At 60.7% G+C, this 111,700-nt stretch carries 112 protein-coding genes and 1 tRNA gene (2 of these 113 running past the window's edge); 43 read left to right on the top strand and 70 right to left on the bottom strand.

Annotation, left to right across the window (positions count from 1 at the left end):
• The 7 genes from bioC to KHO49_RS13890 form a co-directional block, all read left to right on the top strand.
• A protein-coding gene (gene bioC, locus KHO49_RS13920; RefSeq protein ID WP_110653363.1) for a malonyl-ACP O-methyltransferase BioC crosses the window boundary here: on the top strand, window positions 1-766 show its 3' portion. 47 nt of this gene lie to the left of the window's left edge; the window shows 766 of its 813 coding nt (coding positions 48-813); its start codon lies beyond the left edge, outside the window; its stop codon occupies window positions 764-766.
• Window positions 763-1,443 (top strand): dethiobiotin synthase, encoded by a 681-nt coding sequence (bioD, locus tag KHO49_RS13915; RefSeq protein WP_102861952.1) that lies wholly within the window; start codon window positions 763-765, stop codon window positions 1,441-1,443. The genes bioC and bioD overlap by 4 nt, the downstream gene beginning before the upstream one ends.
• 107 nt (window positions 1,444-1,550) lie before the next feature.
• A complete protein-coding gene (locus tag KHO49_RS13910; protein WP_102861951.1) occupies window positions 1,551-1,847 on the top strand; it encodes a pyrroloquinoline quinone biosynthesis protein PqqE in 297 nt (98 codons plus the stop codon).
• A 299-nt stretch (window positions 1,848-2,146) separates the two neighbouring features.
• The gene (locus KHO49_RS13905) at window positions 2,147-3,952 is read left to right on the top strand and encodes a phenylacyl-CoA dehydrogenase (RefSeq protein WP_102861950.1); all 1,806 of its coding nucleotides are present in this window, start codon (window positions 2,147-2,149) and stop codon (window positions 3,950-3,952) included.
• A gap of 219 nt (window positions 3,953-4,171) precedes the next feature.
• Window positions 4,172-5,464 carry a GGDEF domain-containing protein gene (locus KHO49_RS13900; protein WP_102881059.1) on the top strand — a complete coding sequence of 431 codons (1,293 nt, stop codon included), beginning with the start codon at window positions 4,172-4,174 and terminating at the stop codon, window positions 5,462-5,464.
• A gap of 91 nt (window positions 5,465-5,555) precedes the next feature.
• On the top strand, window positions 5,556-7,352 hold the full coding sequence (locus tag KHO49_RS13895) for an acyl-CoA dehydrogenase C-terminal domain-containing protein (protein ID WP_213665169.1): 1,797 nt from the start codon (window positions 5,556-5,558) through the stop codon (window positions 7,350-7,352).
• A gap of 187 nt (window positions 7,353-7,539) precedes the next feature.
• Window positions 7,540-9,318 (top strand): acyl-CoA dehydrogenase C-terminal domain-containing protein, encoded by a 1,779-nt coding sequence (locus KHO49_RS13890; protein ID WP_110594467.1) that lies wholly within the window; start codon window positions 7,540-7,542, stop codon window positions 9,316-9,318.
• Window positions 9,319-9,554: 236 nt separating this feature from the next.
• On the opposite strand, the gene KHO49_RS13885 is transcribed toward KHO49_RS13890, so the two are convergent.
• Window positions 9,555-10,484, bottom strand: a complete 930-nt coding sequence (locus KHO49_RS13885) for a LysR family transcriptional regulator (RefSeq protein ID WP_102881056.1) — start codon at window positions 10,482-10,484, stop codon at window positions 9,555-9,557.
• A gap of 102 nt (window positions 10,485-10,586) precedes the next feature.
• On the opposite strand from KHO49_RS13885, the gene KHO49_RS13880 reads away from it, so the two are divergent.
• The 3 genes from KHO49_RS13880 to KHO49_RS13870 all read left to right on the top strand — a co-directional run bounded on the left by KHO49_RS13880 (window position 10,587) and on the right by KHO49_RS13870 (window position 12,965).
• Complete coding sequence (locus KHO49_RS13880; RefSeq protein WP_102881055.1) at window positions 10,587-11,285, top strand: MOSC domain-containing protein; 699 nt, start codon at window positions 10,587-10,589, stop codon at window positions 11,283-11,285.
• Complete coding sequence (locus KHO49_RS13875) at window positions 11,282-12,565, top strand: aspartate aminotransferase family protein (RefSeq protein ID WP_102881054.1); 1,284 nt, start codon at window positions 11,282-11,284, stop codon at window positions 12,563-12,565. Before KHO49_RS13880 ends, KHO49_RS13875 begins: the two co-directional genes overlap by 4 nt.
• A gap of 241 nt (window positions 12,566-12,806) precedes the next feature.
• A complete protein-coding gene (locus tag KHO49_RS13870) occupies window positions 12,807-12,965 on the top strand; it encodes a YqaE/Pmp3 family membrane protein (protein ID WP_011063854.1) in 159 nt (52 codons plus the stop codon).
• Window positions 12,966-13,006: 41 nt separating this feature from the next.
• On the opposite strand, the gene KHO49_RS13865 is transcribed toward KHO49_RS13870, so the two are convergent.
• The 10 genes from KHO49_RS13865 to KHO49_RS13820 all read right to left on the bottom strand — a co-directional run bounded on the left by KHO49_RS13865 (window position 13,007) and on the right by KHO49_RS13820 (window position 24,051).
• On the bottom strand, window positions 13,007-14,839 hold the full coding sequence (locus KHO49_RS13865; RefSeq protein WP_213665168.1) for a S9 family peptidase: 1,833 nt from the start codon (window positions 14,837-14,839) through the stop codon (window positions 13,007-13,009).
• The gene (gene pqqE, locus KHO49_RS13860; protein ID WP_102881052.1) at window positions 14,805-15,974 is read right to left on the bottom strand and encodes a pyrroloquinoline quinone biosynthesis protein PqqE; all 1,170 of its coding nucleotides are present in this window, start codon (window positions 15,972-15,974) and stop codon (window positions 14,805-14,807) included. Before pqqE ends, KHO49_RS13865 begins: the two co-directional genes overlap by 35 nt.
• Window positions 15,946-16,221: a pyrroloquinoline quinone biosynthesis peptide chaperone PqqD gene (gene pqqD, locus KHO49_RS13855; RefSeq protein ID WP_102861941.1), complete on the bottom strand. Its 276-nt coding sequence runs from the start codon at window positions 16,219-16,221 to the stop codon at window positions 15,946-15,948. Before pqqD ends, pqqE begins: the two co-directional genes overlap by 29 nt.
• On the bottom strand, window positions 16,218-16,970 hold the full coding sequence (pqqC, locus tag KHO49_RS13850; RefSeq protein ID WP_102861940.1) for a pyrroloquinoline-quinone synthase PqqC: 753 nt from the start codon (window positions 16,968-16,970) through the stop codon (window positions 16,218-16,220). The genes pqqD and pqqC overlap by 4 nt, the downstream gene beginning before the upstream one ends.
• Before the next feature lie 93 nt (window positions 16,971-17,063).
• Window positions 17,064-17,975: a pyrroloquinoline quinone biosynthesis protein PqqB gene (gene pqqB, locus KHO49_RS13845; protein ID WP_102881051.1), complete on the bottom strand. Its 912-nt coding sequence runs from the start codon at window positions 17,973-17,975 to the stop codon at window positions 17,064-17,066.
• Window positions 17,976-18,069: 94 nt separating this feature from the next.
• A complete protein-coding gene (pqqA, locus tag KHO49_RS13840) occupies window positions 18,070-18,144 on the bottom strand; it encodes a pyrroloquinoline quinone precursor peptide PqqA (protein ID WP_003194766.1) in 75 nt (24 codons plus the stop codon).
• Window positions 18,145-18,300: 156 nt separating this feature from the next.
• Window positions 18,301-20,763 (bottom strand): pyrroloquinoline quinone biosynthesis protein PqqF, encoded by a 2,463-nt coding sequence (gene pqqF, locus KHO49_RS13835; RefSeq protein ID WP_213665167.1) that lies wholly within the window; start codon window positions 20,761-20,763, stop codon window positions 18,301-18,303.
• A 48-nt stretch (window positions 20,764-20,811) separates the two neighbouring features.
• Window positions 20,812-21,606, bottom strand: a complete 795-nt coding sequence (locus KHO49_RS13830) for a carbon-nitrogen hydrolase family protein (protein ID WP_102881049.1) — start codon at window positions 21,604-21,606, stop codon at window positions 20,812-20,814.
• A 124-nt stretch (window positions 21,607-21,730) separates the two neighbouring features.
• On the bottom strand, window positions 21,731-23,413 hold the full coding sequence (locus tag KHO49_RS13825; RefSeq protein ID WP_102881048.1) for a flavin monoamine oxidase family protein: 1,683 nt from the start codon (window positions 23,411-23,413) through the stop codon (window positions 21,731-21,733).
• A gap of 176 nt (window positions 23,414-23,589) precedes the next feature.
• Window positions 23,590-24,051: an Lrp/AsnC family transcriptional regulator gene (locus tag KHO49_RS13820; RefSeq protein WP_011063845.1), complete on the bottom strand. Its 462-nt coding sequence runs from the start codon at window positions 24,049-24,051 to the stop codon at window positions 23,590-23,592.
• Between the two features lie 206 nt (window positions 24,052-24,257).
• On the opposite strand from KHO49_RS13820, the gene KHO49_RS13815 reads away from it, so the two are divergent.
• The 3 genes from KHO49_RS13815 (at window position 24,258) to KHO49_RS13805 (ending at window position 28,892) form a co-directional block, all read left to right on the top strand.
• Complete coding sequence (locus KHO49_RS13815) at window positions 24,258-26,633, top strand: glucose/quinate/shikimate family membrane-bound PQQ-dependent dehydrogenase (protein ID WP_213665166.1); 2,376 nt, start codon at window positions 24,258-24,260, stop codon at window positions 26,631-26,633.
• Between the two features lie 1,107 nt (window positions 26,634-27,740).
• On the top strand, window positions 27,741-27,923 hold the full coding sequence (locus tag KHO49_RS13810; RefSeq protein WP_213665165.1) for a hypothetical protein: 183 nt from the start codon (window positions 27,741-27,743) through the stop codon (window positions 27,921-27,923).
• 108 nt (window positions 27,924-28,031) lie between these two features.
• On the top strand, window positions 28,032-28,892 hold the full coding sequence (locus KHO49_RS13805; RefSeq protein ID WP_213665164.1) for a hypothetical protein: 861 nt from the start codon (window positions 28,032-28,034) through the stop codon (window positions 28,890-28,892).
• Here KHO49_RS13805 and KHO49_RS13800 read toward each other — a convergent pair.
• The 22 genes from KHO49_RS13800 to KHO49_RS13695 are packed head-to-tail and all read right to left on the bottom strand — an operon-like array spanning window position 28,882 to window position 43,319.
• On the bottom strand, window positions 28,882-29,853 hold the full coding sequence (locus KHO49_RS13800) for a hypothetical protein (protein WP_213665163.1): 972 nt from the start codon (window positions 29,851-29,853) through the stop codon (window positions 28,882-28,884). The genes KHO49_RS13805 and KHO49_RS13800 overlap by 11 nt on opposite strands.
• Window positions 29,826-30,530 carry a hypothetical protein gene (locus KHO49_RS13795; protein WP_213665162.1) on the bottom strand — a complete coding sequence of 235 codons (705 nt, stop codon included), beginning with the start codon at window positions 30,528-30,530 and terminating at the stop codon, window positions 29,826-29,828. Before KHO49_RS13795 ends, KHO49_RS13800 begins: the two co-directional genes overlap by 28 nt.
• A complete protein-coding gene (locus tag KHO49_RS13790; RefSeq protein ID WP_103741808.1) occupies window positions 30,527-31,060 on the bottom strand; it encodes a baseplate complex protein in 534 nt (177 codons plus the stop codon). The genes KHO49_RS13795 and KHO49_RS13790 overlap by 4 nt, the downstream gene beginning before the upstream one ends.
• Window positions 31,057-31,980, bottom strand: coding sequence for a hypothetical protein (locus KHO49_RS13785; RefSeq protein WP_213665161.1), 924 nt, complete (start codon window positions 31,978-31,980; stop codon window positions 31,057-31,059). Before KHO49_RS13785 ends, KHO49_RS13790 begins: the two co-directional genes overlap by 4 nt.
• Window positions 31,977-32,684, bottom strand: a complete 708-nt coding sequence (locus tag KHO49_RS13780; protein ID WP_213665160.1) for a DUF4376 domain-containing protein — start codon at window positions 32,682-32,684, stop codon at window positions 31,977-31,979. Before KHO49_RS13780 ends, KHO49_RS13785 begins: the two co-directional genes overlap by 4 nt.
• 8 nt (window positions 32,685-32,692) lie before the next feature.
• The gene (locus KHO49_RS13775) at window positions 32,693-34,282 is read right to left on the bottom strand and encodes a phage tail-collar fiber domain-containing protein (RefSeq protein WP_213665159.1); all 1,590 of its coding nucleotides are present in this window, start codon (window positions 34,280-34,282) and stop codon (window positions 32,693-32,695) included.
• A 9-nt stretch (window positions 34,283-34,291) separates the two neighbouring features.
• Entirely contained in the window at window positions 34,292-34,816 is a 525-nt protein-coding gene (locus tag KHO49_RS13770; protein ID WP_213665158.1) for a phage tail protein, read from the bottom strand.
• Complete coding sequence (locus tag KHO49_RS13765) at window positions 34,813-35,988, bottom strand: baseplate J/gp47 family protein (protein WP_213665157.1); 1,176 nt, start codon at window positions 35,986-35,988, stop codon at window positions 34,813-34,815. Before KHO49_RS13765 ends, KHO49_RS13770 begins: the two co-directional genes overlap by 4 nt.
• The gene (locus tag KHO49_RS13760; RefSeq protein ID WP_213665156.1) at window positions 35,985-36,302 is read right to left on the bottom strand and encodes a DUF2590 family protein; all 318 of its coding nucleotides are present in this window, start codon (window positions 36,300-36,302) and stop codon (window positions 35,985-35,987) included. The genes KHO49_RS13765 and KHO49_RS13760 overlap by 4 nt, the downstream gene beginning before the upstream one ends.
• Window positions 36,299-38,281 (bottom strand): phage tail tape measure protein, encoded by a 1,983-nt coding sequence (locus KHO49_RS13755; RefSeq protein ID WP_213665155.1) that lies wholly within the window; start codon window positions 38,279-38,281, stop codon window positions 36,299-36,301. Before KHO49_RS13755 ends, KHO49_RS13760 begins: the two co-directional genes overlap by 4 nt.
• Before the next feature lie 6 nt (window positions 38,282-38,287).
• Window positions 38,288-38,428, bottom strand: coding sequence for a DUF6890 family protein (locus tag KHO49_RS13750; protein ID WP_213665154.1), 141 nt, complete (start codon window positions 38,426-38,428; stop codon window positions 38,288-38,290).
• 23 nt (window positions 38,429-38,451) lie between these two features.
• Complete coding sequence (locus KHO49_RS13745) at window positions 38,452-38,742, bottom strand: putative phage tail assembly chaperone (RefSeq protein ID WP_213665153.1); 291 nt, start codon at window positions 38,740-38,742, stop codon at window positions 38,452-38,454.
• A complete protein-coding gene (locus KHO49_RS13740; protein ID WP_232513214.1) occupies window positions 38,739-38,969 on the bottom strand; it encodes a hypothetical protein in 231 nt (76 codons plus the stop codon). Before KHO49_RS13740 ends, KHO49_RS13745 begins: the two co-directional genes overlap by 4 nt.
• A 22-nt stretch (window positions 38,970-38,991) precedes the next feature.
• Window positions 38,992-39,354, bottom strand: a complete 363-nt coding sequence (locus KHO49_RS13735; protein ID WP_213665151.1) for a DUF1353 domain-containing protein — start codon at window positions 39,352-39,354, stop codon at window positions 38,992-38,994.
• Window positions 39,344-39,559, bottom strand: coding sequence for a hypothetical protein (locus KHO49_RS13730; RefSeq protein ID WP_213665150.1), 216 nt, complete (start codon window positions 39,557-39,559; stop codon window positions 39,344-39,346). Before KHO49_RS13730 ends, KHO49_RS13735 begins: the two co-directional genes overlap by 11 nt.
• A gap of 1 nt (window position 39,560) precedes the next feature.
• Entirely contained in the window at window positions 39,561-39,953 is a 393-nt protein-coding gene (locus KHO49_RS13725; protein WP_213665149.1) for a D-Ala-D-Ala carboxypeptidase family metallohydrolase, read from the bottom strand.
• Entirely contained in the window at window positions 39,950-40,162 is a 213-nt protein-coding gene (locus KHO49_RS13720) for a TraR/DksA family transcriptional regulator (protein ID WP_213665148.1), read from the bottom strand. Before KHO49_RS13720 ends, KHO49_RS13725 begins: the two co-directional genes overlap by 4 nt.
• Window positions 40,162-40,611 (bottom strand): phage protein, encoded by a 450-nt coding sequence (locus KHO49_RS13715; RefSeq protein WP_213665147.1) that lies wholly within the window; start codon window positions 40,609-40,611, stop codon window positions 40,162-40,164. Before KHO49_RS13715 ends, KHO49_RS13720 begins: the two co-directional genes overlap by 1 nt.
• A 12-nt stretch (window positions 40,612-40,623) precedes the next feature.
• On the bottom strand, window positions 40,624-41,733 hold the full coding sequence (locus KHO49_RS13710; protein ID WP_213665146.1) for a DUF2586 domain-containing protein: 1,110 nt from the start codon (window positions 41,731-41,733) through the stop codon (window positions 40,624-40,626).
• Window positions 41,734-41,744: 11 nt separating this feature from the next.
• On the bottom strand, window positions 41,745-42,425 hold the full coding sequence (locus tag KHO49_RS13705; protein WP_213665145.1) for a phage virion morphogenesis family protein: 681 nt from the start codon (window positions 42,423-42,425) through the stop codon (window positions 41,745-41,747).
• Window positions 42,415-42,861, bottom strand: a complete 447-nt coding sequence (locus KHO49_RS13700) for a phage tail protein (RefSeq protein WP_213665144.1) — start codon at window positions 42,859-42,861, stop codon at window positions 42,415-42,417. The genes KHO49_RS13705 and KHO49_RS13700 overlap by 11 nt, the downstream gene beginning before the upstream one ends.
• Window positions 42,858-43,319: a head completion/stabilization protein gene (locus KHO49_RS13695; RefSeq protein WP_213665143.1), complete on the bottom strand. Its 462-nt coding sequence runs from the start codon at window positions 43,317-43,319 to the stop codon at window positions 42,858-42,860. The genes KHO49_RS13700 and KHO49_RS13695 overlap by 4 nt, the downstream gene beginning before the upstream one ends.
• A gap of 35 nt (window positions 43,320-43,354) precedes the next feature.
• On the opposite strand from KHO49_RS13695, the gene KHO49_RS13690 reads away from it, so the two are divergent.
• A complete protein-coding gene (locus KHO49_RS13690; RefSeq protein ID WP_213665142.1) occupies window positions 43,355-43,666 on the top strand; it encodes a hypothetical protein in 312 nt (103 codons plus the stop codon).
• 139 nt (window positions 43,667-43,805) lie between these two features.
• Here KHO49_RS13690 and gpM read toward each other — a convergent pair whose 3' ends face one another.
• The 3 genes from gpM to KHO49_RS13675 are packed head-to-tail and all read right to left on the bottom strand — an operon-like array spanning window position 43,806 to window position 46,494.
• Window positions 43,806-44,528: a phage terminase small subunit gene (gpM, locus tag KHO49_RS13685; protein WP_213665141.1), complete on the bottom strand. Its 723-nt coding sequence runs from the start codon at window positions 44,526-44,528 to the stop codon at window positions 43,806-43,808.
• Entirely contained in the window at window positions 44,528-45,547 is a 1,020-nt protein-coding gene (locus tag KHO49_RS13680; protein ID WP_213665140.1) for a phage major capsid protein, P2 family, read from the bottom strand. The genes gpM and KHO49_RS13680 overlap by 1 nt, the downstream gene beginning before the upstream one ends.
• Window positions 45,547-46,494, bottom strand: a complete 948-nt coding sequence (locus KHO49_RS13675; protein WP_213665139.1) for a GPO family capsid scaffolding protein — start codon at window positions 46,492-46,494, stop codon at window positions 45,547-45,549. The genes KHO49_RS13680 and KHO49_RS13675 overlap by 1 nt, the downstream gene beginning before the upstream one ends.
• Before the next feature lie 160 nt (window positions 46,495-46,654).
• Between KHO49_RS13675 and KHO49_RS13670 the strand changes: the two genes are divergently transcribed.
• The 3 genes from KHO49_RS13670 (at window position 46,655) to KHO49_RS13660 (ending at window position 49,826) form a co-directional block, all read left to right on the top strand.
• Window positions 46,655-48,712 carry a terminase large subunit domain-containing protein gene (locus KHO49_RS13670; protein ID WP_213665138.1) on the top strand — a complete coding sequence of 686 codons (2,058 nt, stop codon included), beginning with the start codon at window positions 46,655-46,657 and terminating at the stop codon, window positions 48,710-48,712.
• A complete protein-coding gene (locus tag KHO49_RS13665; RefSeq protein WP_213665137.1) occupies window positions 48,624-49,490 on the top strand; it encodes a phage portal protein in 867 nt (288 codons plus the stop codon). Before KHO49_RS13670 ends, KHO49_RS13665 begins: the two co-directional genes overlap by 89 nt.
• A gap of 78 nt (window positions 49,491-49,568) precedes the next feature.
• Window positions 49,569-49,826: an Ogr/Delta-like zinc finger protein gene (locus KHO49_RS13660; RefSeq protein ID WP_213665136.1), complete on the top strand. Its 258-nt coding sequence runs from the start codon at window positions 49,569-49,571 to the stop codon at window positions 49,824-49,826.
• Here KHO49_RS13660 and KHO49_RS13655 read toward each other — a convergent pair.
• The 7 genes from KHO49_RS13655 to KHO49_RS13625 form a co-directional block, all read right to left on the bottom strand.
• Window positions 49,799-50,008: a hypothetical protein gene (locus tag KHO49_RS13655; protein WP_213665135.1), complete on the bottom strand. Its 210-nt coding sequence runs from the start codon at window positions 50,006-50,008 to the stop codon at window positions 49,799-49,801. The two genes, KHO49_RS13660 and KHO49_RS13655, sit on opposite strands and share 28 nt — an antisense overlap.
• Before the next feature lie 355 nt (window positions 50,009-50,363).
• On the bottom strand, window positions 50,364-50,606 hold the full coding sequence (locus KHO49_RS13650; protein WP_213665134.1) for a hypothetical protein: 243 nt from the start codon (window positions 50,604-50,606) through the stop codon (window positions 50,364-50,366).
• A 60-nt stretch (window positions 50,607-50,666) separates the two neighbouring features.
• Window positions 50,667-50,918, bottom strand: coding sequence for a hypothetical protein (locus tag KHO49_RS13645; RefSeq protein ID WP_213665133.1), 252 nt, complete (start codon window positions 50,916-50,918; stop codon window positions 50,667-50,669).
• A gap of 18 nt (window positions 50,919-50,936) precedes the next feature.
• The gene (locus KHO49_RS13640) at window positions 50,937-51,329 is read right to left on the bottom strand and encodes a hypothetical protein (protein ID WP_213665132.1); all 393 of its coding nucleotides are present in this window, start codon (window positions 51,327-51,329) and stop codon (window positions 50,937-50,939) included.
• Window positions 51,322-52,203, bottom strand: a complete 882-nt coding sequence (locus KHO49_RS13635) for a hypothetical protein (protein WP_213665131.1) — start codon at window positions 52,201-52,203, stop codon at window positions 51,322-51,324. Before KHO49_RS13635 ends, KHO49_RS13640 begins: the two co-directional genes overlap by 8 nt.
• Entirely contained in the window at window positions 52,203-54,893 is a 2,691-nt protein-coding gene (locus KHO49_RS13630; protein ID WP_213665130.1) for a toprim domain-containing protein, read from the bottom strand. Before KHO49_RS13630 ends, KHO49_RS13635 begins: the two co-directional genes overlap by 1 nt.
• Window positions 54,894-54,902: 9 nt before the next feature.
• Window positions 54,903-55,130: a hypothetical protein gene (locus KHO49_RS13625; protein ID WP_213665129.1), complete on the bottom strand. Its 228-nt coding sequence runs from the start codon at window positions 55,128-55,130 to the stop codon at window positions 54,903-54,905.
• Between the two features lie 107 nt (window positions 55,131-55,237).
• Here KHO49_RS13625 and KHO49_RS13620 point away from each other — a divergent pair, with 107 nt between their 5' ends.
• Genes KHO49_RS13620 through KHO49_RS13610 form a run of 3 tightly spaced genes read left to right on the top strand, consistent with a single transcriptional unit; the run spans window position 55,238 to window position 57,411 of the window.
• Window positions 55,238-55,477 carry a helix-turn-helix domain-containing protein gene (locus KHO49_RS13620; RefSeq protein WP_213665128.1) on the top strand — a complete coding sequence of 80 codons (240 nt, stop codon included), beginning with the start codon at window positions 55,238-55,240 and terminating at the stop codon, window positions 55,475-55,477.
• 4 nt (window positions 55,478-55,481) lie between these two features.
• Entirely contained in the window at window positions 55,482-56,522 is a 1,041-nt protein-coding gene (locus tag KHO49_RS13615) for a phage integrase (RefSeq protein ID WP_213665127.1), read from the top strand.
• Window positions 56,523-56,535: 13 nt separating this feature from the next.
• Entirely contained in the window at window positions 56,536-57,411 is an 876-nt protein-coding gene (locus KHO49_RS13610) for an SH3 domain-containing protein (RefSeq protein ID WP_213665126.1), read from the top strand.
• Window positions 57,412-57,511: 100 nt separating this feature from the next.
• Here the strand turns inward: KHO49_RS13610 and KHO49_RS13605 are convergent.
• The 5 genes from KHO49_RS13605 to rpsU form a co-directional block, all read right to left on the bottom strand.
• Window positions 57,512-57,588, bottom strand: a tRNA-Ile gene (locus KHO49_RS13605).
• 15 nt (window positions 57,589-57,603) lie between these two features.
• Window positions 57,604-61,347 (bottom strand): bifunctional diguanylate cyclase/phosphodiesterase, encoded by a 3,744-nt coding sequence (locus tag KHO49_RS13600; protein WP_213665125.1) that lies wholly within the window; start codon window positions 61,345-61,347, stop codon window positions 57,604-57,606.
• Window positions 61,348-61,457: 110 nt separating this feature from the next.
• Window positions 61,458-63,305: an RNA polymerase sigma factor RpoD gene (gene rpoD, locus KHO49_RS13595; protein ID WP_102861933.1), complete on the bottom strand. Its 1,848-nt coding sequence runs from the start codon at window positions 63,303-63,305 to the stop codon at window positions 61,458-61,460.
• 67 nt (window positions 63,306-63,372) lie between these two features.
• Window positions 63,373-65,346, bottom strand: a complete 1,974-nt coding sequence (gene dnaG / locus KHO49_RS13590; RefSeq protein WP_110594482.1) for a DNA primase — start codon at window positions 65,344-65,346, stop codon at window positions 63,373-63,375.
• 480 nt (window positions 65,347-65,826) lie between these two features.
• Window positions 65,827-66,042 carry a 30S ribosomal protein S21 gene (gene rpsU / locus KHO49_RS13585; RefSeq protein WP_002551877.1) on the bottom strand — a complete coding sequence of 72 codons (216 nt, stop codon included), beginning with the start codon at window positions 66,040-66,042 and terminating at the stop codon, window positions 65,827-65,829.
• A 200-nt stretch (window positions 66,043-66,242) separates the two neighbouring features.
• Here rpsU and tsaD point away from each other — a divergent pair, with 200 nt between their 5' ends.
• Window positions 66,243-67,268, top strand: coding sequence for a tRNA (adenosine(37)-N6)-threonylcarbamoyltransferase complex transferase subunit TsaD (tsaD, locus tag KHO49_RS13580; protein WP_102861931.1), 1,026 nt, complete (start codon window positions 66,243-66,245; stop codon window positions 67,266-67,268).
• Between the two features lie 38 nt (window positions 67,269-67,306).
• On the opposite strand, the gene plsY is transcribed toward tsaD, so the two are convergent.
• On the bottom strand, window positions 67,307-67,876 hold the full coding sequence (plsY, locus tag KHO49_RS13575) for a glycerol-3-phosphate 1-O-acyltransferase PlsY (protein WP_102861930.1): 570 nt from the start codon (window positions 67,874-67,876) through the stop codon (window positions 67,307-67,309).
• Window positions 67,877-67,950: 74 nt separating this feature from the next.
• On the opposite strand from plsY, the gene folB reads away from it, so the two are divergent.
• Window positions 67,951-68,304 (top strand): dihydroneopterin aldolase, encoded by a 354-nt coding sequence (folB, locus tag KHO49_RS13570; RefSeq protein WP_102861929.1) that lies wholly within the window; start codon window positions 67,951-67,953, stop codon window positions 68,302-68,304.
• Entirely contained in the window at window positions 68,295-68,810 is a 516-nt protein-coding gene (folK, locus tag KHO49_RS13565; RefSeq protein WP_102861928.1) for a 2-amino-4-hydroxy-6-hydroxymethyldihydropteridine diphosphokinase, read from the top strand. Before folB ends, folK begins: the two co-directional genes overlap by 10 nt.
• A 51-nt stretch (window positions 68,811-68,861) precedes the next feature.
• On the opposite strand, the gene KHO49_RS13560 is transcribed toward folK, so the two are convergent.
• From KHO49_RS13560 to KHO49_RS13510, 11 genes are all read right to left on the bottom strand, one after another.
• On the bottom strand, window positions 68,862-70,091 hold the full coding sequence (locus KHO49_RS13560) for a multifunctional CCA addition/repair protein (RefSeq protein ID WP_213665124.1): 1,230 nt from the start codon (window positions 70,089-70,091) through the stop codon (window positions 68,862-68,864).
• A 66-nt stretch (window positions 70,092-70,157) separates the two neighbouring features.
• Entirely contained in the window at window positions 70,158-71,720 is a 1,563-nt protein-coding gene (locus tag KHO49_RS13555) for a SpoVR family protein (RefSeq protein ID WP_102861926.1), read from the bottom strand.
• Complete coding sequence (locus tag KHO49_RS13550; RefSeq protein WP_102861925.1) at window positions 71,717-72,991, bottom strand: YeaH/YhbH family protein; 1,275 nt, start codon at window positions 72,989-72,991, stop codon at window positions 71,717-71,719. Before KHO49_RS13550 ends, KHO49_RS13555 begins: the two co-directional genes overlap by 4 nt.
• A gap of 118 nt (window positions 72,992-73,109) precedes the next feature.
• Window positions 73,110-75,032, bottom strand: a complete 1,923-nt coding sequence (locus KHO49_RS13545) for a PrkA family serine protein kinase (protein ID WP_016967942.1) — start codon at window positions 75,030-75,032, stop codon at window positions 73,110-73,112.
• 299 nt (window positions 75,033-75,331) lie between these two features.
• The gene (gene glpE, locus KHO49_RS13540; RefSeq protein ID WP_102861924.1) at window positions 75,332-75,661 is read right to left on the bottom strand and encodes a thiosulfate sulfurtransferase GlpE; all 330 of its coding nucleotides are present in this window, start codon (window positions 75,659-75,661) and stop codon (window positions 75,332-75,334) included.
• 33 nt (window positions 75,662-75,694) lie between these two features.
• Window positions 75,695-76,564, bottom strand: a complete 870-nt coding sequence (locus tag KHO49_RS13535) for a symmetrical bis(5'-nucleosyl)-tetraphosphatase (protein WP_213665123.1) — start codon at window positions 76,562-76,564, stop codon at window positions 75,695-75,697.
• Window positions 76,564-76,944 carry a Co2+/Mg2+ efflux facilitator ApaG/CorD gene (gene apaG / locus KHO49_RS13530; protein WP_025131262.1) on the bottom strand — a complete coding sequence of 127 codons (381 nt, stop codon included), beginning with the start codon at window positions 76,942-76,944 and terminating at the stop codon, window positions 76,564-76,566. The genes KHO49_RS13535 and apaG overlap by 1 nt, the downstream gene beginning before the upstream one ends.
• Before the next feature lie 126 nt (window positions 76,945-77,070).
• Window positions 77,071-77,883 carry a 16S rRNA (adenine(1518)-N(6)/adenine(1519)-N(6))-dimethyltransferase RsmA gene (gene rsmA / locus KHO49_RS13525; protein WP_102881042.1) on the bottom strand — a complete coding sequence of 271 codons (813 nt, stop codon included), beginning with the start codon at window positions 77,881-77,883 and terminating at the stop codon, window positions 77,071-77,073.
• Entirely contained in the window at window positions 77,880-78,869 is a 990-nt protein-coding gene (gene pdxA, locus KHO49_RS13520; RefSeq protein WP_123389776.1) for a 4-hydroxythreonine-4-phosphate dehydrogenase PdxA, read from the bottom strand. The genes rsmA and pdxA overlap by 4 nt, the downstream gene beginning before the upstream one ends.
• A complete protein-coding gene (gene surA / locus KHO49_RS13515) occupies window positions 78,866-80,182 on the bottom strand; it encodes a peptidylprolyl isomerase SurA (protein WP_146036396.1) in 1,317 nt (438 codons plus the stop codon). Before surA ends, pdxA begins: the two co-directional genes overlap by 4 nt.
• Complete coding sequence (locus KHO49_RS13510; RefSeq protein ID WP_110594488.1) at window positions 80,163-82,988, bottom strand: LPS-assembly protein LptD; 2,826 nt, start codon at window positions 82,986-82,988, stop codon at window positions 80,163-80,165. Before KHO49_RS13510 ends, surA begins: the two co-directional genes overlap by 20 nt.
• Window positions 82,989-83,118: 130 nt before the next feature.
• Here KHO49_RS13510 and KHO49_RS13505 point away from each other — a divergent pair, with 130 nt between their 5' ends.
• Genes KHO49_RS13505 through KHO49_RS13495 form a run of 3 tightly spaced genes read left to right on the top strand, consistent with a single transcriptional unit; the run spans window position 83,119 to window position 85,584 of the window.
• A complete protein-coding gene (locus tag KHO49_RS13505) occupies window positions 83,119-84,144 on the top strand; it encodes an aminoglycoside phosphotransferase family protein (RefSeq protein WP_102881039.1) in 1,026 nt (341 codons plus the stop codon).
• Window positions 84,141-84,815, top strand: coding sequence for an N-acetylmuramate alpha-1-phosphate uridylyltransferase MurU (murU, locus tag KHO49_RS13500; protein ID WP_213665122.1), 675 nt, complete (start codon window positions 84,141-84,143; stop codon window positions 84,813-84,815). The genes KHO49_RS13505 and murU overlap by 4 nt, the downstream gene beginning before the upstream one ends.
• A 1-nt stretch (window position 84,816) precedes the next feature.
• Window positions 84,817-85,584: a TerB family tellurite resistance protein gene (locus KHO49_RS13495; RefSeq protein ID WP_213665121.1), complete on the top strand. Its 768-nt coding sequence runs from the start codon at window positions 84,817-84,819 to the stop codon at window positions 85,582-85,584.
• A 49-nt stretch (window positions 85,585-85,633) separates the two neighbouring features.
• Here the strand turns inward: KHO49_RS13495 and KHO49_RS13490 are convergent, their stop codons facing one another.
• The gene (locus KHO49_RS13490; protein ID WP_213665120.1) at window positions 85,634-86,623 is read right to left on the bottom strand and encodes an alpha/beta hydrolase family protein; all 990 of its coding nucleotides are present in this window, start codon (window positions 86,621-86,623) and stop codon (window positions 85,634-85,636) included.
• A gap of 74 nt (window positions 86,624-86,697) precedes the next feature.
• Here KHO49_RS13490 and KHO49_RS13485 point away from each other — a divergent pair, with 74 nt between their 5' ends.
• The 14 genes from KHO49_RS13485 (at window position 86,698) to KHO49_RS13420 (ending at window position 102,145) form a co-directional block, all read left to right on the top strand.
• A complete protein-coding gene (locus tag KHO49_RS13485; RefSeq protein WP_102861914.1) occupies window positions 86,698-89,097 on the top strand; it encodes a PAS domain-containing sensor histidine kinase in 2,400 nt (799 codons plus the stop codon).
• A 13-nt stretch (window positions 89,098-89,110) separates the two neighbouring features.
• Complete coding sequence (locus tag KHO49_RS13480) at window positions 89,111-89,740, top strand: response regulator (RefSeq protein ID WP_102861913.1); 630 nt, start codon at window positions 89,111-89,113, stop codon at window positions 89,738-89,740.
• A gap of 261 nt (window positions 89,741-90,001) precedes the next feature.
• Window positions 90,002-91,126 carry an ABC transporter ATP-binding protein gene (locus KHO49_RS13475; protein ID WP_102861912.1) on the top strand — a complete coding sequence of 375 codons (1,125 nt, stop codon included), beginning with the start codon at window positions 90,002-90,004 and terminating at the stop codon, window positions 91,124-91,126.
• 43 nt (window positions 91,127-91,169) lie between these two features.
• On the top strand, window positions 91,170-92,231 hold the full coding sequence (locus KHO49_RS13470) for an ABC transporter substrate-binding protein (RefSeq protein WP_102881034.1): 1,062 nt from the start codon (window positions 91,170-91,172) through the stop codon (window positions 92,229-92,231).
• A 143-nt stretch (window positions 92,232-92,374) separates the two neighbouring features.
• A complete protein-coding gene (locus KHO49_RS13465; RefSeq protein ID WP_102861910.1) occupies window positions 92,375-93,622 on the top strand; it encodes an ABC transporter permease in 1,248 nt (415 codons plus the stop codon).
• A gap of 13 nt (window positions 93,623-93,635) precedes the next feature.
• Complete coding sequence (locus KHO49_RS13460) at window positions 93,636-94,460, top strand: ABC transporter permease (protein ID WP_102861909.1); 825 nt, start codon at window positions 93,636-93,638, stop codon at window positions 94,458-94,460.
• 141 nt (window positions 94,461-94,601) lie between these two features.
• Window positions 94,602-95,750: an iron-containing alcohol dehydrogenase gene (locus KHO49_RS13455; protein ID WP_102861908.1), complete on the top strand. Its 1,149-nt coding sequence runs from the start codon at window positions 94,602-94,604 to the stop codon at window positions 95,748-95,750.
• 80 nt (window positions 95,751-95,830) lie between these two features.
• Complete coding sequence (gene rpe / locus KHO49_RS13450) at window positions 95,831-96,505, top strand: ribulose-phosphate 3-epimerase (RefSeq protein ID WP_102861907.1); 675 nt, start codon at window positions 95,831-95,833, stop codon at window positions 96,503-96,505.
• Window positions 96,502-97,320, top strand: coding sequence for a phosphoglycolate phosphatase (locus KHO49_RS13445; RefSeq protein WP_102881033.1), 819 nt, complete (start codon window positions 96,502-96,504; stop codon window positions 97,318-97,320). Before rpe ends, KHO49_RS13445 begins: the two co-directional genes overlap by 4 nt.
• Window positions 97,321-97,391: 71 nt before the next feature.
• A complete protein-coding gene (trpE, locus tag KHO49_RS13440; protein ID WP_110653351.1) occupies window positions 97,392-98,879 on the top strand; it encodes an anthranilate synthase component I in 1,488 nt (495 codons plus the stop codon).
• Window positions 98,880-98,890: 11 nt separating this feature from the next.
• Entirely contained in the window at window positions 98,891-99,484 is a 594-nt protein-coding gene (locus tag KHO49_RS13435; protein WP_102881031.1) for an aminodeoxychorismate/anthranilate synthase component II, read from the top strand.
• 9 nt (window positions 99,485-99,493) lie between these two features.
• Window positions 99,494-100,543: an anthranilate phosphoribosyltransferase gene (trpD, locus tag KHO49_RS13430; protein ID WP_102881030.1), complete on the top strand. Its 1,050-nt coding sequence runs from the start codon at window positions 99,494-99,496 to the stop codon at window positions 100,541-100,543.
• Complete coding sequence (trpC, locus tag KHO49_RS13425; RefSeq protein WP_102861902.1) at window positions 100,540-101,376, top strand: indole-3-glycerol phosphate synthase TrpC; 837 nt, start codon at window positions 100,540-100,542, stop codon at window positions 101,374-101,376. The genes trpD and trpC overlap by 4 nt, the downstream gene beginning before the upstream one ends.
• A 67-nt stretch (window positions 101,377-101,443) precedes the next feature.
• Window positions 101,444-102,145 carry a lipoate--protein ligase family protein gene (locus KHO49_RS13420; protein WP_110594498.1) on the top strand — a complete coding sequence of 234 codons (702 nt, stop codon included), beginning with the start codon at window positions 101,444-101,446 and terminating at the stop codon, window positions 102,143-102,145.
• Here KHO49_RS13420 and crp read toward each other — a convergent pair.
• Entirely contained in the window at window positions 102,142-102,786 is a 645-nt protein-coding gene (gene crp / locus KHO49_RS13415) for a cAMP-activated global transcriptional regulator CRP (RefSeq protein ID WP_213665119.1), read from the bottom strand. The two genes, KHO49_RS13420 and crp, sit on opposite strands and share 4 nt — an antisense overlap.
• 233 nt (window positions 102,787-103,019) lie before the next feature.
• On the opposite strand from crp, the gene KHO49_RS13410 reads away from it, so the two are divergent.
• The gene (locus KHO49_RS13410) at window positions 103,020-103,442 is read left to right on the top strand and encodes an OsmC family protein (RefSeq protein ID WP_020295492.1); all 423 of its coding nucleotides are present in this window, start codon (window positions 103,020-103,022) and stop codon (window positions 103,440-103,442) included.
• Between the two features lie 75 nt (window positions 103,443-103,517).
• Here the strand turns inward: KHO49_RS13410 and coq7 are convergent, their stop codons facing one another.
• The 6 genes from coq7 to hemJ all read right to left on the bottom strand — a co-directional run bounded on the left by coq7 (window position 103,518) and on the right by hemJ (window position 107,994).
• Window positions 103,518-104,165 carry a 2-polyprenyl-3-methyl-6-methoxy-1,4-benzoquinone monooxygenase gene (coq7, locus tag KHO49_RS13405; protein WP_011063796.1) on the bottom strand — a complete coding sequence of 216 codons (648 nt, stop codon included), beginning with the start codon at window positions 104,163-104,165 and terminating at the stop codon, window positions 103,518-103,520.
• A 126-nt stretch (window positions 104,166-104,291) separates the two neighbouring features.
• Complete coding sequence (locus KHO49_RS13400) at window positions 104,292-104,630, bottom strand: histidine triad nucleotide-binding protein (protein ID WP_011063795.1); 339 nt, start codon at window positions 104,628-104,630, stop codon at window positions 104,292-104,294.
• Between the two features lie 70 nt (window positions 104,631-104,700).
• Window positions 104,701-105,489: an SDR family NAD(P)-dependent oxidoreductase gene (locus KHO49_RS13395; RefSeq protein ID WP_102881027.1), complete on the bottom strand. Its 789-nt coding sequence runs from the start codon at window positions 105,487-105,489 to the stop codon at window positions 104,701-104,703.
• 61 nt (window positions 105,490-105,550) lie between these two features.
• Window positions 105,551-106,465, bottom strand: coding sequence for a DUF805 domain-containing protein (locus tag KHO49_RS13390; protein ID WP_110594502.1), 915 nt, complete (start codon window positions 106,463-106,465; stop codon window positions 105,551-105,553).
• Between the two features lie 95 nt (window positions 106,466-106,560).
• The gene (locus KHO49_RS13385) at window positions 106,561-107,529 is read right to left on the bottom strand and encodes an NAD(P)H-dependent flavin oxidoreductase (protein ID WP_102881025.1); all 969 of its coding nucleotides are present in this window, start codon (window positions 107,527-107,529) and stop codon (window positions 106,561-106,563) included.
• 33 nt (window positions 107,530-107,562) lie between these two features.
• Complete coding sequence (gene hemJ, locus KHO49_RS13380) at window positions 107,563-107,994, bottom strand: protoporphyrinogen oxidase HemJ (protein ID WP_102881024.1); 432 nt, start codon at window positions 107,992-107,994, stop codon at window positions 107,563-107,565.
• A 135-nt stretch (window positions 107,995-108,129) separates the two neighbouring features.
• On the opposite strand from hemJ, the gene argC reads away from it, so the two are divergent.
• Both argC and erpA read left to right on the top strand, forming a co-directional pair.
• Window positions 108,130-109,164 (top strand): N-acetyl-gamma-glutamyl-phosphate reductase, encoded by a 1,035-nt coding sequence (gene argC / locus KHO49_RS13375; RefSeq protein ID WP_102881023.1) that lies wholly within the window; start codon window positions 108,130-108,132, stop codon window positions 109,162-109,164.
• A 169-nt stretch (window positions 109,165-109,333) separates the two neighbouring features.
• Window positions 109,334-109,684 (top strand): iron-sulfur cluster insertion protein ErpA, encoded by a 351-nt coding sequence (gene erpA / locus KHO49_RS13370; RefSeq protein ID WP_011063789.1) that lies wholly within the window; start codon window positions 109,334-109,336, stop codon window positions 109,682-109,684.
• 71 nt (window positions 109,685-109,755) lie between these two features.
• On the opposite strand, the gene KHO49_RS13365 is transcribed toward erpA, so the two are convergent.
• Together KHO49_RS13365 and KHO49_RS13360 are read right to left on the bottom strand one after the other, a co-directional pair.
• Window positions 109,756-110,847, bottom strand: coding sequence for an anhydro-N-acetylmuramic acid kinase (locus KHO49_RS13365; RefSeq protein WP_213665118.1), 1,092 nt, complete (start codon window positions 110,845-110,847; stop codon window positions 109,756-109,758).
• A 3-nt stretch (window positions 110,848-110,850) separates the two neighbouring features.
• Window positions 110,851-111,700: the 3' portion of a peptidoglycan DD-metalloendopeptidase family protein gene (locus KHO49_RS13360; RefSeq protein ID WP_110653349.1), read on the bottom strand. The gene runs 572 nt beyond the window's last position; only the last 850 of its 1,422 coding nucleotides appear in the window; the start codon falls outside the window, past its right edge; it ends in the stop codon at window positions 110,851-110,853.

Here is a 111,700-nt window from a genome sequence, read left to right as displayed (position 1 = left end):
GCGTCAGGTGGCGGCTTCGTTTTCCCGCGCCGCAGCCAGTTACGACAGCGTTGCCGAGTTGCAGCGCACGGTCGGCCAGCAATTGCTGAGCCGTTTGCCTGAAGGCTGGACGCCTGCGCGCTGGCTGGACCTGGGCTGTGGTACGGGGCATTTCAGTCGAGTGCTGGGGACACGCTTCGCCGGCAGTCAGGGGCTGGCCCTGGATATTGCCGAGGGCATGCTCAAGCACGCGCGGCCCCTGGGGGGGGCCGAGCACTTTTTTGCTGGAGATGCTGAGCGCCTGCCGTTGCAGGGCAGCAGCTGCGAGCTGATTTTCTCCAGCCTGGCGGTGCAGTGGTGTGCCGACTTTGCTGCCGTGCTCAGTGAAGCCCAGCGGGTGCTCAAGCCGGGCGGTGTGCTGGCTTTTGCCAGTCTGTGCGTCGGCACTTTGCAGGAGCTGCGTGAGAGCTGGGGGCGGGTCGATGGGCAGGTCCACGTCAATCGCTTTCGTGAGTTCGCACGCTATCGCCACTTGTGCGATGCCAGTGGTTTGCACGTACGTAGCCTGGAGAGCGTTCCCCATGTCCTGCATTACCCGGATGTGCGTAGTCTGACCCATGAGTTGAAAGCCTTGGGTGCACACAATCTGAATCCCGGTCGTCCCGGCGGCCTCACCGGACGCGCGCGTATCGCCGGGTTGATCGAGGCTTACGAGGGGTTTCGTCAGCCCCAGGGGCTGCCGGCGACCTATCAGGTGGTGTATGCCGTGTTGGAGAAACCGCTATGAGTGCTGCCTATTTCATTACTGGCACCGACACCGATGTGGGTAAAACCACCATTGCCGCGGGACTGTTGCATGCGGCGCGGCTGGCCGGGCTGAGTACTGCGGCAGGCAAACCTGTGGCTTCCGGGTGCGAGTTGAGCGCCAAGGGCCTGCGCAATGCCGATGCGCTGGCATTGCTGGCGCAGTCGTCGTTGCCGTTGAGCTATGAAGAGGTCAATCCGGTCGCCTTCGAGCCGCCCATCGCACCGCACCTGGCGGCGCGAGAGGCCGGGGTGGCATTGACGGTGCAGTCATTGCTGACGCCCATGCGCCACATTCTGGCCAAGGGGGCGGATTTCACCCTGATCGAAGGCGCGGGTGGCTGGCGAGTGCCCCTGGCGGATCAGGACAACCTGTCGGATCTGGCCATGGCGCTGGGCTTACCGGTGATTCTGGTGGTGGGCGTGCGACTGGGCTGCATCAATCATGCGTTGTTGACTGCCGAGGCCATTGCTCAGGACGGTCTGCAACTGGCGGGCTGGGTAGCCAATATCATCGATCCCAAGACCTCTCGTCTGGAAGAAAACCTCGCGACTTTGGCGGAGCGCCTGCCTGCGCCGTGCCTGGGCCGAGTGCCGCGACTCAAGTCAGCCAGTGCCGAGGCAGTGGCCGAACATCTGCAGTTGGATCTGCTGGACTAGATTTTGCCTATGGCAAGGCATATTGCCATTAGTGTTTTTGACGGGTGTTTTTTTGACAGGTCTGCTTCAATAACACCTGTCATTCATTTTCAAGGTCGAGTTCTCTTATGGAAATTTCCGGGAACAGCGCTTTCTACGCCGGACTGAACGCGATTCAGACTGGGCAGAATCGTGTCGATCAAGGTTCCAGCCAGATCGCCAGCAGCGCCGTTGAGCGCTCTGCCGACAGCCAGGCGTCGGCGGATTCGGTCAATCGCCTACGGGGCGTTGATCGCAGCCAGAGTTCGGACCTGGCCAGCAGTATGGTCGAGATGTCCATGGGCAAGGTCCAGGTGGAACTGGGCGTCAAAGTTGCCAAAGCCTCTGATGAGGTACTCGGTACCCTGATCGATACCTACGCTTGATCACTCTGCGCTAAAGCCCGCTTCTCTCACGCGAGGCGGGCGTTTGCTCATGCCTTTCCCTTCTGTGGTTCCTCTTCTTCATTTCTTTGTGTAACTGATCGTCGGCGAGCCGGCTTCTACACTTCACGGCAGAGCTGTGGGTATTTGCCTGCGCGTGCATTTTGTTTCGATGACGAAAGGCATGGGAGCGACGCTTGACAAGATTTGGGCCTAAACGTATGTTTCAAACACCTGTTTGACCGCTATAAAAAATCAACGCGGTTGTTCATTCCCGGTTACATCAGCAGAGGTTTATCGCTATGCCTGACTACAAGGCCCCCTTGCGTGATATTCGCTTCGTTCGTGACGAACTGCTCGGCTATGAGGCGCACTATCAGAGCCTCCCGGCTTGCCAGGACGCCACTCCGGACATGGTTGACGCCATTCTCGAGGAAGGTGCGAAGTTTTGTGAGCAGGTACTGGCGCCGCTGAACCGTGTGGGCGACCAGGAAGGTTGCACCTGGAGTGAATCCGGCGTTAAGACCCCGACTGGCTTCAAAGAGGCCTACAAGCAATTCGTTGAAGGCGGCTGGCCAAGCCTGGCTCACGACGTCGCGCACGGTGGCCAGGGCCTGCCTGAATCCCTGGGCCTGGCAGTCAGCGAAATGGTCGGCGAAGCCAACTGGTCGTGGGGCATGTACCCAGGCCTGTCTCACGGTGCGATGAATACGATTTCCGAGCACGGTACTCCTGAGCAGCAAGAGGCTTACCTGACCAAGCTGGTGTCCGGCGAGTGGACCGGCACCATGTGCCTGACCGAGCCGCATTGCGGCACCGACCTGGGCATGCTGCGCACCAAGGCCGAACCTCAGGCTGATGGTTCCTACAAAGTCACCGGTACCAAGATCTTCATCTCCGCCGGTGAACACGACATGGCCGACAACATCGTCCATATCGTTCTGGCCCGTCTGCCGGACGCACCGGCCGGCACCAAAGGCATTTCGCTGTTCATCGTGCCCAAGTTCCTGCCTAACGCTGACGGCAGTGTCGGCCAGCGCAACGCGGTCAGCTGCGGTTCGCTGGAACACAAGATGGGCATCCACGGTAACGCCACCTGCGTGATGAACTTCGACGCGGCCACCGGTTTCCTCATCGGCCCGGCGAACAAAGGCCTGAACTGCATGTTCACCTTTATGAACACCGCGCGTCTGGGCACCGCTCTGCAGGGCCTGGCCCACGCCGAGATCGGCTTCCAGGGTGGCCTGAAATACGCTCGCGACCGTCTGCAAATGCGCTCCCTGACTGGCCCGAAAGCGCCGGACAAGGCCGCGGACCCGATCATCGTGCACCCTGACGTACGTCGCATGCTGCTGACCATGAAAGCCTTCGCCGAAGGTAACCGGGCGATGGTGTACTTCACCGCCAAGCAGGTCGACATCGTCAAATACGGTGTAGACGAAGAAGAGAAGAAGAAAGCCGATGCACTGCTGGCTTTCATGACTCCGATCGCCAAGGCGTTCATGACCGAAGTCGGCTTCGAGTCCGCCAACCACGGTGTGCAGATCTACGGTGGCCACGGTTTTATCGCCGAGTGGGGCATGGAGCAGAACGTTCGCGACAGCCGTATCTCGATGTTGTACGAAGGCACCACTGGCATCCAGGCTCTGGACCTGCTGGGCCGCAAAGTGCTCATGACTCAGGGCGAGGCCCTCAAGGGTTTCACCAAGATCGTCCACAAGTTCTGCCAGAACAACGAAGGCAACGAAGCCGTTAAGGAATTCGTCGCTCCGCTGGCGGCACTGAACAAGGAATGGGGCGAGCTGACCATGAAAGTGGGCATGGCCGCGATGAAAGACCGTGAAGAAGTGGGCGCTGCTTCGGTGGACTACCTGATGTATTCCGGTTATGCCTGCCTGGCCTACTTCTGGGCCGACATGGCCCGTCTGGCGGCTGAAAAGCTGGCAGCCGGCACTACCGAAGAGGCTTTCTACACGGCCAAGTTGCAGACTGCGCGCTTCTACTTCCAGCGCATCCTGCCGCGTACCCGCACTCACGTTGCAACCATGCTGTCGGGCGCCAACAACCTGATGGACATGAAGGAAGAGGACTTCGGCCTGGCCTACTAAGCCTTACCGGACCTTTCAGAAAGCCGTTCGCCCTCCGGGTCGAGCGGCTTTTTTGTGCCTGCAGAATCTTCATGAAAATTCCCGACTAAATCGCTAAGCAGAAGCGATTTCCTGCCGTTAAAGAGATGGCAATGTGATGTCTGTCACACCGCGTGTGCTTAACTTCAATAAATGAAGGCACAATGCCATCTATTGATCAGCCGGGTCGGAGTTTTACCCTTGCCGCGTTCTTCCGCTGTACGTTTCAGTCATTTCCTACCGTCTTTGCTGCTTTTGCTTGCGGGGCTGGCGGCCGCTTACGTCAAGGACCTCAACGTCTTCTTCACTTCGCTGTTCAATGTGCTACCAACGCTGGTGCTGTTGCTTGGCGGAGCCTATTGCGCTGTGTACCGGCGCCAGCGTGAACTGTTTTTGATGGTCACGGTGTACATCGCCTACTTTCTGCTGGATACCCAAACCGATTTCTACCGGGATAACGGCAGGGTCCGCGAAGATGCCGCGGTGGTATTCCACCTTTGCTGCCTTTTGCTCCCCTTGTTGTTTGGCCTGTTCGCAGCCTGGCAGGAGCGTACCCACCTGTTTCAGGACATGGTCGCGCGTTTTGCCGTGTTATTGGCGTTTGGCAGCGTCGCTCTGGGCCTGGAACAGAGTTACCCACAAGCGTTGCTGAACTGGCTGGCAGAGATCCGTTGGCCGGCTTTGCATGGCAGTTGGATGAGCCTTATCCAGTTGTCGTATCCGGTATTCTTCGCGGCATTCCTGCTACTGGCGGTCCAGTACTGGCGCAGTCCGCGACCGCTGCACGCAGCGCAGTTGGTGGGCTTGCTGGGTTTGTTCTGGATGCTGCCCAAGACGTTCATCCTGCCATTCACCCTGAACATCATGTGCAGTCAGGTCATGTTGATGATTGCCGCGGCGGTGGCCCATGAGGCTTACCAGATGGCGTTCCGTGACGAGTTGACCGGCTTGCCGGGGCGTCGGGCGCTCAATGAGCGCATGCAGCGTCTGGGTCGCAATTATGTGCTGGCCATGACTGACGTCGATCACTTCAAGAAATTCAACGACACCCACGGTCACGATGTCGGGGATCAGGTGCTGCGCCTGGTGGCCAGCAAGCTGTCAAAGGTCACTGGTGGTGGGCGCGCCTATCGTTACGGTGGGGAAGAGTTTGCCGTGGTATTTGCCGGCAAGACCCTGGACGAGTGCATGCCGCACCTGGAGATGATTCGCGAGATCATCGCTACCTACAACATTCAGTTGCGCAACCAGGACAACCGCCCCCAGGACGACCAGCAAGGCCGCCAACGCCGTGGCGTTGCAGCGGCATCCAGTGTTTCGGTGACCATCAGCATCGGTGTCGCCGAGCGACTGATGGAGCACCGGACTCCCGAAGAAGTGCTCAAGTCCGCCGACCAGGCGCTCTACAGTGCCAAGGGCGCGGGGCGTAACTGTGTCATGGCCTTCGGGCAGAATCGCCGTGGCGCAGTGCGCATGGATACGGCTGCGGGTTGAGTGATGATGGCGCATTCAGCGACTTGAACGTCATTGGCAGGCTGAGGACGGCGGCAGTAGGTTGGAGAAACCTGCTGCCGGAGAAATCATCATGCCCGAGTATCAAGCTCCCCTGCGTGACATGCGCTTCCTGATCGATCATGTCTTCGACTTTCATGGCAGTTACGCCGCACTGGGAGCCAGCGATGCCAGCCCGGACATGGTCAGCGCGATCCTCGAGGAAGGGGCGAAGTTCTGCGAGAACGTCCTGGCTCCGCTGAACCGCTCCGGTGACGAGGAAGGCTGCCATTTCGACAATGGCGTAGTGACCACCCCCAAGGGTTTCAAACAGGCTTTCGCCCAATACGTCGAAGGCGGTTGGCATGGCTTGGCCGCCGATCCTGCCTATGGCGGCCAGGGACTGCCCCATTCCCTGGGGCTGGTGATCAGCGAGATGGTGGGTTCCAGCAACACTTCCTGGGGCATGTACCCGGGGCTGACCCATGGTGCGATGTCGGCGATTCATGCCCATGGCACCGACGAACAGAAGCTGCTGTACCTGAACAAACTCACCGCCGGGCAGTGGACCGGCACCATGTGCCTGACCGAAGCCCATTGCGGTACCGACCTGGGCCTGATCAAGACCCGAGCGGTGCCCCAGGCCGATGGCAGTTATGCGTTATCGGGGAGCAAGATTTTCATCTCTGCCGGCGAGCACGACCTGAGTGAAAACATCATTCACTTGGTGCTGGCCAAACTGCCGGACGCACCGGCCGGGACCAAAGGCATTTCCCTGTTCATCGTGCCCAAGTTCCTGCCGGACGCAGCAGGTGAGGTCGGTGAGCGCAACGGTGTGAGTTGCGGCTCCATCGAGCACAAGATGGGAATCAAGGCTTCGGCTACCTGTGTACTGAACTTCGACGGCGCCAAGGGCTTCCTGATCGGCGAGGCCAATAAAGGCCTGAACTGCATGTTCACCATGATGAATCACGCGCGCCTGGGCACCGGAATGCAGGGGCTGTGCCTGGGGGAGGCGAGCTTTCAAGGTGCGATCAAGTACGCCAACGATCGTTTGCAGATGCGCGCTCTGACCGGGCCCAAGGCGCCGGACAAGGCGGCTGACCCGATCATCGTCCACCCCGATGTACGGCGCATGCTGCTGACCATGAAGGCGTTCAATGAAGGCAACCGGGCCCTGGCCTATTTCACCTCCCAATTGCTGGATGTGGCTCATCTGAGCGCCGATCCGGTCCAGCGTCAGGACGCCGAGAACCTCCTGGCGTTCCTGACTCCGATCTGCAAGGCCTTCATGACCGAGACGGGCCTTGAGGTGACCAACCACGGCATGCAGGTGTTTGGCGGTCACGGCTACATTCGTGAGTGGGGCATGGAGCAACTGGTGCGCGATTGTCGTATCGCCCTGATCTATGAGGGCACCAACGGCATCCAGGCTCTGGACTTGCTGGGCCGCAAGGTGCTGGGCAGCCAGGGCAAACTGTTACTGGGGTTTACCAAGATCGTTCACAAGTTCTGTGGGGCACATGCCGAGCATCCTCAGTTCAAGGCCTACATCGCGCAACTGGATGGCTTGAACCGTCAATGGGGCGAGTTGACCACCCGGGTGGGCATGGCCGCCATGAAAAATCCGGATGAAGTGGGGGCCGCAGCCCTGGATTACTTGATGTACAGCGGCTACATCGTTCTAGCCTACCTCTGGCTGCGTATGGCCCTGGTGGCGCAGCAACAACTCGATGCAGGTGAAGGCGACGGTGATTTCGCCACCGCCAAGCTGGCCACTTGTGCGTTCTACTTCAAACGACTGTTGCCACGTACCGGCGCCCATCTGGCGGCAATCGACGCTGGCAGTGATTGCCTGATGAGCCTGCCGGCGCAGATGTTCGCCTTGTAAGTACGCTGATGTGCTCTGGACAAGGCCCGCTTCTGGCGGGCTTTTTCTTGTGGCTATTTGGATGTGACTAAAAATAACAATAAAGTCATGAGTTGACCCTATGTGTCGCAAAAGTTGTTCGGTTACACTCGACTTTTCGTAAATGGGCCCGTTCCGGCCCGCTTGTTTAGATCTTGCGAGGTTTGCCATGGCTGACTACAAAGCGCCCCTGCGCGATATGCGCTTCGTCCTCAATGAAGTCTTCGAGGTCGCCAAACTCTGGGCTCAGCTGCCAGCTCTGGCCGAGACTGTGGATGCCGAGACTGTTGAGGCGATTCTGGAGGAAGCGGGCAAAGTCACCGCCCGCAGCATCGCTCCGCTGAGTCGCGGTGCCGACGAGGAAGGCTGTCATTGGAACGATACCGTCGTAACCACTCCCCAAGGATTCACCCAGGCTTATCAGACCTACGCCGAAGGCGGTTGGGTCGGCGTGGGCGGTGATCCCGAGTTCGGCGGCATGGGCATGCCCAAGGCGGTGTCCGCCCAGGTCGAGGAAATGGTCAACTCCGCGAGCCTGGCCTTTGGCCTGTATCCGATGCTGACGGCGGGAGCTTGCCTGTCGATCAATGCCCACGCCAGCGAAGAGCTGAAAGCCACTTACCTGCCAAACATGTACGCCGGTGTCTGGGCCGGTTCCATGTGCCTGACCGAGCCCCATGCCGGCACCGACCTGGGCATCATCCGTACCAAGGCCGAACCTCAGGCTGACGGTTCCTATGCCATCAGCGGGACCAAGATCTTCATTACCGGTGGTGAGCACGACCTGACTGAAAACATCATTCACCTGGTGCTGGCCAAACTGCCGGATGCGCCGGCCGGGCCCAAGGGGATCTCCCTGTTTCTGGTGCCCAAGTTCATGGTCAACGCCGACGGCAGCCTGGGTGAACGCAACCCGGTGAGTTGCGGTTCGATCGAACACAAGATGGGTATCCAGGCCTCGGCCACTTGTGTGATGAACTTCGATCAAGCGATAGGTTATCTGGTGGGCGAGCCGAACAAGGGCTTGGCAGCGATGTTCACCATGATGAACTACGAGCGCCTGGGTGTCGGTATCCAGGGCCTGGCCACCGGTGAGCGCTCCTATCAGAACGCGGTGGAGTATGCCCGTGACCGCCTGCAGAGCCGTTCACCGACCGGGCCGCAAGCCAAGGACAAGGTTGCCGATCCGATCATCGTGCACCCGGACGTGCGGCGCATGCTGCTGACCATGAAGGCGGCCAACGAAGGTGGCCGGGCATTCTCCACCTATGTGGCGATGCAACTGGATACCGCCAAGTTCAGCGAAGATGCCGAGACCCGCACGCGCGCGGAAAGTCTGGTGGCCTTGCTGACTCCCGTGGCCAAGGCGTTCCTTACCGACCTGGGTCTGGAAACCACGGTTCATGGCCAGCAGATTTTTGGCGGCCACGGCTACATTCGCGAATGGGGCCAGGAGCAGTTGGTGCGCGACGTGCGGATCACCCAGATCTACGAAGGCACCAACGGTATCCAGGCCCTGGACCTGGTGGGGCGCAAGATCGTCGGTAGCGGTGGGGCGTTCTACCGTCTGTTCGCTGATGAAATTCGCCATTTCACCGCCACCGCCGATGCGCAACTGGGCGAGTTCACCCTGCCTTTGAACGCGGCTCTGGACAATCTGGACGAGCTGACCGCCTGGCTGTTGGATCGGGCCATCAGTAACCCCAACGAAATCGGCGCGGCTTCGGTGGAGTATCTGCAGGTCTTTGGCTACACCGCCTACGCCTACATGTGGGCCCTGATGGCCAAAGCGGCGCTGGGCAAGGAGCAGGAAGAGGACTTCTACGCCAGTAAACTGGGAACCGCGCGGTTCTATTTCGCCCGTTTGCTGCCGCGTATCCACTCCCTGACCGCCTCGGTGAAAGCGGGTAGTGAATCGCTGTTCCTGTTGCAGGCGGAGCAGTTTTAATCGGGAGAACGTTTGTAAGTCATCTCTTACATAACGTGCTGCTGATCGTCCATATCGGTAGATGACGGCTGAGGCTAATCTACTTCACATGGACGTCGCGCAGGAAGCGCAAAGCAACAACACGGACACGTAGGATTCCGCCAGGATGGTGGAGTGAAAAGGATGTCAGGGAAACAGTCTGCAAAACCCCGCTTCGGCGGGGTTTTCTTTTGTCCGGATTTTTTATTTTGGCGACGTCAACCCAGGATTTCTGGCACCGCAGTGCCGCCCAAGCGCCCGTCTTGGGTATTCATCGAATCCTCCAATAACGTGCGCAGCAGTTCCAGCGTTCCTTGCTGACGCTGCAGATCGCGACACACCAATCCGACTTTCAACGGCACCCTGGGCTCGCTCAGCGGTTTCCACAGCAGTTCCTTATTGCTGTGCTGTTGTTGCGAGCGCCCTGGAAGTACGGTGGCCAGTCGGGTATGAGGCAGGCTGTCGAGAATACCGGCCATATTGTTCAACTCCGCTTGCACCTGGGGGCGCCGTCCCAGGTTGGCCAGCTGCGCTTGCCAGATCTGGCGGATCTGAAACTCTTCGCCCAACAGCAACATTGGCAACTCCGCTGCCTGGCTCATGGAGACCTTCTTGAATTCGCGCAGCGGATGCTGTTCGGGGATGACCAGTGTCAGCTCATCTTCGTACAGCGGGACACCATGCAAGCCGGGTTGGCGTGGTGGCAGGTAGCTGATGCCGATGTCCAACGTGCCATTAAGCAACCGTCGTTCGATCTCCAGGCCGGTCAATTCGTAGATCTGCACCACCAGGTGGGGCTGGGCCTTGCGCACTCGTTCGAGCATCTGCGGCACCAGGCTGCTATGCACCGTTTGCAGTACGCCGATGGCCAGGGTACGCAGGGCCTGGCCCTTGAAGTTGCGCAGGGCCTCACGGGCTTGTTGCAGGCCATCGAGCAGAGGCAGGGCGTGATTGTAGAGGGTATGGGCGGCCAGGGTCGGCAACAGGCGCTTGCTGCTGCGTTCAAACAGGCTGACGTCGAGGTTCTGCTCCAACTGACGGATCTGCTGGGAGAGTGCCGGTTGCGAGATCGACAGACGCTCGGCAGCACGGCCCACGTGACCTTCTTCATACACCGCGACGAAATAACGCAGTTGCTTGAAATCCATAAGTATTTCTTATCGAAAAAGCTTAAAAAACGAAATGGCCGTAAGCCCGCAAGGCGCCTAGTCTAGCGCCTATTCACAGGGCTTACAGGGCCAAGGCGCGCGATGAATACCGTTTACGTCGATGGTGTTTACATAGGCAAGGCAAAAAATCTCGGCCAGGGTCTGGTCATCGATACCGACAAGTACCCGGTTGCAAACCGTCTCTGGTTATGGCCACAAGGCCTGGGCAGCGATGAACAGGGTGATCCGCGCTTTCATACTGGCCCAGAACGAGCCCTGCACCACTATCCCGCAGAGCATTACGCCCACTGGCGCAAACGTTATCCACAGTTCGATTGGTCGGCTCCGGCCTTTGGTGAAAATCTCTCGACACGTGGCCTGACCGAAGAACAGGTGTGCCTGGGGGACATGTTCCGTTGGGGTGGCGCGCTGTTGCAGATCAGCCAGCCCCGTTCTCCTTGCTATCGCTTGAGCCAGCGTTGGGGCCTGGTGAATCTACCCCAGCAAGCCCAGGACAATGGACGCTGCGGCTGGTTCTATCGGGTGCTCAAGCCCGGCTTTGTCCAGGCGGACGAACCCTTCGAACTGATCCAGCGCAGTTATCCCGGCCTGACCGTAGCCTGGGCCCTGCGCTGTTTCTTCCAGGAGCCTCTGGAGCATAAAGGCTTGAAAATGCTGATTGATTGTCCGGCACTGTCCTCGCGCTGGCGCGATATCGCCATCAAGCGTATGCGTACCGGCTGCGTCGAGGATTGGTCTTCACGCCTGCTGGGCCTGCCATTGGAGGGGCTGCGGGCATGAATCTGTTCAATCTGCGCCGCACTCCGCCAAGCCTGGAGGATCTGGCTATCGAGCCCTGTGCGACCGCCTCGGACGATGCCAGCGCCAGCGAGTGCCTGATGCCCAGTGTGCAGCGCCCCCAGCCGGTGTTCGTTCGTGGCCAGGGCTCCTGGTTGTGGGACAGCAATGACCGCACCTACCTGGATTTCACCCAGGCCGGGGCGGCCAACAGCCTGGGGCACAGCCCTTCGGTACTGGTCAACGCCATCGCTGCCCAGGCCCAGTCGCTGATCAATCCCGGGTCGGGTTTCTATAACCGCGGCATGCTCAGGCTTGCCGACCGGCTGTGCCGTAGTACCGGCAGCGACCAGGCCTATCTGTTGAGCAGTGGCAGCGAGGCTTGCGAGGCGGCGATCAAGCTGGCACGCAAGTGGGGTCAACTGCATCGCGGCGGCGCGGCGGGCATCATCACTGCCAGCCGCAGTTGCCATGGCCGCGGTTTTGCCGCGTTATCGGCCGCGGGCAATGGCTCCCCAGGCAATCGTTTCGAACCTCAACTGCCAGGCTTCAGCCAGGTGCCATTCAATGATCTGCCTGCTTTGCATGCGGCGGTGGATGCTCAGACCGTGGCCATCATGCTGGAGCCGATCCAGGGGGAAGCTGGGGTCATTCCAGCGACAGAACACTACCTCAAAGGGGTGGAGCGCCTGTGTCGTGAGCTGGGCATTCTGCTGATCCTCGATGAGGTCCAGACCGGCATCGGCCGCTGCGGCACCCTCTTGGCCGAGCAGTTGTACGGCGTGCGCGCCGACATCATCACCTTGGGCAAGGGCCTCGGCGGCGGCGTGCCCCTGGCGGCGTTGCTGGCGCGGGGCAAGGCCTGTTGTTTCGAGCAGGGCGAGCTGGATGGCACCCACCACGGCAATGCATTGATGACCTCCGCCGGCCTGGCCGTGCTGGACAGTCTGCAGGAGCATGGTTTTCTGCAGCAGGTGCGCAGCAACGGTCAGTACCTGGGGCAGCAGTTGACCCAACTGGCGGCCCGTTACGCCCAGGGCGAAGTGCGAGGGCATGGGTTGTTCTGGGGCATGAGCCTGGCGGACGACTCAGCGCAGGCGGTGCTCAAGGCGGCGTTGCACGAGGGCCTGTTGCTCAGTGCTGCGCAATCGGATTGTTTGCGCTTCACCCCGGCCCTGAGTGTCAGCAAGGGCAATATCGATGAAATGCTCCTGCGCCTGGCCCGGGCCTTTTCCCGCGTGCGGACCGCGCAATTGCAATGCCGCAAGGGAGTAGCCGTGTGAAATCTGGCTGATCCTGGGGCATTCGCTGACGCTCAGTCCCGAGCACATCCGACTTTACTTTGACTGAATTCCTGAACCGTCTCGCGGTATAACGCGTCGCCCCGTGTCCGATTTTTCGCACGGGGCGTTTTTTTGTCTCCGTGCCGTCAGGAGGACAATGATTGCGCTGAACCCTGGCACGCGGCCAGTGTCGATTACAGGTGAGGCTCAGCCGAGCCCGACTTCTATCAGGAGCTGCCCTATGGATTTGATTCGCATCATCTTCGCCATTCTCTTGCCGCCCTTGGGGGTCTTTCTGCAAGTGGGCTTTGGCGGCGCTTTCTGGCTGAACATCCTGCTGACCCTGTGCGGATACATCCCCGGTATCGTGCACGCGGTGTACATCATCGCCAAACGCTGATTATCCAAGCTGCCCGTTCCAACGGAACGGGCAGCACCCGCTTAGCATTGCGCTTGCAGCACCTTCTGATAAAACCGCCATTCCTGTTCCAGCGCGTGGGCCTGATTGTCCGCCTTGCGAAAGCCGTGGCGTTCATCCGGGTAATAGTGGGCCTCGGCAGCAATGCCCTGATCCTGGAGCGCTTTGAGCATGTCGCGGGTCTGCTGGGGCACCACCACGGCGTCCAACTCACCCTGGAAAAACACCACGGGCACGCTGATGTTGCTGGCGTACAGCAGTGGCGTGCGCGCCAGATAGCGCTCGTTGTCCTGCTCTGGATCGCCAATCAGCCAGTCCAGATAATCCCCCTCGAACTTGTGCGTGGAGCGGGTCAGGGCAATGGGATCGCTGACCCCGTACAGGCTGGCGCCGGCACAGAAGACCTTGGCGAAGGCCAGGGCGCAGAGGGTGGTGTAGCCTCCGGCGCTGCCGCCACGGATGAACGCCAGTCTTGGGTCGATCAGCCCTTGTTGGTCCAGATAGGAGACCACCGCACAGGCATCTTCCACGTCTACTTCGCCCCAGCGCTGATGCAGGGCCTGGCGATAGGCCCGGCCATAACCGGTGCTGCCCCGGTAGTTCAGGTCGGCCACGGCAAAGCCGCGCTGGGTCCAGAACTGGATACGCGGGTCCAGGATCGGATAGCAGGCGGAGGTGGGACCGCCGTGAATGAACACCACCAGAGGCGGTCGGTTGACCCCATTCATGGCCGGGTAGAAGAAGCCATGGGCCTGTCCTTCGCCACTGGGATAGCACAGGGTTTGTGGTCGGCTGATGCGCTCCGTCGGTAGCGGCGCGATACCGCCGGCCAACACCTGCACCTGCTGGGTTTCACGTTCGATGGCAAGGATGGCCGAGGGACTGACGGGGGACGCCGCAATGCAGTACAGGTAGTGCTGATCCAGCGCCAAGCCGCGAAAGCGGCTGTAGTTGCCGCTGAAGTCCTGTTGCGAACCGTCGGCGTGACGCAGTCCGAGACGGCCAAACCCTTCCTCGGTCCAGCTGCCGAACCAGGAGTCCCCACCAAGGGGCATCCAGGTGCGACACCCCAACTGCCAGGGGGCCGGGGCATGATCAGCTGCAGCACAGGGCAGCGGGCGCAAGCCGCTGTCCGACTCGGCCCAGGGTTGCCAGAAACCCTGGCGATCCGTGAGGCAATAGAATCGGTTGTGCTGATCGAAGCGCGGTTGCTGCAGTGACTCTTCCTGGCCATCGCCCGCCATGCAATGGGGATCGCCCCAGGTGCCGTCGGCCAGGCGTTCGGCGAGCATCAGGCGAGTGCTGGTCCAGGGCTGATGGGGGCGATCCCATTCGATCCAGGCCAGGCGTTGGCCATTGGGGCTCAAGGTCGGCGCGGCATAGAAGTCTGCCCCGGCGGCGAGCAGGCGGCGCTGGCCGCTGTGGATGTCGATGGCCACCAGCCGGTGCTCGTTGGCGCACTCTTCCACGGCCAGTACTTGATCGGCGTGCGCGTGCAGGTCCCCGTAGCGGCAGTCGCCCCGGGTCAGTGCCACTGGCGCACCGTCTTTCAGGGCCTGCCGATACAGTTGCTGGTCCGCTTCATTGACGAACAGCAGGACGTCGCCGCTGAGGCAGAAGGCACCTCCGCCGTATTCGTAGACGCGGCTGCGGACGCTGAACCCCGGCGGCGTCAGGCAGCGGGCCTGGCCTTGCTGCCAATGCCAGATCCGGCAGCTGGCGTCCGCAGGACGGTATTCATTCCAGAACACCCCATGGGGTGTCAGTTGCAGCTCGGCAAAATCGATCCCGGCGGTGGTGGCCTGGTTGGCGCTGAAGGGCTCAACCCTTGGCGATGAGGCGTGAGTTTCGTTCATTGCGAAAGGCCAGTTGTTCAATGGTTTGGGTGGCCGTTTCGGATTCTTCGCGGGCCTTGAGAATCATCCCGTGGTGTTCCGATTTACTGCACACCGGGTCGGCATTGCTGGCGTCCCCCGTGAGCATAAAGGCTTGGCAGCGGCAGCCGCCGAAGTCCTTTTCTTTCTCGTCGCAGGAGCGGCATGGCTCCGGCATCCAATCGTAACCGCGAAAGCGGTTGAAGCCGAAGGAGTCGTACCAGATGTGCTGCATGCTGTGGTCGCGCACATTGGGGAACTGCACCGGCATTTGCCGCGCGCCGTGACAGGGCAGGGCGGTGCCGTCCGGGGTGACGGTGAGGAAGATACTGCCCCAGCCGTTCATGCAGGCCTTGGGGCGTTCTTCGTAGTAGTCCGGAGTGACGAAAATCAGCTTGCAGGGATGCCCTTGGGCTTCCAGCTTGGCGCGGTATTGGTTGGTGATGCGTTCCGCGCGCACCAGTTGCTCCCGGGTGGGCAGCAGGCCGACGCGGTTGAGCTGGGCCCAGCCGTAGAACTGACAGGTGGCGAGTTCGACGAAGTCGGCTTCCAGGGCGATGCACAGCTCGATGATGCGGTCGATCTTGTCGATGTTGTGCCGGTGGGTGACGAAGTTCAGCACCATCGGATAGCCGTGAGCCTTGACCGCGCGGGCCATCTCCAGCTTCTGGGCGAAGGCTTTCTTGGAGCCGGCCAGCAGGTTGTTCACTTGCTCGTCGCTGGCCTGGAAGCTGATCTGGATATGGTCCAGGCCGGCTTTCTTGAAGTCGCTGATCTTCTGCTCGGTCAGGCCGATGCCGGAGGTGATCAAGTTGGTATAGAAGCCCAGCTTGCGCGCCTCGCCGATCAACTCGGCGAGGTCCTGGCGCACCAGCGGTTCGCCGCCGGAGAAGCCCAACTGCGCCGCGCCCATCTCCCGCGCTTCACGGAATACCTTGATCCATTGTTCGGTGCTCAGCTCCTTGCCCTGCTCGGCAAAGTCCAGGGGATTGGAGCAGTAGGGGCATTGCAGTGGGCAGCGATAAGTCAGCTCGGCCAGCAGCCACAGTGGCAGGCCGACGTCCGGTTTGTCGGGCAGCGACACCGACTCAGCCGAGTTCGATCCAGTGCTGGGCACGGGCGACCTCCATGAACTGCTCGATATCGTCACCGAGCTCGGCCACTCCGGGGAACTGTACTTCCAACGCCTGGATGATCGCCGCCACGTCACGCTCGCCGTCGATCAGGCCGCCAATCAGAGCGGCGCTGTCATTGAGCTTGATCATGCCTTCCGGGTAGAGCAATACATGGCCTTTTTGTGCCGGCTCGTACTGGAAGCGGTAGCCGGGACGCCAGCGTGGGGTTTTGCTGCGGTCGAAACTCATAGGGTGATCCCCTTATGCCAGACCCGCTGATCGGTGACGCTGTGATAGGGCGGGCGGTTCAATTCATAGGCCATGCTCATGGCGTCGAGCATGCTCCAAAGGATGTCCAGTTTGAACTGGAGAATTTCCAGCATGCGTTCCTGACCGGCACGGGTGGTGTAGTGCTGCAGGGTGATGGCCAGACCGTGTTCCACATCGCGCCGGGCCTGGCCCAGGCGGGTGCGGAAGTACTCGTAGCCGGTCGGGTCGATCCAGGGATAGTGCTGGGGCCAGCTGTCCAGGCGCGATTGGTGGATCTGCGGGGCGAACAGTTCGGTCAGCGAGCTGCTGGCGGCTTCCTGCCAGCTGGCGCGGCGGGCGAAGTTGACGTAAGCGTCCACGGCAAAACGTACGCCGGGCAGCACCAGCTCCTGGGAGCGCAGTTGGTCCGGGTCCAGGCCCACGGCCTGGCCCAGGCGCAGCCAGGCTTCGATACCACCGTCTTCACCCGGGGCACCGTCATGGTCCAGCAGGCGCTGGATCCACTCGCGGCGAATGTCCCGGTCCGGGCAGTTGGCGAGGATCGCCGCATCCTTCATGGGGATGTTCACCTGGTAGTAGAAGCGGTTGGCGACCCAGCCCTGGATCTGTTCGCGGCTTGCCCGGCCTTCATACATCGCCACGTGATAGGGGTGATGGATGTGGTAGTAGGCGCCCTTGGCGCGCAGCGCCTGCTCGAATTCGGCGGGTGACAGCGGGGTGTCGGTCATGTGTGTTCTCCGGGGGGGCTGCCCTTTCGCGGGCAAGCCCGCCCCTACGCAAAGGGGCCAAGGCTCTTGGGTCGAGCTTGTGGGCGATACGGCCTACAGCTCAATACTCATTCCGTCGTAAGCCACTTCCACCTTTCGGCGTACCAGTTCGGCACGTTCGGCGGAGTCTTCGTCGAGGATCGGGTTGGTGTTGTTAATGTGGATCAGCACCTTGCGCTGGCGGGGCAGCTGTTCCAGCACTTCGAGCATGCCTCCCGGGCCGTTCTGGGCCAGGTGGCCCATTTCCCGGCCGGTGCGGGTACCGACGCCACGGCGCTGCATTTCATCGTCTTCCCACAGGGTGCCGTCCAGCAGCAGGCAGTCGCTGGCGGACATGATCTCCAGCAGCGGCGCGTCCACCTTGCCCAGGCCCGGCGCGTAGAAGAGCTTACCGCCGCTGCGCAGGTCTTCGACGATCAGGCCGATGTTGTCGCCTGGGTGCGGATCGAAACGATGGGGCGAATAGGGCGGTGCAGCACTGCGCAAAGGCAGTGGGGTGAAGCGCAGGTTGGGGCAGGCCGGAACCGTGAAGCTCTGGTCGAGCTCGATGCGGTTCCAGTTCAGGCCGCCGTTCCAGTGGCTGAGCATCTTGAACAGAGGGAAACCGGTGCTCAGGTCTTCGTGGACCATGTCGGTGCACCAGACCTGATGCGGGCAGCCTTCGCGCAGGCTGAGCAGGCCGGTGGTGTGATCGATCTGGCTGTCCATGAGGATGATGGCGCTGATCCCGCTGTCGCGCAGTGCACGGCCCGGTTGCATGGGGGCAAAACCCTGCAGTTGGGCGCGGATGTCCGGGGAGGCATTGCACAGTACCCAGTTCACCCCGTCATCGGAAATCGCGATGGACGACTGGGTACGAGCCTGGGCCCGCAGGCTGCCGTCGCGAAACCCTGCGCAGTTCACGCAGTTGCAGTTCCACTGCGGAAAACCACCGCCGGCGGCGGAACCTAGAATCTGGACAAACATGGACGCTCCCAGGGAAAAAAGACGTAGAACTGAAAATAAAAACGCCCCGGACGGACCGAGGCGTTGCGCTGCGTTTTCTGGCCAGAGGCAGAAATCAGCGGCTGGCGAAGTACATGGTGACTTCGAAGCCGATACGCAGGTCGGTGTAAGCAGGTTTGGACCAGGTCATAAAAATGCTCCTTTGAGGTGGGTGGGACGGGTATTGCCTATACATATAGTCCACCTCCGGCGGGAGATGTTCAGATGCTTAGGGGGCTATCTTACTAAATTCCCACAAAAGGTTGCCCGCAATTCTGAAGAAAGCTCGTTGCAGCACCGGTAATGATCATTCTGCCGCTTGCCAGGGCGCTCCTGGGCAAGGCCCGTTGGCCAGTACTGTCCAGCCGCCTGTCGCCGAATGCAGGGCCATGGCGGCCTGGGTCACGGCTGAGGGCGTGAGGGCCAGGATGCTGTCGTGCAGCCGCTCCAGGTAATCCGACGGATGGCCGGCCAGTTTCGCCTGCCACAGCAGTTCAGCGGCTTGCTCCAGGGGCAGGAGCGAGGCTTGGAACTGTTGAGCCAGAGCCTGTCGCTGTTCGTTCCAGAGCGGCTCGTCGAGCGCCTGCAGCTGTTCCGGCAACTGCTGGAGGAATTGTTCCAGGTGCTGAAGTATTTCCGTGAGCGTCGCCTTGGGCGATTGCACGCCGAACAGCAGGCCGGTCTGGCCATTGCGTTGGCGTATGGCGCTGAACACCGCGTAACCCAACTGCAACTCCACCCGCAGGCGCTGATAGAACGGCGTTTGGCAGAGTTGGCCCAGCAGGCGCCAGGCCGCTTCATCGGCAAGGCGGGTGCCGGGCGTTGGGCAGAACAGCAGCAGGGCCTGTTCGCTGGATGCCCCGGGGTACGTCTGCCAACGATGGGCGGTGTCTGGCGGTGAGGGTTGGCACAGGGACGTATCTGCTGTTCCCGGCATCTTTTGCAGCGCTTGGCCAAGGGCTTCCTGAGTGCCGGCTGACAGCGCCAAGGCCAGGCCGTCCCATCGAGCACCAGCCCACAGGGCTTGCAGGGATTGAGGCTGTGCAACTGTCAGCTCGCCGGGTTGTGGTTGCTCGCTGAAGGCCTTGAGCAACTGACGGATCGGCATCAAGGGGGCATCGTCTGTCGTAGCTGCGCTCTGCAGCCAGAACGATTCGGCGGGCTGGTTCAGTTGCTTCAGCGCCTGCTGCAGCACTGCGGGCATGGGTTGCTGCAGGCCACTGAGTTTCAGCAACCAATCGGCGCCACTGGTGGTGAAGCTCAGTGCTACTCCAGCCTCACCCGCATCGCTGCGCAAGGGCGCCAGGCTATGCAGGAGGCGCTCGTGCACACCAGCTGGGGCGGGTGAAGCCAGGCGCCAGCGCAGAATCAAGGTCCCTTCGCGGCTATCCGCAGGCAGGGCCTGGCTGATGTTCAACGCCGAGCTCTCTCGCCGGCTTCGCAAGCGATCCTGGGCGAAGGTGCGTAGTCCTCGATGCGCGCTGGTCTGCCCGCGAATCAGTCCTGCCCGCGGTGCTTCAGCGGTGCTGCGCAGAAAAGGGTTACTCGGTGGCAGGCGCCACTCGTTGCTGAAGTTATCCACAGCCTGCGGTTGCAACTGTGCGAGCAGCACCCTGAGGGCCTCGAGTCCTTGCGCATCCAGCTCGCCGACGGTCTGCCGGCTGTCCCGCTGGGCCAACTCCAGGGCGCTGCCGACCTGCAGCTGGCGTTGTTGCAGCAAGGCATATTCTGTTCGCAGCGCTGGCCAATCGTCCTGGGCGCTGAAGAAACCCAGCCAATCTGCCAGCAGTTCGCGGACCTGGGCCGGGGCCGTCGCCTCTGTTGTGCTCAGGTTCAATTGCAGATGCAACAAGGCCTGACCGGCAAACTCGTACAGCGTCTGTGCCTTGAGGCTCTGGGCCAATTGGCGTTGCTGGAGTCCGGCAAGCAGCCCGCCCGGCTTGGCCGATTGCAGCCAGGTGCAGAGAAAGTCCAGTGCTGGCGCTGCGCCCTCGGGCAGCTGTTCGAGGGTGAACAGCAGGTCCAGACGGTGAGCATCGAGCTGTTGATAAGTGCCGATGCCGGTAGTCGACAGCGCAGGAGGCACGCTCTGCTCAAGGCGCTTGCCCTTGGGCAGATCTGCACCATAGCGTGCGGCCAGGGCGCGGAGTTCTTCCAGAGACTGTGGCCCGGCAAGGCTCAGGGTCATTTGCCCGGCTTGGTAAAAGTCTTGGTGAAATTGCTGCAGCGCTTGCTGAAAAGCCTGGCTGGGCAGGTTGAGGCTGTAGCGGTTGCCAGCATGGAAGGCCCGCAGCGGGTGAGCAGCGGACAGGCCATCGAACAGCGCGAACTGGCGTTGCGCCGCCCCATCCCGGGACCAGGCGATAAACTCCGCATGCAGCACTTCGCGCTCCCGACGCTGGTCTTCAAGACTCATCCGCGGTCGGGCGAGCATGTCGCACAGACGCTCCAGGCCACCGGCCAGGGCGCTGACCGGCAGCTCGAAAAAGAACTCGGTCGCGCGCTCACAGGTCTTGGCGTTCAGTTGTCCTCCCTGGCCCCGCACATAGGCCATCAATCCCTGTTCGGCGGGAAAACGCTCGGTGCCGAGAAACAGCAGGTGCTCCAGGAAGTGCGCCAGCCCCGGCCAGGTCAGTGGTACATCGTGGCTGCCGGCCGATACCCGCAGTGCGGCGGCGCAACGTTTCAAGTGAGGGGCATGACGCAAGGACACCCGCAGGCCGTTGGCCAGGGTTTCCACGTGAGGCAGAGGGTGGTTCAGCGCGGGCATGAGCACTTCCAGAACAGAGAAGCGCCCATGCTAGCGGATATCCCCGGATCAGCGCTTGCTCAGGTCGTCGTAAAGCTCGGGACGGCGATCGGCAAGATAGTGGTTCAGTGCCTGGGACTCGTGCATCAGCTGACGATCCAGGGTGCCGATGATCAGGGCCTCGTCCAGTCCGGCCAGGGCGATCCGGCTGCCATCGGGGGCGGCGATGCTGCTCTGGCCGCAGTAGCGGATCTGATCTTCCCGGCCGCAGTAGTTGGCGTAGGCCACGTAACACTGGTTCTCGAAGGCCCTGGCGCGAATGGTCACATCGGCGACGAAGTCGTAGGGAATCATGTTCGCCGTCGGCACCAGGATCAGCTCGGCACCTGCCAGGGCCAGGCGCCGGGCGTTCTCCGGAAACTCGATGTCGTAGCAGATCAGGAAACCGAGCTTCCAACCGTTGAGCTCCACCAGGGGGAAGTCATCCGCGCCGGCGCTGAACATCGAGTGATCTAGGTCACCGAACAGATGGGTCTTGCGGTAGTTGCACAGGCGCTGGCCGTGGGCGTCGATCAGTTGCACGGCGTTGTAGATCTGCCCGTCGGCGCTGCGTTCCGGGTAGCCGTAGAGAATCGCCGTACCCGCCGCTTGAGCGATAGCGGCGATGTGCTGGGCCGAGGGGCCATCCTGGGCCTCGGCCAGAGCGCCGACGGCTTCCACACCGATGTTGTAGCCGCTGAGGAACATTTCCGGCAGCACCAGCAGATCGGCATCGGTGGCCTCCATGGCCACCTGATGCAGGCGTTGCAGATTGGCCGTCACGTCCAACGGCAATGGCGGGCACTGATACAGGGCGACACGCATGGTCCTCACTCCTCTGACTGGCTGACCGGGCACTGTAGCCGATGTCTCGCGTTCGGCGTACGGTCCGGCGCCGAGCCCCCAAGGAGCTCTCGCCGGTATTCGCTGCAGCCGCGGTCAGTATTGTTCAATCCGCCAGGGCGATAGGCCCGATCTCATGGAACACATCCCCTGGCCCCGGGTTCTCGGCATGGGTAGCGCCGCCGAAGTGTTTCATGATCCCCCACACGGCATTGAGCGACGTTTGCACCGCGCCCTCGACCCAGGCCGGGGTCCAAGACACATCGTCACCTGCGATGAAAATGCCGCGCTGTTCGGCAGGCATGTCTTCCTGCATGAAGTGCGCGTACATCCGCTGGTTGTAGCGGTAGTGGCCCGGCAGCGCGCCCTTGAAGGCGCCGAGGAAGTGCGGATCGGCTTCCCAGGACACGGTGATCGGATCGCCGATGATGCGGCTGGCGATGTCTACTTTGGGGTAGATCTTCTTCAGTGCGTCCAGGGCCAGTTTCACGCGCTTTTCCACGGGCTGCGGGAGCATCTTCAGGGCATCGCTCATCCACGAGTAGGACAGGCAGATCACCCCCGGCTTGTCGTCGCCGTTATCGAACAGGTAGGTGCCGCGGGTCAGGCGGTCGGTGAGGGTCATGCTCATCAGGTCGCGGCCGGTTTCCGGGTCCTTGTCCTTCCAGAATGGCCGGTCGACCATGACGAAGGTCTTCGACGATTGCATGTAGCGGGTGCGGTCCAGGGCCATCCACATCTTCTGCGAGAACAGCGACTCCTCGCATTCGATCTGGGTGGTCAGCAGCCAGCTCTGGCAGGTGGTCAGCACGGCCGCGTATTCCCGGGTATCGCCCCAATTGTCGGTGACACTGAAGCGGCCGTCGGCGGCCCGGGCAATGCGCTTGACCCCGGTGCGTGGTGCACCGTTGTGCAGCGAGCTGAGGCTGGTGCCGGTCGGCCAGTGGGCGCAACGCTCGGGTACGTGGCGCCAGATGCCCAGGGGCACCTGCTCGACGCCGCCCACCACCAGATGCTGGTGGTCGTCGCAGTTGGTCATCACCACGCGGAAGATTTCCAGCATCGAGTTGGGGAAGTCCGAGTCCCAGCCGCCGGTGCCGAAGCCCACCTGGCCGAACACTTCACGGTGGTGGAACGACAGCTTGGCGAAGGCCTTGGAGGTGGCGACGAAGTCGTAGAACGTGCGGTCGTCCCACAGTGGCACCAGGGTGTTCCACAACTCCTTGAGGCGCGGCACATCGCGGTCGCGAATGGCTTGCTGGATCTCGCTGAAGCGCGAGCCGTCCTCCAGGGCGTCGGCCCAGGCGTCGGCGACTTCCTGGAACAAGGCCGGCAGGTCAGCCAGTTTCTGGGCGTAGTGTGTCTGGCCTTCCAGATCGATGACCGTGCTGCCCGAAGCCGGGGTCAGCGGGTTGGGGAAGGGCTTGGTTTCAAGGCCGAGCTTGTCGACGTAGTGATAGAAGGCCGTGGACGACACCGGAAAGCGCATGCCGCCCAGCTCGGCGATGATCCCTTCGGCGCCTTCGAAGGCCTGGGAGCGCAGGCGGCCGCCCATCTTCGACGCTTCATAGACCACCGGCTTGAGGCCCAGCTTCATCAGTTCGTAGGCGGCCACCAGCCCGGCGATACCGGCGCCGACAATCGCCACTTCGGTGCCGTGCTGGGCTTGGGGAATGCTGCCCAGGCCGGCGGGATGCTCAATCCAGTCGTCGAAGGCGAAAGGGAAATCCGGGCCGAAAATGGTGATCGGCTTCTTACCGTCTGCAGGATGGCGATTGTTCTTGTTCATGGCTGACCTTGGCGGGCGGCTCAGCAGAGTGCTGAGTATAGGAAAAGATGGCAGCCATTCTAGAGAGGGTGAAACACGTAAATAAGACGCAAACTGTCGTCGTTATGCATAGTTATTTATCAATATGACGAACAGATGATTCAGATTGACGGCGGAGTGCTATCGGCTGCGGCGCGTCAGAGCGCATGCCCGCGATCAATCTTGCTGCTGAGGATGATCGAGGTGGTGGTCTTTTCCACGCCGTCAACGCTGCCGATCTGGTCCAGCAACTGGTCCAGCTGTTCCGGCGAATCGGTGCGCAGCCAGGCCACGTAATCGAACTCACCGCTCACCGCGCACAGTTGCTGGACCTGAGCCATGCCACTCAGGCGGCGCAGCACTTCCTTGCCGGAGCGCGGCTGGACTTTGATCCCCACATACGCCTGCAAGCCGCCGTCGACCACCCTCTGGCCCAGGCGCACGCCATAGCCGGTGATGACCCGGGTCTTTTCCAGGCGCGCCAGGCGCGAGGTCACGGTGGTGCGGGCGATACCCAACTGCCGGGCCAGCATGGCCACGCTCTCGCGGGCGTTGATCTGCAGGGCGGCGATCAACTGACGGTCGACTTCATCAAGAACGGGAGGGCGGCTATCGGACAAGATGGGCTCCAGCACGGCTATCGAGGGAGCGAGCATGTTACAGCCTCGGGCAAACCCTGGCTGCTGCTGCCGATTGTCTGTTCGGATCGGGGACTGATCTTTGGCGATCGGGACTTTTTTTGAAACAAATAGCCTGCGACAAGTTGTCATAAGTAACCAGTTAGTACATTCTCGCGACCTGGTTTTACAGATGGCAGAGGTTTGACATGAAAAACACGGGGGCTGCCACCGGCAGCCGATGGCTCCTGATGGGGCTGGGCGTTCTGATTGCCCTGATCGGGCTCGGCCTGGCGGGGGGCGGTGGCTATCTCCTGAGCCTGGGAGGCAGCGCCTACTTCTTGTTGATGGGCCTGGCGATGCTGGTGTCCGGCGTGCTGATCGCCCGGGCGAATCCCCGTGGTGCAAGGCTGTACGGCGTGGCCTTGGTGCTGACTGCGATCTGGGCGGTCTGGGATGCGGGCCTGGAATACTGGCCGCTGGTTTCGCGGGTGCTGACCTTTGCCGTGATCGGCCTGGTGGTGGCGCTGATCTACCCGACCCTGGTGCGCGCCTCCGGTGCTCGCCCCGGGCGTGGGGCCTATGGCTTGGCGGGGCTGCTGGGCGTTGGCGTAGTGGCGACCCTGGCCTACATGTTCGTGCCGACCCATGTGGTCAAGGCGGACAAGGTGCCGGCGATCCAGCCAGTGGCACCGGGCACTGAACAGAAAGACTGGGCCCATTGGGGCAACACCACAGCGGGTAACCGTTTTGCCGCCCTGGACCAGATCAACAAGGGCAATATCGGCCAATTGCAAGTGGCCTGGACCTTTCGCACCGGTGACTTGCCTGAAAGCAACGGTGCCGGTGCCGAAGACCAGAACACCCCGCTGCAGATCGGCGATACCGTCTACACCTGCACCGCCTACGGCAAGGTGTTCGCCCTGGACGCCGACACCGGCGCCGAGCGCTGGAAGTTCGACCCCAAAGGTTACGCGCCCAACTGGCAGCGTTGCCGTGGCTTGGGCTATTTCGACGCCTCGGCGGTCCCGGTAAGCCAGTCCTCGGCGCCTGCCGCTGCTCCTGCGGCTTGCACCAGGCGCCTGTTCCTGCCGACCGGTGATGCGCGGCTGATTGCACTCGATGCTGAAACCGGCAAGCCCTGTGAAGACTTCGGCCTCCAGGGCACGGTCGATCTGAAAACCGACATGGGCGAGATCAAGCCGGGCTACTACCAGCAAACCTCGACTCCCCTGGTGGCCGGTACCGTGGTCATCGTCGGCGGCCGGGTGGCGGATAACTTCTCCACGGGCGAACCACCGGGCGTGGTGCGTGCCTTCGATGTGCGCAATGGTGAACTGATGTGGGCCTGGGACCCGGGCAACCCGGCCACCACCAAGCGTCCGCCAGCGGGTGAAACCTACACCCGTGGCACCCCGAACGTCTGGTCGGCGATGTCCTATGACGCCAAGCTGGGCCTGGTGTACCTGCCCACCGGCAACGCCACGCCGGATTTTTTCGGCGGTCAGCGCAGCGAGTTCGATGACCAGTGGAGCTCCTCGGTTGTCGCCCTTGATGTGAAGACCGGCCAGGTGCGCTGGCACTTCCAGACCACCCACCACGACCTCTGGGATTTCGACCTGCCGGCGCAGCCGCTGCTGTACGACATCCCGGACGACAAGGGCGGCGTGCAGCCGGCGCTGGCGCAAGTCACCAAGCAGGGCGAGATCTTCGTGCTCAACCGCGAGACCGGCAAACCCATTGCTCGGGTGGAAGAGCGGCCGGTGCCCCAGGGCAATGTGCCGGGTGAGCGTTACTCGCCGACCCAGCCGTTCTCGGTGGAGATGCCATCCATTGGCAACCAGACCCTGACCGAATCCGATATGTGGGGCGCAACGCCCTTCGACCAACTGATGTGCCGCATTCAGTTCAAGGGCATGCGCCATGAAGGTGTGTACACCCCGCCCGGGTTGGATCACGCACTGCAGTTCCCAGGCTCCCTGGGAGGCATGAACTGGGGCAGCGTGTCGGTGGACCCCACGAGCCACTACATGTTCGTCAACGACATGCGTCTGGGCCTGGCCAACTACATGATCCCTCGGGATCAGATCGCTGCCGGTGCCAGTGGTATCGAAATGGGCGTAGTGCCCCAGGAAGGCACGCCGTTCGGTGCCATGCGCCAGCGTTTCCTCTCGGCTGTTGGCATTCCTTGTCAGAAGCCGCCGTTCGGCACCATGTCGGCCATTGATCTGAAGACCAGGAAGTTGGTGTGGCAGGTGCCAGTGGGCACTGTGCAGGACACAGGTCCGCTGGGGATTCGCATGCACTTGCCGATTCCTATCGGCATGCCGACCCTGGGCGCTTCCCTGGCGACCCAATCCGGCCTGTTGTTCTTCGCCGGCACCCAGGACTTCTACCTGCGGGCCTTCGATACCGGCAATGGCAACGAAATCTGGAAGGCGCGCTTGCCGGTCGGTAGTCAGTCGGGGCCGATGACATACGTTTCGCCCAAGACCGGGCGCCAGTACATCCTGCTTACGGCAGGCGGTGCTCGTCAGTCGACGGACCGTGGCGATTATGTGATTGCCTACGCGCTGCCTAAATAGCCACCGCGTCACGGCACTCTAAAAAAGCCGCGCACTGCGCGGCTTTTTCATCAGCGCACGCCAGGTACTTCGGTCCTGGGTGATGCTGGAAAAGACTGCGCGAAGCGCGCCATGTCCTGATGCCAGGCAAAACCTGCGGGCACAAAAAAGCCGCGTATCACGCGGCTTTCAATTTGGTGGGCCCACACGGACTTGAACCGTGGACCAAAGGATTATGAGCCCGTAAATACGGCCTGATATGTCTGGTGCTATCCGATATCACTATGTTTTCAAATGATATTTAGGGATATGTGGGCCACTTTTCCGCCGCAGGTGTGGACGTAATGTGGACGTCTACCACTGCAGGAGTACAGTGAAGCGCTTTGAAACTCTCCGCCGTCTCTGTAGTTGGCTACAAGCTGCGGCCGTCCTGCCTTTCGTAGCTTTTGCTTCGTTCCAATACATTCGGCCAGTTAAGCAGTTTTTGGAGCAGCTCCGGTTTTAAAAGCAGGGTAATTCCCGTGTTTTTCAAGTGTTCGCCCAAGCCGGTCGGGGCTCTCAGATTCGCGGCTTTACCCGAGGCGTCGCAGCGTGTCGTGCAAGCGCATGACATTTCTCTGCAAAGCGTTGCACCCTGTGCAATCGCCTAACGCCCCACAGACCTCGCGGCGGGCCTGGGCGGGGGCTTGGTTTGCAACACCTCCTGACTTTGCACAAAAAAGGGACGCAGAGCCCGTCGGCGGGAGGGGGATAAGTGATTTTTCCTATGGTTTTTTTTCGTCGTCGCCAATTTTGTTGACGTTCAGGGCTGAACGCACTCAATGCGGCTACTGACGATCCCGTTGGATGAGTTACAACAGATGTAACGGCTTCGCTGGAGCTGACGACAGAAAGCCTCGGCGAACTGGGGGATGCTTCACGGCAGGATAGACCGCCTCCAGAACAACAGGCCCGTAGATGGCACAATCAACAGAGGCAAACAAAACAGATATTTGTATCAAAGGAGAATCAACTTGACTGCACATACTTGGAAAGGTTAACGATACCACTCTCGGAGGGATGTTCTGGTGGAACTATGCAAGGAAAACGATACGGACTTTTTCGACGAGGCAATCAGAAAGAGTGGCTATGAAAACTCGCAAAAAATTTGGTGGCTCGGAAGTTGCTGAAATTGAGATTTTCTTCTCTACAAAGAAGGGCGCTGAATTTTCAGAAATCGCAATTGATAGCCTGGGTGATAACATTCAAGGATATGTTTTCTCAAAGCATCATGACGTAATGGTGTTTTTGAGAGACTTACACTTTTGTTGAACCACTCAATGCAATACACAGACTAGCTCAACAAAAGTGAGAGAAAAAACTACCCTGACTAGGGTGGCCCTACTACAACAGTACCCTGAAAAACATCACGGAAAGATTATGTTTTTTGAAAAGAAAAACTTTAAGAAACTTACAGATTCGCCCATCTGCGCAGATCTTGTTGCAGTGCTGACAGTATTGGCTATATTGGCAAGTGCTCTTTATGTGAAAGATCCTTTCCCAGCTGATTTCTGGAATATGAAGTTAATCGATATAATAAATGCAATTGCACAATTTGCTACAGCTGGTGCGTTCGTATTTGCAGTATTCCAATACAGGAAAAGCAAGGAGTCTGAGAGGCAAGCAGTTTTGATAAAAGAGTGCAGATACCTTATTGATAGCATGTGCGTAACTTGCGGTGAGTTTTCCGGAAGCAAACGGCAGGGGCTCAAAGAAACAAATAAATTCACTACAAAAATGAGTAGCTTGGGTAGCAGTTTCGATGAAATTTTCAGAGAGCTAGAGGAGGATACACATAAGGCGATCGTCCGAATGCACTGGCAAGAAATGTACTTCTCAAATCTCCACCATGCTATGGAGGCATGGAGCTTGGGAGATGTCTTTCAAGATCTCGGCATCGATATAGCGCAATCTCACCTGCAGAAATTGACGGACTTAAGAGACCAAAGAGTTAGACGTGCGGATATAATTGACTTATTTGCCGAATACAATTCCATTAAGCGCATACTCGAAAATGACAATCTATCATCGCAACTAATGAAGACTGCACAAATAACTCAAGATTATCTTTTTTTTGAAATGCGCTTTTTTCTGAATGATAGCCTCAAAGACCACCTTTATGGATATCTTAATATCATTAATGCCCGAGTTCGAGCGCCAGTACTTGCAGCGCTGAATGAATTTTTCCATCAAGATCTAAAAGAGATTATGGTCAAGCAGGCGCAAAAAACTAATCCGTAACAGCCTTCAAAGTTGCTGATAAAAAAGCAGCTGTAGCTGCATCTGCAGTAAATGCGACTGATGTCGACGGAACGGGTGTTGATCCGTGAACATGGCTAGCAATTTTTTCAGCCATCAGTTCAATTAGGTCGAGGGTATCGCACAGGACTCTGAAAATATTTACCGCCTCTGACCCTATGTGATTTTTGGGTGCGATCATCTGCAGGCGGGCCCCGGCCACGCTCTTGCGCAGTCCCTCAATCCTTTCTTCCATATCGCCACCCACCATGGCATTAAGCTTCTGCCCCACCACCAGGTTCAAGTCGCGGCCGGTGGCCTGGTGCAGGTCATCCACGGCCGCCAGGCTGGCGGACCCGCCGGAAAGCAGCTTGAGTGCTCCCATGGCCTCGATCTTCTTGATCCCTCCCACTGACTCGGTCGAATGGTCGTCCACCGTCCTGGTGTGATTCTGGAAGCGCTCGGCGTTGTCCAGGGCTTCCACCTCGCGCTCGATCGCCTTGTCCTGGATCTTTCCATCGGTCTGGCGCAGCCAGTTGCCGTCGGCATCGACCCGCTGCTGGCAGGCCTCGCTGTGCTGCCACACCTGATCACCTTTCGGCACCCGGGGCAGGCTCAGGCCATGCGGCAGGATCTGCTGGATAAACGGCTTGTGCGGCAGTCCATAGGCGAAGCACACCACCACCGTAGTGTTTTCCTCGGGGAAGCCAAACAGGCCGGCCTCTTGGCCGCCCATGGGCGCCGGCAGCGGCAGGCCGGCCAGGATCGGCAGATCCGGGTCGGGCTCGCCATCGGGCAGCAGTACCTGGACGTCCACGCCATAGCGCGGCCGGAAGTCGTCGCACAGCCCGGGCGCCGCCGGCGCATCCGGCACCGCGACCACACGGCCGAAGCGTGGCAGGTGGTAACCACCGGTGAGTTCGGGGAACTGCCGCTCTACGCTGCGGCGGATTGCGTCTTCCATTTGATGGCCATCTGATTGCCGGCGAGCGTCACGCTGGTGACCCGCTCGCCCTGGTTGAAGGTGGCGCCCGGGCGCAGTCCTGGAAGAACCGCGATCATGGCGCTCTGATTGCCCTGGTAACCGTCGAACAGCTCGACGGGCAGTTGCAGCGGTGCGCGGGTGCCGAAGAAGCTATCCACCCAACTGCCCACGAACACCTCGCCGTCGCCCTGCTGCTGCCAGATAAAGTCGGGGATGCTGAACACCTGGGCCAGGCTGTCCATGGCCAAGTAACCGCTGGCCAGACTGTAGAAGAACGGGACCTTGGTCTGGGCATAGGGCTTTTCCGGCACCCGGAAGCGCAGCCCGGTCTTGCTGCCGATCGCCGCCAGGACGCCCCGCAGGTCGACGTGCCGCAGGTTCAGCGGCAGGGGGTTGGCCAGGATCGCCGCCAATTCGCGACAGACCAGGATCTGCTGCTGGCCGTTGACCGCGGTCGATCGCTCCACGTAGCCGATGAAGTGACGCTGCAGCGTGCGCTCGTTGTAACCGATATCGAACGTCACCAGACCTTTGACCGGCGCCCCGGCCTGGACGGTGAAGGTGGCGCGGCCCGGGCTCTTGGCATCCAGCCGTACCTCGTCCTTGACCAGGTCGTAAGGCTTGCCGCCGATGGTCAGCACCTTGTGCAGTTTCACGATTTGCCCCCCAGGTAGTCATCCACCCTTTTTAGGACGGATTCAAAGCCGGTCAGCTCCTGGCCAGCCTCGCCGCCGCCTTCGCCTCCCACGCCTTGCCCGGGCGCCGATTGCGCGCTGACGCCATTGCCGGCGCGGCGCTTCTCGACTTTCTCCGGGTTCGACAGCTTTTCGGACAGCGTGAACTGCACCAGCCAGGCGGCCAGCGAATCGTCCTCGCGGGCGCTCACACCTTCGGAGAATTGCACCTCGCGGATGCCGAAGGCGGCGGCTGTGTCGTTGACGATCCGGTACAGCTTGAGACGCCCGCCGCCGGCGGTGGCCTCGGCCAGGCGCATCAGGTCGCGCAGCTGGCCCTGGTTGACGTAGGGGATCATCAGGGAAACCGTCAGCGTCTTGGGCTTGAAGCCCTTGTGGGCGGTGTCGGTGTTGCTGGTCTGGCCTGACAGATCGTCGCTTTCGATCCGTAGGTTAGCGGTGACTTTCATACGTTTGCCCAGCACCTGCTGGCCATCGAGTAGCAGCGTCATAGGCCCACCAGTTCACGAACGAAACTCAGGCCCTCCAGCGAGCCCACCAGCAGCACCCCGGCACATAGCACCCACTCATGCCCCGGTGCCTCGCCTTCCAGCAAGGCCCGCCGCAGGTCGCCCGGGCCACCGGGACCAAGCAACCGAGCGCGCATGCTGTGGTCGGCATTGCCGCCGGCCAGCAGGGCCTTCAGGTCGTCCAACTGCTGATCGCGGCCTTTCTGCTGTGCGGCCTTGCGCTTGGCCAGGGCCGCCAGGTCACCCATAGGCGAGCTGTCGGCCGCGTAGCCTTCCAGGACGGCGATCTGGCCCGCCATGGATTGCTTGGCCGCCTTGATCAGGGTGCAGCGCTCCAGGGGCAGATCCGCCCAGCGCGGCAGGGTGCCGGCCGTGGGCATCACCCACTTTTCCGTCTCCAGCTTGGCCAGGTGATCGGCGCGGCGCTCAGCGCGCACCAGGTCGGGGATCGGCAGCAGCGCGTTGAAGCGCGCCAGAGTCTTGGCCAACTGCTCATAGCGCGTGCCGAGGAACAGCACCGACAGCGCGTAGTGCTGGCCGATCGGCAGGCCGCTGTCGGTGCTGTCGCCCAGCTTGAGGGCCAGTTGCTGCAGCAGGTTGGGGGCCGACAGGTAGAGCTGATTCCCCCGCCCAGTGCCCACGCCGCTTTGAAACGGCGTCACGGCCAGGCAAGCCGGCGCTTGGCCCATCTGGCTGGTGAGGGCAGCTCTGCCGGCGGCGATCGCCTGTTCAGCTGCAGCACCGACCGGCCCGGGGTTGGTGCTGGCCATGCCATCCAGTCCCGCCAGGCGTTCGGCGGTGCTGGCCAGCTCGCCGCCGGCCAGCTCCTTGGCGGCTGACAGGTCACCCATCCAGCGGGTGGCCTGCTCTGGCCAGCGCATGGTGACAGGTGTCCAGTTCATAGCTCTGCGCTCTCCCAGGTCACCGCCTCAAGCGCGACCAGGTCACCGCTGGCCAGGGCCTGGTCCAGCCGTTGCTTGAGCGCGTTGGCGCGCTGCAGTGGCTGCAGCTTGAACACGGTAAAGTCATCACCCACCTTTCGGATCTGCTCGGCGGTGTGCGCCCGAAACTCCTTGGCGCCGGCCTGGTCGCGGCAGGCATAGAGTGTGTCGAGGCCGGCGAGAATGACCCCGGTCAGGTTCAGTTGATCATCCAGCTGGCTGCTGTACTGGTGAGGGGCACCCAACGCACTGGACCAGAAGCCCCCGGTGATCGCGGCTTCGCACGCAGCGTTCACCTGCAGGGTGCGTTCGGCGTGCCGGCGCTTGAGCAAGGCCGGGGTGTCGTCCACCCAATCACCATCGCGCCAGACCTGGCCGGGCCCTGGAACGCTCAGTGTGTAACCAGGCGGCAGCTCGCCCACCTGCTGGATCTGCATCGGCTCGCCGGTGGCCGTGTTGTACGCCGTCAGCCCCTGGAAGGACCGCACCAACTGCCAGCGTTTGCCATTCCAGTGGGGCACCTGGTGTTCACCTGGTGCAGGTGGTTCAACCTCGACGCAGCCGCCAGGAATCAGCCAGACGCCTGGCTCCAGGGGGGATTCGTCTGCTGTGATCGGCCCGGTATAGATCCCGTACTGATCGGTTTGATAAACGGTCTTGCTCATGATCACCCTCAGTATTTGATACAGGCGAGCAACGCGACGTTGCGCGGCCGGGTTTCGTTGCCGCCGGATGCGTCCACGGTCACCGCGTGGCTGTGCGCGGGTGCGCCTTGAATGGTTATGGCGTGGGAGTGCCCGCCGGCGGGGTTGGTGGTGTGGAGCGAGCCGCCGCCGTTGGCGGTGGTCACGTAGCCGCCGGGGCTGTTGTTCGAGCCCGCGGACTTTGTGAAGGTGTGGGTGTGTTCGCCCGCCCAGTCGCTGCTCGCACCGTGAGTGTGGTCCCCGGCAAGGTCAGTTCTCGCGGTGTGGGTGTGGAGCGCGTTTTGGCCGCCTTGAACCCCTCCCAGATCCCGGCCTGGGTCCAGGCCACGCCCATCGTCCCAACCTCGGATGAACTCGCCGCGCAGGTCCGGGATGTTGAACGTGTTAACCCAATCGCCGGCGCCGAAACGGGTGCCGATCGCCGCAAACAGTGCGGCATAGGTCACACGAGACACTGCCGCACCGTTGGCTTTAAGCCACCCGGCCGGGGCCATCTCTCGGGCAAACATGCTGACCTGGCCAACCAGGGGCACCATCACATCGGTCTTGGCGTTGTTCACGCACTTGGTCGTCGCTAGGACCTCGCTGCTGTTCGTGTTCGGGTCGTCGCTTTTGGCGTTGGGCAAGTTGCCCAGCCCCACGTCTTCCTTGGTGGTGGCCCGGGCGCGCAGCTTTTCGTAGTCACCCACTCGGGCGGCAAAGTGCCTCACCAGTGGCCCGTCGATTGGCTCCACAGTGCGGTTGTCCACAAGGGTCTTGTCAGCCAGCAACGTAGCGATCAGAAATAGGTAGCGGCGCACACCAGCGGCGTCGGTGTAATCGGACGTGCTCAGTGGGTTTTGAACGATGTTCCAACCGGCGATCACGTCGCCCATGTGGCGTTGTAGGGATACATCCAGCCAGAAGGTCGTCGGCACGGAAGGCAGTTCAAACTCCGCCATGCCCCTTTGTTCAATCCGGATTCCCTCAATGTAGGCAATACCTGGTGCAAGCTGCAGGCTTGTACCCACACGCTTTAATGACAGCGCAGAACCGAAGAAACAGGCGCGGCCGAAGACGTCCCGATTGGCCAGGCGCTCGCGCTCATCGATGCCAAACAGTCGGGCAGTGAAGTCGTGCTGCCAGGTGCTGGCGTCCACGGTGACGCCGGTCAGGGCCTTGGCGCCGTCGAACACCAGTAGGAAGTTGCGGGTGACGTTGTTGCCGACCTGCAGGGGCAACTGGTTCCGGCGTTTCTGCTGCATGGGCACATGGGCCACCATCAGCAGCACGCCATCGGCCGACTCCAGGCCAATCCAGTTCCAGTCAAAGTCCCCGATATCGCTGCCCAGCATCACGCTGTAGACGACCTGGTTGGGGTTTACGTAGCCGGCCTGGGTCACGTCGAAGGTGCCAACGATCTGTGCCGCCGGCGGTTTGCCGGCAGCACGATCGACAGGCTGTTCAGGGTCGAGCCCGGGCACATTGGCCAGGATGAAACGGGTGGCGGTGAGGATCTGCTGCGCACCTTGTTTTTGCGCAATCAGGTTTTCGCCCGCCAGGGTGATAGTGGCCCCCATGGGTATCTCCTACAGAGAGGCAACCAGCGTTTGCTGGTCGTCGTTGAAATCAAGTACAGCGACCTGCAGCGTCACCGATGTCACGCTTTCGAAGTCGTAGCGCCGGCAGGTCCGGCCGTACTGCTGCACCAGGACGCGCAGCAGGTCTGCATTGACTGACAGCTGGGAGTCGGAAAGCCGCAGCAGGACCACGTCCCAGTCGCGCCCGGGTTGGCGTTCCTCGATCTCGATATAGCCAACCCCGAGGCGCTGCAGGATGCGTTTCATACCGGCGGTGCTGCCGGCGTCCACGGCGTTGATAAAGGCGTATTTCACCCGGAGCCGGAAAAGGCTCTCGGGCTCACCGACAAAGCGCGTCACGTCGCGTTGCCAGGCCCACAGCTCCAGGACGCGCAGGTGGCAGGTGTCGGGGTCGAGCTGGTCATAGGGCCACATCAGCCAGCCGCTGGCGGTTTCCCACCAGCGCTGGGCAGCGGCCATCAGCTTGGAAAGCTCGGTGCCGGCGAGCCAGAAAGGCAGCTTGAGCTTGATCATTCCACCGACACCTGCAGGGTTCTGATTCGAGGGATGTTAAGGCCGCTGATCAGGTCAACCCGGGCAGAGAAGCGCAGCGACTCGACGTCAACGAATTGGTGATGCAGTTCCTCAGTCAGCCGACTGAAACTGAACCGCGACTGTGGATAAGTCAGGGTCGGCTTGTAGTCGCGGGACGTGCTTTCACGGAAGGCAGCACGCACGAACAAATCGATCTCTTTCTGCAGCTCCGCCAAGCGTTCGGCGCTGGTGTTGGCTCTGGCCACGACCACGAGCGAAAAGCTGACCTCCTTTTCAGGCATGGCCATCGCCACCAGGTCGTCGCCATGGCCATGGTTGCCCTGGTCGCGGATATGAGCGTTGATCTGGTCTAGGTACGAGGCCGCCGGCACACCAGCTTCAAACAGCACGTAGGCATTGGCGCTACCCGGTCCACGCGGGGCGCCATGCTCGAAATAGACACCGTCCGGCCGCACACCTGGAAAGGTCGAGATCATGGCTCGATAGACCGCGTCGGTGTGCCACTGGTTGACCGCCGAGAACTGGTTGCGGACCCGCAGACGCAACTGATCGTCGGGCTCTGGATCTGCACCTGGTGATTCCAGCCAGCTCTCGGTGTTGATCACCTGGACGATGCCAGCAATGGGTTCCGGCAGGATGGCGTAGTAACCCGGGGCCAGGTTGTAACCGCTGCCGGTGGCTTCCGCCTCGATCGGCACGCTCATCTGCAGCTGGCCATCGGCGAAGGCCACGGCCTCGGTGGTGCGCAGTTGGTAGACGTGGCCATTGATCGGTGGCGACTGCACCAGGAGACCCACCGGCAGCTCCAGGGTGCCGGCGGTATTGGCTCGGGTGAACAGGATTTTGCCCTTGGCCCTGGTGGCGCCCTTGCGCTCGACGTTCACGGCCCAGGCCAGCATATCCAACCACTTGCCGCCGGCGGTCTTCACAAAGAAGTTCGGCAGGACCGACTGGACGACGAAGTCCAGCAGCCACAGCACCGGTTTGGTCACCAGGGCGGTGACTACGCGCCAGAACGGCGAGTAAGCCCCGGTATTGCTCAGTTTGGCGCCCTGGGCGGCCACCTCCTTCTCCCAGGCCTGGCGCAGGCCGGCCTCGGTGGTCGGAATGCCGGCATCACTCAGCGCCTGCTTGAAATCCACGTCGCTCACAGGGTCACCTCTATGTCACCGAATTTCAGGGTTTTGGCCGTGACCAGGTACTGGCCCGGCTGCAGCTGGGTGATCTGTGCCGTACCGGGCACCAGGCGTTCGTCGGCCTCCACCAGCAGCTCCAGCCGCTGGATGCAGTCGCGTTGCTTCAGGCGGTCACGCTCGGCCACCAGGGTCACCAGCAGGCCGCTGTCGCGGATCATGTGAGCGATGTCCTGGGCGATGCTGGCCCGATCGGCGATCAGCAGCGGCTGACGGGACGGGTCCAGTACCAGGTCGTTGTCGACGATCCAAAGGTCTATGTATTCGCTCATCCGGACACCGCCATGCCCATCATGTTTTCCAGTTCCAACGGGGTCATGGCCTTGCCGGTGTGGATGTTCACGTTCTCCACATGGGTTCCTTTGTTCTGGTTGCTGGTGTTCTGAATGCTGGTCAGCAGGCCGCCAGGCGGCACCGCGTTCGGCCGCGTGGGAGCAATCGAGGGGATGGCCGCGCTGATGGTCTGTTGCGCCTTCTGCGCGGCGCTGGCGACGTCGGCGGCAGTGGTGGCCTGCTCGACGCCGGGGATCTGCGGCATGTTGCCCAGGCGGGCCTCGATGTTCACGCCGGGGATCTTGTTGATCATCTCGATCAAGCTGTTGATGGCCTTGTAGAACACGCCCACGATCGCGTCCCAGGCGCCCTTGGCCATACCGGACCAGCCGCCCATGGAGTCGAACCAGGCCGACAGCGCCTGCAGCTTCTCCAGCACCCACTTGAAGGCCTCGGTGTTCATCAGGGCGCCGGTCCATTCGTCCCAGTAGTAGACGGCAGCGATCACGATCGCGACCAGGGCGGCAATGCCCATCACCACTACGCCAATCGGGTTTGCGGTCAACGCCACGTTGACCAGCCAGATCACGCCCTGCCACAGCATCATGGCCACACGGATGATGCCCATGGTGGTATAGAGCACCATCAGGCCCGCCACGTAGACAGCGATCACCGCAGCCTGCAGGAGGAACCCGGCGATGGTGCGCAGGTTGATCAGTTGAACCACTTTCCAGATGGTCACGATGGCCAGCCAGGCCGAGCGGCAGGCACCGACCGTGAACGTCAGCAAGGACATGGTCGCGATAATGGCCAGCACGCCCAGGGTGGTGAGCCCGATCACGCGGGTGATGTTCGGGAACAGTTGAGTCCAGCGGGTCAGCTTGCCGGCAATGCCGGTGAGCTTGGCCATGAGCGGGGTTAGGATCGGGATCAACGCCTGGCCGAAGGCGATCCGCAACGCCTCGACAGCGGCCGCGAACTGCTGCCAGGGATCGACCATGGCCTGGGCCATCTTCTCGGCATCCTCAAGCCCGCGGACTTTGCCCAGCTTATCCAGGCCCTGGCGCAGTCGATCGGTGTCCTTGGCCAGTGCGCCGATCACCTGGGCACCTTCGCCGCCGAAGGCCTCCAACAGCTTGGTGCCGGCCGAGGCGCTGGTTAAGTCGCCCAGCTTGCCCTGCAGCTTTTCCATGACCTGCAGCATGGGCAGCACACGGCCCTGCTGGTCGGTGAACTTGAGCCCGAGCTTGTCCGACGCGGCGCCGATGTTCTCGAAAAATGCCTTGTACCGGCCGCCGGCATCGCCGCCTTCCATGGTGCTGCTCAGCGAACCGATCACCGCGAACTGCTCGGCAATGTCCACGCCGCCGGCGGTGGCGATCGCTCCCACCTCCTTGAACGCGTCCTTGAGCTGAGCGCCATCTGTGCGAAACAGCTGCACCGCCAGGGCGGTCTGGCCGCCCAGCTTCTCGACCCACTCCGCCTTGCCCATGGCGTCGGCCTGGCCCTTGAACAGGTTGTACATGGTGCCCACGTAGGCGCCCATGGTGTCGGCGTCCGATTTGGTGGCCTTGGCCAACATATTGCTGGTGTTGGTAAAGGTCGCCAGCTGGCTGCCGGACAGGCCCTTAATGGCGCCCTCGATGCTGTACGCCGAGGCGACAAAGTCCCGGGCGTTCTCGCCGTAGGCCACGGAGAACTCCAAGGCCTTTTGGTTGAGTGAGGTCAGCGCATCTTCAGCTACGCCAAGGGAACGAACCTCGCCCAGGGCACGGTTCATCTCCAGGGCGGGCTGCAGCGACTGGTTGATCCCGATGAAGGCGCCAGTGATCCCGCCCAGGCCCATGGCCATGGTCTTGTTGTTCTTCTCGGTTTGCTCGGCAAGGTCCGAAAAGCCCATTTTCACCTTGCCCAGGGGCGCAGTGATCTTGTCGGTCAGGGCCAGGATGAAGTCCAGGCGGGCGGCGCGGTCAGCCATGCTCAGTTATCCGTTCAACGCATGGGCAATGCCGTTGGCCACGGCAATCTCCATGCGTCTCCAGTGCTCGTTCTCAAGCCACTGCGCAGTCCCCATGTTCTCGACCGTGGGTTCAGCGCCAGGCAGCCAGCGGTTGGTGAGGGCCATCAGCTGGCCCAGGCCGTCCTCGGTCAGGCGGTCAGCGTGTTCGAGGGCTTTTTTACGAGGATTTCAACGTCTGGGGCGTACTCCTCCAGGAGCGCGCCGGCGATCTGCATGGTCAACACCGGGTTGGCCAGCAGCTCGCGCAGCCCTGCCCGCTGCTCCTGGTTGACGGTGGTGCTCAGCAGGTTGAACGACGGCGCCACCTTGTTGGTCGCGGTCAAGGCGTTGAAGTACTTGGTCACGTCCTGGGGCGACAGGCTGAAGCTGAATTCCTTGTCGCCGACTTCCAGGGTGATCTCGCGGCTATTGATGCTCATGGGGTGCGTATCCTTTGGCTAAGGGTTGAAAAGTGGGTGTCCAGTTGGGCGCGCAGGCTGCTTTCCAGCTTGTCCATGGCGCGCTCGATGTCGTTGTGTTGCGGGTAGTTCTTGGCGATCTCCACGCGCAGCTCCAGGTGCTCGCGTCGGGCCTCACTGACCTGGCGAAACAGGAAGGCCTGGAAGCCGATCACGGCGGTCAACAGCAGTTCAGGCAACAAGGCCATCAGTCTCTCCAGAATTTCCATGTCAGGCGCTCCAGGTGCCACGGCCGCCGATCCGGACGGCCTGGTACATCAGCCAGGCCAAGGCGGTGTTCATGCCTTCTTCACGCAGGGCGTCGTAGAAGATCCGATCGGCCTCGGCCTTGGTGAATCGGTGGGTTTCGTGGGTGTAGATCCGGTCATGCACCACTGACGGCCGGCGCGCCGCCGGCGTCTGCGGGTCCACGATGCGCCGGGCCAGGTGTGGCACGCTGGCCAGGTCCGACAGGTAGCCCACCGGGACGTTGATCAAGCGGCCGTCCTTGGTGCGGTACTGCAGCACCCGGATCACCTCCCAGCGCGTGTGCCCTGGGCGGTGTCGCAGCTCCAGGTCACTTTCAAAGGGCATCGGCGGCGCACTCCACGCGGACCCGGTTCGGCGCGGTGTCCTGGGCGATCTGCTCGCGCAGCAGCACCCGGGCCGGCATCGGCGCTTTGCAGTAGGTGGCCACCAGGGTGGAAGCGCTGCGCGCAACCACGGCGCGTGAATCGCTCAGCGCACACCCGACTAGGACAACGGCGCCGAAAGCGGCACAAATCAGCAGGCGGTTCATGTCAGTAACTCCACAGTGCAGGGCTCGGGAGGCGTCCGCCGATCGGAGCCAGGCCCAGGTGCAAGAAACGGCTGTTGCCCTTCTGGCTCACGCCGATTCGGGTAAAGCCCAGGCCCAGGGCGAGCTGCAGCAGCTTCAGCGCGTCAGGGCCGCGCACAGCCACATCGACGGCCAGCCCCATGTTGTGCTCGCCCGGTTCGGCCTTCCTGGCTTCCTCGGGGTGCCGGCGGCAGCGGTAGCCACTGCTCAGGGCCATGGGCTTGGCGTACTGGTTACGCAGCTGCTGCAGGCGATCCATGAACTCGGGCTGCATCTCGCTGCCGTCGCTGTTGCACTTGCCGCACTTGCAGCGCAGCTCCTTGGCCGAGAAGTTCGGCCAGCGGTTGGTGGTCATCGGCGTTGTTCTCGCTCAAAGATGGATTGGCAGGGTGTGCAGCGGGTCTTGCCGCCCAGAGCCCGGCGGTCCTCCGGAATGGGTTCGTCACAGTCCTGGCAGTGGGTGCGGCTCGGCCCGGTCGGTTGCAGCGTGGCGAGATGGGCGGCGATCGCTTGTTCCCGCAGACGCAGCTCCAGCGCCTGGGCGCGATCGAACGGGCAGACCATCAGCGCAGGCCCTCGATCTCGGCAGCGGCCAGATACGGCACGCCGTTGACGCGAATGAAGTCCGGACTGGTGACGTCGAACGGCACCTTGTGTTTGGTCTTCTCGCCGCCCTTTGGGTCAACACTGAGCAAGCTGGACACCTTCAACTTGCAGCCGAAGGCCTCGATGCGCAGTTCTTCCTGGCCCGCCTGGGCGAAAAACACCACGTCGAAGGGCTCCAGCTGGCGAAAGCTGCCGGCAGTGCGGGCGGCCTCGATCAGCAGGTTGAAGTTGTTGCTGTCGAACTCGAATTCACCGCTGGCCGCCACATCGCCATCGACGTGGCCATCAGGCACGCCTCGGGACTGCGCGACGGCGGTGTTGTCGGTGATATCCAGGGTGCAGCTCTCGACGTGTGCCTGGAGATCCCCCAGGGCAATGTCGAAGTTCTTGCCGCCAATACGGGACATGGGGGGTTACTCCTAATCGTCGTTGGAAAGGTCCAGGGCGATGTTCGCCGTGAGGTCTTTCGGGCAGTTGAGGGGCTTGATCTTCAGGAACAGCTCCACGCGGGTTTTGGTCTTCCAGACCAGGACCACGTCGCCGTCCTTGGGCGATTCGATCTCACCGGGGAACACTTGGCCGGCAAAGGTGGTGGACTTGGCCATGGCGCGCAGGGGCTTCATGAAGGCGCTGACAGCGGCGGCCATGCTCGCCGGCGAGTTGTTGAGGCGCCGATCGGCGACCCGGCGAATCAGCAGCGGCCGGACCTGGCGGGCGGCTTTGTCGGCCAGGCGCAGGTACTCGATCACCTGGTAGTCGCTCGCCGGCGCGTCCAGCATGTTGCCGTCGCCCCAGTACACGCCCGGGTAGTCCGGGTAGGTCTGCGGCACTGAGTAACGGGCCTTGTCCAGCTCGGCCAGGATGGCGCTCGGCAGTGGGATGCCCTCCTTGTCCTGGGGCGTCTCGCCCAGGCCCATCAGGGCGCCAGTGGCCACACGCATGGGGCTATCGGCGATGCTCACCGCCGCGTTGGCCAAGCGGCCGGCCAGCACGCCCAGGTCATTGCCATGCAGCTGCGGAACGATCAGGACACGCGGGGCCAGTAAGTCCTTGGTCAGCGCCTTGCGCTCGCCCAGGTAGTCGTTCCAGGTCTGCTGGACGGTGGGGCCGACTGCAGCAGCCATCACGAACAACCGGCGCCCGTAGGTGTTGGCGATCGCTTCGGCCGCGTCATGCATGGCCGACAGTTCGGCGGCGGTGGCCACAGGCTTGGTGATCACCACGCATTCGACAGAGAAGCCTTGCTGCTGGGCCTTTTCCAGGGCGGCGGTCCAGTCGCCGTCTGCAGCGATCGGCGCAGCCACACAGGCCCAGCGATCGCCACCGTTCTGGCGTGCGGCGGTGATCTGGGTTTTCAGATCGTTGGGGGGAATGCCCAACTGCGCGTCCAGGTCGCTGTCGGTGTTCAGGGGGATCAACTGGCCGACGTTCTTTGCGCCGGGGCCAATGATCAGGAAATAGCGCTCGATCTCGGTCACGGCACCCTGGCCGAGGTTGAGGTTATGAACGCTGACTTTGCCGAGTGCCATGCTGTGCCTCGTTAGCGGGGAGAGTTGAGGATTTGTTGCAGCACCTGGTTCACCAGCAGGCTGGTGTCCCGTTCGCTGCTGACGCCCAGGAACTGGCGCTTAGGCAGGGTGATTTCCCAGCTCTGGGCACCAGTGCTTTCGGCTTTTTCGTCGGAAAGAATGCGGATCAGCAGGCCCGCCTGGGCGTACCCGACGTGCTCCTGAATCCAGGTCACGGGCGGCCGGGACAGGCCCTTTTTGCCCGCCTTACGAACCTTGAAGCCCAACCGGCGCAGGCGCTTGGCCTGCTTGTCAGTCGATGCCAGACCTTCCGGGACTTTGTTCCAGCGGCGCATTTGCGCGGCGGTGCGGCGCTCCGATGCGCCGTTGTGCTGCTGGGCGGCCACCCAACTGGTGAGCCCGTTGCGCCAGCCCAGGCGGGCTTCATCCGGGCTCACCCGGGTCACCTGCAGCAGCTTGCCCAGGCCGGCCTCCATCTTCTTTTTACCCTTCTCGGGGTTGCGCCGAGGGGCAAATGGCGAGCCGTCCAGGTTCTGCTGTTCGCGAATGCGCTTGCGGGACATGGTCCGCACGCGCTTGGAAACGTTGTTCAGCAGCCGCCGGCGCAGCTGCGGCGGCAGACTGAGCAATGCCAACTGCTCGCGCACGCCCAGGTAGCCCCGGGCGTCCAGTTCGAAGGTGCTACGCGCCATGGCTGCGGACCTCGCCCTGTTCTGCAGTCCACAGCTCAAAGTCCACCAGGCCCCACTTCTTGCCGAAAGCGTCGATAGAACCGTTAGGGTCTTCAGCCAAGTGCTGGGGCTCGATGAACTCCAGGGTCAGCTCCAAGTCGGCCAGGTCAGGGGTGATCTGATCGACCGCAAACGTCGGCGCCGGCAGATCGTCGTCCCGGTCGGGATCGTTGGATTCCAGCCAGCCACCCAGCAAGGCCATAAGTAGCGCAGGGTTATCAGCGAATCGATCGATCACGATCACCGCGCGGTAACGCATATCGCCCATATGCAGACCCTGGATGCCTGGCTTCCAGATCAGATCCAGGTTGACCTGCTCGGCCCAGCTATCGATCTGCTCGGGCAGCACCAGATTGAGGCTGATCAGATATCTGGTCAGAGCGCGCAGCTTGTTCATAGCAAGGCCGCCGTGATGCGGCCACGGCCCTGCAGGGCGCGCACGGCCTGCTGGCTGAAAGCGAGGAAGGTTTCCGCCCGCTCCGGGGCTTCCTTGCCGGTGTTCTCGGCGCTTTCGCGGCGGGTCACCGTGGCGAACTGGGGCAATGCCTGGGCCTTGGCGCGGTTGTACACAGCGCGCTTGTAGAGCTTGGCCTTGAAGGCTCGCTCAGGCAGCAGCAGAGGGTCCGCGGTTTCCACGTTGGTGATGCCGACGGCTTGCCAGCGGGCCTTGCACTTGGCCAGGTCGTCGTTCACCTCGACCATGGCCATTGTCAGGGTGTCGGTCAGCAGCTCCACCAGGTACTCCGCCGGCAGGCGCTGTTCCTTCTGGAACTCCGACAGCGAAAGGTCCGGCCAAAAGCCGTCGTTCTCGATCGTCAGGTCCACAAAAGTGGTGGGTTTCCCGGAAAAGCTCATACACTCACCTGAATATCAACAAGGCGAGAGAGAACATGACGGGTAGCTTGGATAGGCCGAAACGCAGCCTTAGTTCTACACTCAATGACCGTCTTCAACAGATAGAAAAAGGTCGCAAGGTTCGGCAGAAAAAGCTGGATGATGCCCACGCAACGAGCTTGGAGAACTTGGCGGAATTGCTCGAAAGCTCTCCAACTGCAATTGCTGAAAAGGCAAAATTTCTTGATCAGTACGTTCGTACACTGCGCCACAACATCCAACGCGAAGGAGGAGAACTTAAAATCACCGTTACTTTTCCGGAGGGAGAGAGAAGTAATGAGGAAGTTTTGGAGAGCTTCTTGCGCTGAATTCATGGCTATCGCCTCTCAAAGCCTCGTATTCCCTGAATGCGAGGCTTTTTAATAGGGCGGGAAACACCGTTTCAACGGGGCGAGCCATAAATGGCTGACTCGTCTCACGGGTTCCCGCTGGGGGGGTAGTCGTTGGTTACTGGGCGCCGGTGGCGGCCTCTTGCTTGCGCAGGGCCTTGCGGCAGTTCTCGATCCGGGTGTCCACGCCGACCTTGGAATACAGCTGTTGGGCTCGCTCCAGGTGCTGCAGGGCGGTGGCCCACTCCTTGGCCTCCTGGGCGCGGATGCCGATCAACTTGTGGAACTTGGCCGGGATCTGCTCCGTCAGCTGCCATTCGCCATCCACGCGGGGCAGCAGATCGGACAGATAGGGCTCAGGGCTGCGGTTGGCCTTGTACTCGTCGTAGGCCCATTCACAGACCGCGTCCGCGACAAAGGTCTGGATGTCCCGGCGCTTGAAGCGCTCGGGCATCTGCTGGCCCTGGGCGATCGCGATATCTGCCAGCTCCAGGCCGTCCTCGAACTGGGCGGTATCGAACAGCCAGACGATCACCTGGACCAGCACGCGATTGGCAAAGACCTGGTCGGACTCGATGTAGCGCTGGACGTACTCCTGGTATTTGGGCAGCAGCTCGCGGCGTTTGAGATCCTGGCGGGTGGCCAGGCCCTGAATCGCGCTCAGGCGCTCCAGGTCCTGCTCCAGGGCCGCTTCCATCAGCGCCAGGTGCTTGCGGGCGTTCGCTGGGCTGCTCAGGGCCTCGGCGGGCGAATAGTGCAAGGCTGCGGCGGCTGTAGTGTTCACCACTGCCGCCACGCCTTCGGCGAGGATGCGCCGCTTGTGCTCCAGGGCCAGGCTCATTACACGAGCCCCACAGAGTCGGATTCCAAACTGGCGAACTTGCCGAGCTGTTCGATCACATAGCCTTCGTTTCGCCCGTTGTAGTCCTCGACGCGGGAGCGCTTCGGGTTCTCCAACAAGTGGCGGCGCCAGCTGGTGTCCTGGAAGTAAATAGACAGGTTGTCCCAGGAGGTGACCACGATGCCTTTGGACGGGAAGAACGGAATCAGGAAAGACGGCAGGCCGCCATAGGTGGCGATCACCTGGGCATCTTCAATGCGTTCTTTCTCGGTCGGGGTCTGGCCCTGGGCCGCGTACAGCTTGCCCTTGTCGTGGGCCAGCAGGTCCGAACCGATGATGGCCACCAGGTCGCCCTCGTCACGGTAGACCGGATCGATCATCTGCTTGACGTCATGCACCGCCGAGTCGAGGTTGGCGTAGTCGCCGCCCTTGCCCAGCATGATTTTCTTGGCAGGGTCGCCGGTGGAAAGCATCTGTTCCGGGATCTGCTCGCGGGCGATCTGCAGCCAGCCTTTGTTCACGTCCTGGAGCATCGGGTACTTGGCCAGATCCGTCTGCTGGGCTGCGGTGATGCCATGCCAACCCGTTAGGATGCGGTCCAGTGCGATCCGCTTCTGGACCGCCGCCAGGTAGCGCTGTGCAAAGTCGGGGAACTTCGACCAGGCGTCGATGGTGGCGAACTTCAAGGCAACGTCCGTTTCAGTGTGAAACAGCTCGTACATGTTGTTCTTGAGGTCCAGAAGGCTGCGCGGCTCGCGATCCTTCTTGTCGGTGTCGGTGCGGCTGGTGGCCGGCCCGTTCAGGCCCAGCAGTACCTTTTCGCCCTTGATTTCACTGACAGGCACGACGTTGATTCGGCCGAGGAAGTCCACGCGCTCGGTGATCTGGTCGTTCAGTTCCTGGGCGTGGGTTGGCTCAACGGCGAAGGTACGCGCGGTGTCGCCAATGTTGTAGGCCTCGGCCAGGTCTGCCTGGAGCTGCAGGTACTCCGCTGCAGCGCGTTGAGAGAGGGCACCCATTAGCGCAGGCCCTTGCTGCGTTGCTTACCAGTGGCGCCGGTGGTGCGTGGCACCTGACGTCGATTGGCCGGGGTGTTGAACATCTTGGTCATGGTCTGTTCCAGCTCGGCCATGCGAGTGCTCAGCTCCTTGATGTTCTTGCCGCCGTTCTTCTTGAACTCGCCGCGCTCTTCGTCGGCCTGGTCCACCACGTCCTGGACAGCAGTGCCCACGGCATCGACCTGTTCCTGGGTGTCGCTGGTGTCCACGTCTTCCACGACGGGCTCCAGCACCGCCTGCAGGCCGGCCAGCAGAATCACGAATTGTTCATAAAGCGCCTTGAGCGCCTTGGCAGTTGCTTCATCCATCGGTTTGTTCTCGTCAGGTGAGGGGGTGTCGGGGTTGGTGATGTCGGCGAAGCGCTTGCAAAGGCCGCCCAGGGCGGAAAAGAAGCGGCGGATCTCGCCGTGTTGCTGGCCGCCTTCGCGCAGCGAGCCCAGGGCCATGGCGTTGCCGTAGTAGGAGGTCCGGGCGTAGCGGTGCCCCTTGCGGGCGCTCCGGGAGAAATACAGCTCCTGGGTGCCCAGGCTGGCCGGCGAGTCGGTGACGGCCAGGCCGGTGAGGTAGTAGCGACCGGAGTTGGCAAAGTTCGGCGTGATCTCCACGCTGGTGAACAGCTTTTCGCCCTGGTCGTTCAACTGCAGCAGCTTGTCGTTGGGTTTGAGCTGCGCTTCCAGGGCCACCTGGCCAGGCTCCAGTTCGGGGTCGTCTTCTACGAGACGCAAGGCATAGACAGTGCCGTGGGAGCCCGGCCAGCGTTCGTGTTCGCTCCAGATCACCGCCGTATAAACCGACAGCTTGTAGCTGTCCGCGCAGTCGCGCAGCTCCTGAACTGTGATCTCGCGGTTATCAGCGGTCGGGCCGCTGACAGCTACGCGCTTCCAGAACGAAACAAGGGATCGGGGCATGGGTGAAGCGCTCGGTGGTGGTCGTTGAGAGCCACCTTAGGCAGCCGATCGGCTCCGGCCAATCGCTTTACTTCCGGCCTTCTCCTATTTCGTGAAGATAGGAGAAACAAGGTTTTTTAGCGGGCGTTTCGCCGATGATCGCCGCATAGACTGCGGCCCCATGTACTACTCGACCGAAGTTAAAGAAGCCGCCAAACGCCTGTTTCTACGCCGCTGCAAGGCGAAGGAAATTCAGGCACAGCTCAACCTGCCCAACATCCGGATCGTCTATTACTGGATCCGCCAGGGCGGGTGGGAAGACATGCTGTCGGATGAAGAACCGCTGACCGCCGTCAGCCGGCGAATCACCCTGCTCCTGGAGAAGGCCACCAGCCTGACAAAGGACGACCTCAACGAGCTGGACCGGCTGACCACCATCCGGGAACGCCTGCAGAAGCAAGCCGCGAAGCCCTCGCCGGCGCCCCCGCTCGGCGACAACCAGGACGAGCCCCAGGAACCCCGCCAGCGATCGCGTGGCGACCGTTCCGGCCGTGGTGAGGGTGGCGGCAAGAAGCGGGAGAAAAAGGCCAAGAACGACGTGAGCGACCTCACGGAAGTGGACTTCCTGGATAAGTTCATCTCCAAGATGTACGGCTACCAGAAAGAGTTGTTCGCGGCCAAACAGAATCCGCTGACGATGCGGATCCGGAACGTCCTCAAAAGCCGCCAGGTGGGCCTGACCTACTACTTCGCCGGCGAGGCGTTCATGGATGCGGTTCTGTCCGGGGATAACCAAGTCTTTCTGTCTGCCAGCCGCGCCCAGTCTGAGATATTCCGCAGCTACATCATCGCCTTTGCTCAAGAGTGGTTCGGCCTGGAGCTGACCGGCAACCCCATAGTCCTCAGCAAAAACGGCAAGCCTTGGGCCGAGCTGCGTTTTCTCAGTACAAACGGGGCGACCGCCCAGGGCTATCACGGCCACGTGTATGTCGATGAATATTTCTGGATCCGCGATTTCGAGAAGCTGAACAACACCGCCAGTGCCATGGGTACCCACTTCAAATGGCGCAAAACCTATTTCTCGACGCCCAGCGCGGTGTCGCATCAGGCTTATCCGTTCTGGACCGGTGAGAAATTCCGCAACGGCAAACACAAGGACGCCAAGAAACCATGGCCCAGTGACGACCAGATCGCAGCGGGCGCGCTATGCCCAGATGGGCATTGGCGCAAGATCATCACCATCCTGGATGCGCTCGCCGGCGGCTGCGATTTGTTCAACCTGGAGCAGCTGCAGCTGGAGTATGACGAGGACAAATTCCAGCAGCTGTTCATGTGCAAATTCATCGACAGCACGCAGAGCGCGTTTTCCCTCAAAGACCTGGAGCGCTGCTATTCCGACATGACGCTGTGGGACGACTACGATCCCGAAGCGGACCGCCCCTATGGCAGCAGCCCGGTATGGATCGGCTACGACCCAAGCCGCACCCGCGACGACGCCACTTGCGTGGTCATCGCACCACCGCTGGAGCCCGGGGCCAAGTTCCGGATCTTGGAGAAGCACAGTTGGCGGGGCCAGTCCTTCAAGTACCAGGCCGAGCAGGTCAAGAAACTTACCGAGCGCTTCAACGTGCAGCACATCGGCATCGACACCACCGGCATCGGCTACGGCGTGTTTGACCTGGTGCGCGACTTCTACCCCCGGGCCGTCTCGATCCACTACAGCCTGGAGACGAAAAACCTCCTGGTGCTCAAGGCCCAGGACACGATCCAGGGCAGCCGCATCGAATGGGACGCCGGTTGGACTGACATTGCCCAGGCCTTCCTCACGATCAAGCGCGGCACCACTGGCAGCGGTCAGGTGACCTACAGCGCATCTCGCACCGACGCCACCGGGCACGCCGACGTTGCCTGGGCGGTCATGCACGCGCTCTACAACGAACCTTTGAACACCAACAGGCGGCGCCGTAGCCGCTATCTAACGAGCGGAACACATGGCCAGACCACGCAAAAAGAACCAGCCCACTCAACAACGAACCCAACAGCCCACGCGCATGTTCACGTTCGGAGAGCCGGAACAGGTACTGACCGCCAATATCGGGGAATACCTGGGCGTGTTCCCAACAGACGACGGGCGACTGTACAAGCCGCCGGTGTCGCGCGCCGGCCTGGCCAAGCTGCTGCGGGCCAATGCGCACCACGGCGCTATTCCGAAGTTCAAGCGAAACCTGTTGCTGCGTGAGTTCATCCCGTCAGCGGGCTGCAGCACACACACCATGGGGTGCGCTGCCCTGGATTACATGGTGTTCGGGGAGGCGTACTTCCTGGTCCACTTCAACTTCGCGGACCAGGCCCTGGAGCTTGAGCACTTGCCCGCCATAAACATGCGGGTACGGGTAGACGGCGGCTTTGTGATGCTGCTGCCGAACGGGCATCAGGAGGAGTTCGACCAGGACGAGATTATCCAGATCAAAGATTACGACGTAGAACAGAACATTTACGGGATTCCGGACTACTTGGGCGGCCTGCAGGCGCTGCTGCTCAATGAGGCCGCGACCTTGTTCCGCCGGCGCTACTACAGCAATGGCGCCCATGCCGGTTACATCTTCTACACCAACGACCCGAACCTGTCGGAGGAAGACGAGGACGATCTACGCGCACAGATCAGCGCAAGCAAAGGCGTGGGCAACTTCCGTTCAATGTTCGTGAACATCCCCGGTGGCCAGGAGAACGCAATCAAGATTATCCCGGTCGGCGACTTTCAGGCCCGGGACGAACTGGAGAAGGTCAAGAACATCACCAGGAACGACATCATCGCCGCCTGGCGGATGAACCCGGCGCTGGCGGGGATCATTCCGGAAAACAGCGGTGGTTTCGGGGATATCGAGAAGATCGACAGGGTTTATACCAGCAACGAGATTAGGCCGATCTGCCAGCTGTTCAACCAGCTCAACGACCGATTGAGGGAGGACCGGCGTATAGCCTGGAAGGACACCCCGGCTAGCGCCCAAACCACTTGATACAGCGTACTTATCTCCCTGAAAACACTACATCTTGTGGCAAAATAGTACCCAAATAGGGCCCTTGGGGAGGGTTGCATGCGAGTCATTTGTAAGTGCGGACATAAAGGGCGGATAGGGCACAGTGAGGCGCTATCGCCGGACTTCAGGAAGCTCTATTGTCAGTGTCTGGACGTGCACTGTGGTCATTCCTGGGTCGCGCATTTGACCTTCTCGCACACGTTGAGCCCGTCAGCGAAGTCGGTTGACTCCTTATTGTTTGACCGACTCCGCGAACTACCTAAGGCGCAGCAGCGCTTGCTATTTGATCAGCTGGGCGCCTTGTCGGCATCGTAGTCGCCTAACTTGGCAACCGCGCTTTCAATTCGACCTATGGCTGCAATGCCGACTTCTAGCAGGCCAGCACGGCTTTCTTCGCTCAGTGAGACGCCTGCACATGAGATCTCAACAATCATGTGCATGACTGCGGCCGCACCCTGCAGCTCGCCGCGAAGCTCCGTAATGTTCAGGTTTTTCATTTACTACTCCTTGAATGAGGTTGCCTGAATTGGCGGGGCGGGAGTTTGAGTAGCGGGTAGCAATACGCCATCGGCGAAAAGTGCAAGGGGCAGCCTTAGCCGCCCCTTGCCCTGTAAAGCTCTCGCCCGTGGCCCTATCTATACGGGCTGTGCTTCTCGTAACTGGAAGGCGTAAACCCCCTGTCCCTGATCATGCGAAACCTGCTCCAACAGGTCCGGATTACGATCTAGCTTTGCCGCTACGCGTTTGGCAGCACGTAGAGGACTCTCTGCACAACTCGCGGTGGTGCCCATGCCCTTTGCCCTGGCAAGGTAGGCCCCAGTGGATTGACGAACGATGATGATCATAGGGGCCTCAGTTCAAAGTCAGATTGATCACAGGCCGCGCCAGAAGCTGGGCCAGCAAGGTGGTATCGCTGTCAGACAAAGCGCCCAGGCGCTTGGCATGAGCTGCTAGGACTTCCAGCTGGCACCTGGCACCTGGTGTTTTTTGCACCTGGTACTCAATTAATGCCTGGCCAACCATTACCAGGGCCAACTGACGATCGGGGGCTGTGGTAGCCTTTACCGCGCTACCGCTTGGATGTATCGCATGCATGTGTTGCTCCTTTGCTGGTGGTTGGTGTCGGGGAGCTGCAACTCCTCGACACCGTCTCTATCACGCCTGCCGCAAATGGCTGGCGGTGAATACCGGGCGCTGCTCACAGCGCACTTCAAATACCCCCAAGTCTTGGCCGTCTACGTCCAGCAGGTGAACGACGGTGATCTGAGTCGGGGTTTCTTCTGGATGATCTTGCCAATGCCCAATGGCAGCGAGTTCAGCCAACTCTTCAACTGTGCAGAGATCCACGTAGAAGTTGGGTAACTGCAGAGAACCGTTCAAGGCATTGGCGCTGTAACGAATCTTCATTCCTCCTCGATCTCCTATTCAGGCCACACGCACTTTGGAGCCGTGCTGAAGCACGTAAAGCTCCACGTCTTCCATCCGATACCTGCCACCAACACCGCCCTTCACCACATACCCGTCGGGGCACGGTTCCAACTTGATTGGGAACGGGTGCGGCCAACCGCAGGACTTACCGAACTCGATTTGGGAGTGGTATCTGCTGCCCTCTTTGATACCGGCGTAAAGCTGTTGGCCGATCACCTGCGCACCTGCCGCCTCTGCCAGGAATGCCTCAAAGATCAGTTGGACGGTGGAGTGCGTGAAGCGCTCACCATCGTTCTGCAGCAGATCAAGATTGATGCGGCCGCGGGCAAAGTCTCGAAACGCTTCAAGGCGCCGATGGCGTATCAGCTCGTCCTGTTCGGTTTTATCCATGGTGCTGCTCCAGGTTGTTGTTCAGAAAGAGTTGTTCAAGCTCGCTCCAGTCGCTGGGGCACTCGCAGGCCCTGTTGGTAAAGGGGAAGGACGCCAGCAATCCCACCAGCACCTGGAATACTTCAGTGCCCAGGTCTGCAGCTGTCAGTTGTCCGAAGTGCAAACCCACTTCGCCCTGGAGCCAGTCGGCGCGCTTCGGGTTGGCCATGCAGGCCATGGTCAGCAGGAGCGCACGGCGCGGGGCGTCCAGGGAATGCAGGCGCTTGAGAAGCGGCGATAACCCCACCCCTGCAATGCTCAGCTCTCTCATGGTGGTGATCACGGGGACCGAGGACGACAGGCCGACCAGCTCGACGGCCTTTTGCCAGCAATGGGCAAAGTCCAGGGATTGGGCAGACATTTCGGCGCGAGCTGGGGCATTGAGAGCGGTCATTTTCGGTTCTCCAATGTTGAAAACATGCTCAGAGCTGTGAACGTCCCGGAACAACCGGAACAGCGAACCATCGGATACCTGGACACCGCGCCGTTCGTGGCCTCCAGCGACAGGGCAGTGTTCCAGCTCTACCGGAACGTTTCGGAACACAACGTTGAGGAAAACAGCTGAAAGCCCCGTGGAATGCTGCCTGTAGCCCTGTTCTGGATGTGCCACCGGTTGGAACAGCGGCGGAACCTGCCGGAACATATTTGTTCCAGAGCGATCCGGTTTGTACCAGTAAGGACGGAACACAAAATGCTGATTAACCATCTGAAATAATTGAATATTTTTTATATCTAATTGAATGTTCCAGATATTCCGGACCGTTCTAGCTTCTGCACAGGCCATGCCCTTTTCACTCGACAGGACACCCCTCGCACTGCAGGCCATACGTTTCATCAGGCGTTCCCCCGCTTCTTGAAAATCCAGCACCAGATAGAACGCTTCTCCAGTGGCGACCGGACTTTACGAGTCTCAATGAAGGTGTGAGTGGTGCTTTGGGGCAGCGCCCGACGCAGCATTGCCTCTGAGATCACCTCCTGGCCGGCCTGACGGCACGTCTGCTGGAAGTGCTGGATGTTGATGGCGATCAACTGCCGATCGTTGCTGTGGTTCAGGGTTTCGTGAGTTTCCTCTCGTGTTCCGTCTGAATCAGTGATCGTCACCACCCGCTCGTTCAGGTAGTGATAGATCTGCCAGAACTGGGCAGCGGTTGGGTGCTCCGATCGGCAACGTTGTTGCCTGGCAATCGCTCGCGCCTCCAGGTGGCCAGCCAAGCTTTCGGTGTCTCTGTCGGTCCAACTGGGGAACAGCGCCTGGGTCGCGTAGGCGGCAGCAAGCACTTGGGCGTGACACAGAACTATCCGTGCCTCGGTCAGGGCACTGATGGACTGCAGGCGCTGCTCGTAACGTGTGAACGCTTCGAAGTAGCGCTCCAGCCACTGCTTTTCAAATGCCAAGACACGACGTAGATAGCCGCCCAGCTCTTTGGCCTTCATGGATTTCAACCTGTCGGCCATTGGCTTGAGTGCCAGCGAGTGGTGATCCTTGGTGCAGTGCAAGTGCACGATCCGTGAAAGGATGGCCTCGGACCCATCCACGCTCTCGTTCTGAGAGATGGCCAAGGCGCCGCGCCAGATGCTGATCCGTGTTTCATTGCCCGTCGTCTTGGCGCCGGTCACACGCAGAGGGGCGTGATAATCGAACATCGGCTTAACTTCGTCCCAGGCAAATTGCACGGTGACTGTGCGGCCCTGGGCGTCGTTGTAAGTACGGTCTGACTCGATTAGGACCACCGGTAGATTGCTGACCTCGGAAAAGGCGCGTGATAGGCCCACGGCGCTTGCACCGGTGCCACTGGGCTTGATGCCCTCCATATTGTCGCGGCCGATCAGGCGCCATAGGAAACGCAGCAGTGTTGACTTACCCGCCCCTGGCTCGCCCGTCAGTTCCAGGAAGGGAAACGACGCCTGCTGGCTGCCGATCTGCTGGACGAATAGCGAGGCTGTCCACCAGGACAATGCGGCCAGACCATTGAGGCTGTGAACCGCCAGAAAGTCGGGGAACCAATAACCATCGAAATCAGTACCGCGTTCGAACTTGGTGTTCACCAGGGCGGTCTTCACACCCGCCCCCTTGACCTCGATAAAGCCGTGGCTGTTTACCGGTAGCTCTCTGCCCTCATGAAAGCCGAACTGGGGATAGCAGTAGGTACCGGAGTCCTCGTCGTAGCCAATAAAAGGAAGGCTGCGCACAGTACGTACTGGCCGCTTTACATCGTTCAGCCATTTGGCCTTGAGCATGGCGAGTTCTCGAGCGCCGCCCTCAAAGTTTCCTCCGGGTGTGAAGTCGAGCATGGCCCGGACAAACCCCCTGGGCTCAGCAATTGCGCTCGATGGCAGCGGTGCCTGGACGCTCCGGCTCTGGTCGGGAAACTGGAAGTCGAAGTAATAGCGCTGCTCGCCGGTGATGATGTCCTTCTCCAAGTAGTCCAGGCTGGGGATGCAGTTGGAGATCTGCGCGATCTTCACATGCCGTGCGAAGATCTCGCGGTTGCCGTCCACCTTGTCTTCGCCTAGGTCTTTGCTCAGGTCACCCTGGTTTACGCGGGCCGAATAGAGCTGGTTTCGGAACTCCAGTAGGTAAAAGCCAGCAGGACGCCGCAGGTACAACAAGTAGGCGAGCTTGTTTGTGTTCTCAGCGGTAAACAGTTGGCCGCGATAGCAAGCATCCTCCATGAATTTATTGTTCAGTTCGCCATCCCGGTACACGTCATCCCAGTCACGCTGGCCAGCGAGCGCTACCCAGCCAATCTCCCCCATACCGCGCAGCATTTTGAGGTACTTGGGGATGTATTTATGGCCGGCCTTGTCATCATCCAGGCCAATGACCCACGTCACCGATTGCTCCTTGTGGGCTTCGACAATCTCCCAAGGAAAGTTCACGCAGCTGATGGATGCAACGGCCTTGTATCCAGCCAGGTGTAAAGCGATGGCGTGGAAGATCCCTTCTACAACATAGACCCGATCGCCCTTTGCGATGGCCTGACCAGGTGGCGCCCAGCCGTTGTTTTGGTAGGTCATCTTGTACTTGATGCCTGCCTTCTTGCCTTTGTTTGCCGCAACCATGCGTTCGTCGATGATTCGTTCCCAGTAACCGTCGCCGAGCGGAAAACGTACAGTGTCAGCCCAGTCGCCGGACTCCATCTTCCGGCGGCCCTGGGTGTACCAGCCGGACAGCTTGGCAACGTCGAAGCCGCGGTTGCGCTGCAGGTAAGCGTCAGCTGTAGCGTTAGGGCTCGTTTCTGTGGCCGGGAAACGCTCGCTCAGGCTTTCGAACAGCTCGCTATAACGATCACGGGTGTTCTGTTCGAACTGACATTTGATGTCGCGGCTGCACTTGAGGCGATATGGCATTGCTCTACTGATGAAGAGCTCTTGTCGGCCACACTTGGGGCAGGTGCCCTTCTGCAGGTACTTGTCGCCAATGTCCTTGAAGTCCAGTTCTCTATCGTTCTCCAAGGCTCTGATGACATCGAGCTGATAGATCTCGTCGAACTGGGCCTGGGTGATGCGTGTTCTTACGTTCATCACCGCCCCTTAGCGCTGGGAGCTGACAGATACGCTCAACACGCGCTCCGCCTGCTTAGCGGCTTCCATGGTCATGTGGACCATGTTTAGCAGTACTGCTCCCTTCGATCCCTCTTTCTTCGGGCGAATGATGTATTTGCCTGCTTTGATTTCATTTTCAACGGCGCTCGTCGATTGTCCGGAACGCCGAGTGAACTCCGAAATGGTCATGTATGGCGTGTCGATGACGACCTGCATTCTGATAACCTCGATTACTGATATTTGTGGATATATGGGCCATAAGTACCCATACGGAACCAATATAAGTACCCATACGGAACCGTGTCAAGAGAAGGAATCAGGCGATGGAGTTGGCGGAGAAATTGAAGGCGATCCGGCTAAAGGAAGGCCTGACGCAGGCGGAGCTGTGCGAGGCAACGGGAATTAGCCTGAGCAGCTACAAAAAATACGAGCTTGCATTGAGAATTGAAGTGAGTTCGGTGGCGTTGCTGAAGATCACACGACATCAACGATTTAAAAAATATGTGCTTTGGCTGATGGCAGACGAAACTGCGCCCGCATGTGGCCAGGTGAGCGCTGTATAACGCCATGTCTATCAAGAAGCAGGAGGATGGGCAGTGGCTTGTTGACTGTCGGCCAGAGGGAAGAGCAGGGCCACGTATACGGCGCTTAGTACAGTCGAAGAATGAGGCTTTGCATCTCGAGCGTCGCATTATGGGCGACGGGTCTAAGGGTGAGTTTGAGAAGGCGCCGAAATTGGACGAGCGACGCCTGAGCGAGTTGATCGATCTTTGGTACCGGCTCCATGGCCAGAACCTAAAGACGGGCGAACAGCGCCTGTCTCTGTTGCAGGTGATGGCTCAGCGAATGGGTGATCCTCGGGCGCATAAGTTCACGGCGACTCACTTCGCAAACTACCGTGCCGAACGGGCCGAGGGTAAGCACACTCGGACGAGTCTCGGGCGTGGTAGAAGCAAGACGGATGAGAAGCCCAAGCCTATCAGTGCCAACATGTTGAACCATGAACTGGCCTATCTGCGGGCAGTGTTCAACGAGCTAGAACGCCTGGGCGAATGGAGCGGGGCAAACCCGCTAGCGAAGATCCGCAAGCTGAAATTTGATGAGGCCGAGATGGCCTACCTGGTGGCTGAGCAGATCCCTGGGTTACTGCGCGGCTTGGGTGACGAAACGGCGCATGTCCGACTTATTGCTGAGGTTTGCTTATCGACTGGTGCCCGTTGGGGGGAGGCTGAGTCTTTGAAGCCCCGACAAGTGCGCAATGGTCTGATCCATTACAGCAAGACGAAATCTAGTAAGAACCGAACTGTGCCGATCTCCGGTGACCTGGAACAGCGCTTATCCGCTGCTTTGCCGTTCAAACCGAGCTATTCGAAGTTTGGGGAGGTGGTAAAGGAGATCGGGCTGGAGCTTCCAGATGGACAGCTTACTCACGTTCTACGTCATACCTTCGCAAGCCATTACATGATGAACGGTGGCGACATTCTGACGTTGCAGCGAGTTCTTGGGCACGCAACTTTGACCATGACCCAAAAGTATGCTCACTTCAGTCCGGGTCATTTAGCTGATGTAGTTAATTTAAATCCGCTATCTAGGGTTAACAACACTTAATAGGAATACATATATGGCGCAGGCGAATGATTCAGGAGGGACGGTTTTAGATCAGCGCAAGGCAATGTGGGAAGACGGTGAGCTTCAACGTCAGCTCATTCGTCAGTTGATAGCGCCCGATGTTGTCAAAAAATTAAACTCTGTTTTTCAAGTGTTAGATTTGACGTTCAAAGCAGTACTTAAGCCTGAAGTTGTTGCAGGGTTTCAGACAGTTCTCCGGAATATAGAAACGGTAGCGGGATCGCCTCAGTTCCAAAAGATTCTTGGAGAGTTTGGCAGAACGACCGAAGGTGTTTTGCGCTCTCCTCTTTTGGAATATTTGGTTTCTGGACGCGGCCCTGATCTCGGAGAGTTGATAGATGGGGGCGGTGTTGCGACTGTCTCTATTAGTTTGTCTGGTGATGCTAGAGTTGTCACCGAAGCGGAGTTAGATCTTGAGCAGCAGATAGTTGGGCGTTTGGAAAGTGGTGAAACAGTTGACTCATTTTCGAAAGCTCAGAAATTTCACTTTCATGCTGTTATTAATGTTCTAAAAATGATTGTTCTTTATCTGGCTGCCATGAATGGAGTCCGAGAAGATCTTTGTTCTATACAGCCTAAACTGCTTCCTACCATGACATCTAACCAAGTTGCGAGAGCCGTTAGGGCTGCTGTTTGCGATGTGCCTGTGGAGTTCTTGAGCGGTTATCGTTCTGTAAAGGGGGAGGGGGTGCGGCTGCGGACAGAGCCGAATATGAAGTCTCCGTTGGTTAACGTGAACCTTGCAGACAGGGCCCTACTTGAGGTGCTGGATAGCAGTAACAGAGATTGGCTGTATGTATCCGTAGTCGGCGATGAGGGGGTGGAGGGTTGGATCTCCAGGAAGTACACCCATCCGATCATGCGTTAACTCGGTCAGTGTGGACAGAATGTGGACGTAGAACGAATTGGAGAGGCGCTTTCTTAAGGCTCCAGAAAGACGAAAGCCGCGCAATGCGCGGCTTTCAAGTTGGTGGGCCCACACGGACTTGAACCGTGGACCAAAGGATTATGAGTCCTCTGCTCTAACCAACTGAGCTATAGGCCCTCAGTAGGCGGCGGATTATAACGATGGTTTCTCGGCTGTGCTATCCGAAAAGTCGGAAACCCGGATCTGCAGGAAGGTTGCGCAGAACTCATCGGCTTCCAGGGGCAGGCTGACGATGTAGCCCTGGATCTGCTCGCAGCCTTCGAGAGTGAGGAAGGTCTGCTGGGCCTGGTTTTCAACACCTTCGGCAATGACCGTGAATTGCATGCTGCGGCCCAGGGCGATGATGGCGCGGACTATCGCCACATCGTGGGGGTCGTCCGGCAAGCCGCGGACGAATGATTGGTCGATCTTGAGAAAGTCCAGAGGCAGGCGCTTGAGATAGCTCAAGGACGAGTAGCCGGTGCCGAAGTCGTCGATGGCCAGTTGCATTCCCAGACGTTTGAGCTGATGCAGTACCTCCAGGGCTTCTTCAGCCTGGCTCATGATGAAGTTCTCGGTGATTTCCAACTGCAGCAACCCAGGCGGCAGGTCATAGTCGCGCAGCAGTTGTTCGATGCGGCCCAGCAGGTTGGGTTGGCGCAACTGGGCACCTGCCAGATTCACTGACAGTGGCCCGAAATTCTCATAGCGCTGACTCCAGGTATGGAGTTGCTGGCAGGCCCGTTCCAGAACCCAGTCCCCGATCAGCAGGATCATGCCGTTCTCTTCCGCCAATGGAATGAAATGCTCGGGGGGGACGTCGCCGAAGTTGGGGTGGTGCCAGCGAATCAGCGCTTCGGCCCCCACCAGTTCGTGGCTGCTGAGGCTGATCTTGGGTTGGAAATAAAGAGACAGCTCTCCACGTTCGATGGCCCGCCGCAGTTCGTGCTCCAGGGCAACACGTTCGCTGGCCTGGGCGGTCAGGTCGCGGGTGTAGCGCTCGACCCGGTTGCGCCCCTTGGCCTTGGAGCGATACATGGCGGCGTCGGCGTTCTTGATCAGCGTGGCAACGTCGCAACCATCCTTGGGGTACAGGCTGGTGCCGATGCTGGCGCTGATGAAGAACTCGTGCTCGCCGGCCTGGAAGGGGGCGGTGAAGCAGTTCAGCAGCTTGGTGGCGATATGGTCGGCGTCGCTGGCCTGGTGCAGGCCCGGAAGCAAGATGATGAATTCGTCCCCACCCAGGCGGGCGACTGTGTCGATGTCTCGCAACTGCTCCTTCAGACGTACCGCGATGCCTTTGAGCAGCAGGTCGCCCACCGGGTGCCCAAGGCTGTCGTTGATGTGCTTGAAGCGATCCAGGTCGAGAAACAGCACGGCGCCCTGGCTGCCGTTTTCCTCTTGGCTGTTGAGCGCGGTCAGTAAGCGGCTTTCGAACAAGGTGCGGTTCGGCAGTCCGGTGAGGGGATCGTGGTGGGCCTGGTAGTCGAGGCGTGCCTGGGCATGCTTGAGGCTGGAGATGTCGGCGAACACCGCAACGAAATGGGTGATCTGCCGATCCTTGTTGCGCACTGCGTTGATCGTCAGCCAGTTGGGGTAGAGCTCGCCGTTCTTGCGACGGTTGGAGATCTCGCCCTGCCAGTGGCCTTCCAGGGTCAGTTGGTGCCACATCGCCGCATAGAAGGCGCTGTCATGCAGGCCGGACGCCAACAGGCGCGGTGTGTGTCCCAGGGTTTCACTTTCGCTGTAACCGGTGATCTCGCTGAAGGCACGATTGACGGCGCTGATGCGCTGCTGGGTATCGGTGATCATTACGCCTTCGGCGGTGCTCTCAAACACCGTGGCGGCCTGCTGCAGTTTTTCCTGCATCAACTGGCGGTCGGTGATATCCCGGGCAATGGTCAGCATGCAGTCGTCGTCGCCAATGGGCAGCGGTCGGCTCGACAGTTCACAGAGACGGATCTGGCCATCGTTGCGTCGGATATGGCAGCTGAAGTCACGGACAAAACCGTCCCGCTGCAGCAGGTCGAGCAGCTGCTTGCGCTCGTTGAGGTTGACCCAGATTCCCAGGTCCAGAGTCGAACGATCCAGGGACATGGCACTGTTGAAGCCGGTGATGCGGCTAAAGCCCTCGTTGACCTCGATCAGCAGTCCATCCCGTTGCCGGGTCAGCAACAGCCCATCTGGCGAAGCGTGGAAGGCTTTGGCGAACTTCTCCTCTGAGATCTGCAACTGTTGCTGGGTTTCCTTGAGCTGGCTGATGTCGCGCACTACCACCACCAGCGCCGGGGTGGTGTCGAGGTCGAAGGGTTCGGCGGAGATCAGGCCGGTGAAGACTTGGCCATTGTGGCGGCGGAAGGGCATTTCCAGGTTGCGGATGCTACCGGCCTGCAAGCGCTGCAAGAGGCTCGGGCCGACCCCCGGGATGCCCCAGATATTGAGTTCGGTGGCGGTCTGGCCAATTACGGTTTCGGCGCTCAGGCCGATCTGCTCCTCGAAGGCCTTGTTGACCTCCAGCAGGCAGCCGTCGGACAGGCGCGCGATGACCAGGATGTCCGGGCACTGCTGGAACACCGAGGCGAACTTCTGCTCGGAAAGGCGCAGGGCCTCTTCAGTGTGCTTGGTCTCGCTGATGTCGATCATCAGGCCGCGCATCACCGGCTCATGGCCGTGTTCGATCAGGCTGACGATATCGCGCACCCAGAGGCATCGGCCGTCGGCGGTGATCACTCGATAGTCGAGGCTGTGGTCGCGTCCGGCCTGTACTTCGTGGTCGCAGAAGGCCTGGGCGCGAGTCAGGTCGGCGGGGTGGATGATGTTGCGCCAGAACCCCGGGATCAGCCAGTGGGATAGGGGATAGCCCAGCAGGGCTTCGGCATGGGGGGAGACATAGCTGTAAGTGAAGTCGCTGACACGCGCTTCCCAGGCGATGGCCGAGAGGCTCTCCACCAGGCTGCGGTAATGGTATTCACTGCGGCGCAACTCTTGTTCCAGAGCCACCCTGCGGGAGATCTCCGAGCTCAGGCGACGGTTGATGCGGATCACCACCGCCAGCACTGTGACCAACAGCAGGAGGCCGGGCAGGCCGTACATCAGGACATCCGACCAGAACGTCCGATGGTCGAGGACGCTGCCGACCCAATGTTGTTGAATCGCGCTGATTTCCTCGGCACTGAGGTCCGCCAGGACCTTGTCGAGTATGCCCGCCAGGATCTTGCTGTCCCGTGGGACGCCCATGGCCAACTGGTAGCGATAAGGGGTTTCGCCGCTGACGTACAGGCCCTCGAGCTTGAGCTGGCGCAGGCTCCAGACACTGGAGGCCAGATCGCCCACTACGGCGTCCACCTCGTCGGTGGCCAGGGCCTGCAGGGCCGAGCTGATATTGGGCAGGGCCACCAGGTTCAGGTCCGGGTGTTGGGTGCGCAGCAACTCGTGGGGGGCGTAGTTCTCCACCACCGCGACCTTGATGCCGTAGAGATCCTTGAGGTTGCGCGGTTGTGCGCCACCTGCATGGGCCAGGATAACAATGGGGAAGTCGAGATAGGGGCGGGTGAAGGCCATGTAACTCTGGCGTTCCGGGGTCGACATGATGCCGGGCAGCAGGTCCAGCTTGCCTTGCTTGGCATCTTCGAGCACGGCGGTCCAACTGGCCGGTTCGACGGGCGTCAGGGTGATTGACAGGCGTTCCTGGATCAGCTGGATGTAGTCCGCTGCCAGGCCCTGGTAGCGGCCCTCTTCATCCCGATACTCAAAGGGCGGCCAGGAGGCATCTATACCCAGGCGCAGTTGCGGGTGGGCCTTGAGCCAGCCACGTTCTTCATCGGTGAGAGTCAGCGCGCCAGCCGTTGCGGTCCAGGTAAGTAGCGCCAGCAGAAGCATGGCCGACAGTCTGGGCATAACCGTCTCGTTATGGCACGGGGAATGTTTCGAGTGTAGACGGGCTATGGGGGTGGGGGAGGGAGGATCTGCAAAAAGCAAAACCCCCAGCTGGGCTGGGGGTTTTGGGCTTACTCGTCGAGGAAGGAGCGCAGATGCTCGCTTCGCGTCGGGTGGCGCAGCTTGCGCAGCGCCTTGGCTTCGATCTGACGAATCCGTTCACGGGTCACGTCGAACTGTTTACCAACCTCCTCAAGGGTGTGGTCGGTATTCATGTCGATGCCGAAGCGCATGCGCAGGACCTTGGCTTCACGGGCAGTGAGGCCGGAGAGTACTTCGCGAGTCGCTTCTTTCAGGCTCTCAACGGTGGCGACATCGATTGGCGACTGCATGGTCGAGTCTTCGATGAAGTCGCCCAGATGGGAGTCTTCGTCATCACCGATCGGGGTTTCCATGGAGATCGGCTCTTTAGCGATCTTCAATACCTTGCGGATCTTGTCCTCAGGCATTTCCATGCGTTCGCCCAGCTCTTCCGGGGTCGGTTCACGACCCATTTCCTGCAGCATCTGCCGGGAAATGCGGTTGAGCTTGTTGATCGTCTCGATCATGTGCACCGGAATACGAATGGTGCGGGCCTGGTCGGCAATCGAGCGAGTGATCGCCTGACGGATCCACCAGGTGGCATAGGTCGAGAACTTGTAGCCGCGACGGTATTCGAACTTGTCTACCGCTTTCATCAAGCCGATGTTGCCTTCCTGGATCAGGTCGAGGAACTGCAGGCCACGGTTGGTGTACTTCTTGGCGATGGAGATCACCAGACGCAAGTTGGCTTCAACCATCTCTTTCTTCGCGCGGCGGGCCTTGGCCTCACCGATCGACATGCGACGGTTGATGTCCTTGATCTCGGCAATCTTCAAGCCGGTTTCAACTTCAAGCGCGGTCAGCTTCTGCTGGCAACGGATGATATCCGGCTGCAGACGGGCAATGGCTTCGGCGTACTTGCTCTTGCCTTTGGCCAGGGCGTCGGTCCAGCTTTCATCCACTTCGTTGCCCGGGAACTGGCGCAGGAAGTCGGCCCGCGGCATGCGGGCATCACGCACGCAGAGTTGCATGATGGCGCGTTCTTGCTGACGCAGACGATCCAGGGCGCTGCGTACACGTTCAACCAGGCCTTCGAATTGCTTCGGAACCAGCTTGATCGGCATGAACAGTTCGGCCAGGGCCAACATCTCGGCGATGGCTTGCTTGTTCTCGCGGCCGTGCTTCTTCAGCGCCTTGCGGGTGATCTCCATCTGATCGGCGACGGCGCCAAAGCGCTGTGCAGCGACGACCGGATCCGGACCGCTTTCGGCTTCTTCTTCGTCTTCGGTTGCTTCAGCTTCTTCGTCATCGCTGTCGTCATCCGCTTTCGCGGTTTTGGTGTCGACAGGAGGCGGTACTTCGGCGGCAGGCGGCGTAATACCGTCATCCGGGTCGATGTACCCGCTGAGAACGTCAGACAGGCGGCCACCTTCGGTGGTGACGCGAGTGTATTCGGAGAGGATGTGATCAACCGTGCCAGGGAAGTGCGCGATTGCGCCCATCACTTCACGGATGCCCTCTTCGATACGTTTGGCGATTTCGATTTCGCCTTCACGTGTGAGCAGCTCTACCGTACCCATTTCGCGCATGTACATGCGCACTGGGTCGGTAGTGCGACCAATGTCGGTTTCCACAGCCGCCAACGCTGCGGCGGCTTCTTCAGCTGCTGCTTCGTCGGTGTCGGCTTCGGCCAACAAAAGGGCATCCGCATCCGGAGCACTCTCGAATACGTTGATCCCCATGTCGTTGATCATGCGGATGATGTCTTCCACCTGTTCCGGATCTGAAATATCCTCCGGCAGGTGGTCGTTGACCTCCGCGTAAGTCAGGTAACCCTGCTCACGTCCACGGCTGATCAACTCTTTGAGGCGAGACTGCTGTTGCGCTTTTCCGGACATAACACCCTATCCACTGAAGGTCTTGGCGGGCAAAAAACAAGCCGAGGATTATACCCGAGCTATGACCTCACGCGCCAGTTGAGGTCGGGTTTGATGCGGGAACATTGCGTTTTAGAAGCTCAACCAGCTGTATTTTCTCTTCGCTGCTGAGCTCGCTTTGGCGCGATTTCCTGAGAAGTTGTTCTAAAACACGCTCGCGTTGGCGAGCGGACAAGCTATTAATGGTGTCGAAAAACTGTTGTTCAAGGTTATCTCCGTCGATCAACCACTCTTTTTCTGCCAGTGCGGTAAGCAGGTGCCCCTGTTGAGTGCCGTGCCAGCGCGCCATCAGCTGATGAATAGAGCGTAGCTTAGGATTTTTCTGTACGGCTTCGATCAGGGCCACCAGCAACTGAGTGTTGGTGTTGTCGTCATCGGCAAAATGTCCGGCATCTTCAACTTTTTCTGCCAGTTGCGGGTGATGCAGCAGGGTGCGCAAGGCTGCAAGCGTAGGAGGCTCCACCGCCGCCGGGATGCGAGGGCCGCGAGGCTGGTCGCGATCGCCCTGGCGCTTGCCTTTGCCGTTCTTGTCCCAGGGCTTGTTTTCCCATTTCTTGCCACCGCCGCTTTTCTTCGGCGTCCACTCTTGTTGAGGGGCGTACGCTTCCTGATGGGGCTCGTGGTAGTCGGCATAATCCGGCATGGCGTCGTAGTCGATGCCAGCGTCATAGATTGGGGGGGCTTCCGCTGGGGCACTGTGGGCTAGTTGATTCACCGTTTCATTGGTCAGGCCGGTGATTTCGGTCAGGCGCTGGCGCATCAGGGTGCGCAGGTTGGCCCCTGGGATTTTCTCGATCAGTGGTGCTGCCAGGGTCGCCAGATGAGCCTTGCCTTCCAGTGAGCGTGGGTCGGCCTCGTCGATCAGTTGCTGAAAGAAATAGTCCGCCAACGGCTGGGCGTGCTGGTTGATGCGGGCGCGGAAGGCGTCTGTGCCTTCGGAGCGGACCAGGGTATCCGGGTCTTCCCCTTCCGGCAGGAACAGGAAGCGCGCGCGGCGCCCGTCCTGCAGGCAGGGCAGGGTGGCCTCGAGGGCGCGCCAGGCAGCTTTGCGTCCGGCTTGGTCGCCGTCAAAGCAGAACAATACGTTGGGCACAATGCGGAACAGGCGCTTGAGGTGTTCCTCGCTGGTGGCGGTGCCCAGAGTCGCGACGGCATTGCGCAGGCCTTGCTGGGCCAGGGCGATCACGTCCATATAGCCTTCGACGACGATGATCTCGTCGAGGTTGCGGTTGTTCTTGCGAGCTTCGAACAGACCGTAAAGCTCTTGGCCCTTGTGGAATACCGGGGTTTCCGGAGAGTTCAGGTATTTGGGTTTGTCGTCCCCCAGAACCCGGCCGCCGAAGGCAATGATCCGGCCGCGGGTATCGCGGATCGGGAACATCACGCGATCGCGAAAGCGGTCATAGCGTTTGCCGGTCTCGGCGTTCTCAATCAGCAGCCCGGCATCGATCATGGCCTTCTGCTGCAGAGTGTCGCTGCTCAGGTGCTTGAACAGGTTGTCCCAGCCGGGCGGCGCAAAACCCAGGCCGAAGTCCCGGGCAATTTCGCCGGTGAGGCCGCGCCCCTTGAGGTAGTCGACTGCTGCCTTGCGTGCCGGGTGGCTTTTCAGTGCCTGGCGATAGTAGTCGGCAGCGGCGCTGAGCAGCGGGTACAGCGGTGAGTCTGTGGGTTGTCGGGGTTTGCGCTGGCCACGATTGCTTTCCTCGCGGGGGATCTCCATGCCGGCAGCTTTCGCCAGTTCCTCGACGGCCTGGGGAAAGTCCAGATTGTCGTGGTCCATGATGAAGCCGAGGGCATTGCCGCCTGCGCCGCAACCGAAGCAGTAATAGAACTGCTTGTCGGGGCTGACGCTGAAGGAGGGGGTCTTTTCCTTGTGGAATGGGCAACAGGCTGTGTAGTTCTTGCCGGCTTTCTTGATCTGCAGGCGCGAGCTGACTACATCGACGATGTCGGTGCGGTTCAGAAGGTCGTCAATAAAGCTCTGGGGAATAAGCCCGGCCATTGCGTTCTCGTCATCACTGCGGGGAAAAATAGCCCTGGCGACGCTGTCGAAAGATCAGGTGAGGCGGGGCCTGAAGGGGGCGCTGCTCGACCTGGTTTTCGGCTTGATCGCAGTCGGGAAGTGTATCTGCCGAACGTCCACTGACGTTAATTGCAATCAGTATTCGACTATTTGAGGCAGTGCGCTGAGTCCGACAGTGGCCATTGGAGGGCCTCGGATAGCTCATCAAGCAGGCGCTGGAGAAGGGCGCCTTGGGCTGATCGTCTGCAGGAATCAGTAAGGGTGTGCTCGTCAGTAGCCTTGGAAGGCTCGTCAGAAAAGACGTGCACCGCTGGCAAGAAGCCAGGTCTGACGTGGTGAAGCAGATTCGTCTGGGTCGCATGGGCGGCTTTGACGGTGAAGCATCAAGCGTATTCCGCAAATGCCATTAGCCCGGCTGAGGGCCGGGCTTGGCAGAAGCTTGCAGCGAACGTCTGTGTATTAGTACAGACGTACGGCGCGGCGCTGTTCGCGCTGAACTTTCTTGGCGTGACGCTTAACAGCAGCAGCTGCTTTGCGCTTACGCTCGGAAGTCGGCTTCTCGTAAAATTCGCGGCTACGAACTTCAGCCAGAACACCGGCTTTTTCGCAGGAGCGCTTGAAACGACGCAGAGCTACGTCGAAGGGTTCGTTCTCTTTAACTTTGACGGCTGGCATCCAGAGCTACCTTCATTCATTACCGGGGTCAACGTTCTCGTCGCAAAAATCGCGGCTGAGGTCGTCGGTTTTTAAGGGTTGCGGATGTTAACCCCTCAACGCTCGGAATGCAAAGCCTCTGATCGAAAACCGCTGGCCGGGCGCGGGAGTGGCGACTATTATGCGCGCCTTCGAATTCAGCCTCTACAAGGCGCAAACCCATGCTAGTACTGGGATTAGAAACCTCCTGCGACGAAACCGGCGTCGCGCTTTACGACAGTGAGCGTGGCCTGCTGGCCGATGCGCTGTTCAGTCAGATCGACCTGCATCGCGTCTACGGTGGCGTGGTGCCGGAACTGGCCTCTCGTGACCACGTCAAGCGTATGCTGCCCCTGATTCGCCAGGTCCTGGCGCAAGCTGACTGTGTCTCCACCGAGATCGATGCCATTGCCTACACTGCGGGTCCCGGTCTGGTGGGCGCCTTGTTGGTAGGTGCCTCCTGCGCCCAGGCGCTGGCCTTTGCCTGGGGGATTCCGGCCCTGGGCGTGCATCACATGGAAGGTCACCTGCTGGCGCCGATGCTCGAGGAGCATCCGCCGGAATTTCCGTTCGTCGCTTTGTTGGTGTCGGGCGGCCACACCCAGTTGGTCCGGGTTGATGGCATCGGCCAATACCAGCTGTTGGGCGAGACCCTGGACGATGCGGCAGGCGAAGCGTTCGACAAGACCGCGAAGATGATCGGCCTGAATTATCCAGGCGGCCCCGAGATCGCCCGCCTGGCAACACAGGGCGTCCCTGGGCGTTTTGTCTTCCCGCGGCCAATGACCGATCGTCCGGGCCTGGACTTCAGCTTCAGCGGCTTGAAGACCTTCGCCCTGAACACCTGGCAGCAGTGCGTCAGTGCTGGAGACGACGGTGAGCAAACCCGTTGCGACATCTCTCTCGCCTTCCAGCAAGCGGTGGTGGAAACTTTGACCATCAAGTGCAAGCGCGCCTTGAAGCAGACAGGCCTCAAGCGTGTGGTCATTGCCGGGGGTGTGAGTGCCAACAAGGCCCTGCGAGCCTCCCTGGAAAACATGCTCGCCGAGATGAACGGCAATGTGTTCTACGCTCGCCCCGAGTTCTGCACCGACAACGGCGCGATGATCGCCTATGCCGGCTGTCAGCGTTTGCAGGCCGGACAGCAGGAAAGCCTGGCGATCAGTGTGCAGGCACGCTGGCCGATGGAGCAGCTGTCAGCACTCTGAGAGAGGCGCGCAAGCTGAAGTCTTTTCATCTGTCGGATTCAAAAATGCCGTTCGCGCCCGGCAAACAGGTCGCGTAGATTGCCGCGATGGCGCCAAACGATCAGTAGCGTGAGTACGCTCATCGGTAGTAGTGCCTCAGGTTCCTGCCAGGCCAGTAGCGGCAGGGTCAGGGGGGTGGCGATCAAGGCGGCCAGTGAGCTGGTGCGGGTCAGGTAGAAGGTCAGCGCCCAGGCGGCGATGGCCAGGAGCGCCGCCGGGGGATAGAGCCCCAGCAACATGCCGGCAGCAGTGGCGACGCCTTTGCCGCCGCGAAAGCGGAAGTACAGTGGGAACAGGTGGCCGATTACGGCGTAGAGTCCGATCCACGCCTGTTGCTGCAACGAAAGCCCCGCAAGGTGGGCGATCAGCACAGGCACCAGGCCTTTGCACAGATCCCCCAGCAGGGTTAGGACAGCGAGTTTTTTGCCGGCCAGGCGCAGCATGTTGGTGGCACCGGCATTGCCCGAACCACTCATTCGCGGGTCGGGGTTGCCCGTGAGGCGGCTGAGCAAAATGGCGAAGGACAGAGAGCCAAGCAGGTAGGCGAGAATCGCCAGTAACCAAAACATGCTAACTATTCCGGGCGAGGATGCCCTGATTCTAACGGCGCATTGCGCCCTTGTCGTGCTGCGGAGAAGAGTGCTTGGACAGAGTGTTTATCGAAGGACTGGAAGTGGACACCGTGATTGGAGCCTACGACTGGGAGCGTGGCATCCGACAGTGTCTGCGTCTTGATCTGAGCTTTGCTTGGGATAATCGCCCGGCTGCTGCTGGGGACGATCTGACGCTGGCGTTGGATTATGCCAGTGTTTCCGCGCGGATCCAGGCGTTTGCCGAGCAGGCCCAGTACCAGTTGGTGGAAACCTTTGCCGAGCGTCTTGCCGAAGTGTTGATGAGCGAGTTTCACATTCCTTGGCTGCATTTGAAGCTGACCAAGCCAGGCGCTGTTCCGGCCGCCACTGGCGTGGGTGTGGAGATCGAGCGCGGATGTCTCTGACTCAGGTGTTTCTGGGGCTTGGTAGCAATATCGAGCGTGAAGCTCATCTGCGGGCCGGGCTCGATGCCTTGGCCGGTTTCCTGGTGGATATGCGTTGCTCGGCAGTGTTTGAAAGCCAGCCGGTGGGAATCAAGAGCGGTCCGTTCTTCAATCTGGTGGTGTCGGGTTACACCGACTTGCCGTTGACTGAACTGGACCGGCGTTTGAAGTTCATCGAGGCGGACAACGGTCGTTATGCCCCGGACCGCAAAGGTTTGCCACTGGATATCGATGTGCTGCTGTACGGCGACCTGACTGGCAATTTCGATGGCTTGATCCTGCCCCGTGCGGAAATCCTGAAGAATGCCTTTGTGCTTTGGCCGTTGTCGCTGATGGCGCCGGAGCGGCTACACCCATTGGCCGGCAAGAGCCTGGGGATGCTTTGGGATGAGGCGCAGATCGATCAGGTTCTAGCGCCCGTGGCCTTCGAATGGCAGGGCAGGCAACTGACGCCTCCGGGCCTGTAACTCCTCGGGCTCTCCTTGTGCTGACAAGGCTGGAGCCTTGTCAGCAGTTTCTCAGGATGCGTGCTGTTCCTTGTAGGTCTTGATTGCCTTCAGTCGCTCCAGCCTCAGCGCCTCACCCAGTTCCGGGCCTTTGAAGCCCTGCTCCAGTAAAGGTTGAACCGCCACTGAGCGCGCCGCGTTGGCGGCGCCGTGCAGGTAATCTGCTTGGGGGTAAGGTCGCGACTCCAGTCCCAGGCGACCACGGGCGTCCATTTCGCAAGCAGCAATGAACTCTTCAAAGCGCTGCGGACGGCGGAAGACGTCGAAGCTTTGCAGCAGCTCAAGCAGTGTCGAAGCCTTCAGTTCCTGGGCCTTGTGGGCGTGGGTGTGATACTGCCCCACCAACAGCGCCAGCTCCTGGCATTCCCGTGGGGCCTTGAAGCGCTCATTGACGGCCTTGATCAGTTCAAGTCCCTTGTGCTCGTGACCAATGTGGCGTGGCCACTCCTCCTCGGGTGTCACGCCTTTGCCCAGGTCGTGGAGCAGGCAAGCCCAACGTACCGAGAGGGGCTGCTGGTGCAGCGCTGCTTGCTGCAACACGCTGAGGCTATGCAGGCCGGTGTCTATTTCCGGATGATGGGTCGGTGGCTGGGGAACGCCGAATAGTGCGTCGACCTCAGGTATCAGTACGGCCAGGGCGCCGCAGTCACGCAATACCTGGATAAAGACCTGAGGCTGATCCTCCATCAAGGCGCGAGACATCTCCTTCCAACTGCGTTCCGCCGTCAGGGCTTGAAGCTCGCCTGACTCGCTGAGTTGGCGCATCAATTCAAGTGTCTCAGGGGCCACGCTGAAGCCCAGGTCGGCGTAGCGCGCGGCAAAGCGTGCCACTCGCAGAACTCGCAGGGGATCTTCGGCGAATGCCGGTGAAACATGGCGCAACAGCCGGTTTTCCAGATCCTTTTGACCGTTGTAAGGATCAGTCACAAGACCCTGATCATCTTCGGCCATGGCGTTGATCGTCAGGTCGCGGCGAATCAGGTCCTCCTCCAGGGTGACTTCCGGACTGGCATGGAAAGTGAAACCGCCGTAACCCCGTCCACTCTTGCGCTCGGTTCGAGCGAGGGCATATTCCTCGCCGCTCTTGGGGTGCAAAAACACTGGAAAATCGGCGCCCACCGGGCGAAAGCCCTTGGCGATCATGTCTTGCGCACTGGCGCCCACCACGACCCAGTCGACGTCGGTGACTGGTCTGCCCAGCAAGCGATCGCGTACAGCACCGCCGACTTTATAAATCCGCATAAAAAAACCTCCGTTAGCGCGACAGGATAACCCTTGTGCCGCGCTAACGGAGGCTCGTTCTTGGGCTCAGAGGTGGATGACTGCCAGGTCCAGTCGTCCGTAGTCGTTTTCGTTGTGATCGCTTCTCGGCGGTACGTGAAGGGTTTTTATCACCTGATCGCCCTGCAGGGTTTCCAAGTGAATATCGAAGCCCCAGAGGCGGTGCAGGTGCTTGAGCACCTCCTCGGTGGAATCCCCCAAGGGTTTGCGATCGTGTTGCTGATGGCGCAGGGTCAGCGAGCGGTCGCCACGACGGTCGATGCTCCAGATCTGCACGTTGGGTTCACGGTTGCCCAGGTTGTATTGCGCGGCCAGGGTTTCCCGAATGATTCGATAGCCGCTTTCATCATGGATTGCTGGTACCAGCAGGTCATCCTTCTGGTCGTCATCCATGATGCTGAACAGCTTGAGGTCGCGGATCACCTTGGGCGACAGATACTGCAGGATGAAGCTCTCATCCTTGAAGCTGCTCATGGCGAACTTGATGCTCGACAGCCAGTCGGTGCCGGCCAGTTCCGGGAACCAGCGGCGATCTTCTTCGGTGGGGTCTTCGCACATGCGGCGGATGTCCCGGTACATGGCAAAACCCAGAGCGTAGGGGTTGATACCGTTGTAATAAGGGCTGTCGAATCCCGGCTGATAAACCACGCTGGTGTGGGAGGCGAGGAATTCCATCATGAAGCCGTCGGTGACCAGGCCTTCGTCATACAGGTCATTCATCAGGGTGTAATGCCAGAAGGTGGCCCAGCCTTCGTTCATCACCTGGGTCTGGCGCTGCGGGTAGAAGTACTGGGCGATCTTGCGCACGATGCGGACAATTTCTCGCTGCCAGGGCTCCAGCAATGGCGCATGTTTTTCGATGAAATACAGGATGTTTTCCTGAGGCTCTGCGGGGAATCGCGCGTTGTCCTTGTCGCTGTATTTGTCCGCGCCTTTGGGAATCGTGCGCCACAGGTCGTTGATCTGTTTCTGCAGGTGCTCTTCCCGGTCCTTCTGCCGACGCCGTTCTTCCTCGGCGGAGATCGGGTAAGGCCGTTTGTAGCGATCGACGCCGTAGTTCATCAGGGCATGGCAGGAATCCAGCAGATCCTCCACGGCATCGATGCCATGGCGTTCCTCGCATTGCATGATGTACTGCTTGGCGAACACCAGATAATCGATGATCGAGCTGGCATCGGTCCAGGTGCGGAACAGGTAGTTGCCCTTGAAGAAACTGTTGTGGCCGTAGCAGGCGTGGGCCACCACCAGGGCCTGCATGCAGATGGTGTTCTCCTCCATCAGATAGGCGATGCAAGGGTCTGAATTGATCACAATCTCGTAGGCCAGTCCCATCTGACCACGGCTGTAGGACTTTTCGGTACTGAGAAAGTGCTTGCCGTAGGACCAATGGTGATAACCCAAAGGCATGCCCACCGAGGCATAGGCATCCATCATCTGCTCGGCGGTGATCACCTCGATCTGGTTGGGATAGGTATCCAGAGCATAGCGAGCCGCAATACGGCTGATTTCGCGGTCGTAGGCCTGGATCAGCTCGAAGGTCCATTCCGAGCCCGTTGAGATGGGTTGGCGCTTCTGCTCTCTGGCGGTCATGTCACTAACCTGCGCTGGAAGAGTTCACGGAAGACCGGATAGATATCGCCGGCCGAAACCAATTGTTGCTGGGCGAACGTGTCGGAGAAGGCTTCGGCGATACGTTCGTACTCGAACCACAGGGCCTGGTGCTCACGTGGAGTGATCTCCACGTAGGTGTAGTACTGCACGAAAGGCATGATCTGGTTGATCAGGATATCGCGGCAGATGGGCGAGTCATCGTTCCAGTTGTCGCCGTCGGAGGCTTGTGCGGCATAGATGTTCCATTCGTTGCTCGGGTAGCGCTCGGCCATGATTTCCTGCATCAGCTTCAGCGCGCTGGAGACAATGGTCCCGCCGGTTTCCCTGGAATAGAAGAACTCTTCCTCATCCACTTCCCGGGCGCTGGTGTGGTGGCGGATGAAGACCACGTCGATCTTGTCGTAGTTGCGCTTGAGGAACAGGTACAAAAGGATGAAGAAGCGTTTGGCTATGTCCTTGGTCGCCTGGGTCATGGAGCCGGATACGTCCATCAGGCAGAACATCACCGCCTTGGAGCTGGGGTTGGGCTGTTTCACCAGCAGGTTGTATTTGAGGTCGAAGGTGTCGAGAAAGGGCACGCGGTGAATCCGCGCACTCAGGCGTTCGATTTCAGCTTCCAGTTCCTGGATATCGCCGAAGTTGTCCGGTTCTTCCCGCTTCAGTCGCTCCAGATCCTCCTTGGCCTCCCGCAGCTTGGCCCGGCTGCTGCCGGACAAGGCAATGCGTCGGGCGTGGGCCGAGCGCAAGGTGCGGATGATGTTGATCCGCGATGGGTTGCCTTCGTTGCTGATCCCGGCACGCACGGTCTTGAAGGTGTCGGTCCCGGTCAGGTTGCGTTTGACCAGGTTGGGCAGCTCCAAATCCTCGAACATGAACTCGAGGAATTCTTCCTGGGTAATCTGGAAGACGAACTCATCCATGCCTTCGCCGGAATTGCCTGCCTTGCCGCGGCCAGCACCGCCTCCACCGCCGCCTTGAGGCCTGGCGATATGTTCGCCTGCGGTGAATTCCTTGTTGCCGGGATGGACCACGGTCTGTTTGCCGCCACGGCCGTGGTGCAGCACCGGTTCGTCGATGTCCCGTCCGGGAATACTGATTTGTTCGCCATGCTCCATATCGGTGATGGAGCGGCGGCTGACGGCCTCTTCGACGGCCTTTTTAATGTGGTCACGGTAGCGCCGCAGAAACCGCTGGCGGTTCACCGTGCTCTTGTTCTTGCCATTGAGACGTCGGTCGATCACATAGCTCATGGGCCCCTCCGGGGAGCTTCAAGACATAAGCCTCAAGCCGTAAGTCACGCTGCAGCAGAGCCTGTGAGGGCTCTACGGCACCGCGCTTGCAGCTTGTGGCTAGAAGCTTGCAGCTGCTTTACTGCGATTTTCTGACCCGCAGATACCATTCGGACAGCAGCCGTACCTGTTTGTCGGTGTAGCCGCGCTCGACCATTCGTGTGACGAAGTCGTTGTGTTTCTGCTGATCCTCCTTGCTGGCCTTGGCGTTGAAGCTGATGACCGGCAGCAGATCCTCGGTGTTGGAGAACATTTTCTTCTCGATGACCACCCGCAGCTTCTCGTAGCTGAGCCAGGTGGGGTTCTTGCCATTGTTGTTGGCTCGTGCCCGCAGGACGAAGTTGACGATTTCGTTGCGGAAGTCTTTCGGGTTGCTGATGCCCGCAGGCTTTTCGATCTTCTCCAGCTCTTCGTTGAGGGCAACGCGATTGAGGATTTCACCGGTTTCCGGGTCGCGGTATTCCTGATCCTGAATCCAGAAGTCCGCGTAGAGCACGTAACGGTCGAAGATATTCTGGCCGTACTCGCTGTAGGACTCGAGGTAGGCGGTCTGGATCTCCTTACCGATGAACTCGATGTAGCGTGGTGCCAGGTATTCCTTGAGGAAGCGCAGGTAGCGCTCGCGGGTTTCTGCCTGGAACTGCTCCTGCTCGATCTGCTGCTCCAGCACATACAGCAGGTGCACCGGGTTGGCCGCCACTTCATGGGGATCGAAGTTGAAGACTTTTGACAGGATCTTGAAGGCAAAGCGGGTCGATAGGCCGTTCATGCCCTCATCGACGCCGGCACTGTCGCGGTACTCCTGGATCGACTTGGCCTTGGGATCGGTGTCTTTCAGGTTCTCGCCGTCATAGACGCGCATCTTCGAGTAGATATTGGAGTTTTCCGGCTCCTTGAGGCGCGACAGCACAGTGAACTGTGCCAGCATCTTCAGGGTGTCGGGGGCGCAATGGGCCTTGGCCAGCGAGCTGTTGAACAGCAGCTTGTCGTAGATCTTCACCTCATCGCTGACACGCAAGCAGTAAGGCACCTTGACGATGTAGATACGGTCAATGAAGGCTTCGTTGTTCTTGTTGTTGCGGAAGGTGTGCCACTCCGATTCGTTGGAGTGGGCCAGCAGGATGCCGGTGAAGGGGATCGCCCCCAGCCCTTCGGTGCTGTTGTAGTTGCCTTCCTGGGTGGCGGTGAGCAATGGGTGCAGCACCTTGATCGGTGCCTTGAACATTTCGACGAACTCCATCAGGCCCTGGTTGGCCCGGCACAGTGCCCCGGAGTAGCTGTAGGCGTCGGCGTCGTTCTGTGGGAATTCTTCCAGTTTGCGGATATCCACCTTGCCCACCAGGGCTGAGATGTCCTGGTTGTTCTCGTCCCCGGGCTCGGTCTTGGCCACGGCGATCTGGTTGAGAATCGACGGGTACAGTTTCACCACCCGGAACTGGCTGATGTCACCGCCGAACTCCGCCAGGCGCTTGGTGGCCCATGGCGACATGATGGTGTTGAGGTAGCGCCGCGGGATGCCGAAGTCTTCTTCGAGAATGGCGCCATCTTCCGTGGCATTGAACAGGCCCAGCGGCGATTCGAAGACCGGGGAGCCCTTGATGGCGTAGAAGGGCACTTTTTCGATCAGCTGCTTGAGCTTCTCGGCCAGGGACGATTTACCACCGCCCACCGGACCCAGGAGATAGAGGATCTGTTTCTTCTCTTCCAGGCCCTGAGCGGCGTGGCGGAAATAGGAGACGATCTGGTCGATGCATTCTTCCATGCCATGGAAGTCTTCAAAGGCCGGATAGCGCCGGATTACCTTGTTGGAGAAGATTCGCGACAGCCTCGAGTTGGTCGAGGTATCCAGCAGCTCGGGCTCGCCGATGGCCAATAGCAAGCGCTCGGCAGCGGATGCATAGGCGCTTCGGTCCTTTTTGCACAGTTCCAGGTATTCCTGCAGCGAAAACTCTTCCTGGCGTGTGGATTCGAAGCGTTGTTGGAAGTGGCTAAAAATACTCATGACGTCACCTCGCTCGATACGTGGAGCCGGCGTCGGATCAGTCAGTCAAGTGCTGGCATGCAACTGAAAGCCCAGTTGCTGTTTACCCCCCAGAACACTTTCAAAGCTATCGACCTTGAAAGCTAGTACCGATGACCCGCTCGCCGGTGTACCGGCTCTCCCCTGATTTGGATGGCCTGAGGCTAAGGATAGTTCGGAATCCGGGAGGTCAAGGCGAGATGGGGAATTAGTTGCGCACTACCGTTCGTCCGGTGGCGCGCAAGCCCGCGTAGTACGCGGGCTAGAGCTACTGAAAAAAATTATTCGGCGGTGCCCTGAGCGATTTCCGTCGGATAGGTACTGCGCCAAAGTTCGAAGCCGCCATCGAGGCTGTAAACGTCGGAAAAGCCCTGGCTCACCAGATACGCTGCAGCGCTCTGGCTGGAGTTGCCGTGATAGCAGACCACCACCAATGGGGCATCGAGGTCGGCACCGCGAATGAAGTCGGAAATGGAGTGATTATCCAAGTGTTGCGCGCCGCTGATATGGCTCAGTGCATAGGTTTGCGGATCGCGGATATCCACGACCACTGCACCTTGTTCGCGCAGTGCCTGGGCCTGTTCTGGAGGGATGCGTTTGAATTCGCTCATGGCGGGCTCCTGGAGCTAGATAGTCAGCGCCGACTAGCGCTTTGCCGGGATGGGCAAGGGTTCTGGGGAAAGGGGCGCAGTGTGCCCCAGGGCGTCGCAATCGCAGGTCAGGCGCACGCCGGTATCGACATTCAGCAAGGTCATGGCCCCGCCCCAGACACAGCCGCTGTCCAGGGCGAAGATGCCGGGTTCGTTGCAATGGCCTTCCAGGGCCGCCCAGTGGCCGAAGATGATCTTCAGGTCCCGGGTCTTGCGCTCCTTGTGACTGAACCAGGGCGCGTAGCCCGGTAGTGCGGTATCCAGTCCTTCCTTGCTCTTGAGGTCGAGCTTGCCCTCGCTGGTGCAGAAACGCATGCGGGTGAAGTAGTTGGTGATGACGCGCAGGCGGGTCACGCCCTTGAGGTCGCTGTCCCACTTGGCTGGATCGTTGCCGTACATGCCGTCCAGGAAGGGCTCGAAGAGGTTGTCGTCGCGTAGCGCTTCCTCGACTTCGGCGGCGCACTTGAGGGCCTTCTTCAGGGACCACTGGGGGGCGATGCCGGCATGGACCAGAGCCACGTTGCGGGCTTCGTCGTAATGCATCAGTTTTTGCTGGCGCAACCACTGCAACAGTTCTTCGCAATCTGGGGCTTCAAGAATTTCCCGCAGCGTGTCGGACTTTTTCAGCCGTTCGATATTGCGCCAGGCTGCCAGCAGGTGCAGGTCGTGATTGCCCAGCACGCAAACCAGCGAATCGCGGATGGAATAAAGGTAGCGCAGGGTTTCCAGTGACTGTGGGCCGCGATTGACCAAGTCTCCCACCAGCCACAGGCGGTCCCGGGCAGGGTCGAACGCGACTTGTTCAAGCAGGCACTGCAGCGGTTCCAGGCAGCCTTGCAGATCGCCGACAGCGTAGGTTGCCATCAGTGCAGGGCCCCGGGGACCGCCAGGCGGAAGGGGGCAATGATGGCGTCGAACTGTTTGCCGTCCTCGGCCAGCATCTGGTAACTGCCCTGCATGTTACCGACCCGGGTGGTCATCACCGTGCCGCTGCTATAGGTGTGGCTCTTGCCAGCGGCAATCAATGGCTGCTGGCCAACCACGCCAGCGCCACGAACCTCTTCTACATGGCCATCACCGTCGGTGATTACCCAGTGCCGGGACAGCAGCTTGGCTGGGAGTGATCCGTTGTTCTGAACGGTAATGGTGTAGGCGAAAGCGAAACGGTTCTGCTCGGGTTGCGATTGGTCTGCCAGAAAGCGGGTGACGACGCTGACGTCGACCTGATAACGAGGATCGGACATGCAAAAGGCCTTTAAAGCAAAGCGGGGCGCGGGACAAAGCTGATGGAGGTCAGTCTAGGTCAAGTATCGGGTAGTAAACCAGACATCCTGTCCGGCGTCCTACTCGATCTCGGGCAAGGGCGTTTCTCAGTCGTTGGCAGGCTTGGGCTGGTCGGCCAATTGATCGGCTAGGCGTACAAAGGCGGCCAGATCCAGCTGCTCGGGGCGCAGGCTGCCATCGACACCGGCGGCTTCGATCTCGGCGCTGCTGAGGAGGGCCTTGAGGGTATTGCGCAGTGTCTTGCGACGCTGGTTGAAGGCTTCGCGGACGATGCGCTCCAGCAGGCGATGATCCTTGGCTGGATGTGGCAGCACCGCGTGAGGTACCAGGCGCACGATGGCCGAATCAACCTTCGGTGGAGGATTGAAGGCGCCGGGGCCTACGTTGAACAGATGTTCCACTCGGCAGTGATACTGAACCATGATCGACAGGCGACCCCAGTCACCTCCACCAGGGCCAGCGGCCAGGCGCTCGACCACTTCCTTTTGCAGCATGAAGTGCATGTCGCGGATCAGCCCGGCGTTCTGCAGCAGGTGGAAGATCAGCGGGGTGGAGATGTTGTAGGGCAGGTTGCCGACCACCCGCAGGCTGCTTGGTGCGGCGCCCAGCGTATTGAAGTCGAACTTCAGGGCATCGCCCTGGTGCAGGTTGAAGTTGCTCTTGCCGGCGAACTGCTGGTTGAGGATCGGGATCAGATCCTTGTCCAGCTCCACCACGTCCAACTGGGCTCCGCTGCTCAGCAGGCCTTCGGTCAGGGCGCCTTGGCCCGGGCCGATTTCCAGCATGCGGTCTTCGGGTTTGGCGTGGATGGCCCGCAGGATACGGTCGATAACGCCGGCGTCATGCAGGAAGTTCTGGCCGAAGCGCTTGCGCGCCCGGTGTTGGTATTGCTCGCTCATAAACGGTTCTCGGCCATCTGGTAGGCGGTTTCCAGGGCGACCTGCAGGCTGCCGGTGTCGATCTTGCCGCTGCCTGCCAGATCCAGGGCGGTGCCGTGGTCGACGGAGGTGCGGATGATCGGCAGGCCGAGCGTCACATTGACGGCCGCGCCGAAGCCTTTGTATTTCAGCACGGGCAAGCCTTGGTCGTGGTACATCGCCAGCACTGCGTCGCAGTGCTCCAGATATTTGGGGGTAAACAGAGTGTCGGCAGGCAGTGGGCCGCGCAGGTCCATGCCTTCGGTGCGCAGACGCTCTAGGGTAGGTTCGATGATGTCGATTTCTTCGCGGCCCAGATGCCCGCCTTCACCGGCATGAGGGTTGAGTCCGCAAACCAGGATCCGTGGTTGGGCAATACCGAACTTGTGTTGCAGGTCGGCATGCAGGATTCGAGTGACTCGCTCCAGGCGTTCTGCGGTGATGGCATCGGCAATCTCCCGCAAGGGCAGGTGGGTGGTCACCAGTGCCACGCGCAGGCCGCGGGTGGCCAGCATCATCACCACCTGTTCGGTGTGGGTCAGGTCCGCAAGAAATTCGGTATGCCCGGAAAAGACGATCCCGGAATCGTTGATCACGCCCTTGTGCACAGGAGCAGTGATCATGCCGGCGAAGTGCCCATCCAGGCAGCCCTGGCCGGCGCGGGTCAGGGTTTCCAGGACGAAGGCTGCATTGGCCTGGTCCAACTGGCCGCTGACCACCGGCTTGGCCAGGGGCGTGTCCCAGACATACAGGCTGTCTGCGGGGGCGGGTTCAGTCGGCAGTTGTTCCAGAGTCACTGGCAGCAGATTGACTGCCACACCCAACTGCGCGGCCCGCTCAAGGAGCAGGTCGCGGCTGGTGATGGCAATCAGGGGGTATGGCTGGGGTTGCGAGGCGAGCAGCAGGCACAGGTCAGGACCTATACCCGCCGGTTCGCCGGGTGTCAGAGCGAAACGTCTGGGTTTCACTGGGCCGCCTGTTCAGCGCCAGGCAGTTTGATCTCGACGTAGGCCTCATCACGGATCTGCCGCAACCAGGTCTGCAGCTCTTCGTCGTACTTGCGGTTACGCAGGACGGTCATGGCTTGTTGCTCGCGGGCCTGGCTGGTGCTGTCGGTGGCGCGACGGCCAAGGACTTCCAGTACATGCCAGCCATAAGGGCTCTTGAACGGCTTGGACAGTTGACCTTGTGGGGTCTTGGCCATCACTTCGCGGAACTCAGGCACCAGGGCGTTCGGGTCGATCCAGTTGAGGTCGCCGCCGTTGAGCGCCGAACCCGGGTCTTCCGAGTAGCTTTTCGCCAGTTCGGCAAAGTCTTCGCCGGCTTCGATGCGGTCGTAGAGTTTTTGCGCCAGGCGCTTGGTCTCTTCTTCGCTGCGAATCTCGCTTGGCTTGATCAGGATGTGGCGCACATGCACTTCATCGCGCACCTGATTGCCGCCACCGCGCTTGTCCAGCAGCTTGAGAATGATAAAGCCGCCTGGGGTGCGCGCTGGTTGGGTGATATCGCCCACGGCCATTGCACTCAGTTCACGGTCGAACGGAGGAGGCAATTGAGCAGCTTTACGCCAGCCCATGTCGCCGCCTTCCAGGGCGTTGTCGCTGCCGGAGCGGGCAATCGCCAATTGCGCGAAGTCCGCACCTTGCTTGAGTTGCTGGTACACGTCCATGGCCTGGCGGGCGGCACTCTGAATCGCTTCGGAGTTGGCGCTTTCCGGGGTCGGGATCAGGATATTGGCCAGGTGCAGTTCTTCGGAGAGCTGCATCTTGCCCAGGTCCGAGGCCAGGAAGTTCTTCACTTCCTGTTCCGACACCTGAATACGCTCGGCCACCCGGCGCTGACGCACGCGGCTGATGATCATTTCACGGCGCACCTGGTCACGAGCGTCTTCATAAGACAGGCCGTCGCGGGCCAGAGCGGCACGGAACTGCTCGATGCTCATGCTGTTGCGCTGGGCAATGGTGCCGATGGCCTGGTTCAGTTCTTCATCGGTGATGCGGATGCCGGAACGTTCGCCAATCTGCAGTTGCAGGTTTTCAACGATCAGACGCTCCAGAACCTGCTGTTCCAGGACGCTGGTAGGCGGCACACCACCGCCACGCTTGGCGATGGTTTGCTGAACTTCGTTAACCCGCTGGTCCAACTGGCTCTGCATGACCACGTCGTTGTCGACGATGGCCACAACCTTGTCGATGGACTGCACTGCGGCGCTGGCCGCAGTGCTCAGGAACAGCGCGCCCAACATCAGCGGGCGCAGACAATCAGAAAGCTTGGTCTTCACGTTCACGATAACCTTGGATGCCTTTGTCGAGGAAGCTCTCTACTTTGGTGCCCATGACGCCACCGAGACCCTTCAGAACAATTTGGAGGAAGATGCCGCGGTCGCCTTTCTCGTTCTCCGGAGCGTTCTGACTGAACTCGTCATACTTGACCCAGTAACGGCTGATCAGGCGCAGTTTCCAGCAGCAGTTGTCGTATTCGAAGCCACCGAAGGCCTCGAGCGTGCGGTTACGGTTGTAGTCGTACTGCCAGCGGCTGATGGCGTTCCATTGCGGCACGATCGGCCAGATCACCGAGAAGTCATGCTGCTGGATCTTGTAGTAGTCCTTCACGTAGCCAGGCGTGCCTGGAGTGCCGTAGTCGCCGCCCATTTTCCAGGTACCGCTGTTCTGGTCGTAGCGGATCTGGTCGTTGCGATAGCGATAGCCGGCGTTGACCACCTTGTTCGGGTTGTCTTCAGGCTGGTAGTGGAACATCGCACTGCCGGAGCGTGCGGTGTGGCTGTCCGGGTCCCAGTTGTACTCTGCGTTGGCGCGCCAGTCGCGGTTGAAACGGTATTCGTATTCAAGGGCGTAAGGCGAGACGTTGGACGTTGCATCGTCGCGAGTGCGGTAGTCGATACCCGGCAACTGGACGGTGCGATCCTTGAAGTACAGGGCCTGGCCAACGCTGACGCGCTGACGCTGGAAGCCGTTGTCTTCGATCCAGCGGCTGGTCACGCCCAGAGACAGCTTGTTCTCGTCGCCGACACGGTCGGAGCCGGAGAAGCGGTTGTCACGGAACAGCGAGGCGTAGTTAAAGGTAGGTTCGCCGGTATCGAATACCGGGATGTCCTTCTGGTCCTCCTCAGGTACATAGAGGTAGAACGCACGCGGCTCCAGGGTCTGGCGGTAGTTCTTGCCGAACCATTGAGTGTCACGGTCGAAGTACAGGCCGCCGTCGACGCTGGCGATTGGGACACCGCGGTTTTGTGAGCTCTTGTACGACTCACCCAAGGCAGCAGCTCTATTCCTGTTGGTGACCAAGTCGTCTTTGCCTCGGCCATCCAGATCAAGATTGTACTGGGTGTACATATACTTCAGGGATGGAGTCAGATAGCCATAACTCCAGTTCAGCGGCAGGCTGACACCAGGTTTGAGGTTCAGGCGATCACCATTGGCGCGGGCCAGGCCCGCTACGTTGGTGTCCAGACGCGGATTGCCTACCAGCCCGGTGATAGGGTCAATCGGTCCGCCATCTTTATCTGTGTAGTTGCCCTTCAGTAGATCCCGCTCAAACCGAACCAGCTCGGTTTCATAGGTGAAATCCAGACCTTGCGGATGGTACGGCAGGGCACCGTTGAAGGTGATCTGCGGCAGCTTGTTGTACGGAGTGATATTGGACACGCTTGCCAGCTCATACGCCTGCACGTTAAGACGTGCGGTGTAGTCGTCACCACGGTAGGTCACGGCGCCTTGCTGGTTGACGTAGTCGGTGGACTTCACGCCAATCTGATCGGTTTCCAGGTCCTGGAAGTAATACGGATCGCTGATCTTGGTGTAGTCGACCTCGGTCATCACCCGCGAATCAAACCCGCCCTTGTGCTGCCAGTTGAGCATGTAGCGGGTTTTTTCGTAGTCGGTCTGCTTCTTGCGATCGGTGTCGTCGTCGTTGAGGTACGCGGCGCCGAACTGACCTTCGCTGCTCTTGGTCAGGTAGCGGAACTCGCCTTCCATCAACAGGCCGCGCTTGGACATGTAGCGCGGGTACAACGTGGCATCGTAGTTCGGTGCCAGGTTGAAGTAGTAGGGCGTGACCAGCATGAAGCCGGTATCGCCGCCTGTGCCGATGCTCGGCGGCAGGAAGCCGGACTGACGACGGTCGTCGATCGGGAAATAGATATACGGGGTGTAGAGCACCGGAATGTCTTTGACCCGCAAGGTCACGTTGGTCGCGGTACCGAAGCCGGTGGCCGGGTTCAAGGTGATGTTGTTGCCCTTGAGCTGCCAGGCGTTGCTGTTCGGTTCACACGTGGTGTACGTACCATCCTTGAGGCGGATGATGGCGTTTTCCGCACGCTTGGCATACAGCGCACTGCCGCGAACCCGCGACTTGTGCATCACGTATTCGGCGTTATCGACCTTGGCTTCGCCAGTGTCGAGTTGCACGTCGGCGTGGTCGCCGACCATCAGCGTGCCGTTATCGCGGATGCGTACGTTGCCGCTGAGCTCGCCACGGTTCTCGGCCTGATACAGGTTGGCCTCGTCGGCTTCGACCTGCATGCTGCCCTGGCGCATGACCACGTCACCGGCCAGGGTCGCCACCTGTTCTTCCTGCTGATAACGCGAGGCCTTGGCACCGATAAAGGTGGGGGCGTCACTTTTATTCGTCTTGTCATTCATGCCAGGACGAATTGGTTCGATATAGGAACCAGAGCAGTAAGGACCGGTTTCGGCCAATTGAGCGGCGGTGAGCTTCTCGCGCGGTACCCAGTCGAGGTGGCTGTAGTCCGCGCTGCGGGACTTCAGACCCCGGCCTTTGGCCTCGGTGACCAGCACTGGCTTGTCGCCGGTCGCTTGTTCTGCGGTACCACTGTCGGTTGCGGTGGCGCCGTTGGAACTGACCGAGCTGGCATCGTGAATCGGCCGTGGAGGCAGTGGGGCTGCGCTGGCTTTCGGCGCACAGGCCCAGCCACCCGAAGCAGAGACTGAGCAGTCATACTGTTCCGCGGCGACCACGAAGGAAGTGGCTAGAGGTTGCAGGGCCAGCAAACCGCCGGTAACCAGCAACGGAAATTTTTTACGAAACGCGGGGGATTTCAATGCCATCTTATTAGTCCGGGCTTCCTGCGTGCCATCTGCCCGCGGTGTGGGCCGCACGCCTCTCGATGGTCTGAAAAAGATGCTGGATAATAAAGCATGACCCGCTTGACGGCTAGCGCCGTCGGAGACCCTTGTAATGCCTGACCAAGATGTACGCTTGCAACACCTGAAAGTTTGGCTCGATGAGCAGTTGGCGATTGTTTATGCAGCACAAGGCTGGGGTGAAGTACCCCCGGCGACATTGACCGCGGCCAGCAGTGACGCGAGTTTCCGCCGTTATTTCCGTTGGCAGGGTGCAGGCCGCAGCTTTGTGGTCATGGATGCTCCGCCACCCCAGGAAAACTGCAAACCCTTCGTGGATATCGCCCAGTTGCTGGCGACTTCCGGCATCAATGTGCCGAAAATTTATGCCCAAGACTTGGTTCGGGGCTTTCTATTGCTCAACGACCTGGGCAACAAGACCTACCTCGACGTGATCGACGAAAGCAATGCCGATGCACTTTTCGACGATGCACTGCAGGCCCTGCTGGCGTTTCAACAGCTACCGATGGATGCGCCACTGCCCAGCTACGATGTCGCTCTGCTGCGCCGTGAACTGGAGCTGTTTCCTGAGTGGTACGTCGGACGTGAACTGGGTGTCACGCTCAGCGCGCAGCAGCGCGAACAGTGGCAGCGGGTCAGTGACCTGCTGATCGACAGCGCCCTGGCGCAGCCCAAGGTGCTGGTGCATCGCGACTATATGCCACGCAACCTGATGCTCAGCGAGCCGAATCCTGGGGTGCTGGACTTTCAGGATGCGGTCTACGGCCCAGTGACCTACGACGTGACCTGCCTGTTCAAGGATGCCTTCCTCAGTTGGCCGCAGCCCCGGGTGCGTGGCTGGCTGGAGGGCTATTGGCACCAGGCCCGAGCGCTGGGGATCCCGGTCCAGGAAGACTTCGAGGAGTTCCTCCGGGCCAGTGACCTGATGGGCGTACAGCGTCACCTCAAGGTGATCGGTATCTTCTCGCGGATATGCCACCGCGACGGCAAGCCTCGTTACCTGGCCGACGTGCCACGATTCTTTGCCTATATAGAAGCAGTGCTGGCCCGTCGTCCCGAATTGGCCGAGCTTTCGCAACTGCTGCTCAGCCTGCGCCAGCCAGCGGGAGCCGATGCATGAAGGCAATGATTCTGGCCGCCGGCAAGGGCGAGCGCATGCGCCCCCTGACCCTGACCACCCCCAAGCCGCTGTTGCCTGTAGCCGGCATGCCCCTGATCGAATACCACCTGGTGGCGCTGGCCAAGGCGGGCTTTTGCGACATCGTGATCAACCATGCCTGGCTTGGTCAGCAGATTGAGGAAGCCCTTGGCGACGGTCAACGCTGGGGCCTGAACATTCAGTACTCGGCGGAAAGCGAGCCTCTGGAAACCGCCGGCGGTATTTTCAAAGCCTTGCCCTTGTTGGGGGATGAGCCGTTTCTGGTGGTCAATGGCGATATCTGGACCGACTACGACTTCGCCTCCTTGCGTCGGCCCCTGGCTGGACTGGCTCACCTGGTGATGGTGGATAACCCGGCGCACCATCCCAGTGGTGGCGATTTCTGCCTGCAGGACGGGATGTTGCACGATGCCCGGCCCGGAGCTGCAGCCCTGACCTTTAGTGGGATTTCGGTTCTGCATCCGAATTTGTTCCAGCACTGTGTCCCGGGCCCCTGCAAACTGGCACCGCTGTTGCGCGAGGCCATGGCCCGGGAACAGGTCAGCGGCGAGCATATGCAGGGGCAATGGATCGACGTGGGAACGGTCGAGCGTCTGGCGCAGGTCGAAGCCCTGCTGCAAGCGAGGCGCTGATATGTGGTGGCCAGGGACTCTGATCGGAGCCGGAGCGGGTTTTGCAATTGCCAGCATTCCGGGGGCCATGCTTGGTGCGTTGTTGGGGCAGGCTCTGGACCGGCGCCTGCAACTGCACAGCTGGGCGCATGTGCGTGAGCGCCTGGGCGGTCGCCCAGCGTTGCGCAACGATGAATTGCTGTTCGTGTTGCTGGGGCGCTTGGCGAAAAGTGATGGCCGGGTGGTGGATGGGCATATCCAGCAGGCGCGTCAGGAGATGCGCTCGCTGGACATGAACGATTCAGCCCAGCGCCGTGCCATTGCAGCCTTCAATCGAGGCAAGTCGGGCAATGACCGTCTGCGCGGTTATCTGCGGCGCCTGAGTGCCCAGCCCCATGCCGCGGAGGGTGTGTTGCGTGCCTGCTGGCGGATGGTTTGGGCCGATGGCCGGGTGGGGCCGGCGGAGCGTGAACTGATCCAGCTCTGGGGCAAATGGTTGGGCTGGACCACGGAACAGATCCAGGCGCTGGCGCAGGAGTATGGCCCGGCGCGCAGGTCGTTGACCGAGGGAGCCCTGACCTATCAGGAGGCGTTGCGCCTGTTGGGGGTTGCCGCCACTGCTGAACCGGCGCAGATCAAGCGCGCCTATCGCCGCCTGCTTAGTCGTCATCACCCGGACAAGATCGCCGGTAGCGGCGCCAGTGCAGCCCAGGTGCGGGAGGCGACGGAAACGACCCGAGAATTGCACAGCGCCTATGCCCTGATACGCGAGCGCCGGGATTTCCGCTGAGGCGTGGCCGGGCCGCCATTGCCAGTCAGGCAGTGGCGGCTCGAGCTCTTCAACTGTCGGTGTTCTGCGGGTTCAACCAGCCACGTACCCGGCGGAACAGCTGCTCTTGCTGGGCGGCATGATTGCCGGGCAGGGCTTTGAGGGCGATCTGGCTGAAGTTTGAATGCTTCAGGCGCTTGCTGGCTTGCAGTCGTTCCAGTGCCGCTTTCTGCGCAGCGCTTTTGTCGACATAGTAGAAATCTGCGGTTGCCAGCTTCAGGGTCGGTGTCAACTCTGCCAGTTGTGGCTTGCCATTGGCGGGTGTCTGGGCAGCTACCATCACCAGCTTCTGTACCTGGGAGGGCTGTTTTTCGCTCAGGTAGCGTGCGGCCCAGTAGGCGCCAGTGCCGTGGCCCAGGAGCACGATGCTGCGGGCATTCTGCTGTTCGGCGAAGGCCAGGGCTGCATCGATCCGGGTGAAGATGCGCTCGGCATCGGCCTTGACCTGTTCTTCGGTGCTTTCTGCGGCGGCGCGGTCCGCCACGTCGGCTTCGCCACCGGCGGCTTGTTCGATGGGCTTGGCCTCGGCGCTGGCGTCCTTGGCTGTGTTGCTGGTGTCCGCTGGCGGCGGCGCGGCCTCGACGATCCGCGGTTGTGCCGCTTCGCTGAGCATGTCCGGCAGGGTCAGGCTCAGGCTGCCCCAGTCAGTGTCCGGCAGTTTATTGCGCAGAGGGGCCACGGCTTGGGGCCAGTCGGCGCTTTCGCCGGCTCCCGGGAGGATAATCACCACGCCCTTGGGTTCGCTGGTGTTGGCCGGTTTCCACAGGGCCAGGAAGGTGTCGCCACCGGCTTGCAACTGCTGTTGCTCCTGGGCAGGCAACTGACGCTCCAGGGCGCTGGCCTCTTCCTGGCTGCGTTCAGGCAGGGTTTGGCGTTGCGCCGGTTGTTCCTCGGGGCTCTTGGTTTCCGGGGCCGGCTCGGCGGCTTCCACAGAAAAGGTCCAAGGCAGGATCAGCGACAGGCACAATGCAGGCAGTGCCGAGCGGTGGACAAGGGGCATCGGATATTCCAGGCCAGAAGTAATTCCGGCAGCCTAATGGGTTGGTCAGTATTTGTCAGGGTGTGAGACTTCAGATGATGCGTTTTCGCTGCCTTCTGCTTATCGGCTGTCTGTGCCTTCCCTTGATAGGCGGGGCGGCACCGACGCCCCATGTGCCCACAGCACCCTTGAGCCACGAGCAGCGTCAATGGCTTGAACAACACCCGGAGTTGCGGGTGGGGCTGGTACTGCAGGCACCGTTCGCCCAATACGACCGGCGTCTGCAGCGCCTGTCCGGGGCTAACGTCGAACTGATGCAGACCTTGGCCCAGGCGCTGAAGATTGAACTCAGCTGGCGCAACTTTCCCGATCAGGCACAGCTGGAAAGAGCCCTGCGCGACGGCGAAGTGGACATGGCCCCCGGCCTGACCCAGACCCCCGCGGGCCTGAGGCTGTGGCTGTTCAGCGACCCTTATATGCGTGTGCCACAGCTGGTGGTGGGTGAGCGCAAGGGCGCGGGGGCCGTGGAACTGGAGAAGCTCGACAGCCAGGCCCGAGTCGCGGTGCGCATGCCCAGTGCGGTGGCCGATTACCTGCGCCTGACCTACCCCAACCTGAATCTGCAAGGGGTTCCCCTGGAGCGCCAGGCCCTGCAACTGCTGCTGAGCCAGCAAGCCCGTTATGCGGTTGTGGATGAAGCCCAGCTCAGTCGCCTGTCAGCGGAGGCAGAGTTTTCCGGGTTGGCGGTGGTGGGGGATATCGGCCTGCCGCAGCTGTTACGGGTAGCGACCCGTCGCGACTGGCCGGAGTTGGCCAGTATCGTAGAGGCCGGCTTGCACGCGATCCCGGCCAAGGAGCTGGAGCAATTGCACAGTCGTTGGCTGCAGCCCAAGTACCCGCGCCTGGGAGAATCCCCCGGCGTCTGGCAGAACCTCAGCCTACTGTTGATGATCCTGTTGCTGGCCAGCTTGGCGACTGTCTTCTGGCAGCGTCGTCAGCAACGCAGTCTGGAGCAGAGGTTGCTGGCGGCACGTGAGGATATCGCCCTGCGCGCCGCCAGCGAAGAAGCCCTGCGCCTGACCCAGTTCTCCATTGATCAAAGCACTGTGGGCATTCTCTGGGTCAACTGGGACAGTCATGTGCGTTATGCCAACCGGGCCGCTGAAGAGATGCTCGGTTATCCGGCGGGCGGAGTGATCGACCGCCCGCTGATCGATTTCGAACCCAACCTGCACATGGATCGCTGGCTCAACCTGTGGAAGCGTGCCCGGGCCAGTGAGGAGGGCGCGCAGAGTTTCGAGACCCAGTGCGTGCGTGCTGACGGCAGTATCTTGCCGGCGGACGTGTCCTTGAGCTTCCTGCGTTTTCGCGACAGTGAATACCTGGTGGTCTACCTCAATGACGTCACCGAGCGCCGTCGTGCGCTGGCGGCGCTGCGGGAAAGCGAGGCGCGCCTGCAGGGTATCGCCGCCAACGTCCCGGGCCTGGTGTTCCGCCTGGAGCGAGCGCCGGTCACCGGGCAGATCGATTTCGCCTATATCAGTGAAGGCAGTGAAACCCTGGTGGGCTACTCGCCGGCGACGCTGGCCCACCGGGACACCGGCCTGCGCAGCCTGGTGCACCCGGACGACAAGGCCAGTTATCACCAGACCCAGGATCAGGCCCTGGACACCGATAGCGACTGGTCCTGGCAAGGTCGCATCCTGACCCGCCAGGGCCAGCAGCGCTGGGCCGAGATCAAGGCCATCACCCGCCGCCTGGATGACGGCGCTTTTGTCTGGGACGGCATTGTCTGGGACATCAGCGAAAGCAAGCGCATCGAGTTGGAGCTGGCCAGCTCCCGTGAGCAATTGCGGGAATTGTCGGCACACCTGGAAAGCGTGCGCGAAGAAGAAAAGGCCCGTATTGCCCGGGAAGTCCATGACGAGCTGGGGCAGATGCTCACCGTGCTCAAGCTGGAAACCTCCATGTGCGAACTGGCCTATGCCCAACTCGACCCGGGCCTGCACGAACGACTCAACAGCATGAAACGCCTGATTGCCCAACTGTTCCAACTGGTGCGCGACGTGGCCACGGCCCTGCGGCCGCCGATCCTCGATGCGGGCATCGCGTCGGCCATCGAATGGCAGGCCCGGCGGTTCGAAGCACGCACACAGATTCCTTGCCTGGTTCAAGTGCCGGATAACCTGCCGCGCCTGAGTGACGCCAAGGCCGTCGGCCTGTTTCGTATCCTCCAGGAGGCCCTGACCAATGTCATGCGCCATGCCCAGGCGCATACTGTGGAACTGACCCTGGCCTTGGAAGAGGGCGAGTTGTGCATGACCATCAGCGATGACGGCCTTGGTTTCGACACCGCCTCGGCACGCCCGACGTCCTTTGGCCTGGTGGGCATGCGCGAGCGGGTGCTGATCATGGGCGGCAGCTTGTCGCTGCACAGTGAACAGGGAGAGGGCACCCTCCTGAGTGTCCGGGTGCCCCTGGACCGAGAACAATAACGAGGAGACGCGCGTGATCCGTGTACTGGTAGCCGAAGACCACACCATTGTCCGCGAAGGCATCAAGCAGCTGATCGGCCTGGCCAAGGACCTGCTGGTGGTGGGCGAGGCGAGCAACGGTGAACAGCTGTTGGAAACCCTGCGCCAGGTGCCCTGTGAAGTGGTGCTGCTGGATATCTCAATGCCCGGGGTAAACGGCCTGGAAGCCATTCCACGGATTCGGGCCCTGAACAATCCCCCGGCGATCCTGGTGCTGTCGATGCATGACGAGGCGCAGATGGCGGCGCGTGCGCTGAAGATCGGCGCTGCCGGCTACGCCACCAAGGACAGCGATCCGTCGCTGTTGCTGACGGCCATCCGCAAGGTGGCGTCCGGTGGGCGTTACATCGACCCGGACCTGGCGGACCGTATGGTCTTCGAGGTCGGCCTGACCGATGCCCGGCCCTTGCATTCGCTGCTTTCCGAGCGCGAGTTCTCGGTCTTCGAACGCCTGGCCCAGGGTGCCAACGTCAATGACATTGCTCAGCAACTGGCCCTGAGCAGCAAGACCATCAGCACCCACAAGGCGCGGCTGATGCAGAAGCTCAATATCACCTCCCTGGCGGAACTGGTGAAATACGCCATGGAGCACAAGCTGCTCTGACGTCATCTGCAGTGCTCTCTCCACCTCCCGGGGAGGGCACTTATCCATTTGCGACATCCCCGCTTTCGGCCTTCTGCCGTTTCTTGCTGCTTGTAGCTTGCCGCTGGCCTCTGCCCTTATCCAATCCCGCCATCCTTGTAGGGCAATCCCTACACGCAACCTTCCAGGCGGCTGAGGCGAATCTCTCCTGCGCCCCGATTTGCGCGGCCTGCGGCCTCCACTAGGCTTGTTCCACAGCCGTCTAAAACAAAAGGTGTGGGTATGAGCGAGGTTGATTCAAGCGCTGGGGCCAACGATGTTCTGGTCAGCTTTCGTGGTGTGCAGAAAAGCTACGACGGTGAAAACCTGATCGTCAAAGACCTCAACCTGGATATTCGCAAAGGCGAGTTCCTCACCCTGCTGGGGCCGTCCGGGTCCGGCAAGACCACCAGCCTGATGATGCTGGCCGGTTTCGAGACCCCAACCGCCGGTGAGATCCAGCTGGCCGGGCGCTCCATCAACAATGTGCCGCCGCACAAGCGCGACATCGGCATGGTGTTCCAGAACTACGCCTTGTTTCCGCACATGACCGTGGCCGAGAACCTGGGCTTTCCGCTGTCGGTGCGCGGCCTCAGCAAGACCGACATCAGTGAACGGGTCAAACGGGTGCTGAGCATGGTTCAGCTCGATGCCTTCGCCCAGCGTTATCCGGCGCAATTGTCCGGTGGCCAGCAGCAGCGTGTGGCCCTGGCCCGTGCCCTGGTGTTCGAGCCGCAGTTGGTGCTGATGGACGAACCCCTCGGTGCTCTGGACAAGCAACTGCGTGAACACATGCAGATGGAAATCAAGCATCTGCACCAGCGCCTGGGTGTGACCGTGGTCTATGTGACTCACGACCAGGGCGAGGCCCTGACCATGTCCGATCGGGTGGCGGTGTTCCATCAGGGCGAAATCCAGCAGATTGCCCCGCCGCGCACCCTTTACGAAGAGCCCAAGAACACCTTCGTCGCCAACTTCATTGGCGAGAACAACCGTCTCAACGGTCGGCTCCACAGCCATACCGGCGAGCGTTGCGTGGTGGAGCTGGGGCGTGGCGAAAAAGTCGAGGCGCTGGCGGTGAACGTCGGCCAGGTCGGCGGCCCGGTGACCCTTTCCATCCGTCCGGAGCGCGTGAGTCTTAACGGCTCCAGCGAACGCTGCGTCAACCGCTTCTCCGGGAGGGTGGCGGAATTCATCTATCTGGGCGACCACGTCCGGGTGCGCCTGGAAGTCTGCGGCAAGAGCGACTTCTTCGTGAAACAACCGATTGCCGAGCTCGATCCTGCGCTGGCGGTGGGCGACGTGGTGCCGCTTGGCTGGCAAGTCGAGCACGTTCGCGCGCTTGACCCGCTTCTAGAGGCGAATTGATCGCCCCCCTGCAACACCAACCTGCACGTGGAGAACACAATAAATGTTGAGATCCCTGAAATTCACCGCCCCCCTCAGCGCTATCGCTGTGGCACTGGGCATGCTGGGTGCGGCACACGCCATGGCGGCGGGTCCCGACCTGACCGTGGTGTCCTTTGGTGGGGCGAACAAGGCGGCTCAGGTCAAAGCCTTCTACGCGCCTTGGGAAGCCGCAGGCCATGGCAAGATCGTCGCTGGCGAGTACAACGGCGAGATGGCCAAGATCAAGGCCATGGTCGACACCAAGAGCGTGTCCTGGGACCTGGTAGAGGTCGAGTCCCCTGAATTGTCCCGCGGTTGCGACGAGGATATGTTCGAGCAACTGGACCCGGCCCTGTTCGGCAAGAGCGAAGACTACGTCAAGGGTGCCATCCAGCCTTGCGGCGTGGGCTTCTTCGTCTGGTCCACGGTGCTGGCCTACAACGCCGACAAACTCAAAGCACCACCAGGCAGCTGGGCCGATTTCTGGGACACCAAGCAGTTCCCGGGCAAGCGCGGTCTGCGCAAGGGCGCCAAGTACACCCTGGAGTTCGCCCTGATGGCCGACGGCGTCGCGCCCAAGGATGTCTATAAAGTCCTGGCTGGCAAGGACGGCCAGGATCGCGCCTTCAAGAAACTCGATGAGCTCAAGCCCTACATTCAGTGGTGGGAAGCCGGCGCCCAGCCGCCGCAGTACCTGGCTTCCGGCGACGTGGTCATGAGCTCGGCCTACAACGGCCGGATCGCCGCGGTGCAGAAGGAAAGCAACCTGAAAGTGGTGTGGAACGGCGGTATCTACGACTTCGATGCCTGGGCCATTCCCAAAGGCCTGGACAAGGATCGCGCTGAAGCCGCGAAGAAGTTCATCGCCTACTCGGTACAGCCGCAGCAGCAGAAAACCTATTCGGAAAACATTGCTTACGGCCCAGCCAACATCCAGGCCGTGCCGCTGCTGGCCAAGGACATTCTCAAGGACATGCCCACTACCCCGGAAAACATCGCCAACCAGGTGCAGATCGACGTCAGCTTCTGGGCTGACAACGGTGAGCAACTGGAGCAGCGCTTCAACGCCTGGGCAGCCAAGTAACCACCCCGCTGTTGTAGGAGCGAGCTTGCTCGCGAGGGCGTGATCGGCACCACCACCGGTGTCGCCTGATGCGCCTTGTTCGCGGGCAAACCCGCTCCTACCCCGGTGGTTTGTATTCGAAAGTTCGATTCGCGGAGTTTGTCATGACCATCACCGTTCCCTTGAACGCGGTCACCGGCCCGACCTTGAAGCAGCGGCTGGCCCGTGCCGAGCGGGTCAACCGCTGGAAGGCACAGGCCTTGATCGCGCCTCTGGTGCTGTTTCTGCTGCTGGTGTTCCTGGTACCGATTGTGGCGCTGCTGTACAAGAGCGTCGGCAACCCGGAAGTGGTCGGGGGCATGCCGCGCACTGTCGCGGCCGTGAGTGCCTGGGATGGTCGTGGCCTGCCCGCCGAAGCGGCCTACAAGGCCTTGAGCGAAGACCTGTTCGAAGCCCGCAAGAATCAAACCTTGGGCGATCTGTCCAAGCGCCTGAACATGGAGTTGGCCGGCTATCGCAGCCTGTTGACCAAGACCGCCCGTGCCTTGCCGTTCAAGGCCGAGCCCGAATCCTATAAAGAAGCCATGGAGAGTCTGGACGAGCGCTGGGGTGACCCGGCCTACTGGCAGGCGATCCGGCGCAACACCAGCAGCCTGACGCCCTATTATCTGCTGGCGGCGGTGGACCATCGCATCGATGACCTGGGAGAACTGGCCCCGGCCACCCCGGATCAGTCCATCTACCTGGACATCTTTGCCCGGACCTTCTGGATGGGTCTGGTGATCACCGCGATCTGCCTGGCGCTGGCCTATCCCCTGGCTTACCTGCTGGCCAACCTGCCGGCACGCAAAAGCAATCTGCTGATGATCCTGGTGCTGCTGCCGTTCTGGACGTCGATCCTGGTGCGGGTAGCGGCGTGGATCGTGCTGCTGCAGTCCGGCGGCTTGATCAACAGTGCGCTGCTGGCCATGGGGGTGATCGATAAGCCGCTGGAGTTGGTGTTCAACCGCACCGGGGTCTACATCTCCATGGTGCATATCCTGCTGCCGTTCATGATCCTGCCGATCTACAGCGTGATGAAGGGCATCTCGCCCACTTACATGCGTGCAGCGATTTCCCTGGGCTGCCATCCATTCGCCAGCTTCTGGCGGGTGTATTTGCCGCAGACCTACGCCGGGGTCGGCGCCGGCTGTCTGCTGGTGTTCATCCTGGCCATCGGCTACTACATCACTCCGGCGCTGCTGGGCAGCCCGAACGACCAGATGGTCAGCTACTTCGTCGCCTTCTACACCAACACCAGTATCAACTGGGGCATGGCTACGGCCCTGGGCGGCCTGTTGTTGCTGGCGACCATCGTGCTCTATCTGATTTACAGCTGGCTGGTGGGCGCCAGTCGCCTGCGCCTGAGCTAAGGAGAGAATCGAAATGCTGAGCCCCTACATGTCGCCCGTTGAACGGGTCTGGTTCTACAGCTTGCGGATTCTCTGCGGCTTGATCCTGTTGTTCCTGGTATTGCCGGTGCTGGTGATCATCCCGCTGTCGTTCAACTCCGGGAGCTTTCTGGTGTATCCGCTGCAGGGCTTCTCGCTGCACTGGTACCAGGACTTCTTCGCTTCCGCCGAATGGATGCGAGCCCTGAAGAACAGCATCATTGTCGCCCCGGCCGCCACCTTGCTGGCGATGGTCTTCGGCACCCTGGCGGCGATCGGCCTGACCCGTGGCGACTTCCCCGGCAAGGCGCTGGTGATGGCCCTGGTGATTTCGCCGATGGTGGTGCCGGTGGTGATCATCGGCGTTGCCAGCTATCTGTTCTTTGCTCCGCTGGGCATGGGCAACAGTTTCTTCTCGCTGATCGTCGTGCATGCGGTGCTGGGGGTGCCCTTCGTGATCATCACCGTGTCGGCGACCCTGCAAGGCTTCAACCACAACCTGGTGCGGGCTGCCGCCAGCCTCGGCGCCTCGCCATTGACCACCTTTCGCCGGGTGACCTTGCCCCTGATCGCGCCTGGGGTCATCAGTGGTGCGCTGTTCGCCTTCGCCACCTCGTTCGACGAAGTGGTGGTGACCCTGTTCCTGGCCGGCCCCGAGCAAGCGACGTTGCCACGGCAGATGTTCAGCGGTATCCGCGAAAACCTCAGCCCGACCATCGCCGCCGCCGCCACGCTGCTGATCGCCTTCTCGGTGATCCTGCTGCTGACTCTGGAATGGCTGCGTGGGCGCAGTGAGAAGTTGCGCACCGCCCAGGTGTGAGGTCCTTCGCCTTCCTGACGGGTGTTGCCAGGCGCGGCACCGGTCAGGGAGAGAAGGGAATTCGTCTGCTGAATAGGCGACAATCGACAATCCGCGACTACGCTTGTGCCGGCTCCTACCTTTATATAAGAGGCTGCGCACATGAGTATTTCCTCTTTCAAGATCGCCCATAAACTGCTCACCGGCAGCACCGCCATCGAACAGCTGGCCGCCGAGCTGACCCGACTGGATGTGGATAACCCACTGATTGTCACCGATGCCGCGTTGCTCAAGTCGGGCACGGTGGAACTGGCGCTGGCACACCTGGGTGAGCGCAGTTATGAGATTTTCGACCGGGTGCAGCCCGACCCGGAGATCGCCATTGTCGAAGACTGCATGCAGGTCTACCGCGAGGGCGGGCATGACGGCCTGATCGGCCTTGGGGGCGGCAGCGCCATCGATATCGCCAAGAGTGTCGCGGCTTATGCGGGCTACCATGGCGCCCTGGAGGATCTGTTCGGCGTTGATCAGGTGCCGCGCAAGGGACCACCGTTGATCGCCATTCCCACCACGGCCGGCACTGGCTCGGAAGTGACCAACGTGGCCATTCTTTCGGACAAGGCGGCGCTGTTGAAGAAAGGCATTGTCAGTGATTACCTGCTGCCGGACGTGGCCCTGGTCAGTCCACAGATGACCTTGACCTGTCCCCGCAGCGTCACGGCCGCCAGTGGTGTCGATGCCCTGGTTCACGCTGTCGAGTCCTACCTGTCCCTCAATGCCTCATCCATCACCGACTCCCTGGCCATTGGTGCGATCAAACTGATCGTCAAGGCGTTGCCCAAGGCTTATGCCAACCCGGCCAACCTGCAAGCCAGGGAGGACATGGCCACCGCCAGCCTGATGGCCGGCATGGCCTTCGGTAATGCCGGGGTCGGGGCGGTGCATGCCCTGGCCTATCCGCTGGGTGGACGTTTTCATGTGTCCCATGGCGTCGGTAATGCCTTGCTGCTGCCCTATGTCATGACCTGGAACAAGATGGCCTGCGTTGAGCGTATGCAGGATATCGCCGAAGCCATGGGGGTCCAGACGGCGCATTTGAGTGCCAGCGAGGCCGCTGATCGGGCCGTGGAGGCAATGACTGCGTTGTGCGCTGCGGTGGAAATCCCCAGCGGCTTGCGCAGCTTTGGCGTGCCGGAGGAGGCCATCCCCGCCATGGCGTTGGAGGCCGCGGGTATCGAGCGCCTGATGCGCAACAATCCGCGCAAACTGAGTCCTGCCGATATCGAGAAGATCTATCGCGCGGCTTACTGAAGAACGCGGTTACGGTGTGCGCTCCAAAGCATGAGGTATACAATGCGCGCCATCGTGATTCTGCTCAAAAAAGGTGCGTCATGCAGCCCTTCGCTATTGCTCCGTCGATTCTCTCTGCCGACTTCGCCCGTCTGGGTGAGGAAGTGGACAATGTCCTGGCCGCTGGTGCCGACATCGTCCACTTCGATGTCATGGACAACCACTATGTGCCGAACCTGACCATCGGCCCGATGGTCTGTTCTGCACTGCGCAAGTATGGGATCACCGCGCCGATCGATGCGCACCTGATGGTGACCCCGGTGGATCGCATCATCGGTGACTTCATCGAGGCAGGCGCGACCTACATCACCTTTCACCCCGAAGCCACGCTGCATGTGGACCGTTCCCTGCAAATGATCCGCGAGGGCGGTTGCAAGGCCGGCCTGGTGTTCAACCCGGCGACCCCGCTGGACGTGCTCAAGTATGTGATGGACAAGGTCGACATGGTCCTGCTGATGAGCGTCAACCCGGGCTTTGGCGGGCAGAAGTTCATTCCTGGGACCCTCGACAAGCTGCGCGAGGCACGGGCCCTGATCGACGCTTCCGGTCGCGACATCCGCCTGGAGATCGACGGTGGGGTGAACGTCGGCAACATCCGTGAGATCGCCGCCGCAGGCGCTGACACCTTTGTTGCCGGTTCGGCCATCTTCAATGCGCCGAACTATCAGGAAGTCATTGAGAAAATGCGCGCCGAACTGGCGCTGGCTCGGCCATGAGCGCATTTGAGCAGCTGTTCTCGGGGCGTTTGCCGCGACTGGTGATGTTCGACCTGGATGGCACCCTGGTCGATTCGGTGCCGGACCTCGCGGCCGCCGTGGATCAAATGCTGCTCAAGCTGGGGCGCAAGCCCGCGGGTATCGAGGCGGTGCGCGAGTGGGTCGGCAACGGTGCGCCGATGCTGGTGCGCCGGGCCCTGGCCAACAGCCTGGATGCCCAGGGCGTCGACGATGTCGAGGCGGAGCACGCTCTTGAGTTGTTCAACACCGCGTACGAGGACAGCCACGAGCTGACTGTGGTCTATCCCGGTGTGCGCGAAACCCTCAAGTGGCTGCACAAGCAGGGCGTGGAAATGGCCCTGATCACCAACAAGCCCGAGCGTTTCGTCGCGCCATTGCTGGATCAGATGAAGATCGGCCGGTATTTCCGCTGGATCATCGGCGGCGACACCCTGCCGCAAAAGAAACCCGACCCGGCGGCGCTGTTCTTCGTGATGAAGATGGCCAGCGTACCGGCGTCGCAGTCGCTGTTCGTCGGCGACTCGCGCAGCGATGTGCTGGCGGCCAAGGCGGCGGGGGTCAAGTGCGTGGCGCTGAGCTACGGCTATAACCACGGCCGGCCGATTGCCGAGGAGTCGCCGGCGCTGGTGATCGACAACTTGCGGGCGCTGATCCCCGGTTGCTTAGAACCAGCCGCTGAGATAACGTTGCCCGACGCTGTTCCATCCCCTTCTGGAAATTCCATCGTGGTGGTCACTCGCAAACTCTGGATGAAAGTCATCAAGGCCTTGGCCCGTTGGCGTTGGCGCGCCTGATTTTTGTCTGGCCGGCCCTGCCGGCACGTTTGCATACCTGACTGTTAGACCCTCAAGCCACGAGGCACCCCATGATTCGCGAAGAATTCCTGCGTTTGGCCGCAGCCGGTTACAACCGTATCCCGCTGGCCTGCGAAACCCTTGCCGACTTCGACACGCCGCTGTCGATCTACCTGAAACTGGCCGATCAGCCCAACTCCTACTTGCTGGAGTCGGTGCAGGGCGGTGAAAAGTGGGGGCGCTATTCGATCATCGGCTTGCCGTGCCGCACCGTATTGCGCGTGCATGGGCACCAGGTCAGCGTGAGCCATGACGGCGTCGAGATCGAGAGCCATGAAGTGGCTGATCCGCTGGCTTTCGTCGAGGAATTCAAAGCCCGTTACAACGTGCCGACCATCGCCGGCCTGCCGCGCTTCAACGGTGGCCTGGTGGGGTATTTCGGTTATGACTGCGTGCGTTATGTCGAGCCGCGCCTGGGTCAGTGCCCGAATCCTGACCCGATCGGCGTGCCGGATATCCTGCTGATGGTCTCCGATGCGGTGGTGGTGTTCGACAACCTGGCGGGCAAGATGCACGCCATCGTGTTGGCCGACCCCAGCCAGGACAACGCCTTCGAGGCCGGGCAAGCGCGCTTGCAGGAGTTGCTTGCGCAACTGCGCCAGCCGATCACGCCGCGTCCCGGGCTGGATTTCAGCAAGCAGCAGGCGGCCGATCCGGTATTCCGCTCCAGCTTCACCCAGGCGGACTATGAGCGAGCCGTGGACACCATCAAGGAGTACATCCTGGCCGGTGACTGCATGCAGGTGGTGCCGTCCCAGCGCATGTCGATTGACTTCAAGGCTGCGCCCATCGATCTGTACCGGGCGCTGCGCTGCTTCAACCCGACTCCCTATATGTACTTCTTCAACTTCGGCGACTTTCATGTAGTGGGCAGTTCGCCGGAAGTGCTGGTGCGGGTCGAGGACAACCTGATTACCGTGCGGCCGATTGCCGGCACCCGTCCGCGGGGCGCTACCGAGGAAGCCGATCTGGCCCTGGAACAGGACCTGCTGTCGGATGCCAAGGAAATCGCCGAGCACCTGATGCTGATCGATCTGGGGCGCAACGACACCGGTCGCGTATCCGAAATTGGCTCGGTGAAGCTCACCGAGAAGATGGTGATCGAGCGTTATTCCAATGTGATGCACATCGTCTCCAACGTCACCGGTCAACTGAAAGCCGGGCTGACGGCGATGGACGCTCTGCGGGCGATCCTGCCGGCGGGGACGTTGTCCGGGGCGCCGAAGATTCGCGCCATGGAAATCATCGACGAGCTGGAGCCGGTCAAGCGTGGGGTCTACGGCGGCGCCGTGGGTTACTTTGCCTGGAACGGCAACATGGATACCGCCATTGCCATTCGCACGGCGGTGATTAAGAACGGTGAGCTGCATGTACAGGCCGGTGGCGGGATTGTCGCCGACTCAGTGCCGACCCTGGAGTGGGAAGAGACGCTGAACAAGCGTCGCGCAATGTTCCGTGCCGTGGCGCTGGCAGAACAAACCCCCGCATCCAAGGTTTGAGGAGTTTCCATATGTTGCTGATGATCGATAACTACGACTCCTTCACCTACAACGTCGTCCAGTATCTGGGCGAGTTGGGTGCCGAAGTGAAAGTGGTACGCAATGACGAGCTGACCGTGGCTGAAATCGAAGCCCTCAAGCCCGAGCGTATCGTGGTCTCGCCTGGCCCTTGCACGCCGACCGAGGCCGGTGTCTCCATCGAGGCGATCAAGCATTTCGCCGGCAAGCTGCCGATTCTGGGCGTGTGCCTGGGCCACCAGTCCATCGGCCAGGCTTTTGGCGGCCAAGTGGTGCGAGCCCGGCAAGTGATGCACGGCAAGACCAGCCCGGTGTTTCACCGTGACCTGGGGGTGTTCAACGGTTTGAACATGCCGCTGACCGTGACCCGTTACCACTCCCTGGTGGTCAAGCATGAGAGCCTGCCCGAGTGCCTTGAAGTCACGGCTTGGACCCAGTTGGAAGACGGCTCCGTCGACGAAATCATGGGGCTGCGCCACAAGACGCTGAATATCGAAGGGGTGCAATTTCACCCCGAGTCTATCCTCACCGAGCAGGGCCACGAGCTGTTCGCCAACTTCCTCAAACAGAGCGGCGGCACGCGCTAAGGACTTTTCATGGATATCAAGACTGCCCTGAGCCGTATTGTCGGCCATCTGGACCTGAGCACCGATGAGATGCGCGATGTCATGCGCGAGATCATGACCGGCCAATGCACCGATGCGCAGATTGGCGCCTTCATGATGGCCATGCGCATGAAAAGCGAAAGCATCGACGAGATCGTCGGCGCGGTATCGGTGATGCGTGAACTGGCTGACACGGTCGAACTGAAAACCCTCGACGGTGTGGTGGATGTGGTCGGCACCGGCGGTGACGGTGCGAACATTTTCAACGTTTCCACCGCGTCTTCCTTTGTTGTTGCCGCCGCCGGCTGCACCGTCGCCAAGCATGGTAACCGTGCGGTATCCGGCAAGAGCGGCAGCGCCGATCTGTTGGAGGCGGCCGGGATCTACCTGAACCTGACGCCAGTCCAGGTCGCGCGCTGCATCGACAACGTCGGCATCGGCTTCATGTTTGCCCAGTCTCATCACGGCGCTATGAAATATGCCGCCGGCCCGCGCCGTGACCTCGGCCTGCGCACCCTGTTCAACATGCTTGGCCCGCTTACGAATCCGGCCGGCGTGAAACATCAGGTGGTGGGGGTATTTACTCAGGCCTTGTGCCGGCCATTGGCCGAGGTTTTGCAGCGTCTGGGCAGCAAACATGTGCTGGTGGTGCATTCCCAGGATGGCCTGGACGAGTTCAGCCTGGCGGCGCCGACCTATGTTGCCGAGCTGAAGAATGACCAGATCACCGAGTACTGGGTACAGCCCGAGGACTTGGGCATGAAGAGCCAGAGTCTGTTTGGCTTGGTGGTGGAGAGCCCGGCGGCGTCCCTTGAGCTGATCCGCGATGCCCTGGGACGACGCAAGACCGAGCACGGCCAGAAGGCCGCCGAGATGATTGTGCTCAATGCCGGTGCGGCGCTGTATGCCGCGGATCATGCCAGCAGCTTGAGAGAGGGCGTGGCCCTGGCGCACGATGCCTTGCACACCGGCTTGGCCCGGGAAAAGCTCGAGGAGCTGGGCGCCTTTACCGCGGTGTTCAAGCAGGAGAATGAAGGATGAGTGTGCCGACAGTTCTGGAAAAAATCCTCGCCCGCAAGGTTGAGGAAGTTGCCGAGCGCAGCGCTCGCGTCAGTCTGGCCGAGCTGGAGAGCCTGGCGCGGGCAGCCGATGCGCCGCGGGGTTTCGCCAGGGCGCTGCAGGAGCAGGTCAAGCTCAAGCAGCCGGCGGTGATTGCCGAGATCAAGAAAGCTTCGCCGAGCAAAGGCGTGATCCGCGAGAATTTCGTGCCGGCAGAGATCGCCAAGAGCTACGAGAAGGGCGGTGCCACTTGCCTGTCGGTGTTGACTGACGTCGATTACTTCCAGGGGGCCGATGCCTACCTGCAGCAGGCCCGCGCGGCCTGCAAACTGCCGGTGATCCGCAAGGATTTCATGATCGATCCCTACCAGATCGTCGAAGCCCGTGCCCTCGGTGCCGACTGTGTGCTGCTGATTGTCGCTGCGCTGGACGACCAGCGGATGGCCGAGTTGGCGACGGTGGCCAAGGGTGTCGGTCTGGATGTGCTGGTGGAAGTGCACGACGGCGACGAGTTGGAGCGGGCGCTGAAGACCCTCGACACACCGTTGGTTGGGATCAACAACCGCAATCTGCATACCTTCGAAGTCGACCTGGAAACCACTCTCGACCTGCTGCCGCGGATTCCTCGCGATCGCCTGGTGATTACCGAGAGCGGCATTCTCAACCGTGCCGATGTCGAGCTGATGGAAATCAGTGATGTCTATTCGTTCCTGGTGGGCGAGGCATTCATGCGCGCCGAGAGCCCGGGCAGCGAGTTGCAACGCTTGTTCTTCCCCGAGCGTGGCGTGCCGGTCAGCGGTTCGACCCTGGACTGAACCTGAAACAATGAATAAGCCGGCGATGCCGGCTTTTTCGTATCTATTGCAAAGGATTTCCACTGTCATGACCCAACCCCTTGCCTTGACTGTCGAAGCTGGCCTGCAGGCCGAGCAGGATCTGCTGGCGCTGGTGTGTGCTGGCGAGCAGGAGTTTGGGCTGCTGTTCTGGCAGCCCAGCGATCGGGCGCTGGTGATGCCCCGGCGCTTGAGTCGCCTGCCGGGGTTCGAGCAGGCCTGCCAGGCGTCGGCGGCCAACGGCTGGCCGGTGCTGCTGCGGGAAACCGGCGGTGAGCCGGTGCCGCAATCGGCAGCCACGGTGAATATTGCGCTGGTCTATGCGCCACCGCGCAGCGAGGGGGATCAGGGGCGGATCGAAACGGCCTATCGACGTCTGTGCCAGCCGATTTGCGATCTGCTCAGTGAGCTGGGAGGCAATCCGTCGTTGGGGGAGGTGGACGGCGCCTTTTGCGATGGCCGTTTCAACGTCAATCTGGAGGGGCGCAAGATGGTCGGTACAGCCCAGCGCTGGCGTCAGAGCAAAGGCGGACAGCGCCCGGTGGGGCTGGTACACGGTGCCCTGCTGCTGGATAACGAGCGCGACTCCATGGTGGGGGCGGTCAATACCTTCAATCAGGCTTGCGGCCTGGAGCAGCGTTGCCGGGCTGAAAGCCATATCGCCCTGCATGAGGCGTTTACCGCAGAGAATGCCGTGGCCCGGCTGGACAGCCTGTACCGGCAGATGCTCAAGAGCTTTCTGCCGGGTTAGCGGGTGCCGAACACCACCATGGTCTTGCCTTTGACGTGAACCAGGTTGCGCTCCTCAAGGTCCTTGAGGACGCGGCCGACCATTTCTCGGGAGCAGCCGACTATCCGGCCGATCTCCTGACGGGTGATCTTGATCTGCATGCCGTCGGGGTGGGTCATGGCATCCGGTTGCTTGCACAGCTCCAGCAGGCAGCGGGCAACCCGTCCGGTCACGTCGAAGAACGCCAGGTCGCCGACCTTGCGCGTGGTATTGCGCAGGCGCTGGGCAATCTGCCCGCTGAGGACGTAGAGAATGTCCGGGTCGTTCTGCGACAACTCGCGAAACTTCGCGTAGCTGATCTCGGCGACTTCGCATTCCACTTTGGCCCGTACCCAGGCGCTGCGCTGCTGTTCGTGCCCGGCCTCTTCGAAAAGCCCCAGTTCACCGAAGAAATCCCCGGCGTTGAGGTAGGCGATGATCATCTCCCGGCCATCGTCGTCCTCGATGAGGATGGTCACCGAGCCCTTGATGATGAAATACAGGCTGTCGGACACATCACCGGCGCAGATGATGTTGCTCTTGGCCTGATACCGGCGGCGTTGACAGTGCATCAGCAACTTGTCGAGATTTTTGATCCTGGGGGTGGGGGCAATAGCAACCATGGTTGTATCCCGAGAAGACTGCACGGTATGAGGTGATTTTTATGGGCGTAAAACGAGGACGTTGAACGCTGGCTAAGCGCCAGTCATTTGGCGTCAGCTTAACAGACACATCCTTGATGGATTTAAGATTTTTCTTAGTTAAGATCGGTAATCTGCTGTGAACATGCAAAGCGCAGCCCGTGCAAAACCCTGTGCTAAGCTGGCGACCCTTTTTTTACAGTGGAGTCTTGGCGATGAAGGCACGCATCCAATGGGCTGGCGAAGCCATGTTCCTCGGTGAGTCGGGCAGTGGCCACGTTGTGGTGATGGACGGTCCGCCAGAAGCCGGTGGACGCAACCTGGGTGTTCGCCCCATGGAGATGCTCCTGCTCGGTGTGGGCGGTTGCAGCAATTTCGACGTGGTCAGCATCCTCAAGAAGTCGCGTCAGGCGGTTGAAAGCTGTGAGGCCTTTCTTGAAGCCGAGCGTGCAACCGAGGACCCGAAGGTCTTCACCAAGATTCACATGCATTTCGTGGTCAAGGGGCGTGGGCTGAAGGAGGCTCAGGTCAAGCGGGCCATCGAACTGTCCGCCGAGAAGTATTGCTCGGCTTCGATCATGCTCGGGGCTGCTGGCGTGGCCATTACCCACGATTACGAAATCGTCGAGTTGGGTTGAGCCGGGACACAGTTTGTCGGTAAAGGAAAAGGGCGCCTCAAGAGCGCCCTTTTTTGTGTTCGGTACTGGCCGGGATCAGATCCGATAGGTGCTCTTGGTCATGACCTTGGCCAACAGGCTCATGCCGAACTTCACCGGTGCCGGGAAGCGGAAGCCGCCCGCTTCGAGAGCGGTTTCTGCGTGGTGCTCTTCGTCGATGCGCATCTGCTCCAGGATGGCCCGGGACTTTTCGTCTTCTGCCGGTAGTTGTTCCAGGTGTTCGTTCAGGTGCTTGCAGACCTGGTCTTCGGTGGCGGCGACGAACCCCAGGCTGACTTTGTCGCTGATCAGGCCGGCGGCGGCGCCGATGCCGAATGACAGGCCATAGAACAACGGGTTGAGAACACTCGGGTGGCTGCCCAGTTGGCGGATGCGCTGTTCGCACCAGGCCAGGTGGTCGATTTCCTCTTCGGCGGCATGCTCCATGGCCTGGCGTACCTGGGGCAGTTTGGCGGTCAGGGCCTGGCCCTGGTAGAGCGCCTGGGCGCAGACTTCCCCGGTGTGATTGATACGCATCAGGCCGGCGACGTGCCGGGTATCCTCGTCACTCATCTGCGCTTCCGGCTGCACTATGGCCGGTGACGGGCGATAAGGTTGGCCGCTGAAAGGCAGCAGCGTACGCATGGCCATATCAGCTTGCAGCAGCAGACGGTCAATCGGCGAGTAGTGACGTTGGGTAGTCATGCTTATCTCCGGGAAGAATCACGGCGGCCAGTTTACTCCAATCGACAGGGTGAAAACTGCGCTGGATCAGCGCACCCTCGCCTGGGAGTGGGTGAGGGTGCGCGGTACACGAGTGTTGGCGGGCAATCAGCCCGGAGGCCAGTTCATCTGACGCTGACCCAGCACGTGCATATGAATGTGGTAGACGGTCTGACCGCCCAGCTCATTGCAGTTCATCACCACCCGGAAGCCGTCCTCGCAACCTTGTTCCTTGGCCAGGCGCTGGGCGGTGAACAGGATGTGTCCGGCCAGGGTTTTGTCGTCCTCGGTGAGGTCGTTGAGGGTGCGAATGGGTTTCTTCGGTATGACCAGGAAGTGCACCGGTGCTTGCGGAGCAATATCGTGGAAGGCCAGAACCTGGTCGTCCTCGTAGATGATCTTCGCGGGTATTTCTCTGTTGATGATCTTGGTGAACAGAGTATCCACAGCTGTTTCTCCATTGGGTTGGTCCGGGGTGAGTGTACTCAGGCTCACAATGTGCGCCCAGTCCGAACATCTAACGTGGGCAATAGGCCCGATTGAAGTAACCGACGATCTTGCGGGTCAGCCAGCGAGAGCCCAGGCGGCTGCTGAAGGCCATCCAGCGGTTCAAGCGGCCGGGGATGATGATGGCACGGTTCTTTTCCAGGGCCCGGACTGCGTACAACGCGACTTCTTCGGGGCTCATGAGCAACTTGCTGTCGTTGAGCTTCTGGGTGTCCATCTGGGCGGTGCGGAAGAATGCGGTGCGGGTGGGGCCGGGGCACAGCACCGAGACCTTGACCGCGCATTTTTTCAGCTCTTCGCGCAGCCCTTCGGAAAAGTGCAGAACATAGGCCTTGCTGGCGTAGTAGGTACTCATCCAGGGGCCGGGATAGAAGGCCGCTACCGAGGCGACGTTGAGTATCTGTCCTCCACCCAGCAGGGCCATGCTGTTGCCCAAGGCGTGGCAAAGGCGGGTCAGCGCAAGGATGTTGACCTCGATCAGGTCTTGTTCGGTCATCCAGTCCTGGGCCAGGAAAGGGCCGCTGGTACCGATCCCGGCACAATTGACCAGCAGGTCGATCTGGCGGTCGCCTTCCTCCAGTTCCAGCAGGAAGCCGGACAGTCGCAGAGGCTCTCCCAGATCGCAGGCCCGGAACAATACTTCGACGCCGAAGCGTTGGGTCAGCTCCAGGGCGATGCATTCCAGCTGATCACGCTGGCGGGCCACGAGAATCAGGTTGCGGCCACGCCGGGCCAGTGCTTCGGCAAGGGCCAGGCCTATGCCGCTGGAAGCACCAGTGATCAGAGCGTAACGGGTCATGCATTTCTCCATCGCAACGGCCAGCGGCCTGCGACAGGAAGGGTCGCAGGCTGGGGCGCGTTTATTCTTGCTCGGATTCTACAGGGGCGGCGATGTCCGCTGGTTCAGCATCTTCATCGGCGCTGCTGGAATCGATGGTTTCGCTGTAGCTGGTTTCGCTGTAGCTGTCTTCCAGGGAACTCAGGCCACCGGCCACCACACCCACGATCAGGACGGCGATCAAGACTACCCACATCCAGGACAGGACCTTGACGGCGGTGGTGTTGGGCGGAGGTGGCGCGCCGTAGCGGTTGGCTACGTTGCTGCCTGGGCTGACCATCAGCACCAGCGGGAACACGCTGCCGACGATAGGGACGAAGTTCAGCAGCCACAGCCAGCCCGACCAGCCGAGGTCGTGCAGGCGCTGCACGCTGATCTGGATGCTGACGACGATGAAGCCGATGAAGACCACTACCCCACCAGTAATCCCCAGGACAGTGAGCAGTGTGGAGTTGAACATTGCGGCGGACAGGATGCCGAAGAAGGCCCCCACACCGATCACTGCCAGCATGGCCACCGTCAGGACCAGGGTCCAGGCCAGATAGCGCAGGCGACCGATGCGGCCTTCGAAACTGAAGACATTGAGTGTGGCGTATTGGGGGAGGGCATCTCCCACCGCCGCTTGCGGGGGCGCATAGGGCGAAGCGCTGATGCTGGCGGCCGTGGGCGTGGGGGTTACTGCATCGAGGTTCAGCTGCAACGAGGGCTCGGATTCGATGCGGGCATCGATCCCGGTGTTCTTCAGCGCTTCCAGGTAGCGCTGGGCATCGGCCTGGGTCAGGTCGCGCTTGAGTTCCACCTGTTGGCCACTGAACAGGCGTTCCACGGCAGCGACATCGCTTTTGAACAGTTCGGCCAGGTTCAGTTGGGCGGTGGATTTTTCCACGCCGGGCAGCAATGTGCCGTCGAAAACAATCTTGTAGCGGGTCTCGCTCATGGGGGCATCCCTGTCGCTTGAAAAGAAGGCTTACATAAAAGGCCGACAGTTTAAGGCCAGTGCCCCCCGGCTGGCCAAAAAACAATGAGAACTGGTTAGCGTGGCCAGCGTTTTATGAGTTGCGTCGAGCGTTCCTGAGCGGCCTGATACTCGCTGTCCAGGCGGGCAATCAGTTGATCGACGCTGGGCAGGTCGTTGATCTCACCGACGCCCTGGCCGGCAGACCACACGGTTTTCCAGGCCTTGGCTTCGTCGCTGATGGGTTTGAGCTTGGAGCCGAAATTGACTTCGCCTTTACCTTGCAGGGCTGCCAGGTCGAAACCAGCGTTTTCCAGGCTCTGGCGCATGAAGCTGGCAGGGACCCCGGAGACGGCGGCAGTGTGCACGATATCCGCAGCGCGAGAATTGAGCAGCATCTCTTTATAGGCGTCCGGTGCATGGCTTTCGGTGGTGCCGATAAAACGGGTGCCCAGATAGGCCAGGTCGGCGCCAAGCAGCTGTGCGGCGAGAATCTCGTGACCGCGGTTCAGGCAGCCGGCCAGCAACAGGGTCTTGTCGAAGAACTGGCGAATCTCGGCAATAAGGGAGAACGGGCTCCAGGTTCCGGCATGTCCGCCAGCCCCTGCCGCTACAGCGATCAGTCCGTCGACTCCGGCCTCTGCAGCTTTCTCCGCATGCCGGCGGGTGGTCACGTCATGGAATACCAGCCCGCCATAGCTGTGTACGGCGTCTACCACTTCCTTGACCGCGCCCAAGCTGGTGATGACGATCGGCACCTGGTGTTCGATGCAGATCTGTAAATCCGCCTGCAGACGCGGGTTGCTGTTGTGCACGATCAGGTTCACTGCGTAGGGGGCAGGGTTCTCCAATTTGGCCAACCCTGCTTCGATCTCCTCTAGCCAGGCCTTGAAGCCACTGCTTTCACGCTGGTTGAGGGCAGGGAAGCTGCCTACCACGCCATTGCGACAGCAGGCCAGAACCAGTTCAGGGTTGGAGATCAGGAACATTGGCGCCGCCACCAGAGGCAGGCGCAGGCGTTGTTCGAGCAGAGCGGGCAGTGACATTGGAGTACCCCCAGGGGAAGCGACTAGTAAGAGTTAGAACGGCCGTACAACGACCAAAATTACAATAGCCAGCAATATCAGGACCGGTACTTCATTGAACCAGCGATAAAAGACATGGCTGCGGGTGTTTTCGCCACGGGCAAAACGTTTCACTTGAGCGCCGCACATGTGGTGGTACCCGATCAGGATCACCACCAGGGTCAGTTTGGCGTGCATCCAGCCACCCTGGCCGAAGTAGGCGCTGGGATTGAGGCTGATCAACCAGATGCCAAAGATCAGCGCGGCGATCATTGCCGGCCCCATGATGAAGCGATACAGCTTGCGCTCCATGAGGCAGAAGCGCTCACGGCTGACGCTGTCTTCGCTTTGAGCGTGATAGACGAACAGGCGCGGCAGGTAGAAAAGGCCGGCAAACCAGCAGACCACACTGACGATATGAAAGGCTTTGAGCCATAGATAGAGCATTTTTAGTTATTCCCAGGTTCACGGTGGCGAAGATAGTAGAGGGTAGAGCGGCCGCACGTCACCTTGACGGTTGTCGCAGGGGCGCACCACCCCTATTATCGGCAGCTTTCCAGTGGGTTCGTTGAGGGCAGGTTTATGGTCAAGGTCGGTATTGTCGGCGGCACGGGTTACACCGGTGTCGAACTGCTGCGTCTGTTGGCACAGCATCCGCAGGCGCGAGTAGAAGTCATCACTTCGCGATCCGAGGCGGGCCTGGCCGTAGCCGACATGTACCCGAACCTGCGCGGTCACTATGACGGCCTGGCTTTCAGCGTGCCGGATATCAAGACGCTGGGTGCCTGTGATGTGGTGTTCTTCGCAACGCCCCACGGTGTAGCCCATGCACTGGCCGGCGAGTTGCTGGCGGCTGGGACCAAGGTCATCGATTTGTCGGCGGACTTCCGTCTGCAGGATGCCGATGAGTGGGCCAAATGGTACGGCCAGCCCCACGGCGCACCTGAGCTGCTGGATGAGGCGGTCTACGGACTACCGGAAGTCAACCGTGAGCAAATAAAGAAGGCTCGTCTGATTGCCGTTCCCGGGTGCTATCCAACGGCCACCCAGCTGGGCTTCTTGCCATTGCTGGAGGCCGGTCTTGCCGACACTACGCAGCTGATCGCTGATTGCAAGTCCGGCGTCAGTGGAGCAGGCCGTGGTGCCAGCGTCGGTTCGCTGTACTCGGAAACCTCCGAGAGCATGAAGGCCTATGCGGTCAAAGGGCATCGTCACTTGCCGGAAATACGCCAGGGTCTGCGTCGGGCGGCAGGCAAGGACGTCGGCCTGACCTTTGTGCCGCATCTGACGCCAATGATTCGCGGCATTCACTCGACGCTCTATGCGACCGTGGTGGACCGCTCGGTTGATCTGCAAGCGCTGTTTGAGAAGCGTTATGCCAACGAGCCTTTCGTTGATGTGATGCCCGCGGGCAGTCATCCTGAGACTCGCAGTGTGCGTGGTGCCAACGTATGTCGGATTGCCGTGCACCGGCCACAGGATGGTGATCTGGTGGTGGTGCTGTCGGTCATCGACAATCTGGTCAAGGGGGCTTCCGGCCAGGCGGTGCAAAACCTCAACATTCTGTTCGGCTTGGACGAGCGCCTGGGGCTGTCCCACGCTGGCATGCTGCCTTAAGGTCGGTTTAGAGGTGAATAGAAAGGCCCGTCTGACGGGCCTTTCTGCGTTCTGCGGGCAACTGGACGACTATTGATATACCGTAACAATAGTTGACCGCTTTTCTGGGAGAAGCGGATAATGCGCGTCATTACGCAGTATGGCGGCTTAACGCCGGGAGATAGTCAGCATGAGCGTTGAATCCTTCACCCCCACGGCTTTGCAATTCACTCAAGGTGCAGCGCACAAGGTGAAGACCCTGGTCGACGAAGAGGGTAATGATCGCTTGAAGCTGCGCGTATTCGTTACGGGCGGCGGTTGTTCGGGGTTCCAGTACGGTTTCACTTTCGATGAGGAAGTGGCCGAGGACGACACCATCGTCGAGCGCGAAGGCGTAAGCCTGGTGGTCGACCCGATGAGTTTCCAGTACCTGGCCGGTGCTGAAGTGGACTACCAGGAAGGTCTGGAAGGTTCGCGGTTCGTGATCAAGAACCCCAATGCCACCACTACTTGTGGTTGCGGGTCTTCGTTCTCGATCTGATCAGTCGGCAAAAGCCAGATAGCAAAACGCCGCAGTGTCTAACGACTCTGCGGCGTTTTGCTATCTGGCGTTCAAGCCGGGTAGATAGCGCCCAGTACACGCGGGCCGCGGGCGCCTGTGACGCTGGGCCGGTTGGCGGCGATGCCTTCCAGGCAGCAATGGGCCAGCCAGGCGAAGGCCATGGCTTCTACCCAGTCGGGGTCCACGCCATAAACGGCGGTGCTGTTGACTTGTGTCCCGGGTAGTAGCGCGCTGAGGCGCCGCATCAATGTGCCGTTATGGGCACCGCCGCCACAAACCAAAAGCTCCTGGGTGCCGACTTGTGCAGCCAGCAGCGAGTCGACGATGGTCAGCGCTGTCAGTTCCAGCAGGGTGGCCTGTACATTTTCTGCGGGGATGGCGGGGTGCTGGGCCAGATGCTGATTCAGCCACTGGAGGTTGAATACCTCGCGCCCCGTGCTCTTGGGTCCTTGAGTGGCGAAGAATGGATCGCTGAGCAGGGTCTTCAGAAGGGCCTGGTCAAGCTGGCCGCTGGCCGCCCATTGGCCGTTGCGGTCGAAGGTTTCAGCCCGTTGAGTCTGTATCCATGCATCGAGCAGCACGTTGCCAGGGCCGCAATCAAAGCCGGCGACCGGTTTGGCGGTTTCGATCAGGCTCAGGTTGCTGAAGCCACCGACGTTCAGAACGGCACGCTTTCCGGAGCGCTGCTCGAACAGAGCTTCGTGGAAGGCGGGGACCAGAGGGGCGCCTTGGCCGCCGGCAGCCACGTCGCGACTGCGGAAGTCGCTGATAACGGTGATACCGGTGAGTTCTGTGAGCAATGCTGGGTTGCCGATCTGCACGGTAAATCCGCGGCTTGGCTCATGGCGCACGGTCTGCCCGTGGCTGCCTATGGCGCGAATGTCTTGAGCCTGGAGTTGTTGTTGCTGCAGAAGGCTGTGGATGCCCTGAGCAGCCAGCTTGACCCAGTGTTGCTGGGCCATGGCGGAACGGGCGATCTCGTCAGGGCCGCTGGCGCACAAACTCAGGAGTTCGGCGCGCAGGGTCTCTGGCATGGGGATGTAGTGGGTAGCGATCAATCTGATCGCCGGGCTCTGCTCGATCAGGGCAATGTCCAGGCCGTCGAGGCTGGTTCCGGACATTACTCCTATGTAGAGCGCCATGGCTCAGCGCTTGCTCGAGGCCAGCATGGTGGCCTTTTCCTGGTCCATCCGAGCCATAAGAGGCTGGCTCTGTTGGAGGAAGCGAGCTCGCTCGGCCTTGGCAATAGGGTCAGCCATCGGCAGTTTCTGGCCCAGTGGGTCCACGTGGACGCCGTTGACCTGGAACTCGTAGTGCAAGTGAGGGCCGGTAGAGAGACCTGTGGTGCCGATATACCCAATGACCTGACCCTGTTTCACCGAGCCGCCGGTCTTGACGCCCTTGGCAAAGCCTTGCATGTGGCCATACAGGGTCCTGTAGGTGTTGCCGTGCTGAATGATCACGGTGTTGCCGTAACCACCGCGGCGGCCTGCCAGCAGAACCTTTCCGTCACCGGCAGCCTTGATCGGCGTGCCTCGTGGGGCGGCGTAGTCGACGCCCTTGTGAGCGCGGATCTTGTTCAGAATTGGGTGTTTACGGCCCATTGAGAAGCGCGAGCTGATACGGGCAAAGTCCACTGGCGTACGGATGAACGCTTTGCGCATGCTATTGCCGTCGGCGGTGTAGTAGCTGCTGGAACCCTGTTTGTTGGTGTAGCGCACGGCGGTGTAGGTCTTGCCGCGATTGGTGAAGCGTGCGGAAAGGATATTGCCGGTACCGACCACTTTGCCGTTGGCTACTTTCTGTTCGTAGATGACGTCAAACTCGTCACCCTGGCGAATATCCTGCGCGAAGTCGATGTCGTAGCCGAAAATGTTGGCCATATCCATGGTCAGGCTATGAGACAGGCCGGCACGTGCCGCGGACTGTGAAAGCGAACTATTGATGACGCCATGCACATAAGCCGAGCGGACTACTGGTTTAGTGATCACTCGG

Origin of the sequence: Pseudomonas sp. RC4D1, assembly GCF_018390395.1 — a bacterium.
Classification (GTDB): Bacteria; Pseudomonadota; Gammaproteobacteria; order Pseudomonadales; family Pseudomonadaceae; genus Aquipseudomonas; species Aquipseudomonas danubii.
Note: the sequence above shows the minus strand (reverse complement) of the source record. Positions and strands in the feature narration are given on the sequence as shown.

Coding starts and splice junctions, on each gene's coding strand:
- bioD (WP_102861952.1), top strand. CDS start 763: ATGAGTGCTGCCTATTTCATTACTGGCACCGACACCGATGTGGGTAAA.
- KHO49_RS13910 (WP_102861951.1), top strand. CDS start 1,551: ATGGAAATTTCCGGGAACAGCGCTTTCTACGCCGGACTGAACGCGATT.
- KHO49_RS13905 (WP_102861950.1), top strand. CDS start 2,147: ATGCCTGACTACAAGGCCCCCTTGCGTGATATTCGCTTCGTTCGTGAC.
- KHO49_RS13895 (WP_213665169.1), top strand. CDS start 5,556: ATGCCCGAGTATCAAGCTCCCCTGCGTGACATGCGCTTCCTGATCGAT.
- KHO49_RS13890 (WP_110594467.1), top strand. CDS start 7,540: ATGGCTGACTACAAAGCGCCCCTGCGCGATATGCGCTTCGTCCTCAAT.
- KHO49_RS13885 (WP_102881056.1), bottom strand. CDS start 10,484: ATGGATTTCAAGCAACTGCGTTATTTCGTCGCGGTGTATGAAGAAGGT.
- KHO49_RS13880 (WP_102881055.1), top strand. CDS start 10,587: ATGAATACCGTTTACGTCGATGGTGTTTACATAGGCAAGGCAAAAAAT.
- KHO49_RS13875 (WP_102881054.1), top strand. CDS start 11,282: ATGAATCTGTTCAATCTGCGCCGCACTCCGCCAAGCCTGGAGGATCTG.
- KHO49_RS13870 (WP_011063854.1), top strand. CDS start 12,807: ATGGATTTGATTCGCATCATCTTCGCCATTCTCTTGCCGCCCTTGGGG.
- KHO49_RS13865 (WP_213665168.1), bottom strand. CDS start 14,839: ATGAACGAAACTCACGCCTCATCGCCAAGGGTTGAGCCCTTCAGCGCC.
- pqqD (WP_102861941.1), bottom strand. CDS start 16,221: ATGAGTTTCGACCGCAGCAAAACCCCACGCTGGCGTCCCGGCTACCGC.
- pqqC (WP_102861940.1), bottom strand. CDS start 16,970: ATGACCGACACCCCGCTGTCACCCGCCGAATTCGAGCAGGCGCTGCGC.
- pqqB (WP_102881051.1), bottom strand. CDS start 17,975: ATGTTTGTCCAGATTCTAGGTTCCGCCGCCGGCGGTGGTTTTCCGCAG.
- pqqF (WP_213665167.1), bottom strand. CDS start 20,763: ATGCCCGCGCTGAACCACCCTCTGCCTCACGTGGAAACCCTGGCCAAC.
- KHO49_RS13830 (WP_102881049.1), bottom strand. CDS start 21,606: ATGCGTGTCGCCCTGTATCAGTGCCCGCCATTGCCGTTGGACGTGACG.
- KHO49_RS13825 (WP_102881048.1), bottom strand. CDS start 23,413: ATGAACAAGAACAATCGCCATCCTGCAGACGGTAAGAAGCCGATCACC.
- KHO49_RS13815 (WP_213665166.1), top strand. CDS start 24,258: ATGAAAAACACGGGGGCTGCCACCGGCAGCCGATGGCTCCTGATGGGG.
- KHO49_RS13810 (WP_213665165.1), top strand. CDS start 27,741: ATGAAAACTCGCAAAAAATTTGGTGGCTCGGAAGTTGCTGAAATTGAG.
- KHO49_RS13805 (WP_213665164.1), top strand. CDS start 28,032: ATGTTTTTTGAAAAGAAAAACTTTAAGAAACTTACAGATTCGCCCATC.
- KHO49_RS13800 (WP_213665163.1), bottom strand. CDS start 29,853: ATGGAAGACGCAATCCGCCGCAGCGTAGAGCGGCAGTTCCCCGAACTC.
- KHO49_RS13790 (WP_103741808.1), bottom strand. CDS start 31,060: ATGACGCTGCTACTCGATGGCCAGCAGGTGCTGGGCAAACGTATGAAA.
- KHO49_RS13785 (WP_213665161.1), bottom strand. CDS start 31,980: ATGAACTGGACACCTGTCACCATGCGCTGGCCAGAGCAGGCCACCCGC.
- KHO49_RS13780 (WP_213665160.1), bottom strand. CDS start 32,684: ATGAGCAAGACCGTTTATCAAACCGATCAGTACGGGATCTATACCGGG.
- KHO49_RS13775 (WP_213665159.1), bottom strand. CDS start 34,282: ATGGGGGCCACTATCACCCTGGCGGGCGAAAACCTGATTGCGCAAAAA.
- KHO49_RS13770 (WP_213665158.1), bottom strand. CDS start 34,816: ATGATCAAGCTCAAGCTGCCTTTCTGGCTCGCCGGCACCGAGCTTTCC.
- KHO49_RS13760 (WP_213665156.1), bottom strand. CDS start 36,302: ATGAGCGAATACATAGACCTTTGGATCGTCGACAACGACCTGGTACTG.
- KHO49_RS13755 (WP_213665155.1), bottom strand. CDS start 38,281: ATGGCTGACCGCGCCGCCCGCCTGGACTTCATCCTGGCCCTGACCGAC.
- KHO49_RS13750 (WP_213665154.1), bottom strand. CDS start 38,428: ATGGCCCTCACCAACCGCTGGCTGCCTGGCGCTGAACCCACGGTCGAG.
- KHO49_RS13745 (WP_213665153.1), bottom strand. CDS start 38,742: ATGAGCATCAATAGCCGCGAGATCACCCTGGAAGTCGGCGACAAGGAA.
- KHO49_RS13740 (WP_232513214.1), bottom strand. CDS start 38,969: ATGGCCTTGTTGCCTGAACTGCTGTTGACCGCCGTGATCGGCTTCCAG.
- KHO49_RS13735 (WP_213665151.1), bottom strand. CDS start 39,354: ATGCCCTTTGAAAGTGACCTGGAGCTGCGACACCGCCCAGGGCACACG.
- KHO49_RS13730 (WP_213665150.1), bottom strand. CDS start 39,559: ATGAACCGCCTGCTGATTTGTGCCGCTTTCGGCGCCGTTGTCCTAGTC.
- KHO49_RS13725 (WP_213665149.1), bottom strand. CDS start 39,953: ATGACCACCAACCGCTGGCCGAACTTCTCGGCCAAGGAGCTGCGCTGC.
- KHO49_RS13720 (WP_213665148.1), bottom strand. CDS start 40,162: ATGGTCTGCCCGTTCGATCGCGCCCAGGCGCTGGAGCTGCGTCTGCGG.
- KHO49_RS13715 (WP_213665147.1), bottom strand. CDS start 40,611: ATGTCCCGTATTGGCGGCAAGAACTTCGACATTGCCCTGGGGGATCTC.
- KHO49_RS13710 (WP_213665146.1), bottom strand. CDS start 41,733: ATGGCACTCGGCAAAGTCAGCGTTCATAACCTCAACCTCGGCCAGGGT.
- KHO49_RS13705 (WP_213665145.1), bottom strand. CDS start 42,425: ATGGCGCGTAGCACCTTCGAACTGGACGCCCGGGGCTACCTGGGCGTG.
- KHO49_RS13700 (WP_213665144.1), bottom strand. CDS start 42,861: ATGAACAAGCTGCGCGCTCTGACCAGATATCTGATCAGCCTCAATCTG.
- KHO49_RS13695 (WP_213665143.1), bottom strand. CDS start 43,319: ATGAGCTTTTCCGGGAAACCCACCACTTTTGTGGACCTGACGATCGAG.
- KHO49_RS13690 (WP_213665142.1), top strand. CDS start 43,355: ATGACGGGTAGCTTGGATAGGCCGAAACGCAGCCTTAGTTCTACACTC.
- gpM (WP_213665141.1), bottom strand. CDS start 44,528: ATGAGCCTGGCCCTGGAGCACAAGCGGCGCATCCTCGCCGAAGGCGTG.
- KHO49_RS13680 (WP_213665140.1), bottom strand. CDS start 45,547: ATGGGTGCCCTCTCTCAACGCGCTGCAGCGGAGTACCTGCAGCTCCAG.
- KHO49_RS13675 (WP_213665139.1), bottom strand. CDS start 46,494: ATGCCCCGATCCCTTGTTTCGTTCTGGAAGCGCGTAGCTGTCAGCGGC.
- KHO49_RS13670 (WP_213665138.1), top strand. CDS start 46,655: ATGTACTACTCGACCGAAGTTAAAGAAGCCGCCAAACGCCTGTTTCTA.
- KHO49_RS13660 (WP_213665136.1), top strand. CDS start 49,569: ATGCGAGTCATTTGTAAGTGCGGACATAAAGGGCGGATAGGGCACAGT.
- KHO49_RS13655 (WP_213665135.1), bottom strand. CDS start 50,008: ATGAAAAACCTGAACATTACGGAGCTTCGCGGCGAGCTGCAGGGTGCG.
- KHO49_RS13650 (WP_213665134.1), bottom strand. CDS start 50,606: ATGCATGCGATACATCCAAGCGGTAGCGCGGTAAAGGCTACCACAGCC.
- KHO49_RS13645 (WP_213665133.1), bottom strand. CDS start 50,918: ATGAAGATTCGTTACAGCGCCAATGCCTTGAACGGTTCTCTGCAGTTA.
- KHO49_RS13640 (WP_213665132.1), bottom strand. CDS start 51,329: ATGGATAAAACCGAACAGGACGAGCTGATACGCCATCGGCGCCTTGAA.
- KHO49_RS13635 (WP_213665131.1), bottom strand. CDS start 52,203: ATGAAACGTATGGCCTGCAGTGCGAGGGGTGTCCTGTCGAGTGAAAAG.
- KHO49_RS13630 (WP_213665130.1), bottom strand. CDS start 54,893: ATGAACGTAAGAACACGCATCACCCAGGCCCAGTTCGACGAGATCTAT.
- KHO49_RS13625 (WP_213665129.1), bottom strand. CDS start 55,130: ATGCAGGTCGTCATCGACACGCCATACATGACCATTTCGGAGTTCACT.
- KHO49_RS13620 (WP_213665128.1), top strand. CDS start 55,238: ATGGAGTTGGCGGAGAAATTGAAGGCGATCCGGCTAAAGGAAGGCCTG.
- KHO49_RS13615 (WP_213665127.1), top strand. CDS start 55,482: ATGTCTATCAAGAAGCAGGAGGATGGGCAGTGGCTTGTTGACTGTCGG.
- KHO49_RS13610 (WP_213665126.1), top strand. CDS start 56,536: ATGGCGCAGGCGAATGATTCAGGAGGGACGGTTTTAGATCAGCGCAAG.
- KHO49_RS13600 (WP_213665125.1), bottom strand. CDS start 61,347: ATGCCCAGACTGTCGGCCATGCTTCTGCTGGCGCTACTTACCTGGACC.
- rpoD (WP_102861933.1), bottom strand. CDS start 63,305: ATGTCCGGAAAAGCGCAACAGCAGTCTCGCCTCAAAGAGTTGATCAGC.
- dnaG (WP_110594482.1), bottom strand. CDS start 65,346: ATGGCCGGGCTTATTCCCCAGAGCTTTATTGACGACCTTCTGAACCGC.
- rpsU (WP_002551877.1), bottom strand. CDS start 66,042: ATGCCAGCCGTCAAAGTTAAAGAGAACGAACCCTTCGACGTAGCTCTG.
- tsaD (WP_102861931.1), top strand. CDS start 66,243: ATGCTAGTACTGGGATTAGAAACCTCCTGCGACGAAACCGGCGTCGCG.
- plsY (WP_102861930.1), bottom strand. CDS start 67,876: ATGTTTTGGTTACTGGCGATTCTCGCCTACCTGCTTGGCTCTCTGTCC.
- folK (WP_102861928.1), top strand. CDS start 68,295: ATGTCTCTGACTCAGGTGTTTCTGGGGCTTGGTAGCAATATCGAGCGT.
- KHO49_RS13560 (WP_213665124.1), bottom strand. CDS start 70,091: ATGCGGATTTATAAAGTCGGCGGTGCTGTACGCGATCGCTTGCTGGGC.
- KHO49_RS13555 (WP_102861926.1), bottom strand. CDS start 71,720: ATGACCGCCAGAGAGCAGAAGCGCCAACCCATCTCAACGGGCTCGGAA.
- KHO49_RS13550 (WP_102861925.1), bottom strand. CDS start 72,991: ATGAGCTATGTGATCGACCGACGTCTCAATGGCAAGAACAAGAGCACG.
- KHO49_RS13545 (WP_016967942.1), bottom strand. CDS start 75,032: ATGAGTATTTTTAGCCACTTCCAACAACGCTTCGAATCCACACGCCAG.
- glpE (WP_102861924.1), bottom strand. CDS start 75,661: ATGAGCGAATTCAAACGCATCCCTCCAGAACAGGCCCAGGCACTGCGC.
- KHO49_RS13535 (WP_213665123.1), bottom strand. CDS start 76,564: ATGGCAACCTACGCTGTCGGCGATCTGCAAGGCTGCCTGGAACCGCTG.
- apaG (WP_025131262.1), bottom strand. CDS start 76,944: ATGTCCGATCCTCGTTATCAGGTCGACGTCAGCGTCGTCACCCGCTTT.
- rsmA (WP_102881042.1), bottom strand. CDS start 77,883: ATGAGCGAGCAATACCAACACCGGGCGCGCAAGCGCTTCGGCCAGAAC.
- KHO49_RS13510 (WP_110594488.1), bottom strand. CDS start 82,988: ATGGCATTGAAATCCCCCGCGTTTCGTAAAAAATTTCCGTTGCTGGTT.
- KHO49_RS13505 (WP_102881039.1), top strand. CDS start 83,119: ATGCCTGACCAAGATGTACGCTTGCAACACCTGAAAGTTTGGCTCGAT.
- murU (WP_213665122.1), top strand. CDS start 84,141: ATGAAGGCAATGATTCTGGCCGCCGGCAAGGGCGAGCGCATGCGCCCC.
- KHO49_RS13495 (WP_213665121.1), top strand. CDS start 84,817: ATGTGGTGGCCAGGGACTCTGATCGGAGCCGGAGCGGGTTTTGCAATT.
- KHO49_RS13490 (WP_213665120.1), bottom strand. CDS start 86,623: ATGCCCCTTGTCCACCGCTCGGCACTGCCTGCATTGTGCCTGTCGCTG.
- KHO49_RS13485 (WP_102861914.1), top strand. CDS start 86,698: ATGATGCGTTTTCGCTGCCTTCTGCTTATCGGCTGTCTGTGCCTTCCC.
- KHO49_RS13475 (WP_102861912.1), top strand. CDS start 90,002: ATGAGCGAGGTTGATTCAAGCGCTGGGGCCAACGATGTTCTGGTCAGC.
- KHO49_RS13470 (WP_102881034.1), top strand. CDS start 91,170: ATGTTGAGATCCCTGAAATTCACCGCCCCCCTCAGCGCTATCGCTGTG.
- KHO49_RS13465 (WP_102861910.1), top strand. CDS start 92,375: ATGACCATCACCGTTCCCTTGAACGCGGTCACCGGCCCGACCTTGAAG.
- KHO49_RS13460 (WP_102861909.1), top strand. CDS start 93,636: ATGCTGAGCCCCTACATGTCGCCCGTTGAACGGGTCTGGTTCTACAGC.
- KHO49_RS13455 (WP_102861908.1), top strand. CDS start 94,602: ATGAGTATTTCCTCTTTCAAGATCGCCCATAAACTGCTCACCGGCAGC.
- rpe (WP_102861907.1), top strand. CDS start 95,831: ATGCAGCCCTTCGCTATTGCTCCGTCGATTCTCTCTGCCGACTTCGCC.
- KHO49_RS13445 (WP_102881033.1), top strand. CDS start 96,502: ATGAGCGCATTTGAGCAGCTGTTCTCGGGGCGTTTGCCGCGACTGGTG.
- trpE (WP_110653351.1), top strand. CDS start 97,392: ATGATTCGCGAAGAATTCCTGCGTTTGGCCGCAGCCGGTTACAACCGT.
- KHO49_RS13435 (WP_102881031.1), top strand. CDS start 98,891: ATGTTGCTGATGATCGATAACTACGACTCCTTCACCTACAACGTCGTC.
- trpD (WP_102881030.1), top strand. CDS start 99,494: ATGGATATCAAGACTGCCCTGAGCCGTATTGTCGGCCATCTGGACCTG.
- trpC (WP_102861902.1), top strand. CDS start 100,540: ATGAGTGTGCCGACAGTTCTGGAAAAAATCCTCGCCCGCAAGGTTGAG.
- KHO49_RS13420 (WP_110594498.1), top strand. CDS start 101,444: ATGACCCAACCCCTTGCCTTGACTGTCGAAGCTGGCCTGCAGGCCGAG.
- crp (WP_213665119.1), bottom strand. CDS start 102,786: ATGGTTGCTATTGCCCCCACCCCCAGGATCAAAAATCTCGACAAGTTG.
- KHO49_RS13410 (WP_020295492.1), top strand. CDS start 103,020: ATGAAGGCACGCATCCAATGGGCTGGCGAAGCCATGTTCCTCGGTGAG.
- coq7 (WP_011063796.1), bottom strand. CDS start 104,165: ATGACTACCCAACGTCACTACTCGCCGATTGACCGTCTGCTGCTGCAA.
- KHO49_RS13395 (WP_102881027.1), bottom strand. CDS start 105,489: ATGACCCGTTACGCTCTGATCACTGGTGCTTCCAGCGGCATAGGCCTG.
- KHO49_RS13390 (WP_110594502.1), bottom strand. CDS start 106,465: ATGAGCGAGACCCGCTACAAGATTGTTTTCGACGGCACATTGCTGCCC.
- KHO49_RS13385 (WP_102881025.1), bottom strand. CDS start 107,529: ATGTCACTGCCCGCTCTGCTCGAACAACGCCTGCGCCTGCCTCTGGTG.
- hemJ (WP_102881024.1), bottom strand. CDS start 107,994: ATGCTCTATCTATGGCTCAAAGCCTTTCATATCGTCAGTGTGGTCTGC.
- argC (WP_102881023.1), top strand. CDS start 108,130: ATGGTCAAGGTCGGTATTGTCGGCGGCACGGGTTACACCGGTGTCGAA.
- erpA (WP_011063789.1), top strand. CDS start 109,334: ATGAGCGTTGAATCCTTCACCCCCACGGCTTTGCAATTCACTCAAGGT.
- KHO49_RS13365 (WP_213665118.1), bottom strand. CDS start 110,847: ATGGCGCTCTACATAGGAGTAATGTCCGGAACCAGCCTCGACGGCCTG.